At 66.3% G+C, this 111,645-nt stretch carries 113 protein-coding genes, 1 tRNA gene, 3 pseudogenes, 2 riboswitches and 1 other annotated feature (2 of these 120 running past the window's edge); of the genes and pseudogenes, 52 read left to right on the top strand and 65 right to left on the bottom strand.

The genetic code is table 11. From position 1 onward, the window contains the following. The 21 genes from rplF to rpsL form a co-directional block, all read right to left on the bottom strand. On the bottom strand, positions 1 to 421 hold the 5' portion of the coding sequence (gene rplF / locus AC3ANX_RS06670) for a 50S ribosomal protein L6 (protein ID WP_242150051.1). It extends 113 nt beyond the left edge of the window; 421 of the gene's 534 nt are visible here — the first part of the coding sequence; its start codon is at positions 419 to 421; the stop codon falls past the left edge of the window. Next, positions 421 to 816 (bottom strand): 30S ribosomal protein S8, encoded by a 396-nt coding sequence (rpsH, locus tag AC3ANX_RS06665; RefSeq protein WP_488336215.1) that lies wholly within the window; start codon positions 814 to 816, stop codon positions 421 to 423. The genes rplF and rpsH overlap by 1 nt, the downstream gene beginning before the upstream one ends. A 10-nt stretch (positions 817 to 826) precedes the next feature. Continuing rightward, positions 827 to 1,132 (bottom strand): 30S ribosomal protein S14, encoded by a 306-nt coding sequence (gene rpsN, locus AC3ANX_RS06660; protein WP_488336214.1) that lies wholly within the window; start codon positions 1,130 to 1,132, stop codon positions 827 to 829. Between the two features lies 1 nt (position 1,133). After that, positions 1,134 to 1,715, bottom strand: a complete 582-nt coding sequence (gene rplE / locus AC3ANX_RS06655; RefSeq protein WP_488336213.1) for a 50S ribosomal protein L5 — start codon at positions 1,713 to 1,715, stop codon at positions 1,134 to 1,136. Further along, a complete protein-coding gene (gene rplX, locus AC3ANX_RS06650; protein WP_242150041.1) occupies positions 1,708 to 2,025 on the bottom strand; it encodes a 50S ribosomal protein L24 in 318 nt (105 codons plus the stop codon). The genes rplE and rplX overlap by 8 nt, the downstream gene beginning before the upstream one ends. Further along, on the bottom strand, positions 2,025 to 2,393 hold the full coding sequence (gene rplN / locus AC3ANX_RS06645) for a 50S ribosomal protein L14 (protein WP_093226344.1): 369 nt from the start codon (positions 2,391 to 2,393) through the stop codon (positions 2,025 to 2,027). Before rplN ends, rplX begins: the two co-directional genes overlap by 1 nt. 60 nt (positions 2,394 to 2,453) lie before the next feature. Further along, positions 2,454 to 2,726, bottom strand: a complete 273-nt coding sequence (gene rpsQ / locus AC3ANX_RS06640; RefSeq protein ID WP_242150038.1) for a 30S ribosomal protein S17 — start codon at positions 2,724 to 2,726, stop codon at positions 2,454 to 2,456. 10 nt (positions 2,727 to 2,736) lie between these two features. Then, positions 2,737 to 2,943, bottom strand: a complete 207-nt coding sequence (gene rpmC / locus AC3ANX_RS06635; protein ID WP_488336212.1) for a 50S ribosomal protein L29 — start codon at positions 2,941 to 2,943, stop codon at positions 2,737 to 2,739. Position 2,944: 1 nt separating this feature from the next. Then, on the bottom strand, positions 2,945 to 3,379 hold the full coding sequence (rplP, locus tag AC3ANX_RS06630; protein WP_488336211.1) for a 50S ribosomal protein L16: 435 nt from the start codon (positions 3,377 to 3,379) through the stop codon (positions 2,945 to 2,947). 10 nt (positions 3,380 to 3,389) lie between these two features. Continuing rightward, on the bottom strand, positions 3,390 to 4,097 hold the full coding sequence (gene rpsC, locus AC3ANX_RS06625) for a 30S ribosomal protein S3 (protein ID WP_488336210.1): 708 nt from the start codon (positions 4,095 to 4,097) through the stop codon (positions 3,390 to 3,392). Further along, positions 4,097 to 4,474 (bottom strand): 50S ribosomal protein L22, encoded by a 378-nt coding sequence (rplV, locus tag AC3ANX_RS06620; RefSeq protein WP_488336209.1) that lies wholly within the window; start codon positions 4,472 to 4,474, stop codon positions 4,097 to 4,099. Before rplV ends, rpsC begins: the two co-directional genes overlap by 1 nt. Next, positions 4,474 to 4,749 (bottom strand): 30S ribosomal protein S19, encoded by a 276-nt coding sequence (gene rpsS, locus AC3ANX_RS06615; RefSeq protein WP_010164582.1) that lies wholly within the window; start codon positions 4,747 to 4,749, stop codon positions 4,474 to 4,476. The genes rplV and rpsS overlap by 1 nt, the downstream gene beginning before the upstream one ends. A gap of 3 nt (positions 4,750 to 4,752) precedes the next feature. Next, on the bottom strand, positions 4,753 to 5,604 hold the full coding sequence (gene rplB / locus AC3ANX_RS06610) for a 50S ribosomal protein L2 (RefSeq protein WP_488336208.1): 852 nt from the start codon (positions 5,602 to 5,604) through the stop codon (positions 4,753 to 4,755). A 4-nt stretch (positions 5,605 to 5,608) separates the two neighbouring features. Then, positions 5,609 to 5,923, bottom strand: coding sequence for a 50S ribosomal protein L23 (locus AC3ANX_RS06605; RefSeq protein WP_093226353.1), 315 nt, complete (start codon positions 5,921 to 5,923; stop codon positions 5,609 to 5,611). Next, the gene (gene rplD / locus AC3ANX_RS06600) at positions 5,916 to 6,542 is read right to left on the bottom strand and encodes a 50S ribosomal protein L4 (protein WP_488336207.1); all 627 of its coding nucleotides are present in this window, start codon (positions 6,540 to 6,542) and stop codon (positions 5,916 to 5,918) included. The genes AC3ANX_RS06605 and rplD overlap by 8 nt, the downstream gene beginning before the upstream one ends. Positions 6,543 to 6,544: 2 nt before the next feature. Then, positions 6,545 to 7,297: a 50S ribosomal protein L3 gene (gene rplC, locus AC3ANX_RS06595; protein ID WP_488336206.1), complete on the bottom strand. Its 753-nt coding sequence runs from the start codon at positions 7,295 to 7,297 to the stop codon at positions 6,545 to 6,547. Positions 7,298 to 7,524: 227 nt separating this feature from the next. Continuing rightward, a complete protein-coding gene (gene rpsJ, locus AC3ANX_RS06590; protein ID WP_007406109.1) occupies positions 7,525 to 7,833 on the bottom strand; it encodes a 30S ribosomal protein S10 in 309 nt (102 codons plus the stop codon). Positions 7,834 to 8,091: 258 nt separating this feature from the next. Then, positions 8,092 to 9,285: an elongation factor Tu gene (gene tuf / locus AC3ANX_RS06585; protein WP_488336205.1), complete on the bottom strand. Its 1,194-nt coding sequence runs from the start codon at positions 9,283 to 9,285 to the stop codon at positions 8,092 to 8,094. Positions 9,286 to 9,500: 215 nt separating this feature from the next. Continuing rightward, positions 9,501 to 11,597: an elongation factor G gene (gene fusA / locus AC3ANX_RS06580; protein WP_488336204.1), complete on the bottom strand. Its 2,097-nt coding sequence runs from the start codon at positions 11,595 to 11,597 to the stop codon at positions 9,501 to 9,503. 188 nt (positions 11,598 to 11,785) lie between these two features. After that, complete coding sequence (gene rpsG / locus AC3ANX_RS06575; protein ID WP_093226359.1) at positions 11,786 to 12,256, bottom strand: 30S ribosomal protein S7; 471 nt, start codon at positions 12,254 to 12,256, stop codon at positions 11,786 to 11,788. A gap of 102 nt (positions 12,257 to 12,358) precedes the next feature. After that, positions 12,359 to 12,730 carry a 30S ribosomal protein S12 gene (gene rpsL, locus AC3ANX_RS06570; RefSeq protein ID WP_069206815.1) on the bottom strand — a complete coding sequence of 124 codons (372 nt, stop codon included), beginning with the start codon at positions 12,728 to 12,730 and terminating at the stop codon, positions 12,359 to 12,361. Positions 12,731 to 12,995: 265 nt separating this feature from the next. On the opposite strand from rpsL, the gene glpD reads away from it, so the two are divergent. After that, entirely contained in the window at positions 12,996 to 14,444 is a 1,449-nt protein-coding gene (gene glpD, locus AC3ANX_RS06565) for a glycerol-3-phosphate dehydrogenase (protein ID WP_488336203.1), read from the top strand. 33 nt (positions 14,445 to 14,477) lie between these two features. Then, positions 14,478 to 15,425 carry an oxygen-dependent tRNA uridine(34) hydroxylase TrhO gene (gene trhO / locus AC3ANX_RS06560; protein ID WP_488336202.1) on the top strand — a complete coding sequence of 316 codons (948 nt, stop codon included), beginning with the start codon at positions 14,478 to 14,480 and terminating at the stop codon, positions 15,423 to 15,425. A gap of 63 nt (positions 15,426 to 15,488) precedes the next feature. Here the strand turns inward: trhO and AC3ANX_RS06555 are convergent, their stop codons facing one another. The 3 genes from AC3ANX_RS06555 to AC3ANX_RS06545 form a co-directional block, all read right to left on the bottom strand. Next, entirely contained in the window at positions 15,489 to 16,091 is a 603-nt protein-coding gene (locus AC3ANX_RS06555; RefSeq protein ID WP_488336201.1) for a hypothetical protein, read from the bottom strand. Positions 16,092 to 16,168: 77 nt separating this feature from the next. Beyond that, entirely contained in the window at positions 16,169 to 17,704 is a 1,536-nt protein-coding gene (gene proS / locus AC3ANX_RS06550; protein WP_488336200.1) for a proline--tRNA ligase, read from the bottom strand. Positions 17,705 to 17,816: 112 nt separating this feature from the next. After that, positions 17,817 to 18,341, bottom strand: a complete 525-nt coding sequence (locus AC3ANX_RS06545) for a CcdC protein domain-containing protein (protein ID WP_488336199.1) — start codon at positions 18,339 to 18,341, stop codon at positions 17,817 to 17,819. Positions 18,342 to 18,609: 268 nt separating this feature from the next. On the opposite strand from AC3ANX_RS06545, the gene AC3ANX_RS06540 reads away from it, so the two are divergent. Continuing rightward, positions 18,610 to 19,290 (top strand): hypothetical protein, encoded by a 681-nt coding sequence (locus AC3ANX_RS06540; RefSeq protein ID WP_488336198.1) that lies wholly within the window; start codon positions 18,610 to 18,612, stop codon positions 19,288 to 19,290. Between the two features lie 33 nt (positions 19,291 to 19,323). Here the strand turns inward: AC3ANX_RS06540 and gcvPB are convergent, their stop codons facing one another. The 5 genes from gcvPB to AC3ANX_RS06515 all read right to left on the bottom strand — a co-directional run bounded on the left by gcvPB (position 19,324) and on the right by AC3ANX_RS06515 (position 25,216). Then, positions 19,324 to 20,898, bottom strand: coding sequence for an aminomethyl-transferring glycine dehydrogenase subunit GcvPB (gene gcvPB, locus AC3ANX_RS06535; protein WP_488336197.1), 1,575 nt, complete (start codon positions 20,896 to 20,898; stop codon positions 19,324 to 19,326). Continuing rightward, complete coding sequence (gene gcvPA / locus AC3ANX_RS06530; protein ID WP_488336196.1) at positions 20,895 to 22,253, bottom strand: aminomethyl-transferring glycine dehydrogenase subunit GcvPA; 1,359 nt, start codon at positions 22,251 to 22,253, stop codon at positions 20,895 to 20,897. The genes gcvPB and gcvPA overlap by 4 nt, the downstream gene beginning before the upstream one ends. Before the next feature lie 109 nt (positions 22,254 to 22,362). Further along, entirely contained in the window at positions 22,363 to 22,734 is a 372-nt protein-coding gene (gcvH, locus tag AC3ANX_RS06525; protein ID WP_488336195.1) for a glycine cleavage system protein GcvH, read from the bottom strand. Between the two features lies 1 nt (position 22,735). Continuing rightward, positions 22,736 to 23,908 (bottom strand): glycine cleavage system aminomethyltransferase GcvT, encoded by a 1,173-nt coding sequence (gcvT, locus tag AC3ANX_RS06520; protein WP_488336194.1) that lies wholly within the window; start codon positions 23,906 to 23,908, stop codon positions 22,736 to 22,738. Between the two features lie 61 nt (positions 23,909 to 23,969). Next, positions 23,970 to 24,080, bottom strand: a riboswitch (glycine riboswitch). Further along, positions 24,081 to 24,172: riboswitch (glycine riboswitch) on the bottom strand. A 387-nt stretch (positions 24,173 to 24,559) separates the two neighbouring features. Beyond that, positions 24,560 to 25,216 (bottom strand): hypothetical protein, encoded by a 657-nt coding sequence (locus AC3ANX_RS06515; RefSeq protein ID WP_488336899.1) that lies wholly within the window; start codon positions 25,214 to 25,216, stop codon positions 24,560 to 24,562. A 115-nt stretch (positions 25,217 to 25,331) separates the two neighbouring features. Between AC3ANX_RS06515 and ispH the strand changes: the two genes are divergently transcribed. From ispH to bfr, 7 genes are all read left to right on the top strand, one after another. Next, on the top strand, positions 25,332 to 26,288 hold the full coding sequence (gene ispH, locus AC3ANX_RS06510; RefSeq protein ID WP_488336193.1) for a 4-hydroxy-3-methylbut-2-enyl diphosphate reductase: 957 nt from the start codon (positions 25,332 to 25,334) through the stop codon (positions 26,286 to 26,288). Positions 26,289 to 26,405: 117 nt separating this feature from the next. Beyond that, positions 26,406 to 27,365 (top strand): homoserine kinase, encoded by a 960-nt coding sequence (thrB, locus tag AC3ANX_RS06505; RefSeq protein WP_488336192.1) that lies wholly within the window; start codon positions 26,406 to 26,408, stop codon positions 27,363 to 27,365. After that, positions 27,362 to 27,814, top strand: coding sequence for a ribonuclease HI (gene rnhA, locus AC3ANX_RS06500; RefSeq protein ID WP_488336191.1), 453 nt, complete (start codon positions 27,362 to 27,364; stop codon positions 27,812 to 27,814). The genes thrB and rnhA overlap by 4 nt, the downstream gene beginning before the upstream one ends. A 225-nt stretch (positions 27,815 to 28,039) precedes the next feature. Continuing rightward, complete coding sequence (gene purL, locus AC3ANX_RS06495; RefSeq protein ID WP_488336898.1) at positions 28,040 to 30,271, top strand: phosphoribosylformylglycinamidine synthase subunit PurL; 2,232 nt, start codon at positions 28,040 to 28,042, stop codon at positions 30,269 to 30,271. 103 nt (positions 30,272 to 30,374) lie between these two features. Beyond that, positions 30,375 to 30,854 carry a hypothetical protein gene (locus AC3ANX_RS06490; protein WP_488336190.1) on the top strand — a complete coding sequence of 160 codons (480 nt, stop codon included), beginning with the start codon at positions 30,375 to 30,377 and terminating at the stop codon, positions 30,852 to 30,854. 78 nt (positions 30,855 to 30,932) lie between these two features. Further along, positions 30,933 to 31,103 carry a (2Fe-2S)-binding protein gene (locus AC3ANX_RS06485; protein ID WP_488336189.1) on the top strand — a complete coding sequence of 57 codons (171 nt, stop codon included), beginning with the start codon at positions 30,933 to 30,935 and terminating at the stop codon, positions 31,101 to 31,103. Positions 31,104 to 31,134: 31 nt separating this feature from the next. After that, positions 31,135 to 31,620: a bacterioferritin gene (gene bfr / locus AC3ANX_RS06480; protein WP_488336188.1), complete on the top strand. Its 486-nt coding sequence runs from the start codon at positions 31,135 to 31,137 to the stop codon at positions 31,618 to 31,620. A 152-nt stretch (positions 31,621 to 31,772) separates the two neighbouring features. Here the strand turns inward: bfr and AC3ANX_RS06475 are convergent, their stop codons facing one another. From AC3ANX_RS06475 to AC3ANX_RS06460, 4 genes are all read right to left on the bottom strand, one after another. Further along, on the bottom strand, positions 31,773 to 32,492 hold the full coding sequence (locus AC3ANX_RS06475; protein ID WP_488336897.1) for an inositol monophosphatase family protein: 720 nt from the start codon (positions 32,490 to 32,492) through the stop codon (positions 31,773 to 31,775). Between the two features lie 52 nt (positions 32,493 to 32,544). Next, the gene (locus AC3ANX_RS06470) at positions 32,545 to 33,891 is read right to left on the bottom strand and encodes a TldD/PmbA family protein (protein WP_488336187.1); all 1,347 of its coding nucleotides are present in this window, start codon (positions 33,889 to 33,891) and stop codon (positions 32,545 to 32,547) included. 31 nt (positions 33,892 to 33,922) lie between these two features. After that, the gene (gene ubiA, locus AC3ANX_RS06465) at positions 33,923 to 34,840 is read right to left on the bottom strand and encodes a 4-hydroxybenzoate octaprenyltransferase (RefSeq protein WP_488336186.1); all 918 of its coding nucleotides are present in this window, start codon (positions 34,838 to 34,840) and stop codon (positions 33,923 to 33,925) included. A gap of 82 nt (positions 34,841 to 34,922) precedes the next feature. Next, positions 34,923 to 36,704 (bottom strand): ABC transporter transmembrane domain-containing protein, encoded by a 1,782-nt coding sequence (locus AC3ANX_RS06460; RefSeq protein WP_488336185.1) that lies wholly within the window; start codon positions 36,702 to 36,704, stop codon positions 34,923 to 34,925. 148 nt (positions 36,705 to 36,852) lie between these two features. Between AC3ANX_RS06460 and AC3ANX_RS06455 the strand changes: the two genes are divergently transcribed. Further along, positions 36,853 to 38,082 (top strand): polyhydroxyalkanoate depolymerase, encoded by a 1,230-nt coding sequence (locus AC3ANX_RS06455; RefSeq protein ID WP_488336184.1) that lies wholly within the window; start codon positions 36,853 to 36,855, stop codon positions 38,080 to 38,082. Between the two features lie 126 nt (positions 38,083 to 38,208). Here the strand turns inward: AC3ANX_RS06455 and AC3ANX_RS06450 are convergent, their stop codons facing one another. Beyond that, positions 38,209 to 38,685 (bottom strand): pyridoxamine 5'-phosphate oxidase family protein, encoded by a 477-nt coding sequence (locus AC3ANX_RS06450; RefSeq protein ID WP_488336183.1) that lies wholly within the window; start codon positions 38,683 to 38,685, stop codon positions 38,209 to 38,211. A 164-nt stretch (positions 38,686 to 38,849) separates the two neighbouring features. Here AC3ANX_RS06450 and AC3ANX_RS06445 point away from each other — a divergent pair, with 164 nt between their 5' ends. Beyond that, a complete protein-coding gene (locus AC3ANX_RS06445) occupies positions 38,850 to 39,758 on the top strand; it encodes a DUF2167 domain-containing protein (RefSeq protein ID WP_488336182.1) in 909 nt (302 codons plus the stop codon). A gap of 33 nt (positions 39,759 to 39,791) precedes the next feature. Here the strand turns inward: AC3ANX_RS06445 and AC3ANX_RS06440 are convergent, their stop codons facing one another. Beyond that, positions 39,792 to 40,577, bottom strand: coding sequence for an SDR family NAD(P)-dependent oxidoreductase (locus AC3ANX_RS06440; protein WP_488336181.1), 786 nt, complete (start codon positions 40,575 to 40,577; stop codon positions 39,792 to 39,794). 107 nt (positions 40,578 to 40,684) lie between these two features. Here AC3ANX_RS06440 and AC3ANX_RS06435 point away from each other — a divergent pair, with 107 nt between their 5' ends. The 3 genes from AC3ANX_RS06435 (at position 40,685) to AC3ANX_RS06425 (ending at position 45,113) form a co-directional block, all read left to right on the top strand. Then, on the top strand, positions 40,685 to 41,581 hold the full coding sequence (locus tag AC3ANX_RS06435; protein ID WP_488336180.1) for a LysR family transcriptional regulator: 897 nt from the start codon (positions 40,685 to 40,687) through the stop codon (positions 41,579 to 41,581). Positions 41,582 to 41,771: 190 nt separating this feature from the next. Further along, positions 41,772 to 41,827, top strand: a sequence feature (sul1 is cis-regulatory element that is thought to sense ions involved in sulfur or methionine metabolism; They are found in Alphaproteobacteria). Between the two features lie 61 nt (positions 41,828 to 41,888). Beyond that, positions 41,889 to 43,379 (top strand): SulP family inorganic anion transporter, encoded by a 1,491-nt coding sequence (locus tag AC3ANX_RS06430; RefSeq protein ID WP_488336179.1) that lies wholly within the window; start codon positions 41,889 to 41,891, stop codon positions 43,377 to 43,379. Positions 43,380 to 43,643: 264 nt separating this feature from the next. Further along, a complete protein-coding gene (locus AC3ANX_RS06425; protein WP_488336178.1) occupies positions 43,644 to 45,113 on the top strand; it encodes an ATP-binding protein in 1,470 nt (489 codons plus the stop codon). Positions 45,114 to 45,116: 3 nt separating this feature from the next. Here the strand turns inward: AC3ANX_RS06425 and AC3ANX_RS06420 are convergent, their stop codons facing one another. Further along, positions 45,117 to 46,391, bottom strand: coding sequence for an Hsp70 family protein (locus AC3ANX_RS06420; RefSeq protein ID WP_488336177.1), 1,275 nt, complete (start codon positions 46,389 to 46,391; stop codon positions 45,117 to 45,119). A gap of 78 nt (positions 46,392 to 46,469) precedes the next feature. Here AC3ANX_RS06420 and AC3ANX_RS06415 point away from each other — a divergent pair, with 78 nt between their 5' ends. Beyond that, positions 46,470 to 46,646, top strand: coding sequence for a DUF4169 family protein (locus AC3ANX_RS06415; RefSeq protein ID WP_488336176.1), 177 nt, complete (start codon positions 46,470 to 46,472; stop codon positions 46,644 to 46,646). After that, on the top strand, positions 46,643 to 46,900 hold the full coding sequence (locus AC3ANX_RS06410; RefSeq protein ID WP_488336175.1) for a hypothetical protein: 258 nt from the start codon (positions 46,643 to 46,645) through the stop codon (positions 46,898 to 46,900). Before AC3ANX_RS06415 ends, AC3ANX_RS06410 begins: the two co-directional genes overlap by 4 nt. A gap of 135 nt (positions 46,901 to 47,035) precedes the next feature. On the opposite strand, the gene AC3ANX_RS06405 is transcribed toward AC3ANX_RS06410, so the two are convergent. Genes AC3ANX_RS06405 through AC3ANX_RS06380 form a run of 6 tightly spaced genes read right to left on the bottom strand, consistent with a single transcriptional unit; the run spans position 47,036 to position 54,680 of the window. After that, positions 47,036 to 49,051: an ATP-binding protein gene (locus AC3ANX_RS06405; protein ID WP_488336174.1), complete on the bottom strand. Its 2,016-nt coding sequence runs from the start codon at positions 49,049 to 49,051 to the stop codon at positions 47,036 to 47,038. Between the two features lie 48 nt (positions 49,052 to 49,099). Beyond that, positions 49,100 to 49,510, bottom strand: coding sequence for a lysozyme inhibitor LprI family protein (locus tag AC3ANX_RS06400; RefSeq protein WP_488336173.1), 411 nt, complete (start codon positions 49,508 to 49,510; stop codon positions 49,100 to 49,102). Then, positions 49,507 to 49,884 (bottom strand): lysozyme inhibitor LprI family protein, encoded by a 378-nt coding sequence (locus AC3ANX_RS06395; protein WP_488336172.1) that lies wholly within the window; start codon positions 49,882 to 49,884, stop codon positions 49,507 to 49,509. Before AC3ANX_RS06395 ends, AC3ANX_RS06400 begins: the two co-directional genes overlap by 4 nt. Next, positions 49,878 to 50,987 carry a biotin synthase BioB gene (bioB, locus tag AC3ANX_RS06390; RefSeq protein ID WP_488336171.1) on the bottom strand — a complete coding sequence of 370 codons (1,110 nt, stop codon included), beginning with the start codon at positions 50,985 to 50,987 and terminating at the stop codon, positions 49,878 to 49,880. The genes AC3ANX_RS06395 and bioB overlap by 7 nt, the downstream gene beginning before the upstream one ends. Further along, the gene (gene scpA, locus AC3ANX_RS06385) at positions 50,987 to 53,125 is read right to left on the bottom strand and encodes a methylmalonyl-CoA mutase (protein WP_488336170.1); all 2,139 of its coding nucleotides are present in this window, start codon (positions 53,123 to 53,125) and stop codon (positions 50,987 to 50,989) included. The genes bioB and scpA overlap by 1 nt, the downstream gene beginning before the upstream one ends. A gap of 28 nt (positions 53,126 to 53,153) precedes the next feature. Further along, on the bottom strand, positions 53,154 to 54,680 hold the full coding sequence (locus AC3ANX_RS06380; protein WP_488336169.1) for an acyl-CoA carboxylase subunit beta: 1,527 nt from the start codon (positions 54,678 to 54,680) through the stop codon (positions 53,154 to 53,156). 142 nt (positions 54,681 to 54,822) lie between these two features. Between AC3ANX_RS06380 and AC3ANX_RS06375 the strand changes: the two genes are divergently transcribed. From AC3ANX_RS06375 to AC3ANX_RS06340, 8 genes are all read left to right on the top strand, one after another. Continuing rightward, positions 54,823 to 56,202 (top strand): helix-turn-helix domain-containing protein, encoded by a 1,380-nt coding sequence (locus AC3ANX_RS06375; RefSeq protein ID WP_488336168.1) that lies wholly within the window; start codon positions 54,823 to 54,825, stop codon positions 56,200 to 56,202. 84 nt (positions 56,203 to 56,286) lie between these two features. Further along, positions 56,287 to 56,526, top strand: a complete 240-nt coding sequence (locus tag AC3ANX_RS06370) for an exodeoxyribonuclease VII small subunit (RefSeq protein ID WP_488336896.1) — start codon at positions 56,287 to 56,289, stop codon at positions 56,524 to 56,526. Positions 56,527 to 56,528: 2 nt separating this feature from the next. After that, positions 56,529 to 57,431 carry a polyprenyl synthetase family protein gene (locus AC3ANX_RS06365; RefSeq protein WP_488336895.1) on the top strand — a complete coding sequence of 301 codons (903 nt, stop codon included), beginning with the start codon at positions 56,529 to 56,531 and terminating at the stop codon, positions 57,429 to 57,431. A 75-nt stretch (positions 57,432 to 57,506) separates the two neighbouring features. After that, complete coding sequence (gene coaD / locus AC3ANX_RS06360) at positions 57,507 to 58,007, top strand: pantetheine-phosphate adenylyltransferase (RefSeq protein WP_488336167.1); 501 nt, start codon at positions 57,507 to 57,509, stop codon at positions 58,005 to 58,007. An 84-nt stretch (positions 58,008 to 58,091) separates the two neighbouring features. Continuing rightward, the gene (locus tag AC3ANX_RS06355) at positions 58,092 to 58,805 is read left to right on the top strand and encodes a peptidylprolyl isomerase (protein ID WP_488336166.1); all 714 of its coding nucleotides are present in this window, start codon (positions 58,092 to 58,094) and stop codon (positions 58,803 to 58,805) included. Between the two features lie 24 nt (positions 58,806 to 58,829). After that, positions 58,830 to 59,855 (top strand): tRNA preQ1(34) S-adenosylmethionine ribosyltransferase-isomerase QueA, encoded by a 1,026-nt coding sequence (gene queA, locus AC3ANX_RS06350; RefSeq protein ID WP_488336165.1) that lies wholly within the window; start codon positions 58,830 to 58,832, stop codon positions 59,853 to 59,855. 60 nt (positions 59,856 to 59,915) lie between these two features. Next, complete coding sequence (locus AC3ANX_RS06345) at positions 59,916 to 60,392, top strand: EF-hand domain-containing protein (protein WP_488336164.1); 477 nt, start codon at positions 59,916 to 59,918, stop codon at positions 60,390 to 60,392. Beyond that, on the top strand, positions 60,389 to 61,063 hold the full coding sequence (locus AC3ANX_RS06340; RefSeq protein ID WP_488336163.1) for an HAD-IA family hydrolase: 675 nt from the start codon (positions 60,389 to 60,391) through the stop codon (positions 61,061 to 61,063). Before AC3ANX_RS06345 ends, AC3ANX_RS06340 begins: the two co-directional genes overlap by 4 nt. A 20-nt stretch (positions 61,064 to 61,083) precedes the next feature. Here the strand turns inward: AC3ANX_RS06340 and AC3ANX_RS06335 are convergent, their stop codons facing one another. Continuing rightward, the gene (locus AC3ANX_RS06335) at positions 61,084 to 61,620 is read right to left on the bottom strand and encodes a redoxin family protein (RefSeq protein ID WP_488336162.1); all 537 of its coding nucleotides are present in this window, start codon (positions 61,618 to 61,620) and stop codon (positions 61,084 to 61,086) included. Between the two features lie 11 nt (positions 61,621 to 61,631). Beyond that, complete coding sequence (locus AC3ANX_RS06330) at positions 61,632 to 62,321, bottom strand: NAD-dependent deacylase (protein WP_488336161.1); 690 nt, start codon at positions 62,319 to 62,321, stop codon at positions 61,632 to 61,634. Positions 62,322 to 62,491: 170 nt separating this feature from the next. On the opposite strand from AC3ANX_RS06330, the gene AC3ANX_RS06325 reads away from it, so the two are divergent. The 5 genes from AC3ANX_RS06325 (at position 62,492) to AC3ANX_RS06305 (ending at position 65,547) form a co-directional block, all read left to right on the top strand. Further along, positions 62,492 to 62,992: a hypothetical protein gene (locus tag AC3ANX_RS06325; RefSeq protein ID WP_488336160.1), complete on the top strand. Its 501-nt coding sequence runs from the start codon at positions 62,492 to 62,494 to the stop codon at positions 62,990 to 62,992. Next, on the top strand, positions 62,989 to 63,921 hold the full coding sequence (locus AC3ANX_RS06320) for a hypothetical protein (RefSeq protein WP_488336159.1): 933 nt from the start codon (positions 62,989 to 62,991) through the stop codon (positions 63,919 to 63,921). Before AC3ANX_RS06325 ends, AC3ANX_RS06320 begins: the two co-directional genes overlap by 4 nt. A gap of 106 nt (positions 63,922 to 64,027) precedes the next feature. Continuing rightward, entirely contained in the window at positions 64,028 to 64,765 is a 738-nt protein-coding gene (gene dapB / locus AC3ANX_RS06315; RefSeq protein ID WP_488336158.1) for a 4-hydroxy-tetrahydrodipicolinate reductase, read from the top strand. Next, positions 64,762 to 65,421, top strand: coding sequence for an endonuclease III (gene nth, locus AC3ANX_RS06310; protein WP_488336157.1), 660 nt, complete (start codon positions 64,762 to 64,764; stop codon positions 65,419 to 65,421). Before dapB ends, nth begins: the two co-directional genes overlap by 4 nt. A gap of 49 nt (positions 65,422 to 65,470) precedes the next feature. Further along, positions 65,471 to 65,547: transfer RNA gene (locus AC3ANX_RS06305), tRNA-Arg, on the top strand. A gap of 10 nt (positions 65,548 to 65,557) precedes the next feature. Here the strand turns inward: AC3ANX_RS06305 and AC3ANX_RS06300 are convergent. Beyond that, the gene (locus tag AC3ANX_RS06300) at positions 65,558 to 65,905 is read right to left on the bottom strand and encodes a hypothetical protein (protein ID WP_488336156.1); all 348 of its coding nucleotides are present in this window, start codon (positions 65,903 to 65,905) and stop codon (positions 65,558 to 65,560) included. 146 nt (positions 65,906 to 66,051) lie between these two features. Then, complete coding sequence (locus AC3ANX_RS06295) at positions 66,052 to 66,339, bottom strand: DNA-directed RNA polymerase subunit alpha C-terminal domain-containing protein (protein WP_488336155.1); 288 nt, start codon at positions 66,337 to 66,339, stop codon at positions 66,052 to 66,054. Positions 66,340 to 66,660: 321 nt separating this feature from the next. Between AC3ANX_RS06295 and AC3ANX_RS06290 the strand changes: the two genes are divergently transcribed. From AC3ANX_RS06290 to AC3ANX_RS06265, 6 genes are all read left to right on the top strand, one after another. Continuing rightward, positions 66,661 to 67,083: a hypothetical protein gene (locus tag AC3ANX_RS06290; RefSeq protein ID WP_488336154.1), complete on the top strand. Its 423-nt coding sequence runs from the start codon at positions 66,661 to 66,663 to the stop codon at positions 67,081 to 67,083. A gap of 314 nt (positions 67,084 to 67,397) precedes the next feature. Continuing rightward, on the top strand, positions 67,398 to 68,030 hold the full coding sequence (paoA, locus tag AC3ANX_RS06285) for an aldehyde dehydrogenase iron-sulfur subunit PaoA (protein WP_488336153.1): 633 nt from the start codon (positions 67,398 to 67,400) through the stop codon (positions 68,028 to 68,030). Continuing rightward, positions 68,027 to 68,977 (top strand): FAD binding domain-containing protein, encoded by a 951-nt coding sequence (locus AC3ANX_RS06280; RefSeq protein WP_488336152.1) that lies wholly within the window; start codon positions 68,027 to 68,029, stop codon positions 68,975 to 68,977. The genes paoA (AC3ANX_RS06285) and AC3ANX_RS06280 overlap by 4 nt, the downstream gene beginning before the upstream one ends. Before the next feature lie 4 nt (positions 68,978 to 68,981). Beyond that, positions 68,982 to 71,204 (top strand): aldehyde oxidoreductase molybdenum-binding subunit PaoC, encoded by a 2,223-nt coding sequence (gene paoC, locus AC3ANX_RS06275; protein ID WP_488336151.1) that lies wholly within the window; start codon positions 68,982 to 68,984, stop codon positions 71,202 to 71,204. A 58-nt stretch (positions 71,205 to 71,262) separates the two neighbouring features. Beyond that, complete coding sequence (locus AC3ANX_RS06270; protein ID WP_488336150.1) at positions 71,263 to 73,344, top strand: SMP-30/gluconolactonase/LRE family protein; 2,082 nt, start codon at positions 71,263 to 71,265, stop codon at positions 73,342 to 73,344. A gap of 66 nt (positions 73,345 to 73,410) precedes the next feature. Next, positions 73,411 to 73,932, top strand: a complete 522-nt coding sequence (locus AC3ANX_RS06265; protein ID WP_488336149.1) for a YdcF family protein — start codon at positions 73,411 to 73,413, stop codon at positions 73,930 to 73,932. Here AC3ANX_RS06265 and AC3ANX_RS06260 read toward each other — a convergent pair. The 5 genes from AC3ANX_RS06260 to AC3ANX_RS06240 form a co-directional block, all read right to left on the bottom strand. Then, positions 73,929 to 74,165, bottom strand: coding sequence for a DUF3253 domain-containing protein (locus AC3ANX_RS06260; protein WP_488336148.1), 237 nt, complete (start codon positions 74,163 to 74,165; stop codon positions 73,929 to 73,931). The genes AC3ANX_RS06265 and AC3ANX_RS06260 overlap by 4 nt on opposite strands. Further along, positions 74,162 to 74,452: a UvrB/UvrC motif-containing protein gene (locus AC3ANX_RS06255; protein ID WP_488336147.1), complete on the bottom strand. Its 291-nt coding sequence runs from the start codon at positions 74,450 to 74,452 to the stop codon at positions 74,162 to 74,164. The genes AC3ANX_RS06260 and AC3ANX_RS06255 overlap by 4 nt, the downstream gene beginning before the upstream one ends. 26 nt (positions 74,453 to 74,478) lie before the next feature. Continuing rightward, positions 74,479 to 75,339 carry an oxygenase MpaB family protein gene (locus AC3ANX_RS06250; protein WP_488336146.1) on the bottom strand — a complete coding sequence of 287 codons (861 nt, stop codon included), beginning with the start codon at positions 75,337 to 75,339 and terminating at the stop codon, positions 74,479 to 74,481. Between the two features lie 117 nt (positions 75,340 to 75,456). Beyond that, complete coding sequence (locus AC3ANX_RS06245; RefSeq protein ID WP_488336145.1) at positions 75,457 to 75,741, bottom strand: helix-turn-helix domain-containing protein; 285 nt, start codon at positions 75,739 to 75,741, stop codon at positions 75,457 to 75,459. 144 nt (positions 75,742 to 75,885) lie between these two features. Then, complete coding sequence (locus AC3ANX_RS06240) at positions 75,886 to 78,831, bottom strand: TonB-dependent receptor plug domain-containing protein (protein WP_488336894.1); 2,946 nt, start codon at positions 78,829 to 78,831, stop codon at positions 75,886 to 75,888. Between the two features lie 529 nt (positions 78,832 to 79,360). Here AC3ANX_RS06240 and AC3ANX_RS06235 point away from each other — a divergent pair. The 3 genes from AC3ANX_RS06235 to AC3ANX_RS06225 all read left to right on the top strand — a co-directional run bounded on the left by AC3ANX_RS06235 (position 79,361) and on the right by AC3ANX_RS06225 (position 82,055). After that, positions 79,361 to 79,564 (top strand): hypothetical protein, encoded by a 204-nt coding sequence (locus AC3ANX_RS06235; RefSeq protein WP_488336144.1) that lies wholly within the window; start codon positions 79,361 to 79,363, stop codon positions 79,562 to 79,564. A gap of 142 nt (positions 79,565 to 79,706) precedes the next feature. Next, entirely contained in the window at positions 79,707 to 80,174 is a 468-nt protein-coding gene (locus tag AC3ANX_RS06230; RefSeq protein ID WP_488336143.1) for a nucleoside deaminase, read from the top strand. 138 nt (positions 80,175 to 80,312) lie between these two features. Next, the gene (locus AC3ANX_RS06225; protein WP_488336142.1) at positions 80,313 to 82,055 is read left to right on the top strand and encodes a histidine kinase famiy protein; all 1,743 of its coding nucleotides are present in this window, start codon (positions 80,313 to 80,315) and stop codon (positions 82,053 to 82,055) included. Between the two features lie 80 nt (positions 82,056 to 82,135). On the opposite strand, the gene AC3ANX_RS06220 is transcribed toward AC3ANX_RS06225, so the two are convergent. Further along, entirely contained in the window at positions 82,136 to 82,270 is a 135-nt protein-coding gene (locus tag AC3ANX_RS06220) for a hypothetical protein (protein WP_488336141.1), read from the bottom strand. A gap of 356 nt (positions 82,271 to 82,626) precedes the next feature. Here AC3ANX_RS06220 and AC3ANX_RS06215 point away from each other — a divergent pair, with 356 nt between their 5' ends. Both AC3ANX_RS06215 and AC3ANX_RS06210 read left to right on the top strand, forming a co-directional pair. Further along, on the top strand, positions 82,627 to 83,487 hold the full coding sequence (locus AC3ANX_RS06215; RefSeq protein WP_488336140.1) for a hypothetical protein: 861 nt from the start codon (positions 82,627 to 82,629) through the stop codon (positions 83,485 to 83,487). A 106-nt stretch (positions 83,488 to 83,593) separates the two neighbouring features. Then, positions 83,594 to 83,785: a hypothetical protein gene (locus tag AC3ANX_RS06210; RefSeq protein ID WP_488336139.1), complete on the top strand. Its 192-nt coding sequence runs from the start codon at positions 83,594 to 83,596 to the stop codon at positions 83,783 to 83,785. A gap of 48 nt (positions 83,786 to 83,833) precedes the next feature. Here AC3ANX_RS06210 and AC3ANX_RS06205 read toward each other — a convergent pair whose 3' ends face one another. Continuing rightward, on the bottom strand, positions 83,834 to 84,727 hold the full coding sequence (locus AC3ANX_RS06205; protein WP_488336138.1) for a LysR family transcriptional regulator: 894 nt from the start codon (positions 84,725 to 84,727) through the stop codon (positions 83,834 to 83,836). Positions 84,728 to 84,806: 79 nt separating this feature from the next. Between AC3ANX_RS06205 and AC3ANX_RS06200 the strand changes: the two genes are divergently transcribed. The 10 genes from AC3ANX_RS06200 to AC3ANX_RS06155 all read left to right on the top strand — a co-directional run bounded on the left by AC3ANX_RS06200 (position 84,807) and on the right by AC3ANX_RS06155 (position 96,517). Further along, positions 84,807 to 86,306: a CoA-acylating methylmalonate-semialdehyde dehydrogenase gene (locus AC3ANX_RS06200; protein ID WP_488336137.1), complete on the top strand. Its 1,500-nt coding sequence runs from the start codon at positions 84,807 to 84,809 to the stop codon at positions 86,304 to 86,306. Positions 86,307 to 86,308: 2 nt separating this feature from the next. Then, positions 86,309 to 87,448, top strand: coding sequence for an acyl-CoA dehydrogenase family protein (locus tag AC3ANX_RS06195; protein ID WP_488336136.1), 1,140 nt, complete (start codon positions 86,309 to 86,311; stop codon positions 87,446 to 87,448). After that, positions 87,445 to 88,509 carry an enoyl-CoA hydratase/isomerase family protein gene (locus AC3ANX_RS06190; RefSeq protein WP_488336135.1) on the top strand — a complete coding sequence of 355 codons (1,065 nt, stop codon included), beginning with the start codon at positions 87,445 to 87,447 and terminating at the stop codon, positions 88,507 to 88,509. Before AC3ANX_RS06195 ends, AC3ANX_RS06190 begins: the two co-directional genes overlap by 4 nt. An 11-nt stretch (positions 88,510 to 88,520) precedes the next feature. Further along, on the top strand, positions 88,521 to 89,303 hold the full coding sequence (locus tag AC3ANX_RS06185; protein ID WP_488336134.1) for an enoyl-CoA hydratase-related protein: 783 nt from the start codon (positions 88,521 to 88,523) through the stop codon (positions 89,301 to 89,303). 20 nt (positions 89,304 to 89,323) lie between these two features. Then, positions 89,324 to 90,202, top strand: coding sequence for a 3-hydroxyisobutyrate dehydrogenase (gene mmsB, locus AC3ANX_RS06180; RefSeq protein WP_488336133.1), 879 nt, complete (start codon positions 89,324 to 89,326; stop codon positions 90,200 to 90,202). A 139-nt stretch (positions 90,203 to 90,341) separates the two neighbouring features. After that, positions 90,342 to 90,977: an aldehyde dehydrogenase iron-sulfur subunit PaoA gene (paoA, locus tag AC3ANX_RS06175; RefSeq protein WP_488336132.1), complete on the top strand. Its 636-nt coding sequence runs from the start codon at positions 90,342 to 90,344 to the stop codon at positions 90,975 to 90,977. Beyond that, entirely contained in the window at positions 90,974 to 91,921 is a 948-nt protein-coding gene (locus tag AC3ANX_RS06170; RefSeq protein ID WP_488336131.1) for an FAD binding domain-containing protein, read from the top strand. The genes paoA (AC3ANX_RS06175) and AC3ANX_RS06170 overlap by 4 nt, the downstream gene beginning before the upstream one ends. Positions 91,922 to 91,924: 3 nt before the next feature. After that, positions 91,925 to 94,141: an aldehyde oxidoreductase molybdenum-binding subunit PaoC gene (gene paoC, locus AC3ANX_RS06165; RefSeq protein ID WP_488336130.1), complete on the top strand. Its 2,217-nt coding sequence runs from the start codon at positions 91,925 to 91,927 to the stop codon at positions 94,139 to 94,141. Positions 94,142 to 94,155: 14 nt separating this feature from the next. After that, positions 94,156 to 94,770, top strand: a complete 615-nt coding sequence (locus AC3ANX_RS06160; RefSeq protein WP_488336129.1) for a cysteine hydrolase family protein — start codon at positions 94,156 to 94,158, stop codon at positions 94,768 to 94,770. Positions 94,771 to 95,185: 415 nt separating this feature from the next. Further along, positions 95,186 to 96,517 (top strand): right-handed parallel beta-helix repeat-containing protein, encoded by a 1,332-nt coding sequence (locus tag AC3ANX_RS06155; RefSeq protein ID WP_488336128.1) that lies wholly within the window; start codon positions 95,186 to 95,188, stop codon positions 96,515 to 96,517. A 40-nt stretch (positions 96,518 to 96,557) separates the two neighbouring features. On the opposite strand, the gene AC3ANX_RS06150 is transcribed toward AC3ANX_RS06155, so the two are convergent. The 12 genes and pseudogenes from AC3ANX_RS06150 to AC3ANX_RS06095 form a co-directional block, all read right to left on the bottom strand. After that, positions 96,558 to 97,535 carry a hypothetical protein gene (locus AC3ANX_RS06150; RefSeq protein ID WP_488336127.1) on the bottom strand — a complete coding sequence of 326 codons (978 nt, stop codon included), beginning with the start codon at positions 97,533 to 97,535 and terminating at the stop codon, positions 96,558 to 96,560. Positions 97,536 to 97,564: 29 nt separating this feature from the next. After that, positions 97,565 to 100,684 (bottom strand): glycosyltransferase, encoded by a 3,120-nt coding sequence (locus tag AC3ANX_RS06145; RefSeq protein WP_488336126.1) that lies wholly within the window; start codon positions 100,682 to 100,684, stop codon positions 97,565 to 97,567. Positions 100,685 to 101,038: 354 nt separating this feature from the next. Continuing rightward, positions 101,039 to 102,041 (bottom strand): annotated as a pseudogene (locus tag AC3ANX_RS06140) (integrase core domain-containing protein); the annotation flags it as partial. A gap of 117 nt (positions 102,042 to 102,158) precedes the next feature. Continuing rightward, a complete protein-coding gene (locus AC3ANX_RS06135) occupies positions 102,159 to 102,434 on the bottom strand; it encodes a hypothetical protein (RefSeq protein ID WP_488334235.1) in 276 nt (91 codons plus the stop codon). Beyond that, a complete protein-coding gene (tnpC, locus tag AC3ANX_RS06130) occupies positions 102,392 to 104,035 on the bottom strand; it encodes an IS66 family transposase (RefSeq protein ID WP_488336893.1) in 1,644 nt (547 codons plus the stop codon). The genes AC3ANX_RS06135 and tnpC overlap by 43 nt, the downstream gene beginning before the upstream one ends. A 48-nt stretch (positions 104,036 to 104,083) precedes the next feature. After that, a complete protein-coding gene (tnpB, locus tag AC3ANX_RS06125; RefSeq protein ID WP_488334234.1) occupies positions 104,084 to 104,425 on the bottom strand; it encodes an IS66 family insertion sequence element accessory protein TnpB in 342 nt (113 codons plus the stop codon). Then, positions 104,422 to 104,787, bottom strand: a complete 366-nt coding sequence (tnpA, locus tag AC3ANX_RS06120) for an IS66-like element accessory protein TnpA (RefSeq protein WP_488334233.1) — start codon at positions 104,785 to 104,787, stop codon at positions 104,422 to 104,424. Before tnpA ends, tnpB begins: the two co-directional genes overlap by 4 nt. 297 nt (positions 104,788 to 105,084) lie before the next feature. Next, positions 105,085 to 105,999 carry an NAD-dependent epimerase/dehydratase family protein gene (locus AC3ANX_RS06115; protein ID WP_488336125.1) on the bottom strand — a complete coding sequence of 305 codons (915 nt, stop codon included), beginning with the start codon at positions 105,997 to 105,999 and terminating at the stop codon, positions 105,085 to 105,087. A gap of 63 nt (positions 106,000 to 106,062) precedes the next feature. After that, the gene (locus AC3ANX_RS06110; protein ID WP_488336124.1) at positions 106,063 to 109,083 is read right to left on the bottom strand and encodes a rhamnan synthesis F family protein; all 3,021 of its coding nucleotides are present in this window, start codon (positions 109,081 to 109,083) and stop codon (positions 106,063 to 106,065) included. A 125-nt stretch (positions 109,084 to 109,208) separates the two neighbouring features. Next, positions 109,209 to 109,672: pseudogene (locus AC3ANX_RS06105) on the bottom strand (IS630 family transposase); the annotation flags it as partial. A gap of 12 nt (positions 109,673 to 109,684) precedes the next feature. After that, a protein-coding gene (locus AC3ANX_RS06100) for an IS630 family transposase (RefSeq protein WP_488336123.1) occupies positions 109,685 to 110,631 on the bottom strand; the annotation gives its coding sequence in 2 pieces (ribosomal slippage) (positions 109,685 to 110,295 and positions 110,295 to 110,631; 948 coding nt in all). A 35-nt stretch (positions 110,632 to 110,666) separates the two neighbouring features. Beyond that, a complete protein-coding gene (locus tag AC3ANX_RS06095; RefSeq protein WP_488336122.1) occupies positions 110,667 to 111,317 on the bottom strand; it encodes a helix-turn-helix domain-containing protein in 651 nt (216 codons plus the stop codon). A gap of 11 nt (positions 111,318 to 111,328) precedes the next feature. Between AC3ANX_RS06095 and AC3ANX_RS06090 the strand changes: the two are divergent. Next, positions 111,329 to 111,645: pseudogene (locus AC3ANX_RS06090) on the top strand (IS3 family transposase) (its annotated part continues 752 nt past the right edge of the window); the annotation flags it as partial.

Genomic DNA, 111,645 nt, shown 5'->3' with positions numbered 1-111,645 from the left:
CCTTCTGCTTGTCGGCGCCCGAAATCTCGACCGTCGTGTTGTCGGGGGTCTTGACCTCAAGACCTTCCGGCACGTCGATGTTGACGTCGTGGCTGTAGCCGAGCTTCAGGTTGAGCACCTTGCCCTGTGCGGCGGCGCGGTAGCCCACGCCGTTGATCAGCAGCTTCTTGGTGAAGCCCTCGGTCACGCCGGTGACGAGATTCTGCACCATCGTGCGCTGCATGCCCCAGAACGCGCGGGCCGCCTTGCTGTCGTTGGCCGGCTGCACCGAAATGCCGCCGTCCTCGAGCGCATAGGTGATCTCTTCGCGCAGCGTCAGGCTTAGGGTGCCCTTGGGGCCCTTCACGTTCAGCTTGCCGCCGTCGATCGTCGCGGTGACACCGCTTGGGATCGCGACCGGCTTCTTACCGATGCGGCTCATCAGAATACCTCCGCCAGCACTTCGCCGCCGACGTTCTGCTCGCGCGCTTCGGCGTCCGAGAGAACGCCCTTCGGCGTCGAAACGATCGTGATGCCAAGGCCGTTCATGACGCGCGGCAGTTCGGTCGAACCCGAATAGACGCGGCGACCCGGCTTGGACACGCGGGCAACGTGCTTGATCGCAGGCTGGCCCTCGAAATACTTCAGCTCGATGCGAATGCCGGCCGCAGGGCCCATCTGCTCTTCGCTGTAGCCGCGAATATAGCCCTCGCGCTGGAGCACGTCGAGCACACGGATGCGCAGCTTCGAGCCCGGCGTCAGGACCGAGTCCTTGCGCGCGCGCTGGCCGTTGCGGATGCGGGTGAGCATATCACCCAGGGGATCGGTCAATGCCATCTCGTGATCCTTACCAGCTCGACTTCGTGACGCCCGGGATCATGCCCTTGTTGGCGAGATCGCGAAGCTGCACGCGGCAGAGGCGGAACTTGCGGTAGTAAGCGCGGGGACGACCCGTCAGCTCGCACCGGTTGCGAATGCGCGTCGGGTTGCCGTTGCGCGGAAGCTCGGCCATCTTCAGGCGCGCGATCATGCGCTCGCCATCGTCCAACGTCGTGTCGGCGGCGATCGCCTTCAGCGCGGCATATTTCGGCGCATACTTCTTGACCAGCGCTTTGCGGCGCTCGTTCTTGTTGATCGAACTCAGCTTTGCCATCTTATGCCGCCTTCTTTTCTGCGTCGGCTTCAATCGGGAACGGGAAACCGAACAGACGGAGCAGCTCGCGCGCCTCGTCGTCGGTCTTCGCGGTCGTCGCGACGATCACGTCCATGCCGCGGATCTGATCGACCTGGTCGTAGCTGATTTCCGGGAAGATCAGCTGCTCCTTGAGGCCGCAGGCGTAGTTGCCGCGCCCGTCGAAGCTCTTGTCGTTCAGGCCGCGGAAATCGCGGACGCGCGGCAGCGCGATCGTGATAAAGCGGTCGAGGAACTCGTACATGCGCTCGCGACGCAGCGTGACCTTCACACCGATCGGCATGCCTTCACGCAGCTTGAACTGCGCGATCGACTTCTTCGCCTTGGTGATGACAGGCTTCTGGCCGGCGATCAGCTCCATTTCGGTAGCTGCCTTGTCGACCTTCTTCTTGTCCTGCGTCGCTTCGCCGACGCCCATGTTGAGGACGATCTTGTCGAGACGCGGAACCTCCATCGGGTTCTTGTAACCGAACTTCTCGGTCATCGCCTTGACGATGCGATCGTCGTAAATGCCCTTCATCCGGGGCTTGTAGGCATCAGCCACTGATCTTCTCCCCGGTCTTGACCGCGACGCGGACCTTCTTGCCGTCCTGCATCTCGAAGCGGACGCGCGTCGGCTTGCCGTCGGCGGTGACGTGCGCGACGTTCGATGCGTCGAGCGGTGCTTCCGAACGCTTCAGGCCGCCCTGCGGGTCGCCCTGGGTCGGCTTGGTGTGACGGACGTGGACGTTGACGCCCGCGACGACGACCTTGCCGTCTTTCGGGAACGCCTGGGTCACTTCGCCGGTCTTGCCCTTGTCCTTGCCGGACAGGACGATGACGCGGTCACCCTTCTTGATCTTAGCGGCGGCCATTACAGCACCTCCGGCGCAAGGCTGATGATCTTCATGTGCTTCTTGCCACGCAGCTCGCGCACGACCGGGCCGAAGATACGGGTGCCGATCGGCTCCTCGTTCTTGTTGACCAGGACGGCGGCGTTGCCGTCGAAGCGGATCACCGAACCGTCGGCGCGGCGAATGTCCTTCGCGGTGCGCACGATGACGGCGCGATGCACGTCACCCTTCTTCACGCGGCCGCGCGGGGCCGCTTCCTTGACGCTGACGACGATGATGTCGCCGACGCTGGCAGTACGGCGCTTGGAACCCCCAAGCACCTTGATGCACATGACCCGCTTCGCACCGCTGTTGTCAGCGACGTCGAGATTGGACTGCATCTGGATCATAGATCCGCTTCCTTCTCATATGGGGCCGATTCCGACCGGACCCCGCCTCAGTATTGACGCTTACGCGTCGACGTCGACTCGTTCCGGCGTCGCATGGGTGTTCACCCGATCGATCACCTTCCAGGTCTTCAGCTTGGAGATCGGCGCGGTCTCTTCGATGCGCACCGTTTCACCCTGCTTGTACTCGTTGCTCTCGTCGTGAGCATGATACTTCTTCGAACGACGGATGATCTTGCCGTACAGCGCGTGCTTGACCTTGCGCTCCACGTTCACGACCACCGTCTTGTCGCCCTTGTCCGAGACGATCAGTCCCGTCAGCACGCGCTTCGGCATGTCTAAATCCTTATTTGGCAGCCGCGTCGCGCGAGCGAGCGGTCTGCAGCGTCTTGATACGGGCGATGTCGCGGCGGACTTCGCGAACCCGGCTCGGCTTCTCGAGCTGGTTGGTCGCGGCCTGGAAACGGAGGTTGAACGCCTCGCGCTTCAGGTTGCCGAGCTCTTCACCGAGCTGGTCATCCGACTTCGCCTTCAGATCGTCGATGCGTGCCATCTTACAGCACTCCCAGATGCGAGGTGTCGCCAAGACGGGCAACGACCTTGACCTTGATCGGCAGCTTCATCGCCGCGCGGCTGAACGCGACTGCGGCGATATCGCCGGGCACGCCGTCCAGTTCGAACAGGATACGGCCGGGCTTGACCCGTGCCGCCCAGAATTCCGGCGAACCCTTACCCGAGCCCATGCGGACTTCGGCAGGCTTGCCCGAGACCGGAACGTCCGGGAACACGCGGATCCACAAACGGCCCTGACGCTTGATGTGACGCGTGATCGCGCGGCGGGCCGCCTCGATCTGGCGTGCGGTCAAACGATCCGGCTCCATCGCCTTCAGCCCGTACGAGCCGAAGTTGAGCGTGGTGCCACCCTTGGCGTCGCCATGAATGCGGCCCTTGAAGGCCTTGCGAAACTTGGTCTTTTTCGGTTGCAGCATGATTCAGTCCTTAGCGACGGTCGTCGCGCGCGGGGCGCACGCCGGAGGTCTGGGCCTCCATCATGATGCGGTCCTGCGCCATCGGGTCGTGGCCGAGGATCTCACCCTTGAAGATCCAGACCTTGACGCCGCAGACGCCGTAGGCGGTGTGCGCCTGCGCTTCCGCATAGTCGACGTTCGCGCGCAGCGTGTGAAGCGGCACCCGGCCCTCGCGATACCACTCGGTCCGCGCGATTTCGGCGCCGCCGAGACGGCCACCGCAGTTGATCCGGATACCCTCCGCACCGAGCCGCATCGCCGACTGCACCGCACGCTTCATGGCGCGGCGGAACGCGATACGACGCTCGAGCTGGTCGGCGATGCCCTGCGCGACGAGCTTCGAATCGACTTCCGGCTTGCGGATCTCGACGATGTTGAGCGACACATCCGACGCGGTCATCGCGCCGAGCTTCTTGCGAAGCTTCTCGATGTCAGCGCCCTTCTTGCCGATGATGACGCCCGGACGGGCGGCATAGATCGACACGCGGCACAGCTTGGCCGGACGCTCGATCACCACCTTGGAGATCGCCGCCTGCGGCAGCGTCTTCATGATGAACTGGCGCATCTTGAGGTCTTCGAGCAGGAGACGGCCGTAATCGGCGCCTTCCGCGAACCAGCGGCTGTCCCAGGTGCGGTTGATCTGCAGACGCAGACCGATCGGGTTCGATTTCTGACCCATTATGCTTCTTCCTGCTCGCGCACGACGATGCGCAGACGGCTGAACGGCTTGAGGATGCGGGTAGACTTGCCGCGGCCGCGCGTGGCGAACCGCTTCATCGTGATCGACTTGCCGACCGAAGCCTCGGCGACGACGAGCGCGTCGACGTCGAGGTTGTGGTTGTTCTCCGCATTGGCGATCGCCGAAGCGAGCACCTTGCGCGCATCAACCGCCATGCCCTTGGTCGAGAACTGGAGGATGTTCATCGCATCGCCAGCCTTCTTGCCGCGGATCAGCGCCGCGACCAGACCCAGCTTTTGCGCCGAACCACGGATCTGCGTGCCAACCGAGAGAGCTTCCTTCTCACCGACCTTGCGGGGGGATTTCGCCTTCGACATCAGCGCTTGCCCTTCTTGTCCGCGGCATGGCCGGGGAAATAGCGCGTCGGCGCGAATTCGCCGAGCTTCATGCCCACCATGTCCTCGTTGACGGAAACCGGCACGAACTTGCGGCCGTTATAGACGCTGAACGTCAGGCCGACGAACTGCGGCAGGATCGTCGAGCGGCGCGACCAGGTCTTGATCGCACCACGCGCGTTGGTTTCCTGCGCGGTTTCTGCCTTCTTCAGCAGGTGAAGGTCCACGAACGGACCCTTCCAGACGGAACGAGCCATCGTTTAGCCCTTCTTCTTCGCGTGACGCGACCGGATGATCATCTTGTCGGTCGACTTGTTGTGACGGGTGCGCGCACCCTTCGTCGGCTTGCCCCACGGCGTGACCGGATGACGGCCGCCCGAGGTCCGGCCTTCACCACCGCCGTGCGGATGGTCGACCGGGTTCTTGGCCACGCCGCGCGTCAGCGGGCGGATGCCGAGCCAACGGTTGCGACCGGCCTTCGCCAGGTTGGTGTTGCCGTTGTCGGGGTTCGACACCGCGCCCACCGTCGCCATGCAGTTCGCATGGATGTAGCGCTGCTCGCCCGAGTTCAGGCGGATCATCACCATGCCCTTGTCACGACCGACGACCTGCACATAGGTGCCGGCAGACCGTGCGAGCTGACCGCCCTTGCCAGGCTTCATCTCGACGTTGTGGACGATCGTGCCGACCGGCATCTGGCCCAGTTCCATCGCGTTGCCCGGCTTCACGTCGGTCTTCTTGCCGGCGATCACCTTATCGCCGACGGCGAGGCGCTGCGGAGCGATGATGTACGCGACGTTCGACTTGCCCTCGGGCGTGTCGCCGTAGTTGATCAGCGCAATGAACGCCGTGCGGTTGGGATCATATTCGATCCGCTCGACCGTGCCCTCGACGTCCCACAGACGGCGCTTGAAATCGATAATACGATAGCGCTGCTTGTGACCGCCAGCGATGCCGCGCGAGGTGACATGGCCCTTGTTGTTGCGGCCGCCGGTCTTGCGCTTGCCCTCGGTCAGCGCCTTGACGGGGCCGCCCTTGTGCAGGCCGCTGCGGTCGACCAGGATGAGACCACGGCGCGCCGGGCTCGTCGGGTTATAATGCTTCAATGCCATCGGATCAGATCCCCGTCGTCACGTCGATGGACTGGCCGTCCTTCAACGTCACGATCGCTTTCTTGACGTCCGAGCGCGTGTAGTCCGCGCCCTTCCACTTCTTGGTCTTGCCCTTCTGGACGATGGTGTTCACGCCAGTGACGTTCACCCCGAACAGCGCTTCGACCGCGGCCTTGATCTCAGGCTTGGTGGCGTCGTTCGCGACCTTGAAGACAACGGCGTTGTGCTCGGAGAGCAGGGTCGCCTTTTCGGTGATGTGCGGCGCAACGATCACGTCGTAATGACGGATCGCGATATCGCCCTTCTGCTTCTTAGCCATTGAAGCGCGCCTCCAGCTTTTCAACGGCAGCGCGGGTCAGGACCAGCGTGTCGTGCTTCAGAATGTCGTACACGTTGGCACCGGCGGCCGGCAGCACGTTAATCGTCGACAGGTTGCCCGCGGCGAGCGCGAAAGTCGTCTCGACCGCATCGCCGTCGATGACCAGCGCGGTCTTGCCCGCACCGAGCTTCGCCCAGTCCGCGATCAGCGTCTTGGTCTTGCTCTCGGCGACAGCCAGGCTGTCCATCACGACCAGAGTGCCGGCCTTGGCATGGCTGCTCAGCGCCATCTTGAGACCGAGCGCGCGGATCTTCTTGTTCAGACCCGGATTGAAATCGCGGGTGCGCTGACCATGCGCCTTACCACCGCCGACGAAGATCGGGGCGCGGCGATCGCCGTGACGTGCCGTACCGCCGCCCTTCTGGCGACCGAACTTCTTGCCCGAGCGGGCGACGTCGGCGCGCTCACGCGTGCCGCTTGCGGTGGCACGGCGCTTTTCGAGCTGCCAGGTGACGACGCGGTGCAGGATGTCCGCGCGCGGATCGAGGCCGAAGACCTCGTCGTTCAGCTCGATATCGCCCGTGGCGGTATCGGCGAAGGATTGAAGCGTAACCTTCACGATCAGCCCTCCTGGCCGTCGGTGGCCGCTGCGTCCACCGTGTCGGCGGGCGTCTCAGCAGGCGCATCGTTGTTGTTCTGAGCGGCCTTGAGGCCGGCGGGGTACGGCGCGTCCTTGTGACGCTCGACCTTGACCGCGTCCTTGACGAGCAGCCAGCCGCCCTTCGATCCCGGCACCGAGCCCTTGATGAAGATCAGGCCGCGCTCGACGTCGGTCGACACGATCTCGAGGTTCTGCTGGGTACGCTGCGCGTCGCCCATGTGGCCGGCCATCTTCTTGTTCTTGAAGACCTTGCCCGGATCCTGACGCTGACCGGTCGAACCGAGCGAGCGGTGCGACACCGACACGCCGTGGGTCGCGCGCAGACCGCCGAAGCCCCAGCGCTTCATGCCGCCTTGGAAGCCCTTGCCTTGCGTATAGCCCTGCACGTCGACAATCTGGCCAGCGACATAGTGATCGGCCGAGATCTCGGCGCCGACTTCGAGGACAGCGTCCTCGGCGACACGGAATTCACGGACGATCGCCTTGGGCTCGACTTCGGACTTGCCGAAGTGGCCGCGCTGCGGCTTCGATACGTTCTTCGCCTTGGCAACGCCGGCACCCAGCTGGACGGCGACATACCCATCACGATCGGCCTCGCGAACGGCCACGACCTGGAGACTCTCGAGTTGCAGAACCGTAACCGGCACGTGCCGGCCATCGTCCTGGAACAGACGCGTCATCCCCATCTTTTTCGCGATCACGCCAGTGCGCATGATCTGATCCCTTTCATAACAGAGGCACGCCACGGGGAATTCCGTAGCGTGCGTGCTTCAGCCCAAAACATTTTATACTGCGTCGGCCCCGACCCGGGCTGGTGCTTCCTTGTGGCAGGAAGCTGTCGGGGGACGCAGACCCGGACCATGATCTCTAAATAGAGGGTCCGGCGGTATCCCGTAAACTGCCCCGGTTGCGGGGCCGAATCTCTTGCGAAGCGGCGCGTTTACGCGAGCTTGATCTCGACGTCAACACCAGCGGCGAGGTCGAGCTTCATCAGCGCATCGACCGTCTGCGGGGTCGGCTGCACGATGTCGAGCATGCGCTTGTAGGTACGGACCTCGAACTGCTCGCGCGACTTCTTGTCGATGTGCGGGCCGCGGTTGACCGTGAACTTCTCGATGCGCGTCGGCAAAGGAATCGGGCCACGGATGAGGGCGCCGGTGCGGCGGGCGGTGTCGGCGATGTCGCCGGTCGCCTGATCGAGCACGCGATGATCGAACGCCTTGAGGCGAATGCGGATGTTGCTGTCCATGTACCCTACCAATGCGAAAGAGCGGGGTAGCTTTCCCAAAATCGTCACCCCAGCGAAAGCTGGGGTCTCGCGTAGTGAAGCGCATCGCACTCCACCAGAAGATCCCAGCGTACGCTGGGATGACGCCCTTGGGGGCCACCGCTGGTTGTTCAGTTCAAAACCGGAGGCGCGCCATTACAGGCACCTCCTACAAATAGCAACCGCCCGACTCCCTTTCGGAAGCCGGGCGGCAACTTTTTTAGCGAAGGAGCGAAACGCTTACTTCGTGATACCCGAGACGATGCCCGAACCCACGGTACGGCCACCCTCGCGGATCGTGAAGCGCTGGCCCACGTCCATGGCGATCGGCGCGATCAGCTTGACGCCGAGCGCGATGTTGTCGCCGGGCATGACCATCTCGGTGCCCTCAGGCAGCTCGACGGTGCCGGTCACGTCCGTGGTGCGGAAGTAGAACTGCGGGCGATAGTTGGCGAAGAACGGCGTGTGACGGCCGCCTTCGTCCTTCGACAGCACGTACACTTCCGACGCGAAGTCGGTGTGCGGCTTGATCGAGCCGGGCTTGCAGAGCACCTGACCACGCTCGACCTCTTCACGGCCGACGCCGCGGATCAGCGCGCCGATGTTGTCGCCGGCCTGGCCCTGATCGAGCAGCTTGCGGAACATTTCGACGCCCGTAACGGTGGTCTTGCGAACCGCCGGGTGGATGCCGACGATCTCGACTTCCTCGCCGACCTTCACCACACCGGTCTCGACGCGGCCGGTGACGACCGTGCCGCGACCCGAGATCGAGAACACGTCCTCGATCGGCATCATGAACGGCTTGTCGAGCGGACGCTCGGGCTGCGGCAGATAGGTGTCGACCGCTTCCATCAGCTTCAGAACGGCTTCACGGCCGATCTTGTCGTCCGAACCGTCGAGCGCCTTGACCGCCGAGCCCGGGATGACCGGAATGTTGTCGCCGTCGAAGTCGTACGACGAGAGCAGCTCGCGGATTTCCAGCTCGACCAGCTCGAGAATCTCGGCGTCGTCGACCAGATCGACCTTGTTCATGAACACGACCATCGTCGGCACGCCGACCTGACGGGCGAGCAGGATGTGCTCGCGGGTCTGCGGCATCGGGCCGTCGGTCGCGGAGACGACGAGGATCGCGCCGTCCATCTGCGCCGCGCCGGTGATCATGTTCTTCACATAGTCGGCGTGGCCGGGGCAGTCGACGTGCGCATAGTGACGCGCCGTGGTCTCGTACTCGACGTGTGCGGTCGAGATCGTGATGCCGCGCTCGCGCTCCTCGGGAGCCTTGTCGATGTTGGCATAGTCGACGAACGTCGCGCCGCCGGTCTCGGCCAGGACCTTCGTGATCGCTGCGGTCAGCGAGGTCTTGCCATGATCGACGTGGCCGATGGTGCCGATGTTGAGATGCGGCTTAGTCCGCTCGAACTTTGCTTTAGCCATGTTTCCCTACCTTCTGGATGTCTCACTTGGTCCGCGGGCGGGACTCACCGTGAAGGCGGCCCCATAGCGGTTGATTTTGCGGAACGCTAGTCCTGTCTGCGATCGGCGGGCCGACGACGGAGTTAATCCGTCGTCGTCCGACCCCTGCCCTTCGGTCAGGGGCCGACCGGCCTTTCGCCGCGTCGGGATCAGGCTCTCGCCTGATCCCGTCCGGCTCAGGCGAGCTTCGCCTTCACTTCGTCGGCGACGTTCTGCGGCACTTCGTCATAGTGCGAGAACTGCATGCTGTACTGCGCGCGCCCTTGCGTGAACGACCGCAGCGAGTTGACGTAGCCGAACATGTTGGCCAGCGGCACCATCGCCTCGACCGACTGTGCGTTGCCGCGGCTGTCGGTGCCCTGGATCTGGCCACGACGGCTGTTCATGTCGCCGATGACGTCGCCGAGGTAATCCTCGGGGGTGACGACCTCGACCTTCATGATCGGCTCGAGCAGCTTGATGCCCGACTTCTGCGCCGCCTCGCGCATCGCTGCGCGGCCGGTGATTTCGAACGCCAGCGCCGACGAGTCGACGTCATGGTAGGCACCGTCATACAGCAGGATCTCGAAGTCGATGATCGGGAAGCCGACCAGCGAACCCGTGGCCGCCGTCTCGCGGAAGCCCTTTTCGATCGCGGGGATATATTCCTTCGGAATGTTACCGCCCTTGATCTCGTCCTTGAAAATGATGCCCGAACCGCGCTCGCCCGGCGTCAGCTTCACCTTGACGCGACCGAACTGACCGGTGCCGCCCGACTGCTTCTTGTGCGTGTAGTCGATGTCGACCGGCTTCGCGAGATACTCGCGATACGCCACCTGCGGCGCGCCGACGTTGGCCTCGACCTTGAACTCGCGCTTCATGCGATCGACGATGATCTCGAGATGGAGCTCGCCCATGCCCTTGATGATGGTCTGGCCGCTCTCGGCGTCCGACGACACGCGGAACGACGGATCCTCGCGCGCGAGTCGATTGAGCGCGACGCCCATCTTCTCCTGATCGGCCTTGGTCTTGGGCTCCACCGACAGCTCGATCACCGGCTCGGGGAATTCCATCCGCTCGAGGATGATCGGGGCCGACGGCGCGCACAACGTGTCGCCGGTGGTGGTGTCTTTGAGGCCCGCCAGAGCGACGATGTCGCCGGCATAGGCAACCTGGATGTCCTCACGCTCGTTCGCGTGCATGAGGAGCATACGGCCGACCTTCTCCTTCTTGTCCTTGACGGTGTTGGTCACCTGCGAGGAGGTTTCGAGCTTGCCCGAATAGATGCGTGCGAAGGTCAGCGTGCCGACGAACGGATCGTTCATCACCTTGAACGCCAGCGCCGCGAACGGCACGTTGTCGTCCGAAGCGCGCTCGTCCGGAGTCTCGCCGTCGAGCTTGACGCCCTTGATCGCCGGAACGTCGAGCGGGCTCGGCAGATAGTCGACCACCGCGTCGAGCAGCGGCTGAACGCCCTTGTTCTTGAACGCCGAGCCACACACGACCGGCACGAAGGCCATCGCCAGCGTGCCCTTGCGGATCAGCTTCTTGAGCGTCGCGACGTCGGGCATCTCGCCTTCGAGATATGCTTCCATCGCCGCATCGTCCTGCTCGACGACCAGCTCGATCAGCGCCTCGCGCGCAGCGGCCGCCTTGTCGGCTAGCTCCGCCGGGATATCCTGGTATTCGAACTTCGCACCCAGGCTCTCCTCGAGCCAGACGATCGCACGGTTGTGGACCAGATCGACCAGACCCTTGAAATCGCTTTCGATGCCGATCGGGAGATACAGCACCGCCGGCTTCGCGCCGAGACGCTCGACGATTGAATTCACGCAGAAGTCGAAGCTCGCGCCGGTGCGGTCGAGCTTGTTGATGAAGCACATTCGCGGCACGCCGTACTTGTCGGCCTGACGCCACACCGTCTCCGACTGCGGCTCCACGCCGGCAACGCCATCGAAGCACGCGACCGCGCCGTCGAGCACGCGCAGCGAACGCTCGACCTCGATCGTGAAATCGACGTGGCCCGGCGTGTCGATGATGTTGATGAGGTGTTCCTCACCCTTCCCGTCTTCACCGCGCCACTTGCAGGTGGTGGCGGCCGACGTGATCGTGATCCCGCGCTCCTGCTCCTGGACCATCCAGTCCATCGTCGCGGTGCCTTCGTGCACTTCGCCGATCTTGTAGGACTTGCCGGTGTAATAGAGGATACGCTCGGTCGTCGTCGTCTTGCCGGCGTCGATGTGCGCCATGATGCCGATGTTGCGATAGCGGTCGAGCGGATGGCTGCGGGCCATGATGCGTCACTCCTGGGTGCCTGGACGGCGGTAAAAACGGGTGGCGGGAGGTTTCCCGGTCACGCCATGCCGCGCGATAGCGGACGGACGCGATGGGCGAAATACAAATGTGGGGGCGAAACCTCCCGGCTTCGCCACCCATATATGTCATCGCGGCGAGTCTTACAAACCCGCCGCGACAAAGCTGCTTACCAGCGGTAGTGCGAGAAGGCGCGGTTCGCTTCCGCCATGCGGTGCGTGTCTTCGCGCTTCTTCACCGCGTTGCCGCGGTTGTTCGACGCGTCGAGCAGTTCGCCCGACAGACGCGCCGACATGGTGTTCTCGCTGCGCGAACGCGCCGCGGAGATCAGCCAGCGGATCGCGAGCGCCTGCGCACGCTCCGGACGGACTTCGACCGGAACCTGGTAGGTCGCACCGCCGACGCGGCGGCTGCGGACTTCGATGCCCGGCTTCACGTTCGCGAGCGCGTCGTGGAACACGCCGATCGGATCCTTCTTCGCACGCTGCTCGACGGTGGCGAGCGCGGTATAGACGATCCCTTCGGCGACGGACTTCTTGCCGTCCAGCATGACGCTGTTCATGAACTTCGAGAGAACCTCGTCCCCATACTGGGGATCGGGCAGGATGACCCGCTTTTCGGGACGACGACGACGTGCCATTTCAAATTCCTTATCTCTTCAGCCGGTTCCGGAACCCGTCCGGGGCTTACTCCATTGTTTCTGGATCCCCGCCTGCGCGGGGATGACCGGGCTAACGCCCGATCACTTCGGACGCTTGGCGCCGTACTTCGAACGCGACTGCTTGCGATCCTTCACGCCCTGCGTATCGAGCACGCCGCGCAGGACGTGGTAACGAACGCCGGGAAGATCGCGCACACGACCGCCACGGATCAGCACGACCGAGTGCTCCTGGAGGTTGTGGCCTTCGCCCGGGATGTAGCTGATGACTTCGCGCTGGTTGGTCAGGCGGACCTTGGCCACCTTGCGCAGCGCCGAGTTCGGCTTCTTCGGGGTCGTCGTATAGACGCGGGTGCAAACGCCGCGCTTCTGCGGGTTCGCTTCCATCGCAGGGACCTTGGACTTGGCCTTCTGCGGATCGCGGCCCTTGCGGACCAGCTGGTTGATCGTCGGCATGAATCTCTTCACCTTGGAAAGTTGGTTACTTTGCTGGAGCCATAACGCCCCCCCGGAACACTTTGGGGAATACAAAAGGGCCTTCGGGAAACCTTCGGCTCCCCCTGGCCCTGAATGCATCCAGCAATGTTCAAGCACCCGCGCGAAAACCGGAGTCTTCGAAGGAGTGGCGGCGCCTATACAGGGAGAGCCGAAGCCGGTCAACCAGCCCGCGCCCGCCCTGCCCGGCTCGACTTCGGCATGGCCGAGCGGCTAAGCTCGCGGCTTGACCTACGATCTCCTCATCGTCGGCGGCGGCATCAACGGCTGCGCGATCGCGCGCGAGGCCGCGCTGCTCGGCCGCTCGGTGCTGCTGGTCGAGAAGGACGACCTCGCCGCGCATACGTCGTCCGCGTCGACCAAGCTGATCCACGGCGGCCTGCGCTACCTCGAATATTACGACTTCCGCCTCGTCGCCGAGGCGCTGCACGAACGTGAGCGGCTGATCCGCGCCGCGCCGCACATCATTCGCCCGTTGCGCTTCGTCCTCCCGCACGAGAATGCGGTGCGGCCGTGGTGGATGGTGCGGATCGGGCTGTACCTCTACGATCTGCTCGGCGGGCGTACGTCGCTGCCGCGCTCGCGTGGGCTACGGCGCAGCGATACCGCCTATTCCGCCCCGCTCAAAGGCGGAGCGCGCGGCTTCGTCTATTCCGATGCCGCGGTGGACGATTCGCGGCTGACCGTGCTCAACGCGGTCGATGCCGCCGCTCATGGTGCCGAGATCGCGGTGGGCGTCGCGCTCGACTCGGCACGGCGTGCGGACGGGCTGTGGCAGGCGCGGCTGTCCGACGGCCGCACCGTCGCCGTGCGCGGTCTGGTCAATGCGGCGGGGCCGTGGGTGCGCCGCCTGTTCGATCGCCTCGACACCCCTGCGCGCAGCAAGGTGCGGCTGGTCAAGGGTAGCCACATCGTCGTGCCCCGCCTCTACGAGGGCGACCACGCCTATATCCTGCAACTGCCCGACCGGCGGATCGTCTTCGCGATCCCCTATCAGGGCGGCACCGAGATCGGCACCACCGACATTCCGGTCGAATCGCCCGAGGACGCGGTGATCGACGCGACCGAGATCGCCTATCTGTGCGCCGCGGCCAACAGCCACTTCACGCGCCAGATCACCCCCGCCGACGTGACGTCGAGCTGGTCGGGCATACGCCCACTCTACGACGATGGCGCCAGCGAGGCGCGCGCGGTCACGCGCGATTACGTCCTCGAACTCGACACAGACGGGCCGCCGCTGCTGTCGGTGTTCGGTGGCAAGATCACCACCGCGCGTCATCTTGGCGAGGAGGCGCTGGCGAAACTCGCGGCACCGCTCGGCTTCGCGGCGCATCCGGTGACGCGGGAACGCGTCTTCCCCGGCGGCGCGATCGCCGATATCGACGCGTTCGTCGCGCAGGCGCAGGCGACCTGGCCGTTCCTGGGCGCAGCGCGCGCCGCGCGGATGGCGCATGCCTATGGCACGATGCTCGGCGAGATGCTCGCCGGCATCACCGATGCGACGGGGCTCGGCGCGGATCTGGGCGGTGGCATCACCGAGGTCGAGGCGCGCTGGATGCGGGACCGCGAATGGGCGCGCACGCCCGAGGACGCGCTGATGCGGCGCAGTAAGGTGGGCCTGCACCTCAATGCGCGCGGGCGTGCGGCGTTTGAGGCGGCCTGGGACGCGCTTTGACGGGCAGCGACCTTTCCTTCTAGCGAACACGCGATGACACGCCCCCTGCCCATCCGAGTCGCCGCGCTGTATCGCTTCGCCCGGTTCGACGATCCCGCCGCCCTGCGCGCGCCGCTCCACGATCTGTGCGCGCGGCTGGAGGTGAAGGGTACGCTACTGCTCGCGCGCGAGGGGATCAACGGCACGATCGCAGGTGCCGAAGCCGCCATCGCCGAGGTCGTCGCGCACATCCGCGCGCTGCCGGGCTGCGCCGATGCCGAGATCAAATTCTCCGCCGCCGCCGAGATGCCGTTCCACCGGCTGAAAGTGCGGCTCAAGCGCGAGATCGTGACGATGGGCGAACCCGAGATCGATCCGCTCGCCGACGTCGGCACCTATGTCGCCCCCGCCGACTGGAACGCGCTGATCGCGCGCCCCGATACGGTCGTGATCGACACGCGCAACGCCTATGAGGTGCGCGTGGGCAGCTTCGCGGGTGCGGTCGACCCGGCGACCGACAGCTTCAGCGACTTCCCCGCGTGGTTCCGCGACCATGCCGAGGCGCTCGAAGGCAAGACCATCGCGATGTTCTGCACCGGCGGCATCCGTTGCGAAAAGGCGACCGCGTTCGTCAAGGCGCAGGGGTTCGACTCGGTGTTCCACCTCCACGGCGGCATCCTGAAGTATCTCGAGGAGGTGCCCGCCGAGGAAAGCCGCTGGCAGGGCGAGTGCTTCGTGTTCGACGAACGGGTCGCGGTCGGCCACAGGCTCGTCGCCGGCAGCCATGCGCTGTGCCGCGCCTGCCGCATGCCGGTCAGCGCCGAGGATCGCGCCTCGCCGCTGTACGAGGAGGGCGTGAGCTGCCCCGCCTGCCACGGCACCCGCGACGCGACGAAGCGCGCCGGGCTGGCCGAGCGGCACCGGCAGGTCAAGCTCGCCGGGGCGCGCGGGCAGCTCCATGTCGGCGCTGCGCCGGTCCGGCGCGAGGATTCCGGGAGCTGATCCCCGCCGCCTTCCGCTACATCTGGAAGCGTCGCGACGCTGCCGCCGAGTGATGACGATCGTTCAGGCGGTCGCGTCGATCAGCGCGCCCGGCTCGATCTGCGGGGCATAGGCGGAGGTTGCCGCCGCGTTGGAGTCGGCGGGCTTCGCCGCTTTGGCGTCCTGCGCGCTCGTGGCGACTGCCGTCGTCGTTTCGGTGCTGCCGTCGCTGTAGGTAATTGTCGTGGTCGCCATGCCGCCCGCGACGGTTACGGTTTCCGAGACCTCGGTCTTGCTCGACCCGCCGCCGCCACCGCCACCGCCGGGTGCACCACCGGCCGGAGCAGCGGAGGTGGCGGCAGGCGTCGCGGCGGCGCTGCCGACAGCGGCTTCGGACGCGACAGGGCTGTCGCTCGACTTGGCCGCCATGTCGTCGAGGGCCTTGTTGATCTTGTCCGCATCGGCCTGCGTCAGCTTGCCCGCCGTAACGTCGGCGGCGATGCGCTGATCGAGCACCTTGCGCACCGCCGCGGGGTCGGCCCTGGCGCCGCTGCCGGTCGCGCCGCCGCCCGCCGCCGCGATCGAGGCGGCGAGATCGGTCTCGACCAGGTGCGCCTTCTGCGCGGAAATGCCCTGCGCCTGTAGGCTGGCGGTGAGCGGGTTGGTCGCAGTGGTGATCGACAGCATGGCGGCTCCTTCCCCTCAGGGAACGGCCGCCAGCCTGAGCGCTTAACGGTTTTCGTGTTTCAGCGCAGACACATAGCTCAGTACGACCGCCCGACGATCACCCGCTCGACCGCAGCCTCGCCGGTGAACACGCACGCACCGTCGGCAGGTGCTGCGTCGGCGGGGACGTTGCGCAGCGTCAGCTTGAGCGCCTTCAGCCGCTCGACCACCTTCTCCAGCGCCGCGCCGGTCGGCTTCGACCATTGCACTTCGAGGAAGCCGGGGTTCTTCACCCCCTCAGCGAAGAACGCCTCGACCCCGGCAAAGTCGGTCACGTCGCGCACGATATTGGCATCGAGCCGCGCCTTGGCCTCGGCGAACAACGCTGCCTGAATCTCTGCAAGCAGCGCCGCCGCGCCGGCCACGAAGTCGGCTTTCGCGACCACCACGCTGTCGAGCTTGCCGTCCGCGCGGTACAGCCGGTCGCGGCGGATCACCGAGACGTTACCGCCCGCCACGTCGCGCCCACCGACCTCGATCACGATCGGCGCGCCCTTCTTCACCCAGCCCCAGCGCTTGGTCGCGGCCTTGGTGGGCTTGAGATCGAGCAGCGCGCGTACCGGCTCGCCCAGTGCGGTCAGCGCGCCAAGCTCGGCCCGCAGCGCCTTGCAATACTCGACGATCGCCGCATCCTCGGGCTGGTCGCGCAGCATCGGCACGATCACCACCTGCCACGGCGCGACACGCGGCGGCACGCGAAGGCCGTCGTCATCGCCGTGCGTCATGATGAGCCCGCCGATCATGCGGGTCGACACGCCCCAGCTCGTCGTCTGCGCCAGCTCGACCTGACCTTCCGCATTCTGGAAGGTGATGTTCTGCGCCTTGGAGAAATTGGTGCCGAGGAAGTGCGAGGTGCCCGCCTGGAGCGCCTTGCCGTCCTGCATCATCGCCTCGATCGAATAGGTCGCGACCGCACCGGGGAAGCGCTCGTTCTCGGGCTTCTCGCCCGCGACCACCGGCAGCGCGATGCAATCCTCGGCGAACTCGCGATAGACTTCGAGCATCCTGAGCGTCTCTTCGCGCGCCTCGGTCTCGCTGGCGTGGGCGGTGTGACCCTCCTGCCAGAGGAACTCGGCGGTGCGCAGGAACATGCGCGTGCGCATCTCCCACCGCACCACGTTCGCCCATTGGTTGATGAGCACGGGCAGATCGCGCCAAGACTGCACCCACCGCGCGAAGGCGGTGCCGATCACCGTCTCCGAGGTCGGCCGCACCACCAGCGGCTCCTCGAGCTTGGCGGAGGGATCCGGGACCAGCCCGCCCTTGCCGTCCGAGATCAGCCGGTGGTGCGTGACGACCGCCATTTCCTTGGCGAAACCGTCGACATGCTCGGCCTCCTTCTCGAAATACGAGAGCGGGATGAACAGCGGGAAATAGCAATTCTCATGTCCCGTCGCCTTGATGCGATCGTCGAGCAGGCGCTGCATCCGCTCCCAGATGCCATAGCCCCACGGGCGGATCACCATGCAGCCGCGCACGCCAGAATCCTCGGCCATGTCGGCCTCGGTGATGACGGACTGATACCAGGCGGCGAAATCGGCTTCGCGGGTGACGGAGAGAGCGTGTTTTATCATGGGGCGCGGCGATAGCGGGGACACGGGCTCGCGTCCACATCCGTCGCCTCGGCGCAGGCCGGGGCCGCCGTGGGGGTTCGGCGCACCGCAGCCACACGCCGCGGCCTGCGGCCTACGCCGGGCCGACGCCAGCCCGCGTCGCCGCGAGCAGCCGTTTGGCGCGCAGGTACATCTCGACACGCTGCACCGCGAACAGCCCGAGCGCGACCAGCGCGAGAATATCGGTCACCATACCAAGATCGAGGTGCATCGCCCGCCCCTCGGATCGCGCGCCGGCGCGGACGACGATCAGCACGAGCAGGAACGCCATGCCGGCGAGCGACGCCTTCTGGTTGAGCTGGTGCGTGGCGGGATCGACCGTGATCCGCATCGTCTTGCCGCGCTGCCACCCCAGCGCGCCGCCGGCGGCCAGCGCGAGCGCGCACCACACCCAGCCGAGCGGCGGCGCGGGCGGAAACTCGACCAGCAGATAGACGCACACCGCCGCATACACCGCCGGGAAGATCCGCAACCGCTCGACCTGGAGCGGCCGCACCTGCGCAAGCCGGCGCATGCGAAGCGCGATGACGATAACGAAGACGACCCCGGCGATGAGGTAGCTCAGCATCTGGTTGGGCTGAACCGTGTGGACCTGCATGATGCGCTTCCCCCTGAAACGCGGCCATTCATACACGATGGACGGCTTGGTGTACTAGCGGGATACCGCAGCACCGTGAGCCAGGCGGCTCGCTTATCCGGCGGCGACGTCCTGCGCCCGGATCGCCAGAGCGCACGATTTGCGCAAGATCATGCGGCCATTGCGTGGAATCCTGCGCGCCTATACGTAGCATCAACGACTCGAATGAGTCGAAAACCAGAACATTCGCGGGCCGCATGATCTTTCCGTAACAAAGGAACGACTTGCCATGACCGACCTGCGATCCCGCGTTCACCTGTTCGACCAGAAACTGACCTTGTCACCCGAGTTCATGGCCAGCTTCTATGGCTGGACCGTAATGCGCCCCAACGGACAGACCGCGCCGTCCAACCTCGCCCAACTCGGTATCGACAGCTGGATGAAGCCGGCCTGCGCCACCTTCTCGCAGATGATCGGCCCGGAGCCGGGCGGCCTGTCGCCGGCCAAGATCAACGCCGCCATGCAGCAGAGCTTCAGCCCGATTCCGCCCGAGGCGTGGGACGGCCTGCGCGATGCGGTGGAGTCGGTCGGCAAATCGACCTGGCCCAAGTTCACCACGCCGATCCTCGGCGGCAAGCTTGCGGAACTGGGCAGCGTCCGCCCGGACGGCACGATAGACTTCAAGGCGACCAACGATCTGGTCGACGGCAACGCGATCAACCTGGGCGAGTTGCCGTTCGGCCTGCCCAGCCTGCACTATACGGTCTATAAGTTCTCCACCTCGATGGACATCTCGCCGACGATCGTTTTCAACACCGACGGACCGCTCCTTACCGGCGGTGGAGTGAAGCTGAAGATCGGCGATGCCGTAGAGGTCGAGGGAACGCTCGGCACGGGGTCCGGCGGCGGCACTGCGGGCGGCTTCCTGCTCACGTTTACGCCCGGCAAGAAGCCGGCGAAGAAGAAGTAGCGGGCGCGCCACGCACGGCGCGCCCGCCTCCCGTCACTCCGCCGCCTGTGCCAGCGCCGGCTCGCGCCACACCAGCACGGGCTTGCGCGCCGCCTGCGTCTCGTCGAGGCGGCTGCGTGGCGCGAAATGCGGTGCGGTCTTGAGGCTGGCGTCGCCCGCCTTGGCGCGCTCCGCCACCGAACGCAGCGCGGCAACGAACTGGTCGATGCCCGCCTTGCTCTCGGTCTCGGTCGGCTCGACCAGCATCGCGCCGTGCACGACGAGCGGGAAATACACCGTCATCGGGTGGAAGCCCTCGTCGATCAGCCCCTTCGCCACGTCGAGCGTCGAGAAGCCCTCGGCCATGCCGTCGTCCGAGAACAGCGCCTCGTGCATGCACGGCCCCGCCTTGGCGAACGGCGCGTGCAGCGTGCCTTCGAGGCTGCGCAGGATGTAATTGGCGTTGAGCACCGCATCCTCCGCGACCTGCCGCAAGCCGTCCGCGCCGTGGCTGAGGATGTAGGTGAGCGCGCGGGTGAACATGCCCATCTGGCCGTGGAACGCGACCATCCGGCCGAAGCTGTGTGGATGATCGTCGCCCGCGCTCTCTTCCTCGATCAGCGCGAACTTGCCGTCGGCTTGACGCGCCACGAACGGCAGCGGCGCGAACGGCGACAGTGCCTCGGACAGCACCACAGGCCCCGAGCCTGGGCCGCCGCCGCCGTGCGGGGTCGAGAAGGTCTTGTGCAGGTTGATGTGCATCGCGTCGATGCCGAGATCGCCCGGCCGCACCTTGCCGACGATCGCGTTGAAGTTCGCGCCGTCGCAATAGACGAACCCGCCGACCGCATGCACCGCGTCGGAGATCGTCTTCATGTCGCGCTCGAACAGCCCGCAGGTGTTCGGGTTGGTGATCATCACCGCCGCCACGTCGGGCGCGAGCCGCGCCAGCAACGCCGCCGTATCGATCCGGCCGTCGTCGTTGGCGGGGATGTTCTGGACCGCGTAGCCCGCGAATGCCGCCGTCGCCGGGTTGGTGCCGTGCGCGCTTTCGGGAACGAGGATGATTTTCCGCGCGCCCTCGCCCTTTGCCTCGAGCGCGGCCTTGATCGCGAGGATGCCGCAAAGCTCACCATGCGCGCCCGCCTTGGGGCTCATCGCGACCGAATGCATGCCGGTCAGCGTCACGAGCCAGTCGGCCAGTTCGTGGATCACGCCGAACGCGCCCTGCACGGTGTCGACCGGCTGCAAGGGATGGACGTCGGCGAAGCCGGGCAGCCGCGCCATCTTCTCGTTGAGGCGCGGGTTATGCTTCATCGTGCACGAGCCGAGCGGGAACAGCCCGAGGTCGATCGCATAATTCTGCCGGCTGAGCCGGGTGTAATGCCGCATCGTCTCCGGCTCGGACAGGCCGGGCAGCCCGATCACGGCGGTGCGATCGAGCCCGCCGAGGCGCGGCTTGCCGGCCGGCGCTTCGGCAAGATCGACGCCGGTGGTCTCGGTCGAGCCGGTCTCGAAGATCAACGGCTCCTCGAGCATCAGCGCGCGGTTGCCGGTGACGGTGGCGGGGGCGGCGCTGCCGCCCTGCTCGGGGCTGGTCGGACGCCAGCCGGCGGGATTGATGCTCATGCCAGTTCCTCCGCGAGCGCCTGCGCGAGCGCTTCGACATCGTCTTCGGTGGTGGTTTCGGTGACGGCGACGACGAGGCCGTTGGCCAGTGCCCCCTCGCCCGGATACAGCCGCCCCAGCGACACGCCGGCGAGGATGCCCTTGTCCGCCAGCGCACGCACGACCGGCCGCGCTTCCTTGGCTAACTTCAGCGTGAACTCGTTGAAGAACGCGCCGTTGATGACCTCAACGCCCGGCACGTCGGCGAGCCGGTCCGCCGCCGCCGACGCGCCGAGATGGTTGATCTCCGCCAGCCGCCGCAGCCCTGCCTCGCCCAGCAGCGTCATGTGGGCGGACATCGCCAGCGCGCACAGCACGGAGGAGGTGCAGATGTTCGAGGTCGCCTTCTCGCGGCGGATATGCTGCTCGCGGGTGGAGAGCGTCAGCACGAAGCCGCGCTTGCCCTCGGCATCGACCGTCTCGCCGCACAGCCGCCCCGGCATCTGGCGGACATATTTGTCCTTGCAGCCGAAGAGGCCGACGTAAGGGCCGCCGAACTGCAAGCCGACGCCGAGCGACTGGCCCTCGCCCACCACGATATCGGCGTCCATCTCGCCCGGCGAGCGGATCGCGCCCAGCGCGACCGGCTCGGTGACGACCGCGATCAGCAGCGCCTTGGCGGCGTGGCAGGCGGCAGCGAGCCCGGACAGATCGTCGATGCGGCCGAGGATGTCGGGGTATTGCACCACCACGCACGAGGTCTCGCCATCAATCTTGGCGATCAGCGCGTCGATGCCGAAATCGTCATCAAGGCGAGGCGCGGCGGTGTCGAGCGCGTCGCCGGTATATTTCGCCATGGTCTTGGCGACTGAGACGTAATGCGGGTGCAGCCCGGGCGACAGGATCGCCTTTGCCTTCTTGGTGATGCGCCGCGCCATGCCGATCGCTTCCCAGCACGCGGTCGAGCCGTCGTACATCGAGGCATTGGCGACATCGGTGCCGAGCAGGCGCGCGACCTGCGTCTGGAACTCGAACATCACCTGCAACGTGCCCTGCGCGATCTCGGGCTGGTACGGCGTATAAGCGGTGAGGAACTCGCCGCGCTGGATGATGTGATCGACGCTGGCCGGCACGTGATGCTTGTACGCGCCGCAGCCGAGGAAGAACGGCACCGATCCCGCCGACACGTTCTTCGCGGCAAGCGCGCTCATATGGCGTTCGACCGCCATTTCGCTGGCGTGCATCGGCAGGCCGGCGATGGGGCCGGCCAGGCGCGCGGCTTCGGGCACGTCTACGAACAGATCGTCGATCGTCGCGGCGCCGATCGTGGCTAACATCGCCGTGCGGTCGGTATCGGTCAGCGGCAGGTAACGCATCGAAATTCCCGTCGCCCCGGCGCCAAATTTCTTTGGGGCCGGGGCCGCTATGTGGTGAGCGCGGCGCTGCCTTACGCAGCGGCCCCGGCCTCCGCCGGGGCGACGCATATTATTGCTTGGCGGCGAACGCCTTGTAGGCGGCTTCGTCCATCAGGCCCGACAGTTCCGACGGATCGGAGAGCGTCAGCTTGAAGAACCAGCCCTGCCCCTCGGCATCCTCGTTCACCAGCGCCGGCGAGTCGGTGAGCGCGACATTGCCCTCGGTGACGGTGCCCGACACCGGCGCGTACACGTCGGAGGCGGCCTTGACGCTCTCGACCACGGCGGCATCGCCACCCTTGGTCAGCGCGGTGCCGATCGAAGGCACTTCGACGAACACGATATCGCCAAGCTGCCCTTGCGCGAACTCGGTGATACCGACCGTGCCGATATCGCCATCGACATCGACCCATTCGTGATCTTGGGTAAAGTAACGACTCATCTCACTTGCCTCCTGCGCGGACGTAGCGGTGGGGAACGAACGGCATCGCGGCGACGGTCGCGTCGTGGACCTTGCTGCGCTGCTGCACTTTGATGCGGGTGCCGGGGGCGGCCATCGCGGCGGGCACGAACGCCATCGCGATCGGCGCGTTCACCGATGGCGCGAACCCGCCCGACGTGACGCGTCCGACTTCGCTGCCGTCCGCGCCGAGCACCGACGCGCCCTCGCGCACCGGCTGGCGCCCCTCGACCAGCAGGCCGACCCGCTTGATCGCAGCACCAGCCTCCCGCTCGGCGAGGATACGCGCGGCTCCCAGGAAATTGGCTTCCTCGCGGCGGCGCTTCGACAAAGCGAAGCCGAGATCGGCCATCATCGGCGTCACCGTCTCGTCGAGGTCATGCCCGTAGAGCGGCAGCCCGGCCTCGAGCCGCAGCGAATCGCGCGCGCCCAGGCCGATCGGCTTGACCTCAGGCTCGGCGCACAGCGCCTCCGCCAGCGCCTCGGCATGTTCGCCGTCGATCGAGATTTCGAACCCGTCCTCGCCGGTATAGCCCGAGCGGCTGACCCACAGCGGCTTGCCGTCCCAGTCGAACGCGCCCGCGGTCATGAACACCAGATCGCGCACCCCCGGCACCAGCCGCGCCAGCGCGTCGACCGCCTTGGGGCCTTGCAGCGCGAGCAAAGCCTGATCCTCCATGTGGTTGATGAGAATATCCTCGGGCAGTTGCTCGAGCAAATAGGCGATATCGTCGATCTTGGTCGCGCCGTTGACGACCATGTAGAGGCCCTGCACGTCGAACGGATTTTCGTCCGGCAGGCGCGTGACCATCAGATCGTCGAGGATGCCGCCATCCTCCGCGAGCAGCAGCGAATAGCGCTGGCGGCCTGGCTTAAGCCCCGCCACGTCGCCCGGCAGCACCGCTTCGAGCGCAGCGTCGAGATCGGCGCCGTCTTCGGTGCGGAACAGGAGCTGGCCCATGTGGCTGACGTCGAACAGCCCGGCCGATTCGCGCACCCACAGATGCTCGGCCATGATGCCTTCGTACTGGACGGGCATGTAATAGCCGGCGAACTCGACCATGCGGCCGCCGCGCGCGCGGTGCCACGCGTCGAGCGGCAGCGTCTGGGTGGCGGGCTCCTCACCGGTCTCGTCGATCAGGTCTGCGTCGCTCATGCCGGTCTCCGTAAACGAGGTCTGACGGCGAAGCACGGCGCGGAAACCGCGCCACGTGTCCACCGCCCCCTCTGTCACGGAACCTGAGAGCTTTCACCACCGGCGCGGCCGGACGGTTTACACCTTCGGTGGGCCGCACGCGAAGCGCGCCGCCGCTTTCCAGAGTGTCGATTCGGCCGGCACGGTCCACTTTGCCTGAGAGATTCCGGGGCGGTTGCTCCTTCGGCGGCGAGGCCAAGCCCCGCACTCTCCCGTGCCTGCCCATGCCGGTCGCCCGGCATCGACGCTTGCCGTGTGGCGTGCGCCGACGGGCGAGTCAATCGGGCTTCGGACGGGACGTGGATTAAGCGGCCCTCCAAGCCGTTCGTGTCGAGCCCTTCGGCTGGCTGGCAAGCCAGCCGCTCAGCGCAGGCTTCGGCGCACCGCGCCGGAGTCGAAACACCTGCGCTTGGGGCACGCCCCTCGACTGCGCTCGGGACGAACGGTGTGGGTAACGCCTCGCCTCCCACCAAAGAGAATGGGATGCTCTGCCCTTCCCAACACCGTTCCCGGGCGAAGGCCAGGGACCAGCCGGAAAGGTCGTCACAAAGCGCAGTGCCCACGCACGCCCGCTCCGTGACTGGACCCCGACCTTCGCCGGGGATCACGGGCTTACCGGGTGGCGTTATACTTCAGCTGATCGTCGGTAAGCTGGAAGCCGACGATCGCCTCGAACGTGGCGCGGGCGACGGCCTGGCGGATGTCGGGCCGGGTCAGCGGGTCGATCGCGGCATCCTCGTCGCCCGCCTTGCGCTTCTCGGTCAGCTTGGCGCGGACCTCCTTGGGCAACGTCGCCGCCGCCTTGGACACCGTCGCGCCGCCGGTCGCGGTCGCGCTGGCGCGGAGCTGGCCGGGCGCGAAGTGCAGCGTGACATGGCCGACGCGCTTGGCAACGACCGCGGTGCCGCCCTGCATCACCGCCACGAAATACGGCAGCGTCACGTCGCGCGCACCCTCGGCCGAGGCACGCCGGCCACGCACCTCGAAGGTGACGTTGGTGGCAATGTCGTCGCTCTTGTCGTCGCAGGTCGAGCGCAGGTTGGTAAGCGTGGCGGTCACGTCGATCGCGCGAGCGTCGCGGCTCTGCGGCGGGTTGAACAAAGTGACGTCGCCGGTGGCCGCGGCGACTTCCACCGTCGGGCAGGCCGAGCGGATCGCGGAAATACCGCCCGTCTCGTCGAACTCGCCGACCGAGGAACACCCGGCGAGTCCCCCCGCAAGCAACGTCAGCATGGCGGGAACGGCGATCTTGCGGCTGGTGGAGAACATACGCACCTTAGTCACGAAGGAAGGGGCCGCGGCTTGTGATCGCCCGGCCCCGATGGCAAGGCACCATAGGAACCGGCTTCCGCCCGTGCAAGCAATCGCGTAGAGGGTCATGGCAATGATGACGTCCAGCAAACCCCGGCTCGATCTGGTGATCGCGGCCCCCCGTGGCTTCTGCGCCGGCGTCGACCGCGCCATTCAGATCGTGGAACTCGCGATCGAGAAGCACGGCGCCCCCGTCTATGTCCGCCACGAGATCGTCCACAACAAACATGTCGTCGATGCGCTGAAGGCCAAGGGCGCGGTGTTCGTCGAGGAACTGGACGAGGTGCCGGATCAGGCGCCGGTGGTGTTCTCCGCGCACGGCGTGCCCAAGTCGGTGCCTGCGGAGGCGACGGTGCGCGGGCTGTCGTGGCTCGATGCGACCTGCCCGCTCGTCTCCAAGGTCCACCGTCAGGCGGAGCGGCATGTCGCCAACGGCCGACACATCGTCTTCATCGGCCACGCCGGGCATCCCGAAGTGATCGGCACGCTCGGGCAAGTGCCGCCGGGCGCGATGTCGCTGCTCGAAACCTGCGCGGACGTTGCAGCGTTCGAGCCGGCGGATCCCGACAATCTCGCCTTTCTGACGCAGACCACCCTGTCGGTGGACGACACCGCCGAGATCGTCGCGGCGCTGAAGGCCAAGTTCCCCACCATCGAGGGGCCGCGCGGCGAGGATATCTGCTATGCCACCTCGAACCGGCAGGAAGCGGTCAAGGCGATCGCGCAGGATTGCGATGCGATGCTGGTGATCGGCGCGCATAATTCGTCCAACTCGGTGCGTCTGGTCGAAGTGTCGCGGCGCGAGGGCACGCCCGCGCAATTGATCCCGTGCGCGGCCGAACTCGATTTCGCCTTCCTCGACGGGGTGAAGACGCTCGGCATCAGCGCCGGTGCGTCGGCGCCCGAGGTGCTGGTGCGTGATCTCGTCGCCAAGCTGGCCGAGCGCTACGACATCGTCGAGCGCGAGGTCGAGACGACGCGCGAGACGGTCGCCTTCAAGCTGCCGCGCGGGCTTGAGGCCGCCGCTTGACGTAAAGCTCGTTCTCCCGCGAAAGCGGTAGTCCGGAGCCACGAACGAAACGCTGCTTGGCTCTGGACCCCCGCTTTCGCGGGGGAACGGCTCCACATCATCCAACGGTAGAACTCGATGGCCGTCTATACTCAGGTGTCAGCCGAGGCGCTGGCCGCATTTCTCGCGCGCTACGACTGCGGCGAACTCGTCTCCGCCAAGGGCATCGCCGAGGGGGTGGAGAACACCAACTACCTTGTCGATACCACCGCCGGCCGCTTCATCCTGACGCTTTACGAGAAGCGCGTCGCTGCCGAGGATCTGCCGTTCTTCATGGCATTGCTCGAACATCTTTCGGCCAAGGGGCTGGACGTGCCGCCCGCGATTCAGGACCGGGGCGGCGTGGCGATCCAGCACCTGGAGGGGCGTCCGGCCTGCCTCATCAAGTTCCTGTCAGGCGTGTCCGTGTCGCACCCCACCCCCGCGCAGGCCGAGGCGGCAGGGCGTGCGATGGCGGAGATGCACGCCGCCGTTGCCGATTTCCCCGGCACCCGCGCGAACTCGATGGGCATGCCGAGTTGGCGCCCGCTGTACGAGCGCTGCGGGCATAGCCTCAACGATATCGCGCCCGGCCTGTACGACGATCTCGGCCGTGCGCTCGACGTGGTGACGGGCGATTGGCCCGACGCCGGGTTCGACCGGATCGCGATCCACGCCGACCTGTTCCCCGACAACGTGCTGATGCGCGGCGACACCGTGTCCGGGCTGATCGACTTCTATTTCGCCTGCACCGACCTGCGCGTCTATGATCTCGCGATCATGCACAGCGCGTGGAGCTTCGACGCAACCGGCGCGACCTATGACGCCGCCGTCGGCGATGCGCTGATTCGCGGCTACGAAAGCGGCTTTCCGCTCTCCGCGCAGGAACGGGCGGCATTTCCCCGGCTGGCGGCGGGCGCGTGCATCCGCTTCGCGCTCTCGCGCGCTTGGGACTGGCTCAACACGCCCGCCGACGCGCTCGTCACGCGCAAGGACCCGCTCGCCTACATGCGGCGGCTTGCGCATTATGATCCATCTTTGACGAAACAGGTACGATGAGCGAACTCGACACGGTAGAAATCTTCACCGACGGCGCGTGCAAGGGCAATCCCGGCCCCGGCGGCTGGGGCGTGGTGCTGCGCATGGGCACCGCCGAAAAGGAGCTGTCCGGCGGCGAGGCGCTCACCACCAACAACCGCATGGAGATGACCGCGGCGATCGAGGGGTTGAAGGCGCTCACCCGCCCCTGCCGCGTCACGCTGTCGACCGACAGCCGCTACGTGATGGACGGCCTCACCAAGTGGATCAAAGGCTGGCAGAAGAACGGCTGGAAGACCGCCGACAAGAAGCCGGTCAAGAACGCCGATCTCTGGCAGGATCTGCTCGCCGCCGCCAAACCGCACCGGATCGACTGGCAATGGGTCAAGGGCCATGCCGGCCATCCCGAAAACGAGCGCGCCGACCGGCTGGCGAGCGATGCGGCGGTGGTGGCGGGGCGGCGCGGGTAAGCGACGTATCGGCGCCCTTTAAACCGTTCGTGTCGAGCCCTTCGGCTGGCTGGCAAGCCAGCCGCTCAGGATAAACTTCGGCCCTGCGGGCCGAAGTCGAGACACCTGCGCGGCGGACCATCTCTCGACTTCGCTCGGGACGAACGGGTTAGGCGCGGTTGAATGCGCGGCGGGTGGTGACGAAGCCGCGCGGCCTCGCTATGGCCTGCGCGCATGAGCCAGATCATGCCCGAAATCACCGCCGACATCGTTGCCCAGCACGGGCTGTCCGAAGACGAATATGCCCGCGTCCTGAAGGCGCTCGGCCGCGAGCCGAACCTGACCGAACTCGGCATCTTCTCGGTGATGTGGTCCGAGCATTGCAGCTACAAGTCGAGCCGCATCCACCTCAAGAAGCTGCCCACCACCGGCCCACAGGTGATCTGCGGCCCCGGCGAGAACGCGGGCGTGGTCGATATCGGCGACGGCCAGGCGGCGATCTTCAAGATGGAGTCGCACAACCACCCCTCGTACATCGAGCCCTATCAGGGTGCGGCGACCGGCGTCGGCGGCATCCTGCGCGACGTGTTCACGATGGGCGCACGGCCGATCGCCAACATGAACGCGCTGCGCTTCGGCTCGCCCGATCATCCCAAGATGCGCCACCTGATCGCGGGCGTGGTCCACGGCATCGGCGGCTACGGCAATTGCGTGGGCGTGCCGACGGTCGGCGGCGAGGTGAACTTCCACAAGGCGTATGACGGCAACATCCTCGTCAACGCGATGACGGTCGGCATCGCCGATACCGACAAGATCTTCTATTCGGCCGCTTCCGGCATCGGCAATCCGATCGTCTATGTCGGTTCCAAGACCGGGCGCGACGGCATCCACGGCGCGACGATGGCGTCGGCCGATTTCGGCGAGGATTCGGATGCCAAGCGCCCGACCGTACAGGTCGGCGATCCGTTCACCGAGAAGCTGCTGATCGAGGCTTGCCTCGAACTGATGGCATCGGACGCGATCGTCGCGATTCAGGACATGGGCGCGGCCGGCCTCACCTCGTCGTCCGTCGAGATGGCGTCGAAGGGCGGCGTCGGCATCGAACTCGACATGAACGCTGTGCCGCAGCGCGAAACCGGCATGACGCCGTACGAGATGATGCTGAGCGAGAGCCAGGAGCGTATGCTCATGGTCCTGAAGCCCGGCCGCGAGGACTTCGCAGAAGCGATCTTCCGCAAGTGGGAGCTGGATTTCGCGGTGATCGGTCATGTCACCGACACCGGCCGCATGGTCCTCAAGTGGAACGGCGACACGGTGTGCGACATTCCGCTCGCCCCGCTTGCCGACGAAGCGCCACTGTACGACCGTCCCTCGGTGTCGCGCGAGGAGTACAAGGCGTGGGCCGGTGTCAAGCCGCTCGACGATGCGCCGTGCACCAGCGACATCTGCGGCGATCTGCTCAAGCTGATGGCCTCGCCCGACATCGCCTCGCGGCGCTGGATCTGGGAGCAATATGACACGCAGGTCGGCGGCGACACCGTGCAGCGCCCCGGCGGCGACTCGGCGGTGGTGCGCGTCCACGGCACGCAGAAGGGCCTCGCGATCAGCACCGACTGCACGCCGCGCTATTGCTATGCCGACCCGTATGAGGGCGGCAAACAGGCGATCGCGGAGTGCTATCGCAACCTGTCGGCGGTCGGCGCGCTGCCGCTCGCGGTGACGAACTGCCTCAACTTCGCCAACCCGCAGCGGCCCGAGATCATGGCGCAGCTCACCGGTTGCCTCGACGGCATGGGCGACGCCTGCCGCGCGCTCGACTTCCCGATCGTGTCGGGCAATGTCTCGCTCTACAACGAATCGAAGGCGACCGGCGGCGGCTCGGCGATCCTGCCGACGCCGGCGATCGGTGGCATCGGCCTGCTCGCCGACTGGTCGAAATCCGCGACGATCGCGTTCAAGGGCAGCGGCGACGTGATCGTGCTGATCGGCAGCCGCTCGGGTCATCTCGGTCAGTCGCTGTGGCTGCGCGAGATCCACGGTCGCGAGGATGGTCCCCCGCCCCCGGTCGATCTCGACGCCGAGCGTGCCGCCGGTGCGTTCGTGCGGGAGGCGATCCGCGCCGGCGCGCTGACCGCGGTGCATGACGTGTCCGACGGCGGCGTCGCGGTGGCGATCGCCGAGATGGCGCTGGCGGGCGGTTATGGCGCGATGCTCAACGCGCCGCTGCCGTGCGGCACCGCCTGCGCGCTGTTCGGCGAGGATCAGGGGCTGTACGTCGCGACCGTCGCCGATCACCTGCTGATGGAGACGCTCAAGCGCGGTTATGCCGCCGGGGTCGAGGTCGAGCGGATCGGGCGCACCATCGCCGATCGCATCATCTTCGAACTGCCCGACGACGATCACGTGGTGACGCTCGCCGATCTGCGCGCGGCGCACGAGGGCTTTTTCCCGGCGCTGATGGGCGATGTGATCGCCTGATCTGATCCGCATTGACACGCCAGGCACGCGCGCGGCGGTCCTGCGCCATTTACCATCGCCGGGCCGCCGCTTATCGTCGCTTCGTGCGATCGAGAGGCCCGGCATGACGACACCTTACACGCAATCGGGCACGCTGCGCGGGTTGACGCTGGCGACGGCGGTGGCGGGAACGCTGGTGCTGCTGGCGAGCTTCGCGGGTGCGATCTGGTCGGGCGGGAGCCCGCTGGCGATGCTGACCGACATTGCCAGCGGCGTGATCGGCGACGCCGCATGGCGCGAGCCGGTGGGCGGGCCGCTGCTCGGTCTGCTGGTGCATTTCCTCGTGATCGGGCTGCTCGCGGACCTGTATCTCATCACGACGATCCGCCTGCCCGTGCTCAACCGCCACTGGCGCATGAGCGGTGCACTGCTCGGCGTGTTCGCCTGGTGCGTCCGGTGCGTGATGGCGTCGCCGCGTGCGTGGCCGCCCGCCTTCCTCACGCTCACGCCGCGCGAGGGAATGGTTCAGATCCTCCTCCACATCCTGCTGCTTGGCTTGCCCGTGGCGCTGCTCACACGCTGGGCGGCACGGTGGCGCGCCTAGCTATTATTGCGAGCGCCGCGCAATAGCATTGCGATCGGTTCGCAGTACGCGTATCAGTTCGGCAGCGGAGGATGCCGGATGGTCGTGTGTATCTGTAATGCGATTCGGGAAAACGATGTGCGCGCGATGGCGCGTCAGGGCTGCGCCACGCCCTGCCAAGTGCATCAGGCGCTCGGCCGTCCGCCCAAGTGCGGAAAATGCGCGGCTTTCACGCGCACCATCATCGACCAGGAGCGTGCGGTCGCCTAAGACGCCGCTTTAGATACAGCGGGAGCGACACATGCGCGGCGACGACAAGGTTATCGAGTTCCTCAACGAGGCGCTCAAGAACGAACTCACCGCGATCAATCAGTACTGGCTGCATTATCGCCTGCTGGACCATTGGGGCGTCGCACGCCTCGCCGATTTCGAGCGTCACGAGTCGATCGACGAGATGAAGCACGCCGACTGGCTGTCGGAGCGGATCCTGTTCCTCGACGGCCTGCCGAATTTCCAGATGCTCGGCCGCTTACGCATCGGCGAGACGGTGGAGGAAGTGCTCAAGGCCGACCTCGCGCTGGAAATGGATGCGCTGCCGCTGCTGCGCCAGGCGATCGCGCATTGCGAGACGGTGCACGATTTCATCAGCCGCGACCTGTTCAAGCGCATCCTCGCCAGCGAGGAGGAGCATGTCGACACGCTCGAGCGCCAGTTCGACATGATCGCGCGGATGGGGCTGGAGAACTACATCCAGTTGCAGAGCAAGCCGGCCGGCGAGGAGGCGTAAGCCCACCCCGCGTCCCGTTCGTCCCGAGTAGCCCGCAGGGCGTAGCGAGACGGCGTATCGAGGGACAGGTCACCTCCTGCCTCGATACGAGACCTCGATACGGCTGCGCCTACTCGATCTCTACTCAGCACGAACGGTGCTCGTTGCCCTACCTACCGCACGCTTGCCGCGAGCGCCCGCTCGCGCAAGCGCGCGGCGGCGGCGGCGTGGATGCCCGGCGCGGTGGCGAGGATGCCGAACGCCTCGGCCGCCTCGGTGTTGAAGGCGAGCGTGCCGCCCAGCGCATCGGTGATGACCGCGCCCGCCTCGGTCGCGATCAGCGCGGCGGCGGCGATGTCCCATTCGTTGCCCCAGCGCGCGGTGGCGACGAGATCGGCCTCGCCCGCCGCGACCATCGCGATGCGCAACGCGATCGAATTGGGCTTTTCGACCACCACGAGATCGCGGTCGGCCTTGGGCAAGGCATCGGTCGGCACGCGCGCACCGGCGATGTCGCTGCGGTCGCTCGCACGCAGCGGCACGCCATTGCGGGTCGCGCCCCGCCCCAGCGCCGCACGCCACACCTCGCCGCGCGCAGGCGCATCGAGGACCCCAACCACCGCCGCGCCATCCTCGACCAGCGCCACCGACACCGCCCAGCCCGGCCGCCCGCGCAGATAGTCGCGGGTGCCGTCGATCGGATCGACCACCCACAGCCGCCGACACGACAGTCGCGCCGCACTGTCGGCGGTCTCCTCGGACAGCCAGCCCGCCGCGGGATCGAGCGCGGACAGCCGCGTGTGCAGCAATGCGTCGACCTCGAGATCGATATCGCTCACCGGATGGCCAGGCACCTTTTCCCACCGCGCGAAATCGGTCTGCCAGCGCGCCATCGCCAGCGCGCCAGCCTCAGCCGCGATCGCGGCGATCTCGTCGGCGAGCGTGTCAGCCACTCGCGACCGTCATCCCGTCGATGCGGATCGTCGGCACGTTGGTGGCGTAGCGGAATTCGAGATCGTTGGCCGGTGTGAGTGCGCGGAACATGTCCTTGAGGTTTCCCGCGATGGTCAGCTCGGCGACCGGGCGGGTGATCTCGCCATTCTCGATCAGGAAGCCCGCCGCGCCGCGGCTGTAATCACCGGTCACGCCGTTGACGCCCATGCCGATCAGCTCGGTCACGTAGATGCCGCGCGTGATGTCGGCGGTCAGCGCCTGCGCCGACAGATGCCCCGCCGCCATATGGAGGTTGCTGGTCGAGACGCCGGGTGCGCCGCCGACGCCGCGCGCGGCATGGCCGGTCGGCTCCAGCCCGAGCTGACGCGCCGAGGCGCTGTCGAGCAGCCACGTTTCGAGCACACCGTCCTGCACCAGCGCCATCGGCGATACCGGCAGCCCCTCGCCATCGAACGCGCGCGAGCGCAAGCCCCGTGGACGGTGCGGATCATCGGCGATCTCGACACCCGGCGCGAACACCGCGGTGCCGAGTGCGTCGAGCAGGAAGCTGGTACGCCGCGTGATCGCCTGACCGCCGATCGCGCCGACGAAATGGCCGAGCAGGCTCGATCCGACGCGCGGATCGAACACCACCGGCATCGCGCCGCTCTCGACCCGGCCGGGGTTGACGCGGGCGATCGCGCGTTCGCCCGCACGCACGCCGATCGCCTCGGCGCTTTCGAGATCACGGCGGCGGCGGGTGGCGTGATAGGCATAGTCGCGCACCATCGCCCCGCCCTCCCCAGCCAGCACGCTTGCCGACAGGCCGTAGCTGGTGGTGGCGTAGGCGGCGGCGAAGCCGTGACTGGTGGCGAGCGCCCAGATCGATCGCGCCGCGCTGGCCGAGCCGCCCTCGCTGTTGGTGACGCCGACGACCGCGCGTGCGGCATCCTCCGCCGCCAGCGCCGCCTCACGCAGCGACTCGGGCGAAGCCTCGCCGCCATCGTCGAGATCGAGCTGCGGCGGCGCGCCGTGCATCAGCCGGTCCTTGGGGGCGAGCCCGGCCCAGGCATCCTCGGGCGCCTCTCGGGCCATCGCCACCGCGCGCTCGACCAGCGCGGCGATCGCGGCATCGGTGAAGTCCGAGGTCGAGACGCTCGCCGAGCGCTTGCCGGCGAAAACGCGCAGGCCGAGTTCCGCGCTTTCGCTGCGGCCGACATCCTCGAGCGCGCTGAGCCGCACCGAGACGTCGAGCGCGGTGTCCGAGGCGAACACTGCGTCGGCGGCATCCGCGCCGGCAGCTTTGGCGCGCTCTACGATAGCGGCGGCGCGGTCCCGCGCCTGTTCGATAGTCAACATATCACGGACTTAGGTGCGCAGGTGCCGAAGGTCAAAGCGTCGCGACGGTTCCCACTACAAAACACGCGCCGAACACCAGCAGCCCGGCAAACCGGTTCGAGCGGAACCGCGCAAGCGCGCCCGCACCATCATCGGGTGAGAGCGTGCCGACCTGCCACGCGAAATGCGCCGCGACCGGCAGCAGCGCGGCAGGCGCGAGCGGATCCGGCCGCACCAGCCATAACGCCGCACCCCACAACACCAGCGCGGCGGCGTAGAACAGGCTGACGCCCATCCGCACCTTGCCGCCCATCCTGAGCGCGGAGGAACGCACGCCGATCAGCGCATCGTCCTCACGGTCCTGAAGCGCGTAGATCGTGTCGTAGCCGATCACCCACGCGATCGACCCCGCGTAGAGCAGCAGACCGCGCGCTGCGAGGCTGCCGGCGACATCGCTCCACCCGACAAGACAGGCCCAGGAGAACACCATGCCGAGCCAAGCCTGCGGCCACCAGGTGATGCGCTTCATGAACGGATAGCCCGCCACCAGCGCGAGGCTGAGCAGCGCGACGATCGCCGCATAAAGGTTGAGCTGCACCAGCACGACGAGGCCGATCAGGCACAGGCTCACCAGCCACACCCATGCCGCCTTGAGGCTAACCGCGCCGCTGGCGAGCGGGCGGCTGCGCGTGCGCGCGACCTGCCGGTCGAGATCGCGATCGACGATGTCGTTGTACACGCAGCCCGCCCCGCGCATCGCGATGCTGCCGACGAGCAGCCACACGATCAGATCCCAGCGCTTCACCGCTCCGCCCGCGAGCGCGACACCCCACGCACCCGGCCAGAACAGCAACCACCAGCCGATCGGCCGATCGAACCGCGCGAGCAGCGCGAACGGGCGCGCGGCGGCGGGGAGGATGCCGACAAGGCCGCGATGCTCGGTATCGGGAGTGAGGTCGGCGGTGGTCATGCGTTCGAACTGCGTCTCGACTGTGACGATGTGGTCCCGCGAAGGCGGAAGCATATCTTCAGGACGCTTCGGCTCGACACGCTCACGCCGCCTCGCTGAATTGCAGGCTCGCCAGCCGCGCGTACAGGCCGCCCGCGCCGATCAGCTCGGCATGCGAACCGCTCTCGACGATCCGCCCGTCGTTCATCACGATGATCCGCCGCGCCGCGCGGACGGTGGCGAGCCGGTGCGCGATGACAAGCGTGGTGCGGTCCGCCATCAGCCGTTCGAGCGCCTGCTGGACCAGCCGCTCGCTCTCGGCATCGAGCGCGCTGGTCGCCTCGTCGAGCAGCAGGATCGGCGCATCACGCAGCAGCGCGCGCGCGATCGCGAGCCGCTGGCGCTGCCCGCCTGACAACCGCGCGCCGCCTTCGCCGAGGAAGGTGTCGAGCCCCTGCGGCAGCTTGCGCAGGAACTCGGCGGCATTGGCGGCTTCGGCGGCCGCCCATACCGCCGCGTCATCCGCATCCCAGCGGCCGTAGCGCAGATTGTCGCGCGCCGACGCGCCGAAGATCACCGTATCCTGCGGCACCATCGCGATCCGCTCGCGGATCGCGGCGGGGTCGGCGCGCGGCAGCGCCACGCCGTCGACGCGCACCTCGCCCGCATCGGGATCGTAGAAGCGCTGGAGCAACTGGAACAGCGTCGACTTGCCCGCCCCCGAGGGGCCGACGATCGCCACCGTCTCGCCAGGCGCGACCGCCAGCGTGAAATCGTGCAGCGCCGCCACCTCGCGCCGCGTCGGATAGCGGAACTCGACGTGGGAGAATTCGACCGTGCCGCGCGGCGGATCGGGCAGCACCGTGGGCGACGCTGGCGCGGCGATCCCCGGCCGCTCGGCGAGCAGTTCGGATAGCCGCCCCGCCGCGCCCGAGGCGCGCAGCAGATCGCCATAGACTTCGGTCAGCGACCCGAACGAGCCGGTGACGATGCCGGCGGTCAGCACGAACGCGGCGAGCGATCCGCTCGACAGGCGACCGCTCGCGACGTCGTTGACGGTGTCCCACATCAGCAGCGTGACGGCGCCGAACAGCATCCCCATCACCAGCGCGGTCATGATCGCGCGCAACCTGAAGCGGCGCTTGGCCGACTGGAAGCTGGTATCGACGGCTGCGGCGAACCGAGCGCCCTCGCGGCGCTCCTGCCCGAACGCCTGCACGATCTTCATCGCACCCAGCGTCTCCACCGCCAGCGCGCCGATATCGGCGACGCGGTCCTGGCTGGACCGCGAATATTGCCGCACGCGCCGCCCGAGCAGGAAGATCGGCGTGATGACGATCGGAATGCCGACGATCAGCGACAGCGCCAGCTTGGGCGCGAGCGCGAACAGATAGATGATGCCGCCCACGCCGATCACCACGCTGCGCAACGCGACCGAGATCGTGCTGCCGACCGCATTCTCGATCTGCGCGGTGTCCGAGGTCAGCCGGGAGGCGATTTCGGACGGGCGGTTCTCCTCGAACCACGCGGGCGAGAGCGTCAGCAGATTGGCGTGGACCGCGACGCGGATGTCCGCGACGGTGCGCTCGCCCAGCCACGACACGCTGTAGAAGCGCACCGCCGTCGCCACCGCCAGCACGATCACCACGAGGATCAGATGGTGGAAATAGGGCGCGACCGACGCGGCGTCGGCATGTTGCGCGAAGCCGTTGTCGACGATCTGCTTGAACGTCGCCGGGAAGAACAGGGTCGCCCCCGCCGCCGCGACCAGCGCGACCAGCGCGAGCGCGATCCGCAGCGGGTAGCGCGTGGCGTGATGCCACACCATCCCGAGGTTGCTCAGCTTGCGAGGCGCGCGCGGCTCGACCGTATCGATTTCAGCCATCGCGCCCGATTAGCAGGGCCGCCGCGCCCGCGCCACCGCCTCTTCACGCCGGCAGATCGGAAAGCGCGATCACCGTGACGCGAAATGCTTTCGGACCCTACGCGTCGTTCCGGATGTTATTGCCGTGAAAAACCGTTACAGGATTCCCATGCTGTACAACGCCTATGAACTGCAACGCTCCTTTCTGGCCGGCGCAAGCGCGATGGCCGACTTCAGCGCCGAGTTGCTCCAGAACCCCGTAAACCCGTTCGCCTATTTCGGCGGCGGGCCGGTGATCGCCTCGGCTCTGGAGGTTTTCGCGCATGCCGCCGCGCCGCGCGGGAAGCCGCATTTCGGGCTCGATCACACCATCATCGACGGCAAGCCGGTCGCGGTGGTCGAGGAGATCGTGCTGCGCAAAGCCTTCGGCCAGCTCAAGCGCTTCCGCCGCGAAGGCGTGGAGGGCGGCCCCAAGCTGCTGATCGTCGCGCCGATGTCGGGCCATTTCGCCACGCTGCTGCGCGGCACGGTCGAGCGGATGCTGCCGAGTGCCGACGTGTACATCACCGACTGGCGCGACGCCAAGCTTGCCCCGGTGAGCGACGGCACGTTCGGGTTCGAGGATTACGTCGACTACGTGATCGCCTTCCTGGAAGCGATCGGCCCCAACGAGGGCCAAGGCGGCACGCATATGCTCGCGGTCTGCCAGCCGTCGGTGCCGTGCTATGCCGCCGCCTGCGTGATGAGCGCGGACAACAACCCCTGCCGCCCGAAGACGCTGACGATGATGGGCGGCCCGGTCGACACGCGCGAGGCGCCCACGTCGGTCAACCTACTCGCCACCGAGCGGCCGCATAGCTGGTTCGAGCAGAACGTGATCGTCACCGTGCCCGTCACCTATCCGGGTGCGGGGCGGAAGGTGTACCCGGGCTTCCTCCAGCTCGCCGGCTTCATGTCGATGAACCTTGGCAACCACCTCATGTCGCATTGGGAGATGTTCAAGCATCTCGTCCAGGGCGACGACGAGAGCGCGGACACGACCAAGCAATTCTACGAGGAATATCGCTCGGTCTGCGACATGACCGCCGAATTCTACCTCCAGACGATCGAGCTGGTGTTCCAGAAGCATGCGCTCCCCAAGGGCGAGATGATGCATCGCGGCCGCAAGGTCGATCCGGCGGCGATCACCGATATCGGCATCCTCGCGATCGAGGGCTTGCGCGACGACATCTCCGGGCTGGGCCAGACCAAAGCCGCGCTGAAAATCGCGACCGCGCTGCCCGAGGACAAGAAGCATTACTTCCGCGTCGATGCTGGCCATTACGGCATCTTCAACGGCAGTAAATGGCGCAACCTCGTCGCGCCGGTGGTCGAGCAATGGATCGCTGCCAACGGCTGACACCGCGCCGTTCTCCGGCACGAATCGAAAAAGGGCGGCCCGTCACCACGGGCCGCCCTTTCGTGTATTCCGCCTCCCGGCTCTGCGGGAGGATCGGCGCGGCGCTCTCGCACCGCGCCTGTTTCGTCACACGCGCGTCGTCTCGACGAACGCGTGGCTGCCATCCTCGTCGCTGCGGATCTTGCCGCCGAACAGCATCTTGACCTTGCCCGAGATCGACATGTCGGTCTCCCAAAGCTCCGCACTCGAAATATCGAGCCGCAGCAGCGTCAGGTTGGGATCGTCCTTGCCGCCCGGGAACCAGGATTCGACCTGCGAATTCCACAGTTTGTCGATCAGCGCACGATCATTGTCGGTGCGGACGTCGCCGGCGATGCAGGCGAAGAAATCGTGCCCCTTGGAGACGAACTGCGCCATCGCCTTGCCGCCGCCCGAGAGCCGGTTGTCCTTGCCGGCGAAGAAGAACAAGGTGTCGACCTGATCCTTGTCGAGCTGCGCGGTCATCGGCTCGCTATGGCCGCCATCGACCAGCCCGACCATCAGGTACGGGCTCGCAGCCATCTTGTCCCACATATCCTGTTTGATCTTCTGCGTGTCGGCCATCGTGTTTCTCCTCGTCGAACTCGCAGACCAACGACACACGCCGCGCTTGGTTGCGCCACGCCGTTCGTGCGCGTGAGGACGATTTTCTACTATCGCCATCGCCTCCGGCGCGGCATCCTGTCCCGAATGGCTCGGCCGTACGACTGACCCGGGGGGAATGCATGATGAAGACACTTGCCGTCGGCGCGGTTACGCTCGGCCTTATTGTCGCGGCACCCGCCGCCGCCGAGGTGCAGACGCAAGCTATCCCGAAGCCGCTGATCGCCTTCGAAAAAGGCCTGCACAAGCAGACCGGCGATGTGGCGATCCCCGCCGCACATGCGCAGCTACACCTCGGCGACCGCTATTATTTCGTGCCCGCCGACGAAGCGAAGACGATCCTGACCAAAGTCTGGGGCAATCCTCCGCAGACCGCCGACGGCGTGCTCGGCATCGTGTTCGAGAAGGGCAAGACGATCTTCGACAACGTGTGGGGCGCGGTCGTCACCTATGAGGATACCGGCTACGTCACCGACGCCAACGCCAACGCCAAGTCGGAAGATTACAACCAGGTGCTCGAGTCGATCCGCAAGGGCGAGGCCGACGAGAACGAGAAGCGCAAACAGGGTGGCTTTCCGCAACTCCACCTCGTCGGCTGGGCGCAGCCGCCGCAATACGATCCTGCCTCGCATGCGCTGATCTGGGCGCGCGACATCAAGTTTTCCGACACGCCGGTCGATGCGCTCAACTACGATGTGCGGCTGCTCGGACGGCGCGGCGTGCTCAGCCTCAACATGCTCTCCAGCATGGATCACCTGAGCGACGTGCGCGCCGCCGCCGCCGATTTCGGCAAGTCCGCCGCATTCGATCGCGGCTCGGCCTATGCCGATTTCGACAAGACGATCGACAAGAGCGCGGGCTACGGCCTCGCCGGGCTGGTCGCGGCGGGGGCGGGCGTCGTAGTGGCGAAGAAGCTCGGGCTGCTCGCGATCGCGCTCGGCTTCGGCAAATATATTCTCGGCGCGCTGGCGGTGGCGGGCGCGGGGCTCAGCCGGTTCTTCAAGCGACTGTTCGGCCGCCGCACCGAGGGGTGACGGGGCGCGCCATCGGCGCACCCCTCCCCTCGATCAGGCGATGGTCGGCACCATGCCGCCCTCGACGCGGATCGCAGCACCATTGGTGACGGCGGCGAGCGGACTGGCGAGAAACGCGGTCATCGCCGCGACCTCCTCGGCCTCGATCAGGCGGCGGATCAACGAGAGCGGACGCAGCTTGGCGAAGAACTCGGCCTCGCGTTCGGCCTCGGGCGCGTCCTTGTTGTCGACCACCGAGCGGATGAACTCGACGATCCCCTCCGAGCGCGTCGGCCCCGGCTGCACGGTGTTGACCGTCACGCCCGTGCCGCGCGTCTGCTCGGCGAGCCCGCGCGAGATGGCGAGCTGCGCGGTCTTGGTCATGCCATAGTGGACCATCTCCGCCGGGATGAGCTGCGCGCTTTCGCTGGCGATGAAGATCACCCGGCCCCAGTTCGCCTCGAGCATCTTCGGGAAATAGTGGCGCGACAGGCGGATGCCGCTCATCACGTTGATCTCGAAGAAGCGGAACCAGTCGGCGTCGGTGATATCGGTGAACGCCTTCGCCTCGTAGATGCCGAGATTGTTGACGAGGATGTCGACCTGCGGAACCGCCGCGATCAACGTGTCGCACCCCTCGGCCGTGCCCGGATCGGCGAGCACCGCGCGCACCTTGCCCTTCGCGCCGACCGTGTTGGCAGCCTCGTCGAGCTTGGCCTGACTGCGCCCGGTGATGATGACGTCGGCACCCTCGGCGGCGAGCCGCTCGGCAATGGCGAGGCCGATGCCGGCGGTCGATCCGGTGACGAGTGCGCTCTTGCCCTTGAGTTGCAGGTCCATGCGAAATCTCCTTGAATGTCGAGCGCAAGAGATATGGCGGCGCGGTATTGATGATTAGCCGGCAGCATCGCACAACAGAAGTGAAAGCAAATCACGAAAGCCGGCCCGTGGACAATCGCATCGGCGACATGCAGACCTTCCTCGCCGTCACCGAACGGGGCAGCTTCGCCGCCGCCGCCAAGGCGCTGCGCCTCACCCCTAGCGCCGTCAGCCGCAGTATCGCGCGGATCGAGGCACGGCTCGGCGTGGTGCTGATCCAGCGCACCACCCGATCGCTGTCGCTCACGCCCGAGGGCGAATCGTATCGCAGCCGCATCTCCGCACTGCTCGCCGAGGTCGATGCGGTCGAGCAGAGCCTCGGCCACGAACGCGAGACGCCGCGCGGGCTGCTGCGCATCAACGCGGCGGTGCCGTTCGGGGTGCATTGCCTGCTGCCGATCCTGCCGCGCTTCCTGGCCGCACACCCGGAGGTAACGGTCGATCTCGCCCTGTCCGATACGCTGGTCGATCTGGTTGAGGAACGCGCCGACATCGCGGTCCGCATCGGCCCCTTACGCGATACCCGGTTGCGCGCGAAGAAGCTCGGCCACAGCGCGATGGTGGTGGTGGCGAGCCCCGGCTACCTCGCCGCGCGTGGCACGCCCGCCGAGCCGGGCGATCTCGCGCGGCACATCTGCCTCAAGTTCAGCTTCCGCCGCAGCGTCGACAGTTGGCCGTTCCTGACCGGCGGTCGCGTGGTGCAGCGCCCGGTCGATGGCCCGTTCCTCGGCAATTCGGGCGAGGTCGTGCGGCTGATGGCGGTGGCGGACGGCGGCATCGCCCGGCTCGGCCGCTTCCACGTCGCGCGCGATCTTGCCGAGGGGCGGCTGGTGGAGGTGCTGGCCGACTGCAACCCGGGCGATGGCGAGGATATCCACGCGCTCTACAGCGGGCAGGACCGGCTGGCGCTGCGGGTGCGGGCGTTCCTCGATTTTCTCGATGCGGAGTTGCGGTTGCCGGGGTGAAGGCCGGCTCCGTGTACTCGAAGCGAGGTCGAAACACCGCCGGCCAGAGAAGTACGACATACCCCAAAACCGTTCGTGCCGAGCGAAGTCGAGGCACCTGCGCTCCGGGCCTGTCCCTCGACTTCGCTCGGGACGAACGGGGGTTAAGCGGTTGCCTTCGCAGGGGCCTGCGCTATGAAGCCCCCACTCACATGGACCCGGTGCAATCCCGGGTGGCTATTCCGGCCGCCGATCCGCCGGACAACGCACACAGTTCGCTCTGCCACCGTCCCGGTTCGCCGCGCTGTGCCCGTTACATGGTTTCCGCATGACCTCTACCGTCTCTCGCCTGCGTCGCGAATGGTTCGCCGACGCCACCGAAGCCCGGTGCGACGTGCTCGCCGGGATCGTCGTCGCGCTCGCACTCATTCCCGAAGCGATCGGCTTTTCGATCATTTCCGGCGTCGATCCGTGCGTCGGCCTCTATGCCTCGGTCGCGATCGTGATCGTCTCGGCCTTCATCGGTGGGCGGCCCGCGATGATCTCCGCCGCCACTGCCGCGGTCGCAGTGGTGGTGACGCCGCTGGTGCACGATCACGGCCTGCAATATCTGTTCGCCGCGACGATCCTGATGGGGATCTTCCAGATGATCGCAGGGGCGCTCCGGCTCGATCTGCTGATGCAGTTCGTGTCGCGCTCGGTCATCACCGGCTTCGTCAACGCGCTCGCGATCCTGATCTTCATGGCACAAATCCCGCAATTTCTTGGGGTTAGCTGGCATACCTTCGCGATGGTGGCAGGTGGCCTCGCCATCATCTACCTGTTCCCGCGCATCACCAAAGCGGTGCCCTCCCCACTGGTCGCGATCCTCGTGCTGGCGGCGATCAGCATCTGGATGGGCCTGCCGGTGCGCACCGTGTCCGACATGGGCCGCCTGCCCGAGGGGCTGCCGAGCTTCACCTGGCCGCAGGTGCCGTTCACGCTCGAGACGCTGCGCATCATCCTCCCCTATGCACTGACGATGGCGGCGGTCGGGCTGCTCGAATCGATGATGACCGCGCAGATCGTCGACGACATGACCGACACCGAAAGCGACAAGCGCCGCGAGTGCGTCGGCCAGGGCACCGCCAACATCGCCGCCGCGCTGGTCGGGGGCATGGGCGGGTGCGCGATGATCGGCCAGTCCGTCATCAACGTCACCTCGGGCGGGCGCAAGCGGCTGTCGACCTTCACCGCGGGCGCGTTCCTGCTGTTCCTGCTCGCTGTGCTGGGGCCTTGGGTCGGGCGTATCCCCATGCCCGCGCTGGTGGCGGTGATGGTGATGGTCTCGATCGGCACCTTCTCGTGGAACTCGCTTGCCAACCTGCGCCGCCACCCGCCGACATCCTCGGTGGTGATGGTGGCGACGGTGGTGACGGTGGTCGCCACCCACGATCTCGCGCGCGGCGTGCTGGTCGGCGTGCTGCTGTCGGGCATCTTCTTCGCCGGCAAGGTGCGCCGCATGTTCGCGGTCGAACGGATCGGCGACGAGACGGCGGCGACCTACCGCGTGACGGGACAGATCTTCTTCGCCTCGGTCGATCGCTTCACCCGCGCGTTCGCGGGCGACGAGCCGGCGCGGGCGGTGACGATCGACGTGTCGGCCGCGCATTTCTGGGACATTTCCGGCGTCGGCGCGCTCGACAAGATCGTCGCGCGGCTGCGGCAGGGCGGGCGCTCGGTGGAGGTGATCGGCTATAATGCGGCCAGCGCCGATCTGGTCGACCGCTTCGCGCTGCACGACAAGACCGGCGTGGAGATGGGACTGGCGCCGCATTGATCTGCCTCTCCACACACCCGTTCGTACTGGGCGAAGTCGAAGCACTGTGCGAATCGCAGCACTTGCGGCACGCCCTTCGACTTGGCTGAGGACGAACGGGGGTGGGACGCCCTCCCCTCAAACCGTTCGTGTCGAGCGAAGTCGAGACACCTGCCCAACATCCGCCCCTCGACTTCGCTCGGGACGAACGGTGGTGAGCGGGCACGGGTCAGGAAAGCGCAATAACGCTTGCTCCCCCCCGCCCCTTTCCGCCATTCGCTGCCCATGACCTTCCGTGTGGACATGGGCACCGACGCCAATGGCGGCGCGGTGACGATCGATCTTGAGGAACTGCTCGCCACCCGCCTGCTCGTGCAAGGCAATTCGGGTTCGGGCAAATCCTACCTGTTGCGCCGCCTGCTCGAAGGCAGCGCGCGCGAGGTGCAGCAGATCATCATCGATCCCGAGGGCGATTTCGTCACTCTCTCCGGCCCCTATGGTCACGTCGCGATCGAGGCGGTGGACTATTCGGTCGCCGAGATCACGCGCTTCGCCGGCCGCGCGCGCGAGCACCGCTCCTCGGTGGTGCTCAGCCTTGAGGGGCTGGAGATGGAGGGGCAGATGCGCTGCGCCGCCGCCTTCCTGATGGGGCTGTTCGATGCCCCGCGCGAACATTGGTATCCGGCCTTGGTGGTGATCGACGAGGCGCAGATCTTCGCCCCCGCCGCGGGTGCGGAAGTGACCGAGGAGGTGCGCCGCGCCTCGCTGTCGGCGATGGCGAACCTGATGTCGCGCGGGCGCAAGCGCGGGCTCGCCGGGATCATCGCCACGCAGCGACTCGCCAAATTGTCGAAGAACGTCGCGGCGGAGGCGTCGAACTTCCTGATGGGGCGCACCTTCCTCGATATCGACATGGCGCGCGCGGCCGATCTGCTGGGCATGGAACGGCGGCAGGCCGAACAGATCCGCGATCTCACGCGCGGCACCTTCCTCGGGCTTGGCCCGGCGATCGCGCGGCGGCCGATCATGGTGAAGATCGGGCAGGTGCTCACTTCGGCGCGCAGCGGCAGCCCGGTGCTGACGCCGCTGCCGCAATCGCAGGCGACCGATATGCGCGAGCTGCTGATGACCGAGGTCGAAGTCGACGAACCGACGCTGTTCATGCACGCCGCCGCCAACCCGCCGCCGCCGCGCATGCCCGGCTCGGCCGACGCGATGGACAATGCGATCGCCCGCCCCGAACCGGTCCGCGCCGAACCTGAGCCCGAGATCGAGCCCGAGGCGCTGGAGGCGATCATCGTCGACGTGCTGCGCGCGATCGCCGAAGATCCCGAATCGGGCGGTCGCGCGGCGGCGGTGCTGTACCAGGATTTCCAGGTGCGCTGCCGCATGGTCGGCGTGCGCCGCGCGCCGCTCGATCCGTCCGCTTTCGCGCGACGGCTGGCGGCGGCGCGTGCGGGCATCTTCGACGGGCTCGATACCGAATGGGCACCCGCGCTGGCGATGGCGGCGACCTTGCCCGACGACATGCTCGGCGCGTTCCTGCTGGTCGCGCGCGCCGCCCGCGACGGCGTGCCCTGCCCGACCGACGAGGACATCGCGCGCATCTACGGCACCAGTTCGTTGGGGCGCGCGCGGCGGGTGATGAGCTATATCGAGGGGCGCAACATCTTCGTGACGCGTGTCGATCTGTCGGGGCGGCGGTCGATCACGATCCCGGGGCTGGGCTGGACGACCGAGTCGACCGAGGCGTGAGCGTCACACCGCCCAGGCGGCGACGTCATCCTCCTGCCCGATCAGCGCCAGCCCGTTGGCGATCGAGGTGAGTTCGCCTCCGGTGGCGATCCGATCCTCGCCGAAGCGCCCGGTGAACAGCGCGCGCACGCTCGGGATCAGCGAGGTGCCGCCAGTGAGGAACACGCGGTCGATGCCGCTCTCGTCCACGCCGGCCTCGGCCAATGCGCGGTCCACCGTCGCGGCCATCCGCGCGAGATCGTCGGCGATCCAGCCCTCGAACTGCGCGCGCGTCACATGCGCGTCGATCATCACGCCCTCGCCGTCGAAATGGAAGTCGGCCGCGTCCGCGCCCGACAGGGCGCGCTTCAGTTTCCCGACCGAATCGTACAGCCGATAGCCCTGCTCCTGCTCGATGATCGCGATCATCCGCCCGATCGCCTGCGGATCTAGCGCGTTATATTGCAGCTTGCGCAGATCCTCGAGCGTGCGGCGGTTGCGCATCAGCGCGAGCCGCGACCAGTCGCTGAAATCGCTGAAATAGCCGCGCGGGATTTCGAGCTGTTTGTCGAACGATCGGTACAGCCCGCCCGCGCCGAGGATCGGCAGCACCAACTTGTCGACGATACGCGAATCGAACTGGTCGCCGGCGATGCCGATGCCGGCATGGCCGAGCGGCGTGCAGCGCTTCGTAGCTCCCGGCGGCGCGACGCGCACCACCGAGAAATCGCTGGTGCCGCCGCCGAAATCCGCAACGAGGATGGTCGCCGCCTCGTCCAGCCGCGACGCATAGCTGAACGCCGCGCCGAGCGGTTCGTATACGTAATGAATTTCCGCGCCGAAGCCTGCGAACATCGCGTCATAGCGTTGCCGGGCCAGCGTCTCGTCGGGTCGTGCGCCGGCGTAATGGACCGGGCGGCCGACCACCACGCGCTGCGGCGGCTTGGCGAGCGCGCCGCCGGTGTGCGACGCGAGCTTGGCGAGGAACAGCTTGCCCAACTCCTCGAAGCGCATGCGTTTCTCGAAGATCGAGGCGTGTTCGAACGTCGCGCTGGCGGCCACTGATTTGAACGATTGCAGGAAGCGGCTGCCCTGCGGATATTCCAGATATTCGGCGATCGCCCACGGCCCCGCCTCGCAGACCAGCCCGTCATCCTCGTAGAAGCACAAGGCCGAGCGGAACACCGCGCTCGTCTCGCCGGGCGCGGCGAACTCGACCAGATGCGCCGCACCGTCTGCGCCAACACGCGCGACGACGCTGTTGGTGGTGCCGAAATCGAGGCCGATTGCGTCGTACACGGGCGAGTTCCTCAAGCGACGGGTCGGGCGCGCGGCTATGCCGGTTGGCGTGCGAAACGCAAGCGGTTACACACGCGCATGGCCGAGATCGTCAACCTCCGAACCGCCCGTAAGGCAAAAGCGCGCGCAGAAGCCGCCGCCATCGCCGAACAGAACCGCGCGCTGCACGGCCGCACGCCAGCGCAAAGGGCCGCCGAACGTACCGAGGCGGAGCGACGGGAGCGCACGCTCGACGGCGCGAAGATCGACGAATGAAGCTCGAAGACCTGTTCGTACGCTATTTCGGCACCGACGATCTCGGCGCGGTGTCGCCCGCCGCGTTGCAGGCGGGCGCGGAGCGGCTGCGCGTCGAGTTCGGGCTGGAGACCGATCGCGGACGGCGCTTCGGCATGTGGGCGCTGATGCAGATGCTCGGCGTCGCGCCCGATCTCGACGTCGCGTTCGAGGATGCCGCCGATCGCGACGCCGCGCGAACGCTGATGGAGTCGTTCGAGCAGGCGAAGGAGTAGCTCCTCACCCCACCGTCATGCCAGCGGAAGCTGGCATCGCCCGGCGGCGGGCGCAGCGGCCGCCCCAAGGAGACCCCAGCTTGCGCTGGGGTGACGCTTTTGGTCAGGCTTGATGCCTCCTAAAAATCCGGCGGGTTACGCCATTTCGAGGATCACCGCATCCACCGCGAGGCTCTCGCCCGGCGCGGCGTTGACCGCCTTCACCACGCCCGCCTTCTCGGCGCGCAGGATGTTCTCCATCTTCATCGCCTCAACCACGGCGAGCGGCTGCCCCGCCTCGACCTTGTCGCCCTCGCCGACATAGAGCTTCTGGAGCAGCCCCGGCATCGGGCACAGCAGGAACTTCGACAGATCGGGCGGCACCTTCACCAGCAGGTGCTGCGCGTACGGCGCGACATGCGCGGGCAGCACGCGCGCGACATGCACCGCGCCACGCGCATTGAGGCGGAAGCCGGTGCGGGTGCGCGCGATCTTGACGAACAGCGGCGTGCCGTCAATCTCGGCCTCGATCACTCGGTCGCCCGGGGTATATTCCATCGCGATGTCGATCTCGGCGCCATCGACGGTGATCGCGTCCTCGGACACCGCGACCGCATGGTCCTTGCCCGCGACCCGCACCACCCAGTCGGACGGCGGATCGAGCCGCTTGCCGAGTTGCCCGTCGGTACGCCGCGCGCGGTCAGCCTCCGCCGTCGCCGCGAACGCCGCGACCGCCGCCAGTTCACCCAGCAACGCTGGCGAGGCAGGCGCGCCGGTGAAGCCTTCGGGATATTCCTCGGCGATGAAGCCGGTGGTGATCTCGCCCGAGCGGAAGCGGTCGTGCTGCATCAGCGCCGACAGGAAATCGAGATTGTTGCCCGGCCCCGAAATCTCGAACTGGTCGAGCGCGGCGATCTGGAGGTCGATCGCCGCCAGCCGCGTATCGGCATGGGTGATGAGCTTGGCGATCATCGGATCGTAGAACATGCTGACCTCGCCGCCCTCGCGCACGCCGTCGTCGACGCGGACGTAAGGCGCACCCTTGGCGACGGGGCCGTATTCGGGCCGTTCGTCGGCGGGGGGATCATAATGCACCAGCCGCCCGATCGACGGCAGGAAGCCGCGATACGGATCTTCGGCATAGACGCGGTTCTCGATCGCCCAGCCGGTCAGCGTCACGTCCTTCTGCGCGAACGGCAGCTTCTCGCCAGCCGCAACGCGGATCATCAGCTCGACCAGATCGAGCCCGGTGACGGCCTCGGTCACGGGATGCTCGACCTGGAGCCGGGTGTTCATTTCGAGGAAGTAGAAGCCCTTGCCGGTCTTGTCCGCGCCTGACACGATCAGCTCGACCGTGCCCGCGCTGTAATACCCGACCGCACGCGCGAGCGCGACCGCCTGCTCGCCCATGCTCTTGCGCATCGCGGGCGTGACGAACGGCGACGGCGCTTCCTCGACCACCTTCTGGTGGCGGCGCTGGATCGAACATTCGCGCTCGCCGAGATAGACGATGTTGCCGTGCTGATCGCCCATCACCTGGATTTCGATATGGCGCGGGCTTTCGATGAACTTCTCGATGAACACGCGGTCGTCGCCGAAGCTGGCGAGCCCCTCGCGCTTGGTCGCCTCGAAGCCCTCGCGTACGTCCTGCTCGCTGTAGGCGAGCCGCATGCCCTTGCCGCCGCCGCCTGCGCTTGCCTTCATCATCACCGGATAGCCGATCTCGGTGGCGATCTTCACCGCTTCCTCGGTATCGGCGATCTCGCCAAGGAAGCCGGGCACGACGTTGACGCCCGCCGCCTTCGCCAGCTTCTTCGATTCGATCTTGTCGCCCATTGCCGCAATCGCGTTCGGCGGCGGCCCGACGAAGGCGATCCCCGCCTCGGCGCAGGCGCGCGCGAAACTCTCGCGTTCGGAGAGGAAGCCGTAGCCCGGGTGGATACAGTCCGCACCCGTCTCCTTCGCGGCGAGCAGGATCAGTTCGGCCTTGAGATAGCTCTCCGCCGCCGGTGCCGGCCCGAGCCGCACCGCCTCGTCCGCCATCAGCACATGCGGCGCGCGCGCGTCCGCATCGGAATAGACCGCAACGGTGGCGATGCCCATCTTCTTGGCGGTGCGCATCACGCGGCATGCGATCTCGCCACGATTGGCGACCAGGATTTTCTTGAACATCGGTCCTCGCCTAAATTTCGGTTTCTGTCTCGGTCGCGCGCACGCGCGTCATTCGCCCGCCATCAGCCCCTTCAACTGCAAGCGTCGCGCGTTGGTCAGCGCCGTCTTGCATTGCGCGACGATCAGTGCCTGCCGCACGTCGCCGGCATGGACCCCGCCCTCGACCCGGCAGGCGGCGTCGCGATAGGTGATCCATGTGCGCTGGCTGGTCAGCAGCGCCTCGGCATAGGCGAAGTGGCTGCGCTGATGATCCTGCGCGTCCTTGCCCTTCATGAAGGCGTTGGTGACGCGCCACTGGCTCGCCATCGCCGCATCCGCCGCCTTGTATTCGGCGAGCGCGCGCTGAGTTTGCGGGCCGGGAGTCGGCGTGGCGTGCGGGGTTGGCTTGGGCGTAGGGTGCGGCGTGGGACGGACCTGGGGCGTCGCCGCCCCGGCCAGCAGCAGGGCGAGCGCGATCATTGTTGCGGCACCAGTTGCTTGAGCTGCGCGATGCGCGTCCGCGTCAGCGTGGCGAGGCAGCGGGACACGAGCATCCGCTGCGCCGATCCGCCGCGCATCGCCATGCCTTCGCTGTGGCACTCGGCATCGCGAAAGGCGAGCCAGGCGCGTTGCGCGGTCAGCAGCGCGGCCGAATAGGAGATGTCCGTGTCCACCTTGGGATCGATGAACGCGTCGCGCTTCTTCATGTCCGCAAGCGTGATCCGGTATTGCGCGTTGAGCGCGGCATCGGCCGCACCGGCATCGCGGCCGGCGCATTCGGTCATGGCCATTTGCGTCTGCGCGGTGGCGCAATCGGGCGTGGCGGCGGCAAGCATCAGCAACGGGATCAGCACGAACCGCAGCCCCCCTGCTTCGCCGCGCGCGCCGGTTCCTCGCCCTGCATCGCGGTGACGCCGAGCTTGGCGAACAGCGTCGCATCCGCGCTGTCGCCGCGGTTGCCGGTGGTGAGCAGCCGGTCGCCGGTGAAGATCGAGTTCGCGCCCGCCATGAAGCACAAGGCCTGAGTCGCCTCGCTCATGCTCTCGCGGCCCGCCGACAGGCGCACCATCGACAGCGGCATGGTTATGCGCGCGACCGCGACGGTACGGACGAACTCGATATCGTCGATCTTGGCGAGCGGCGTATCGGCGAGCATGTCGCCGAGCACCGTGCCCTTCACCGGCACCAGCGCGTTGACCGGCACGCTCTCCGGGTGGCGCGGCAAGGTGGCGAGCGCGTGGACGAAGCCGACGCGATCCCCGCGCGTCTCGCCCATGCCGACGATGCCGCCGCAACAGACGTTGATGCCCGCCTCGCGCACGTTCTCCAGCGTATCGAGCCGATCCTGAAAGGTGCGCGTGGTGATGACCTCGCCGTATTTCTCAGGGCTCGTGTCGATATTGTGGTTGTAGTAATCGAGCCCGGCCTCGGCGAGCTGATCGGCCTGCGACGGGGTGAGCATGCCGAGCGTCATGCACGTCTCCATGCCCATCGCACGCACGCCGCGCACCATCTCGACGATGGCGGGCATGTCCTTGTCCTTGGGGTTGCGCCATGCCGCGCCCATGCAGAACCGCTGCGACCCGGCGTCCTTGGCCTGCGCGGCCGATTGCAGCACCGCGCGCACGTCCATCAGCTTGGACGCCTTCAACTCGGTCTCGGCGCTGGCGGACTGGTTGCAATAGCCGCAATCCTCCGGGCAGCCGCCGGTCTTGATCGACAGGAGCGTACAGAGTTGCACCTGCGAGGGCGCATGGTACGCGCGGTGCACGGTTTGCGCGCGGAACATCAGTTCGTCGAACGGAAGATCGAACAGTTCGGCGATCTCCGCCCGTGTCCAGTCGGTGCGGACGCCACCCTGCTCGCGCGAGGCGACGCGCACGGTGTCGCCAGCGGCGTCCTCGTGGCCCTGGGCTGCCGCTTCGGCGGGAGCACTGATGGAAAGATCCAAACTCATTACGCGACGTCCTCGACTGGTGGCATGTTATGCCCCAGCAATTTCAACACCTCGCCCGCCGCGTCCACCAGATTCGTACCCGGCCCGAAAATGCCCTGAACGCCGGCATCGCGGAGCATCTGATAATCCTGCGCCGGGATCACCCCGCCGGCGATCACCTTGATGTCGCTGCGCCCGGCTTCGCGCAGATGGCCGATCAGCTCGGGGATCAGCGTCTTGTGCCCGGCAGCGAGGCTGGAGGCGCCCACCACGTCGACGTCCTGTGCGATGGCGAGATCGGCGGCTTCGCGCGGCGTCTGGAACAACGGCCCCGGCACCACCTCGAACCCTAGATCACCGAATGCGGAGGAGACGAGATTGGCGCCGCGATCGTGCCCGTCCTGCCCCATCTTGGCGACGAACAGGCGCGGTTTGCGGCCCTTGGCGCGCGAGATCGAGCCGACGCCGTAAACCAACCCCTGCCACTTGGCGTCGTCGCCATATGCCCCGCCGTAGATGCCCGACACGGGCGTCGGCTTGGTGCCGTAGCGGCCGAACACGTCCTCCATCGCCTGGCTGATCTCGCCGAGCGTCGCACGAGCGCGCGCGCACTCGACCGCCAGTTCGAGCAGGTTCGCGTTGCCCCGCGCGCCCTCGCGCAAAGCATCGAGCGCGGCCTGACAGGCGGCCTCGTCGCGGCCCGCCTTCACCTTGGCGATGCGGGCGATCTGCGCTTCACGCACCGCATGATTGTCGACATCGAGAATGTCGATTGGTGCCTCCTCGGCGAGCCGGTATTTGTTGACGCCGACGATGACGTCCTCACCGCGATCGACGCGGGCGGCACGGCCGGCGCTCGCCTCCTCGATCATCGCCTTGGGCCAGCCCGCCGCGACCGCCTTGGCCATGCCGCCCTCAGCCTGCACGCGCTCGATGATCTCCCACGCGGCATCGACCAGTTGCTGGGTCAGGCTCTCGACATAGTAGCTGCCACCAAGGGGATCGACCACCTTGGTCATCCCGGTCTCTTCCTGGAGCACGATCTGGGTGTTGCGCGCGATCCGCGCGGAGAAGTCGGTAGGCAGCGCGATCGCCTCGTCGAGCGCGTTGGTGTGGAGGCTCTGCGTACCGCCGAGCATCGCCGCCATCGCCTCGATCGTGGTGCGCATGACGTTGTTGTACGGATCCTGCTCGGTAAGGCTGACCCCGCTCGTCTGGCAATGCGTGCGCAGCATCTTTGAGCGTTCGTCCTGCGCGCCCAATTGCGTCATCGCGCGGTGCCACAGCACGCGCGCGGCGCGCAGCTTGGCGATCTCCATGAAGAAGTTCATGCCGATCGCGAAGAAGAACGACAGACGGCCGGCGAACTTGTCGATATCGAGGCCGGAGGCGACGCCGTATTTCACGTATTCCATGCCGTCGGCGATGGTGAAGGCAAGCTCCTGCACCTGCGTCGCGCCGGCTTCCTGCATGTGATAGCCGCTGATCGAGATGCTGTTGAACTTGGGCATCTCACGCGACGTGTAGCCGAAGATGTCCGAGATGATCCGCATCGAGGGTTCGGGCGGGTAGATATAGGTGTTGCGGACCATGAACTCCTTGAGAATGTCGTTCTGGATGGTCCCGTCGAGCAATTTGCGATCGACGCCCTGCTCCTCGCCCGCGACGATGAAGAAGGCGAGGATCGGGATCACCGCGCCGTTCATCGTCATCGACACGCTCATCTGATCGAGCGGAATGCCGTCGAACAGGATCTTCATGTCGTCGATCGTGTCGATCGCCACGCCCGCCTTGCCGACATCGCCGGTCACGCGCGGATGGTCGCTGTCGTACCCGCGATGCGTGGCGAGATCGAACGCGACCGACAGCCCCTTCTGCCCGGCCTTGAGATTGCGGTGGTAGAAGGCGTTCGACGCCTCAGCGGTGGAGAAGCCGGCGTACTGGCGGATCGTCCACGGCCGCCCCGCATACATCGACGCGCGCACCCCGCGCGTGAACGGCGCGAAACCGGGCAGGCCGGAATCGAGACCGGCCACATCCTCAGGCGTGTAGAGCGGCTTGACCGCGATCCCCTCGGGCGTTTGCCAGAGAAGGTCCTTGCCTTTCACCTCCTTGGCGGCGGCGGCGGACCATTGGTCGAGCGTGGGTTTATCGGTCATGCGGCAACACTCCGTTCGGTACGCACGCTCACAGCGGAATGTTGTCGTGCTTCTTCCACGGGTTCTCCAGCGCCTTGCCGCGCAGTTTCCGCAGGCCGAGCGCGATCCGACGGCGGGTCGAGTGCGGCTGGATCACCTCGTCGATGAAGCCCTTGCTCGCCGCGACGAACGGGTTGGCGAAGCGCGCCTCGTACTCGGCGGTCTTCTCGGCGATGCCTTCGGCGTTCAGGCCGCGGAAGATGATCTCGACCGCGCCCTTCGCGCCCATCACCGCGATCTCGGCGGTCGGCCATGCGTAGTTGAGGTCGCCGCGCAGGTGCTTGGAGCTCATCACGTCATAGGCGCCGCCATAGGCCTTGCGCGTGATGACGGTGATCTTGGGCACGGTCGCCTCGGCATAGGCGAACAGCAGCTTGGCGCCGTGCTTGATGATGCCCGAATGCTCCTGCCCGACGCCGGGCAGGAAACCCGGTACGTCCACGAACGTCACGATCGGGATTTCGAACGCGTCGCAGAAGCGTACGAACCGAGCCGCCTTCTTGGACGAGTTGATGTCGAGGCACCCGGCCAGCACCATCGGCTGGTTGGCGATGATGCCGATCGTGCGCCCCTCGATCCGCGCGAAGCCGGTGATGATGTTGCCCGCGTGCGCCGGCTGCACCTCGAAGAAATCGCCTTCGTCCACCACCTTACGGATCAGCTCGTGCATGTCGTAGGGCTGGTTGGCCGAGGCGGGGATCAGCGTGTCGAGGCTGTCCTCAAGCCGGTCCCACGGGTCCGAGGTCGGCCGCTCGGGCAACGGCGACTGGTTGGAGGCGGGCAGGAAATCGATGAAGTCGCGCGCCGCCAGCAGCGTCTCGATATCATCCTCCAGTGCGAGATCGGCGACCGAGGATTTGGTGGTGTGCGTGATCGCGCCGCCCAGCGCTTCCTGCGTGACGACCTCGTTGGTGACGGTCTTCACCACGTCGGGGCCGGTCACGAACATGTAGCTCGAATCCTTCACCATGAAGATGAAGTCGGTCATCGCCGGCGAATAGACCGCCCCGCCGGCGCACGGCCCCATGATGAGGCTCAGTTGCGGCACCACGCCACTCGCCAGCACGTTGCGCTGGAACACCTCGGCATAGCCCGCCAGACTCGCCACGCCCTCCTGGATGCGCGCGCCGCCCGAATCGTTGATGCCGATGACGGGCGCGCCGACTTTCATCGCCATGTCCATGATCTTGCAGATCTTGGTGGCGTGCCGTTCCGACAGCGAGCCGCCGAACACGGTGAAGTCCTGCGAAAACACGAACACCAGCCGGCCGTTGATCGTCCCCGAACCGGTGACGACGCCGTCGCCCGGCACGATCTGGTCCTGCATGCCGAAATCGGTACAATTATGCTCGACGTACATGTCGTACTCTTCGAACGAGCCGTGATCGAGCAGCACGTCGAGCCGCTCGCGCGCGGTCAGCTTGCCCTTGGCATGCTGCGCGGCGATGCGCTTCTCACCGCCGCCGATGCGGGCGGCGGCACGTTTGCGTTCGAGTTCGGCGATCGTCGAGGACATTCACGGTCTCCTGTGGCGCGGCATCTCTTCGCACGCGGCGCGCAGGGCGCAACTGTGATCTTGCAAAGTTGCGCGGGGTGGGTTTGCAAACTAAAGCACGTTGCAGCGCCGCGGACCATGATCCGATGGCGACGGAGAGGACATGACGACGAGACGCATCTACGCCGGCCACGAACTGCGCGCACTGCGCGACCGGCTCGGCATCAGCCAGGCGGCGATGGCGGCGCGGATCGGGCTGTCGGTCAGTTACCTGTCGCAGATCGAAAGCGGCCACCGCCCGCTCACCCCGCGCGTGCTGGCGGCGCTGTCGGGCGAGGCGCCCGCGCATTGGGCGCCGCTCGACCCGAACGACGACAGCCGCCTGTTCGCCGAGGCGCTCGACGCCGCCGCCGACCCCAGCGTTCCCGCCGAGCCGCTCGACGAGGCAACGCTGCGCCGCGCCACGCAGCAGCAGCCCCGCCTCGCCCGCCGGCTCGTCGCGACGCATCAGGCGCTGCTGCGCGCGCAGGAGCAGCTTCGCATCCTCGACGATCAGCTCGATTCGAGCGCGAGCGCGACCGATCACCTGCCGTGGAACGCGGTGCGCGACTGGTTCAACGATGCGAGCAATTACATCGACGCGCTCGATCGACGCGCGGAGGCGCTCGCCGACGATCCCCGCCCGATCGAACAGCGGCTCGCCGAGGATTACGGCGTGCGCACCGACTATGACGCCCCGCCCGGCACGGTGCGCAGTTTCGATGCGGCGGCCGGGCTGCTCCGCATCGACGGCGCGCAGCCGCCCGAGACGATCCGCTTCGCGCTCGCCGATCGCTTCATGCGCCTCGCCGCCGCCGATCTCATCGCGGAGGTGGTCGAGGCGGCGGAGATCGGCTCCGAGCCGGGGCGGCAACTGCTCGCCGCCGGGCTGTTCAACTATGCTGCGGGGGCGCTGCTGATGCCCTACGAGGCGTTCCGCGCCGCCGCGCGCGATCTGCGTCACGATATCGACCGGCTGCGGCGACAGTTCGGCACCAGCTTCGAACAGACCTGCCACCGCCTCTCGACGCTGCAACGGCCGGGCGCGCTCGGCATTCCGTTCTTCTTCTGCCGCGTCGATATGGCGGGCAACATCACCAAGCGCCATTCCGCCACGCGGCTGAAGTTCGCGCGCTTCGGCGGGGCGTGTCCGCTGTGGATCGTCCACGAAGCGGTGGCGATTCCCGACCGCATCCTCGTCCAGCTCGCCGAGACGCCCGACGGAGTACGCTACATCTCGATCGCCAAGGGGCTGGTGAAGCCCGCCGAGGGCTACGACCGGCTGCCGCGCCGCTTCGCGCTCGCGCTCGGCTGCGAGGCAATGTTCGCGGCCGACTTCGTTTATGCCGACGCGCTGCGCACGGACGGTATCGCGACCCCGATCGGCACCTCCTGCCGGATCTGCCCGCGCGGCGACTGCGACCAGCGCGCCTTCCCGCCCGCCGCCGGGCGCATCGCCGTCGATCAGGACCGGCGCGGCGCGGTGCCTTACACGCTGGAGTGATCCCGCGCCCAAAACCGAAGTGAACACCAACTCCGGGCGCAGCACTCCTTGACCCCTGTTACTCGCCTCGCGCATAGCGGCGCCATGGATCGCCCCATTGAAGACCTGAGTTTCGAGGAAGCCCTGCGCGAACTCGAGACCATCGTATCGCAGCTGGAAACCGGCAACGCACCGCTCGACGAGGCGATCCGCCTCTACGAACGCGGCGACAGGCTACGCCGCCGCTGTGCCGAGCGGCTTGATGCCGCGCAGGCCCGTATCGAGGCAATCCGGCTCGACGCCGAAGGGCGGCCTGCCACCGTGCAACCTTTCGCCGCGAGCTGATGATGACTGCGCTTGCCACTCTTTCGCTCGGCGATGCGCTCGCCGAAGTCGGCGCCGATATCGACGCGCGCTTCGACACGTTGCTCACGCTGCCCGGCGATCCGCGCGAGGATCTCTACGCCGCGATGCGCCATGCCGCGATCGGCGGCGGCAAGCGGCTGCGCCCGCTTTTGACCTACGCCACGTCGCGGCTGTTCGGGGTCGATCGTGATTGCGCGGGCCGCGCCGGTCTCGCGATCGAATGCATCCACGTCTATTCGCTGATCCACGACGATCTGCCCGCGATGGACGATGACGACATGCGGCGCGGCAAGCCGACCGTCCACAAGCTCTACGACGAGGCGACCGCGATCCTCGCCGGTGATTCGCTCCACGCGCTCGCCTTCGAGGTGCTCGCCGACCCGGCCACCCACGCCGATCCGTTCGTGCGCAGCGAACTGGTGCTCGATCTCGCCCGCGCCGCCGGCCCTGCGGGCATGGCAGGCGGGCAGATGATGGATATCGAGGCGGAGAAGACCAGCTTCGACCTGCCGACGATCACCCGGCTCCAGGCGCTCAAGACCGGCGCGCTGATCGCCTGTTCGGTCGAGGCGGGCGCGATCCTCGGGCGGCTGCCGGCGGAGGGCCGAGCGCATCTGCGTGGCTATGCGCGCGATATCGGCCTTGCCTTCCAGATCGCCGACGACATTCTCGACGTCGAGGGCGACGAGGCGGCGGTCGGCAAGAAGCTCGGCAAGGACGGCGATGCCGGCAAGGAGACGTTCCTGTCGCTGCTCGGCCTGCCGCGTGCGCGCGAACAGGCGCGCATGCTGGTCGATCAGGCGGTCGCGCATCTGCACAGCTATGGCCCCGAGGCCGATCTTCTGCGCGACATCGCCCGCTTCATCCTGGAACGCGATCGCTAATCATCACCCCGGCGGAGGCCGGTTCGCACCCCTTCAAGCGGCCCCCGCCTCCGCCGGGGCGACGGAGAGCAAGAGATGCGCACCGGCGTCTATCCCGGCACGTTCGATCCGATCACGCTCGGCCATATGGACATCATCCGGCGCGGCGCGAAGCTGGTCGACCGGCTCGTCATCGGCGTCACCACCAATGCCTCCAAGTCGCCGATGTTCGACCTGGCCGAGCGGTTGGCGATGGTCGAGCGCGAGGTCGCGCAGATCGAGGGCGATGTCCGCGTCGTCAGCTTCGATTCGCTGCTGATGGACTTCGCCGAGCGTGAGGGCGCGCGCGTGATCGTGCGGGGCCTGCGCGCGGTCGCCGATTTCGAGTATGAATATCAGATGGCGGGCATGAACCAGCAGATCAACCCGCGCATCGAGACGGTGTTCCTGATGGCGGACGTGTCGCTGCAACCGATCGCCAGCCGGCTCGTCAAGGAAATCGCGTTGTACGGCGGCCCGATCGACCGGTTCGTCACGCCCGCCGTAGCCTCCGAGGTCGCGGCGCGGGTCGACACGCTCGGCCGCAAGGGTTCGTAACGGCGCACCGCCATGTTCAGATTGGCGCAAGCCCGGATTTGCTCTAAGCGCAGCCGGCACCCATCTGCCGCCCGAGGGGAAATAATGCGTTTTCTTGGTCTTGTCGTTGCTTTCCTCCTCGCGTCGGTAACCGGCCCGGTGGCCGCGCAGGTGGTCGATCCCGTCAAGGGCCGGCCGCCGGTGCCTTCCGTCACCGATCCTGAGAACCTGTGGTATCTCGATCTGTCGACCGGTGGCCGCGTCATCGTCTGGCTCCGCCCCGACGCCGCGCCGAAGATGGTCGAGCGGATCAAGATCCTCACTCGCCAGCATTTCTACGACGGGCTCGCGTTCCACCGCGTGATCGAAGGCTTCATGGCGCAGGGCGGCGACCCCAAGGGCGACGGCACCGGCGGCTCGACGCTGCCCGATCTCAAGGCCGAGTTCAACTGGCTGCCCCACGTGCGCGGCGCGGTCTCTGCCGCGCGTTCGGACAAGGAAGACAGCGCCAACAGCCAGTTCTTCATCGTGTTCGATCCCAAGCTGACGCTGGACAAGAAGTACACGGTGTTCGGCCGCGTGATCGAAGGCATGCCCTATGTCGACGCGATCACCCGCGGCGAGCCGCCCGCGAACCCCTCGCGCATCCTCCACGCCTATATCGCTGCGGACAACCCGCCGGCCTATGTCGCGCCCGCACCTACGGCACCCGCTGCGACGCTGTCGCCGAGCAGCCTCGGCGGCGCCATGCTGACGCCCAAGGCCGGCAAGACGCTGAGCGCGCCCGCCGTGGTCAAGCGCGCCGCCAAGGCAAAATAACGCGGGGTCTGTCGGCGAACCGTCATGAAGGTCGACCTGTTCGATTTCGATCTGCCGCCCGAGCGGATCGCGCTGCGCCCCGCCGCCCCGCGCGACTCCGCGCGCCTACTCGTGCTCGACGGTGATGCGCGACGCGACCTCACCGTCACCGATCTGCCGGGGCAGTTGCGCGCGGGCGACATGCTCGTGTTCAACGATACGCGCGTCATCCCCGCGCAGTTGGAAGGCACTCGGGGAGACGCCAAAATCGGCGCGACCCTCCACAAGCGCGAGGGGCCGCGCCGCTGGCGCGCCTTCATCCGCAACGCCCGCCGCATCCGCGCGGGCGAGGCGATCGATTTCGGCAGCGGCGTCTCGGCCACCGCCAGCGAGCGCCACGAGGACGGCAGCTTTGCGCTGACCTTCGCCGGCGCTGAACCGGTCGAACTGTTGCTCGAGCGCGCCGGGCGCATGCCGCTGCCGCCGTACATCGCCTCGAAACGCGCCGCCGATGCACGCGATCTAGACGATTACCAGACGATGTTCGCCGCCGAGAAGGGCGCGGTCGCCGCTCCGACCGCGGCGCTGCACTTCACGCCTGCGCTGATGGCGGCGCTCGACGCGGCCGGCATCGGCCACGCGACGCTGACACTCCACGTCGGCGCGGGCACGTTCCTGCCGGTCAAGGCCGATGACACCGCCGCGCACCGCATGCACGCCGAATGGGGTCGCATCGACGCCGCCACCGCCGACCGGCTCAACGCAGTGCGTGCAAACGGCGGCCGCGTCATCGCGGTCGGCACCACCAGCCTGCGCCTGATCGAAAGCGCCGCCACCCGCGACGGCATCATCCAGCCGTTCGAAGGCGACACCGCGATCTTCATTACTCCAGGCTACCGCTTCAAGGGCATCGACGGACTCATCACCAACTTCCACCTGCCGCGCTCGACCCTGTTCATGCTGGTCTCGGCGCTGATGGGGCTCGACCGGATGCAGGAGGCCTATCGACATGCGATCGATCTCGGCTATCGCTTCTACAGCTATGGTGACGCCAGTTTAATGATTCCCTGAAAGGGCTCGATGAAACCGCGTGTGTTGAGTGTCGCTCTTGCAGCCGCGGCGGGGTTTGGCGTGCCTGTGGCCGCGCAGCAGCCGCCGGTGGCGACCGATGCGGCCGGGGCGGCGCCGCGCCAGCCGCTCGCGACGATCGTCGCGGAGCCGCTCGGCGTGCTGATCGCTGCGTGCGACCAGAACGGCGACGCGCTGGTGAGCCGCAGCGAGCTTGCCACGTGCCTGGCCCGCAGCTTCGCGGCGGCGGATAGCGAGCATAACGGCTCGATCAGCTACATCGGGTATAGCGATTGGGCGCTGAAATGGCTGGGCGACCGCAATGCTTTGCCCGGCCCGTTCGAGGTCGATGCGGATGGCGACAACCGGATCACGCTGGCGGAAATGCAGGCGCGCTTCGACACGATCTTCACCCGGCTCGATCGCGATCGCGACGGCAGCCTCAGCCGCGCCGAAGTGCTGACGATCCGCAGCGGGGTCGGCGCGGATCGGCCGCAGGGCAAGCGCGGCAAGCGGCGCGGCGCGGCGGACGCGCCATGACGCGCATGTTCACCCCGGGCGGCGAGCGCCCTGCCCGCTACGCGCTGGCGATCTTCGATTTCGACGGCACGCTGGCCGACAGCGGCGACTGGTTCCTGTCGATCGCCGACGAACTCGCCGACCGATTCAAGTTCCGCCGCGTGATACCCGATGAGGTCGATACCCTGCGCGGTCGGACCACGCGCGAGGTGATCCGCCACCTCGGCATCCCGCGCTGGAAGCTGCCGGCGATCGGCCGCTACGTCCATGCCAGGCTCGCCACGCAGATCGACCGGATCGCACTGTTCGACGGGATCGCCGATGTGGTGAACACGCTTGCCGATGCCGGCGTGCGGCTCGCCGTCGTCACCTCCAATTCAGAGGACAATGCGCGCGCGGTGCTTGGTTCGCTCGCGCAGCGGTTCGAGATGTTCGAATGTGGCGCATCGCTGTTCGGCAAGGCGCCACGCTATCGCAAGGTGCTGCGCCGGTTGCGGATTCCGCGCGAAGTCGTGCTGTCGATCGGAGACGAGACGCGCGACATCGCCGCCGCGCGCAAGGTCGGCATCACCGCGGCCGCGGTGCTGTGGGGCTACGCCAACCGGGCAGCGTTGCTCGGGTGCGAGCCCGACGTTCTGCTCGAACGGCCGTGCGAGGTGCTCGACGCGGTGTTCGGCGTGACGGCCGCGTAAACGACCGTCACGGGCGCGCGTTATTTCGGGTTCGCCTCCAGCCAGGCGATCACCTTGTCGGGTGCGCTCTCGCCATAGGGGTCTTCGTCGAGCCCCTCGTCGTTGATGCCGGGTTCCTCGAACCAGCCGACGATCCTGCCGTCGTCCACCACCATCGCATAGCGCCAGCTACGCTCGCCGAAGCCGAGATGGTCCTTGCGGATCAACATGCCCATGCGGCGCGTGAAATCGCCCGAGCCGTCGGGGAGCAGCTTGACCTTCTGCACGCCGAGGTGCCGGCCCCATTGGTACATCACGAACGCGTCGTTGACCGACAGGCAATAGACTTCGTCGATGCCGAGCGCCTTCAGCCGGTCGTACTCCCGCTCGAACGCGGGGCATTGCTCGGTCGAGCAGGTCGGGGTGAAGGCGCCGGGCAGGCTGAACACCGCGATGCGCTTGCCCGCGAACAGATCTGCGGTGCCGACATCCTGCCAGCGGAACGGGTTGGGGCCTTCGATCGTGTCGTCGCGCACGCGCGTCTTCAGCGTCACGTCGGGAATGGTGCGTCCAAGCATTGGCGTCTCCTCTAATCCAGCATCGCAGCGACCCAGGCGGGCACCAGCCGTGTGGCCGGCCCGATCCGCGTCTCGGCGAAACCGGCGCTGCCTGCCGATGGTTCCAGATTGAGTTCGAGCGTGTCGGCGCCCGCACGCCGGGCCGCCTGCACGAACCCTGCCGCCGGGTACACCGCGCCCGAGGTGCCGATCGACACGAACAGATCGGCCCCTGCCAGCGCCTGTTCGATCCGCTCCATCTCATAGGGGATCTCACCGAAGAAGACGATGTCGGGGCGCAGCGCGGGCGTGTCGCAGTTCGGGCAGACCTCCTCGGGCGGCAGATCGCCGCTCCACTCGGTCCGCACCCCGCATGCGGCGCATAGCGCGGATTGCAACTCGCCGTGCATGTGGAGCAGCCGCGTCGCCCCCGCCCGCTCGTGCAGATCGTCGACGTTCTGCGTGACGATCAGCATTTCGCCCGGCCACGCCGCGTCGAGCCGGGCGAGCGCGACGTGCGCGGCGTTCGGCGCGACGGTGGCGAGCGCGGCGCGACGTTCGTCGTAGAAACGGTGGACCAGGTCCGCATCGCGCGCGAGTGCTTCCGGCGTACAGACATCCTCGACGCGCTGCCCCTCCCACAGGCCACCCGGCCCCCGGAAGGTGGCGAGCCCGCTTTCGGCAGAGATGCCGGCGCCGGTGAGGATGACGATGTTGCGCAAGGTTTTCTGCATCCGGGCAAGATGAACGCTCGGCCGGGCGCATGCAATCGCGAGCACGGCAAGATCGCGAAAGTTTGCGGGTGGCAGCGCACACAGTCTTACCGCGCTCTTGTCGGCATGCTATTCGCCCGCCTGCAACGTACGGCGTAACGCCGAACAGGGAGGATTCGATGGGCATTGCGCCGACCAAGAACACATCGGACATCACCGCTGCCGAGGGCGCGCTGATCGTCGCCGCCGCCGCGACGTGGAAGGGGACGCCCTACTCGCTGGTCGGATCGGGATCGGTGCTTGCGAAGGGCGGCGATTGCAGCGGCAGCACCTGGCGGATCTACACCGCCGCCAACCTGCCCTATGAATATCAGGCGACCGCCACCTTCGTCGATTACGCAAAGAAAAGCGGCCGTTTCCGCGAGCTTGCCGCCGGCGAGGCGCGCCAGGACGGCGACGTGCTGTACTGGAGCGGCCATATGGCGATCTACAGCACGTTCACCAGCCCCGGCGACAGCGCCTATGCCGTCACCGACAGAGTGAACAAGGCCGGCCATCCGTGGAAGCAGAAGAACGACATGTGGACCGCCTCGCACCCGGGTGGCCCGACCTATGCCGCCGGCTCCATCCAATATTGGGGCAAGGGCGAGCCCCGCGTCTTCCGCTACGTGAAGAAATGAGGCGCGCGCGTTTCGCCGTCGCCGGCCTCGCGCTGGCGGCGTTCGCGCAGGCCGCGGTGGCGGAGGACAGCAACCCCGGCGTGCCGTTCGCCCGGCTCGACGCGCGGCCGGCGGGCGCCGTCACCGCGACCGCCGCGACGGTGGTGCTGCACGGCCATCAGGTCGACGTGTCGATGCCGGTGACGGTCCGCACGCGCGGTGCCTCGGTCCGCTTCGGCCTGCCCGCGTTCGGCTGGCTGGGCGAGAACGAGACCTACGCCGATCGGCAGTTCCCCGAACTCGTCGCGCGCATCGACGGCGCGCCCGCGACGATCGTCGACACTGTCACCACGCAGGTCGGCACGCGCGATGTGACCGAGGCGGTGCGCGCCGCCCGGCTCGATCCCTATGCGATCACCGATACGCCACCGTTCGTCACCGCCGCATCGGATGCGACGCTCGCCAGGCTGACCGCACTCGGCGCAGTATCGCGCGGCGATGACGGCGTGCTCGCCAAATGGACCGTGCGCCGCGTCGGCAGCATCGCTTTCGCAGACGCGGGCCGCCACACGCTGACGCTGCGCTACACCGCGCGCCCGGGGTTCGCGCTGCTCGACAAGAAGGCGCTCGCCACCACCGCCGCGCGGGCGGACTATTGCCTCACCCCCAAAGCGGCGGCAGCGGCGCTCGCCGGGCGTGGCGACGCCAGTGTCGCGCAACGCTTCGAGATTCCGATCGGCGTCGGCAGCGCGCGTGCGACCGCGCGGCTCACCGCCGACGCCGCAGCGGATCCCAGCGGCAAGCCATCGCTTATCGCCTTCTGCGGCGCGGACGGACGCGGTGTGATCGCGCACGGGCATGTCGATGCGACGCCGGCGCGGGTCGGCGCGTCGGGCATGCTGTCGGTGCTGGTCGTCGGCGCACAGCCGGGTGGCGACGCGGCGCGCTGAGCGGAACGGCGCAGGCACGGCGCTTGCGAAAAAGCGTCCGCGCCCCCTGTCCCCCCTGCCCGCTTTCTGCCATGCGCCCCGCGACACCAGCAGGCAGGGTTCGAGCATGACGGCGATCGGTATCTTGGGCAGCGCGGGCAAGATGGGCCAGGCGATCGCGGCGGCGGTGCCCGATCTCGGCGGCACGGTGGCGGGCGGTATCGATGCGGGCGGCGATCGTGCCGCGCTCGCCGATCTTGCCGGACGCGCCGACGTCCTGGTCGATTTCTCGACTCCCTCCGCGCTCGCCGGCAATCTCGCCGCCGCACGCGCCGCCGGCACGCCGATCGTGATCGGCACCACCGGCCTCACCGCCGCGCACCACGCCTTCGTGGCCGAAGCGGCTGCCGAGATCGCGGTGCTACAGACCGGCAACGTCTCGCTTGGCGTTACCCTGCTCGCCAAGCTGGTGCGCGAGGCGGCCGAGCGGCTTGGCCCGGACTGGGACGTCGAGATCGTCGAGATGCACCACCGCCACAAGGTCGACGCGCCCTCGGGCACCGCGCTGCTGCTCGCCGAAGCCGCCGCCGCCGGGCGCGGCATCGCGCTGGCGGAAGCGAAGGTGACCGATCGCGTCGGGCTGACCGGCGCGCGGTCCGAAGGGACGATCGGCATGGCGAGCCTGCGCGGCGGGTCGGTCGCGGGCGACCATATGGTGGTGTTCGCCGGCGAGGGCGAGCGCGTCGAGATCGGCCACCGCGCCGAGAACCGCGCGATCTTCGCACGCGGCGCGGTGACGGCGGCGTTGTGGCTCGCCGAGCGCCCGGCGGGCAGCTACACGATGGCGGAGGTACTCGGCGTTTGAAGAAGGCTGACGTCATCGAGTTCTACGCGCGGCTCGCCGCCGACAATCCGCACCCCGAGACCGAACTGGAGGCGGGCAATCCCTTCCAGCTCGTCGTCGCGGTGGCGCTGTCCGCGCAGGCGACCGACGTCGGCGTCAACAAGGCGACGCGGCGGCTGTTCGCGGAGGTGACGACGCCAGCGCAGATGGTCGCGCTCGGCGAGGACGGGTTGAAGGCGCACATCAAGACGATCGGCCTGTTCAATACCAAGGCGAAGAACGTGATCGCCCTGTCGGAGAAGCTGATCGCCGATTACGGCGGCGAGGTGCCCGCCGACCGCGACGCGCTCGAGACGTTGCCCGGCGTCGGCCGCAAGACCGCCAATGTGGTGATGAACGTCGCGTTCGGCGCGGAAACCTTCGCGGTCGACACCCACATCTTCCGCGTCGGCAATCGCACCGGCCTCGCGCGCGGCAAGACCCCGCTAGCGGTGGAACTGAAGCTCGACCGCGCGACCCCCGCCCCGTTCCGCCTGCACGCGCACCACTGGCTGATCCTGCACGGCCGCTACGTCTGCAAGGCGCGGCGGCCGGAATGCTGGCGCTGCATCGTCGCCGATCTGTGCGCCTATAAGCCCAAGACGCCGCCGCCCGCGAAAGCCGCGCCCGCCGCATGACGAAACGGCTGGCGTTCCGCTTTGCGCTTTGCTAGGCGCTTGCCCCCAGGCACCCGTAGCTCAGCTGGATAGAGCGCTGCCCTCCGAAGGCAGAGGCCACTGGTTCGAATCCAGTCGGGTGCACCATCCCTCATCGTCAGCCCCCCGTCCCCGGCAGCTTCAATCCGCGAAGCTGCCCGATCACGGTTTTCGCTTCGGGTGGGGCGGCCTGCATGAACAGCGAGAACATGTCCTGATCGCTCATGCTGTCGTTCGTCACCGCGATCGGCAGCGCGACGGGTTGCCGCAAGCGCACGCCCGGCTGCGCCTCCACGACGATGCACCGCCACGTCATGCCGACCGGCGCCGCGCCGATCTGCGCGCCAAATTCGTTCGGAACGGCGCCTCGCATGCGGATGCGATTGTCCGGGTGCGCTTCGAACCAGGCGGCATCGCCTTGCGTCACCACTGCCGCCAGACGCGCGTTCAGGCTGCCCTTGTCCATCGTCACACGCTCCCGCCGCTGTGCCGGCGCCGGTCCGGCACCCGGCGCGCGTCCTAACCGCGCCTGCGCTGTGCGCAATGGCTCTTTATGCGAGCGGATCGGGTCCGGCACGTTGAACGCCACGACACCCGTCCGACCGTACGGGTTCAGAGGCGTTTCGCCTTCACCTGCTGGATCTGTGCCTCAAGAGCGTCGATCGCGCGGCGATGCGCCAGGATCTGTCGTTCCAAACTGGCGATTTGCTGTCCCTCTTCCAGCCGCGAGCCGACCTCGTCGGGATGCAGCACGGACAGCAGCTCCGCCAGGCTCGCCGAGCCGATCCCCGGCAACAAGGCGAGCTTGCGCGGTGACATCGCCCGCAGCTCGTCGAGCGTGCGGATCCCTGTCCGTTGCAGGGTGTGCAGCAGCTTGGCGTTAAGCCCGAGACGTTCCACGACCGATCCTGTTCATGCCCTCTCCTCCCGCCGGCCTGACCCGATCGCCCCTGCGCTTGCGACCGCGCTTCCGCGACAGCCGTGCCCATGTGACGTGCATACCTCCGGAGGCGGCATACGCCCCAACGCAGGCAACAGCCGGCCATAACACCATGATAGACAATTTTCGCTCGGCTGACGCTTCGGCGATCGACGTCCGCCGCGCGTCCGATAGGTCCAGATGCGCAAGCGGCGGCGAAGAGCGCGACAATGGAAGGGAAAACCGCGTGATAGCGGACGACTGGGTGCTACCCGGATCGGGCATCACCGGCCGTTGGCACCATGCCGCGCGCGACGCTCGCTTGCGAACCGCACGCGCGGAAACCGCTGCAAGCGTCGTGCATTGTCACCCTCTCGACCGAGGGAGATGAGATGACCAACGAGACGTCCCCCGCCGATTCGTCGTTCAAGGACGATCACAACCCGTCCGGCGATGCGCAGGCGCAAGCCGCCTTGCTGCTGGTCGAGAGCCTGCTGCACAGCCTGCTCGACAACGGCGCGCTCACCAAAGCGCAGGCGCTCGAGGCGATCGACAGCGCCTATGCCGTCAAGGAAGAGAGCGCGGCCGACGACAAGGAACGGCGCGACACGTTGCGGCGGTCGCTCGGCATACTCGAGGCGATGCGCAACAGCATCAACGCTCATCAAGGCCGCTACGACGAGTCGCCCGGCGCCGGACCGCAGTCGGAACACGTCAAGCGGTAGCCGTCTGCCGTGACGGCACCTCGGCCGCGCTCACCACTGCCCGGATTGCAACTGAGCCGCGCTTCGCGAGCTTCACCGCAGTTTCGTGGCTGCGAAGTCGCGGCCCGTCCAACGAAGACTTCAAACCGCCCGCGTTCGCCTTCTTGAGCGACGCCTTATCTATATACAGCCATATACATTACTATTCATGAACGCGCTGCGAGATCAGCTTTTACGCAAAGTCTTTCGAAATAGGCGTTTCATGCTGTCGCGCTGATGATAGAACCGGCCCCATCCTCCTCGAAAACGGTCCACGCCGAAAGGGCGACATATTCATGACTGGCTCCGACGACCTTTCTCTTTCCCGGCGCGGCGTGTTGGTCGCAGGTGCTGCCTCCGCAGCGGTCACGACGCTGCCCGCCAGCGCGCAGGCGGCACCATCCGCCTCCGCGCCCGCGACGATGCCGGTGTCGCTGACCGTCAACGGCAAGCGCCACGATCTCACCCTCGACACGCGCACGACGCTGCTCGACACGCTGCGCGAGCATCTGAAGCTGACCGGCACGAAGAAAGGCTGCGATCACGGCCAGTGCGGCGCCTGCACGGTGATCGTCAACGGCGAGCGGATCAATGCCTGCCTCAGCCTCGCCGTCCAGCATCAGGGCGACAGCGTGACGACCATCGAAGGGATCGGCACCCCCGACCATCTGCACCCGATGCAAGCCGCTTTCGTCCGCCACGACGGCTATCAATGCGGCTATTGCACCCCGGGGCAGATCTGCTCGGCGGTGGCGGTGCTTGAGGAGATCAAGCGCGGCATCCCGAGCCATGTCCAGGCGGATCTTGCCGCGAACCCCGGCTTCACCAACATCGAGATGCGCGAGCGGATGAGCGGCAATATCTGCCGCTGCGGCGCTTATTCCAACATCGCCGAGGCGATGGCCGAAGTCGCTGGAGCGCAGGCATGAGAAGCTTTACCTACGAACGCGCCACCTCCCCCGCGCAGGCCGCTGCGGCGGTCGCACGGACGCCCGGCGCCAAGTTCCTGGGCGGCGGCACCAATCTGCTCGATCTGATGAAGCTCGAGATCGAGACGCCGACGCACCTGGTCGATGTGCAGGACCTCAAGCTCGATACGATCGCGCCGACCGATCAGGGCGGCCTCAGGATCGGTGCGCTGGTCTCCAACACGCATCTCGCCGCCGATGCGCGCGTACGGCGCGATTACGGCGTGCTGACGCGCGCGATCGTGGCGGGTGCCTCGGGCCAGTTGCGCAACAAGGCGACCACGGCGGGCAACCTGCTCCAGCGCACCCGCTGCCCCTATTTCTACGATCCCAACATGCCCTGCAACAAGCGTAAGCCGGGCTCGGGCTGTGCGGCGATCGGCGGGGTGAGCCGCCAGCTTGCGGTGGTGGGCAGCAGCGAGCAGTGCATCGCCACCTATCCCGGCGACATGGCGCAGGCGCTGCGCGTGCTCGACGCAACGGTGGAGACGGTGAAGGCGGACGGCACGACGCGGGCGATCCCGATCGCCGACTTCCACCGGCTGCCGGGCGACCGGCCCGATCTGGACAATGTGCTGGAACGCGGCGAGCTGATTACCGCCGTCACCCTCCCCCGCCCGCTCGGCGGCACGCATGTCTATCAGAAGGTGCGCGACCGCGCGTCCTACGCCTTTGCGCTCGTCTCGGTCGCCGCGGTGATCCAGAAGGACGGCACCGGCCGCGTCGCCTTTGGCGGCGTCGCGCACAAGCCGTGGCGCGTCGAGGCGGCGGAGGCGGCGCTGCCGCAGGGCGCGCGTGCGGTGATCCAGCGCGCCTTTGCCGACGCGCGCCCGACCGACGACAACCGTTTCAAGATCCCGCTGGCCGAGCGTGCGCTCGCCTCGGTGATCGCAGACGCCAAGGCCTGACCCCATGAAGTTCGACCAGCCCGCCGGCACCAACCCGATCGACCAGCTCAAGGTGATCGGCCGCCCGACCGACCGTATCGACGGACCGCTCAAGACCACGGGCACCGCGCCTTATGCCTATGAGCGCCACGACGTCGTGCCCAATCAGGCCTATGGCTATATCGTCGGTGCCGCGGTGGCCAAAGGGCGCATCAACCGCATCGACACCAGCGAGGCCACGGCCGCGCCCGGCGTGATCGCGGTGGTGACGACGCTCGACTATCCCAAGCCGCTGCCGCTGGGGATGATGAACATCGCCCATCTGTTCGGCGGGAACGAGGTCCAGCATTATCATCAGGCGATCGCCGTCGTCGTCGCCGAGACGTTCGAGCAGGCCCGCGCCGCCGCCCAGCTGATCCGCACCGACTATGCGCGCGCACCCGGCAAATTCGATCTCGCCAAGCTCGAACCGACCGCGCCGCTCGAGGGCGGCAGCAGCGGCGAAGGCTCGGGCGCGCCGGCGATCGACCGGGTCGGCGACTTCGCGGGCGCGTTCGCGGCTGCGCCGGTGAAGATCGACCGCACCTACACCACGCCCGACGAGAGCCACGCGATGATGGAGCCGTTCGCGACCATCGCCGCATGGACGGGCGACAAGGTGACGCTGTGGACCTCCAACCAGATGATCGCGTGGAGCAAGGGCTCGATCGCCAAGATGCTCAGCATCCCCGAGGAGAATGTCCGGCTCGATTCGCCCTATGTCGGCGGCGGTTTCGGCGGCAAGCTGTTCGTGCGCGCCGATGCGGTCTGCGCGGCGCTCGCGGCGAAGAAGGCTGGCCGTCCGGTCAAGATCGCGATGCAGCGGCCGCTGATGATGAACAATTCGACGCACCGCTCCGCGACCATCCAGCGCGTTCGCCTGGGCGCGACGCGCGACGGCAAGCTCACCGCGATTGCGCATTCCTCAACCAGCGGCAACCTGCCCGATGGCAAGCCCGAGACGGCGGTGTCGCAGACCAAATTGTTCTACGCCGCACCCAACCGCGAAACGTACATGAAGCTCGCGGTGATGGACCTGCCCGAGGGCAATGCGATGCGCGCGCCCGGTGAGGCGCCGGGGCTGATGGTGCTCGAAATGGCGATGGACGAGCTGGCCGAGCAGCTCGGCATGGACCCGGTCGAGTTGCGCGCGCGCAACGACACGCAGGTCGATCCCGAAAAGCCCGACCATCCCTTCTCCGAACGCCACTTCGTGGAATGCCTGCGCACCGGCGCGGAAAAGTTCGGCTGGTCGAAGCGCAATTCGAAGCCCGCGCAGGTGCGCGAGGGCAAATGGCTGATCGGCATGGGCATGGCGGGCGGTTTCCGCAACAACCAGCTCACCAAGTCGGCGGCGCGCATCCGGCTCGAGCGGGACGGCCGCTTCACGGTCGAGACCGACATGACCGATATCGGCACCGGCACCTACACCATCCTCGCGCAGACTGCGGCGGAGATGATGGGGGTCGGCATCCACAACATCGACGTGCGCCTCGGCGACAGCGACTTCCCCAAATCGGCCGGATCGGGCGGCCAATGGGGCGCCAACAACTCCACCGCCGGGCTGTATGCGGCTTGCGTGAAACTGCGCGAGGGTATCGCGCAGCGGCTCGGCTTCAACGCGACCGACGTCGCCTTTGCCGACGGCAAGGTCGCCGCGGGCGGCCGCAGCGTCGCGTTGAAGGACGCCGCAAAGGCGGGCCCGCTCACCGGTGAGGACGGGTTCGATCCCACCGACATGGGCAAGCGCTGGCAGCAATCGACCTTCGCGGCGCACTTCGTCGAAGTGGCGGTGCACGGCTATACCGGCGAGACGCGGGTGCGCCGCATGCTCGCGGTGTGCGACGCCGGGCGCATCCTCAACCCCAAGGCGGCACGCAGCCAGGTGATCGGTGCGATGACGATGGGCGTCGGCGCGGCGCTGATGGAGGAACTGGCGGTCGACACCCGCTTCGGCCTGTTCGTCAATCATGACCTTGCCGGCTATGAAGTGCCCGTCCACGCCGACATTCCGCATCAGGAGGTGATCTTCCTCGACCACCCCGACGACAAATCGTCGCCGATGAAGGCGAAAGGCGTGGGCGAGCTTGGCCTGTGCGGGGTTGGCGCGGCGGTCGCCAACGCGATCTACAACGCCACCGGCGTGCGCGTGCGCGATTATCCGATCACGCTCGACAAGCATCTGGAGAAACTGCCGCCACTGGCTTGAAACCTTTCGGCAGGCGGGTGGACATCGCCCCACGGATACCTGCTAAGGCGCGTGGCTGATGCCGCGTCGATCCTCCCGCACGTTCGCCCTTCTCGTCGCACTGGCCGTGCTGACCGCGCTGGCGGCGGTTGTCTGGCTGGTCCTGGTGTTCGGCTGGTTCAGGCCGGCGGCGACACCGTTCGGCTGGCCGGCGACGCAGACCCTCGTCGCGGGTGACGGGACGCGCGGCGATGCCGATGGCGCCGCGCTTAAGGCCCGGTTCGGCGATCCGTTCGCGCTGGCCATCGACGCGCGCGGTGCGCTGTACGTCGCGGATGCGGGCGATACCGGGCGCGTCCGCAGGATCGACCGCGACGGCACGGTCACGACCTTGCCCGGCACGTTCCAGACGCCGTCCGGCGTCGCGCTCGATCGCGCCGGCGACGTTCTTGTCGCGGACACCGCTGCAAACGCGATCCGCAGGATCAGCCCGGACGGTGCCGTGACGACCCTCGCGGGTGACGGCACCGCCGGATATCGCGATGGCGCGGCGGCTCAGGCGCGCTTCGACGGCCCGATCGGCGTCGCGGCCGACGCCAAGGGCAACGTCTATGTGGCGGACAGCTATAACGACCGCATCCGCATCATCACCCCCGAGGGGCAGGTGCGGACGCTGGCCGGGCATGACGGACCCGGCTTCGTCGATGGCGCGGGCGCGGCGGCGGGGTTCGACACGCCGACCGGCCTCACGCTCGATCGCCACGGCGCCCTGCTGGTCGCGGACACCGGCAACGACGCGATCCGCAAGATCACGCCGGACGGCATCGTCTCCACGCTGGCGCAGACCGGGCGCGGCGATGGCGCGGACCTGCTGAACGGCGCGGTGGGTCTGGCATCGACATGGGACGACTTCCTCTACATCGCGTCGCTCAAGCGCGGCCGGGTCGTTCAGATGTCGCCGACGGGTGATCTCAAGGTGCTCGCCGGACCTGGTGCCGGAAACGCGGGCAATGCGGCGTTGCGCTTCACCGGCCCGGCAGGGATCGCGGTTGATCGCGCGGGCGCGCTCTACGTCGCCGACGCATCGGCGTACCGCATCGTCAAGCTCAGCCGGCGGGATGCGCAGGCCGCTCAGGTGACGCCCGCCGTTGCGCCGGCGCCGCTGCCTTCGCTGGTACGGACGCGCGTATTCCCGTGGCCGGTCGCGCCGCAATTCGCCGCGCATGAGGTGGTCGGCGATCTCGGCGAGGTGCGCGGCAATTATCAGGGGGAAAGTCGCGACCACCTCCACGCCGGTCTCGATATCAGCGCGCCGCCGGGGACGACCGTCCTCACCACCGCCGACGAGACGGTGCGCGATCCGCTGCCGAACTGGGAGCCGGACGGCCTCGGTGAGGGTCTGCGCATCGACCAGATGACGTACATCCACATGCGTGTCGGTCGCACCCCGGCCGGCGCGCCGATCGATCCGGTGCGCTTCCGGCTCCTCCGCGACGCCAGTGGCCGCGTGACGCGGGTGCGGGTGAAACGCGGCACGCGCTTCCGCGTCGGCGATCCACTCGGCACGATCAACCGCATGGCGCATGTCCATCTCGAACTCGGGCCGCCACGTGGCAAGATCAACGCGCTGCTGCTGCACTTTCCGGGACTGGCCGATCATGTCGCTCCGCACATCGCGGAGGTGCAACTGCTCGATGCCGTCGGCCGCCGACTGATTGCGCGGCAGGACGGCCGCCTGCTCGTACCCGCCAACGCCGGGTCGCTCAGCATCGTCGCCGATGCGTGGGATCAGGTCGACGGCAACGCGGCGCGGCGCCGCCTTGGCCTCTACGAAGCCGGGTTTCAGGTCTTGAAGGCGGATGGCACGCCGGTGCCGGGTTTCGAGCGCCCACGCGTGACGATCGTGTTCGATGCGTTGCCGACCACGCCCGACACCGCCAAGATCGCCTACGCCCCGGCAAGCGGCGACACCGTGCACAGCGATCAACGGACGCGTTTCCTCTATGTCGTCTCCAACCGCGTCCTTCATGGTCGCGCCGAGCGGGTCGGCTGGAACCCGGCCGATCTGCCGCCCGGCGACTACACGATCCGCATCCATGCCGCCGACCATGCCGGCAATGTGGCAATGGCCGGGCGCGACCTGCCGATCGCGATCCGTTGAACGCGTCGTCCCCGCCCGCCTCGCATCAGGCCACCTTTATGCACCCAGCCCAGGTTGATCGCCGCCATGTCTGAACCCACCAGGCGCACGCTCGTGGTCGTGTTCGGGGCGGCGGTGCGCGCCGATGGCAGCGCCAGCCCCGCGCTCGCGCGCCGCGTCGGCTATGCGGCGGCGGTGGCGGAAGCCGACCCGAGCGTCGATCTGTTCCTGTCCGGTGGCGTTGGGACGTACCCGCCCTCCGAGGCGGCGGTGATGGCCGGCCTGCTGTCGGGCACCGTATCGGCCGAGCGCCTGATCCTCGACGAACGCAGCATGGATACGCTGCAAACCGTGCGTGCCGCCGCCGCGCATGCCCGCGCGCATGGCTATGCCACGATCCTGACCTGCACCGATGGCTATCATCAGCCCCGCGTCCGCATGCTGTTCCTGTTGCTGGGGCTGGCGACCCGCCCGGTCCGCCTGGCGGCGCGCGGGCGCAGGGAATTGCGCCTGAAGATGTGGGCGAGAGAGGGCGCGGCGCTTCCCTACGATCTCGTCGCCGGGGTCGGCGCGGCGTGGCGCGACCGTTCGCGATCGGATCGCCGCTAGACTCGGCCGATGCGATACGGCCCCGCCCGCGCATCGAGCGGTTCGCCCTTCCAGCTCAGCCGCACCCGCCCCTCCGCCACCAGCGTGTCGACCGCCGCATGGACGGTCGGCATCGCCTCGCGCCACGCCTCTCCATCTCCCGCGATGGCGCGTGCCACTTCGCTCGGGCAGACCGTCGCACCCGGTGCGCGGGCAGCGAGCAAGGCGAGCGTCGCCTCGCGCGCATCGCTCACGGCTTGCGGCGGCCGCCGCGCGATGGCCGGCCCGTTGTCATGGGATCGGGCTTGGGTGGCGGTCGCCAGCCCGGCGGGGGTGCCATGCGTTGTTGGCTGGTGCCGAGACCCATCGCGCCGGGTTGCTGGCGCAGCAATCCGGCGGCATCGGCCTGCTCCGCCTCCTGAGCGCTCGCACCACCGCGCATCAGGCTGATCCGGTCGCGGCAGCGCCTGGCGTCCTCGAAGTCCAGCGCCTCGACAGCGGCGTCCATCCTGCGCTGTAGCGATTCAATCGTATCGGTCATGCACACCCCAACGCACGAACACCGGGCTAGGCGGCAACCGTTCGCGACGGCACGAACGCCCAGCGCAGCGTCTGCGCAACGCCCAGCGTGCCGAGCCGAAGCGCGGGCCGGCTCAGCAGCGGCGAGGTCAGCCCGTGCATGTGTCGCGCCCAGCGCGGCAGCAGATCGACACCGGCTGCCATCATCATACGGCGGACCGGTTCTCCGGCGCGTGAAGGCGATGGCTGTTCCAGCACCAGCCGCGCAACCTCGCGCGAGCGCGCGTCGGCCCTAAGCTGCGATTGCATGTCCATCATCATGGCGGCAGCGGCGCGACGGTCGCGCGGCGGATTGCCCGCGCCGAGCGCCACCGCGACCTCCGCCATCTCGGCATAATATCGGTCCTGATCGCGCGCCGACATGCGCGGATCGGCATACCGAAGATACCCGGCAAGGAAGCTGCTCGCGCCGGTCACGTGGACCCAGTCGAGCAAGGCAGGATCGTTCGCGCGATAGGGCGTGCCGTCCGGCAACGTGCCCGTCACCCTGTCGTGAATACGGCGCACGAGCGCGATCGCCCCGGTCGCATCGTCTCGCCCGCCGAAGGTGGTGACGGCGATGAAGCGCGCGGTGCGGCGCAGCCGCCCGTGCATGTCAGAGCGGAAGGTCGAATGATCCCACACTCCGGCGAGAACGGACGGGTGGAGCATCTGAAGCAGCAGCGCGCTGACGCCGCCGGCCATCATCGCAGCCACGTCGCCGTTCACGCGCCAGGCGACCGACTGCGGCCCGAACAGCCCGTCCGCGCGGCGGACCACCGGCTGCTCGCCAGCGGAGGTGTCGTTGAACACCGACGAGACGCGGTCGGCGATCGATCGGCGGACAGGATGGAGAAACTGGTCGAGCAAGGCGTGTCTCTTACGCAAAGCTCGTATGTAGGTGTGGCGGCGGCTTCGCGAAACCGTGCGACTTGTACCGCGCTCAGCCGCTCCCCTCCCCGGCGCAGCCGCGGGGCCGGCTCACCGTCAGTTGGGCTCCGCCCCGTCGGCGAGTTCGATATGCACGGCAAGGCCCGAATGCGCGGCAAGGTTCACGAGCGCGTCGAGCGAGAATTTGGCGATCTTGCCGCGCAGAAGATTGTTCAGCCGGGGCCGACCGATGCCGAGCCGACGCGCCGCGGCTTCCTGCGTGAGGTTCCAGGACTGGATGCGCCCGCTCAGCGCGTGCATCAATTCCAGCCGTGCCGCGACGTTCGCTTCGACGAACGGGCCGGGTACAGTATCGGACGTGCTGGTCGCGTCGGCCCTCATGACCTGCCTCCTAAAACGCGGAGTTGCGCGAGAGGAGCATCCGACGCGCTTCACGCGCGCATGACGCTCCGTTCACGAAATTTCAGATTTGGCGGCGATCTTCTCCAGGAGGAGAAGATCGCCGCAGAAGCCACCGGTCGGCGGTTAGAACTTGAAGTTCGCCCCCGCCTTGAACGTCCGGCCGATCAGGCCCGGCAGGTGCCAGGAGGCCAGATAGTTCGGCTGCGTGGTATATGCGTTGTTCGGGAAGATCGGTGCACGTGCGCCGAAGATGTTGCCGACCGTCACATAGAAGTTGAAGCCCTCGTTCACCGTCACGGCCGCATTCACGTCCGTGTAGATGAAGCTGTGGATGTAGCAGAACTTCGAGCTGTAAACGGCGGCGTTGCACGAGATGTCGCCGTTGACCGACGTCGCCTGATCGGCGGCGACCGCCTTGATCCGGCCGACGTAATAGGTCGTCGCGGACAGGCTGAACTTGCCGAAGTCGAGCGTGTTCTGCCAGTTGCCGCGCCAGCGCGGCGTACCGCCGCCCGACGACAGATCCTCCGGACCCACCGTACCCGCATAATGCTGCACCGCGCCGGAGCCCGGGTGAAGATCATATTGCAGCGTATCCTGGAGATCGAGCCGGCTCTCGAGGTGGATGCCCGAGGTGATCGGAATGCGGGCATCCGCACTGAACTCGAGCCCCGAGATGATCTCGTAAGCGGCATTCACATATGGCGCGTTGAGCACGAGCAGACGCGGCAGCGCGTTGGGCGAGAACGGATCCGCACCGTCCACCACGTTGCACGAATAGCCGGTACCGACCGCCGCCACCGCCGCGCACGCCGCTGCCTGTGCGGCAGCCGCCGAAGCGAAGGTGCGCGATTCCACCGAGTAATAGGCGTTGATCGCGTCCGACGTGCGCGGGCCGGTGACGATCAGGTTCGACTTCTTCACGTTGAAATAGTCGGCCGTGACGGTCAGCCAGCGCACCGGCTCGAAGATGGCACCGGCGGTGAAGCTGCGCGCACGCTCCGGCTGGATGTCCGGGTTACCGACATAGCCGCGACCGAGCGAATAGTTGGTGGTGTAGGACGCGTTGTTCGGATGCGCCGCGCGGAAGCCGGCATCCGGCGTGTAGCCGACGAAGCCCGAATACGAACTGCGCGGGCCCGATTCAGCGAAGGTCGGCGCGCGGAAACCTTCCGAATAGGTGCCGCGGATCGCAAGCTGCTTGATCGGCTGCCACTTTGCGGTGAACTTGGGCGAGAAGCGGCCGATCCCGGTCGAATAGTGATCGTACCGGCCCGACGCGCCGAGATCGAGCGACTCGAGGATCGGTGCGTCGACCTCGAAGAACCCTGCCACGACCGAGCGCTTGCCATAGGCCTGCGCGGTGGTGAGGCCGGGAACGTCGAGATTGGGGTTGAGGCTGTTGTTGGTCAGCGTCTCGCGGCGGAACTGACCGCCCACCGCCAGCTTCGCGTCGCCGCCCGGCAGCGCGAACAGGTTGTGGTTGATCGAAGCATCGACCGTCGTCTCGGACGAGCGCGAGCGCGCGGTGATCGGCGGCAGCACGGCATCCCGCACCGCTGCGCTGTTCAGGCTCGGGTTGACGAAATTATACGAGCCGGTGTTGATCGCCTTCGTCAGCGCCGCGAGATTTGCATAGCCATAGAAGGTCAGCCCCAGAACGTCCTTCGAATAGGACGCATCGACGTTCCAGTTCCAGTCGCCGGCGAAGCTGCCCTTCAGGCCAGCGGACCCGCGATAGACTTCGTTGATGCGCTTGCTGCCCGAACGGACATCCCCGAACAGATAGTAGATACGCGCCGCGCCGTTGGCGGGATCGTTGGCATAGGCTGCCGCATACGGGTTGTTGGGGTTGAGGCGGCGATCGGTTGCGGTCGCGCAGTTCACGCCCGAGGAGCAGATGTACACCGGCAGCACGATGCCGGGGTTGCTCGTCGAAGTTGCCGGCGAACCGCCGAACGCCTGGTTCTGGCGGATACCGACGGGCGTACGGGTGATGTCCACGCGGTTGTTCGCGTAGCTGCCGGCGATATAGCCTTCGATATTGTCGGCAAGGCGAACGCTGACGCAGCCGACGAAATCATACCGCTCCTGCCGGGGCAGGATCTCGGCATATTCCTTGGTGAGATCATGTGCGCAGGCCGTGCCCGTGCGTGCAGCGGTATTCTCGGTGAAGGTGCCGAACGGGCAGTTGGCGAGCGGCGTGAGCGAGGTGAACACCGCCGGGGTGGTTGCGTTGGTCACCGTGCCGGCGAGCGGGTTGTTGAGATCGGTCTGGCGCACGCGCGTCACGACGGCGTTCGTAGTCGGCGTCGTCAGCGTGTCGTCGCCGCGATTGTTGTCGACGCCGCCGATCGCGCGCAGATCCAGCGTGTTGAACGGGAAGCCGCGCGAGGCCGCAGTCACGTTGCCGGTGTAATCATAGTCGCCGCCGACATAGATGTTGAAGCCCTGGCGCGCGTAATCGCCATAACCGGCGAGCAGGTGCGCACGGTAGCGCTGGCCGTCGCCCGCCGCCGAGACGCCGCCTTCGGCGCCGGCTTCGAGACCGGTCATCTGCTTGCGGGTGATGATGTTGACCACGCCGCCGATCGCATCGGCGCCGTACAGCGCCGACGCGCCGTCCTTCAGCACCTGCACCTGCTGCACGTTGACCATCGGGATGCTGTTGAGGTCGGTGTAGCTGTTGTGGCCGTCGTCGTTCAGCGGGAAGTTGGTCGACCGCAGACCGTCGATCAGCGTGACCGTCGAGGACACGCCGAGGTTGCGCAGCGACACGGCCGAACCGCCGGCCGAGAAGCCGCTCGAGAAGCCGTTGCCGATCGAGCCGGCGCCGTCCGCCGAAAGCGAGCGCACCGCGTCCGCCACGTTGGTGATGCCGGCCTTGGCGAGCGTCTCCGAGGTCAGCACGGTAACGGGCGAAGCGGTGGTCGTCGCGCTCTTGAACAGCGATCCGGTGACGACGATGTCCTTCTGCGCTTCATCGGCGGCAGGCGCGTCGCGCGACAGGGTCGCGGGCGCGGCCTGGTCCTGTGCGTGCGCAGGCGTGGCGAATGCGGCGAGCGCCATCAGCGGCGTTGCGCCCAGCAGCAGACGGTTCTTCAGAGTCAAATGCAAGATATACCTCCCCTGTGTGATCTCCCGCCATCGTCCCCATGTGCGAAAGATCCGGCTCCCCTCGGACCGGTTGGTCCGACCCCGGAGCAGATGTCACGGAGATATCAGGGCCAGATCGGCTGTAAAGTAGCTGTCATTTGCCGACGTGCGAATCAGCCGCGATGTAGCAATCGTGCCACATCGGTCTTTTTACGTAGGTCGAGACTAGGGGTGACATAGGTCGGCTTGATTACGGCCGAAGCACGCTATGCTACAGTATATTCTGTCTTTTTCCTTAGCGATAATGGGCCGCATCGTGTCAGCGGGCGACCATCGGGACGCCGGCAACGCCGCAGCCGGCGCATGAAACTTCGTTCATGTCCCGGGTTTCCCGTAGCGATAGTGGGTCGCGATGCCGGCAATCGGGCCCGCCGAACTCAATGCGTTCCCGTGCGTTCAGGCGCGGACCCCCGGCCATCGTCGGCGGCACGGGAGAACGACCATGGGAACGACGCTCAACGCCACTTTCGAGACGCGTCGCGAAGCCGAGATGACGGTGGAGCGGCTGGTGCAGGAGCATAAGCTCGACCGATCGGACATCTTCATCGCCGCCGCCGGCGACGACAACACCGCCAGCGAGGCGCAGGCCGGCTCCGATCGCGAGGCAGGCGCCCCAGCCCGGAAGCGCGCGACGATTCGCCGCTGAACGGCGCGGTAACGGTGTCGGTCGACATCGAGGATGCGGCAACGGTCGAGACCGTGCGCGCCGCGTTCGGCGAATTCGCCGCCGTCGACGTGCGCGAGGCTTGATGGCGCCCGCGGCTCCAACCCGCTCCGACGAGGATTGGATGCGGCGCGCGATCGAGATCGCACGCTCCAAGGGATCAGACCCGTCGTCGTCGCCGCTCGGCTGCGTCATTGTGCTCGACGGGCGGGAGATCGCGGCAGAGCGCAACCAGACCCACGAGTTGCCTGATGCGACCGCCCATGCCGAGATGATGGCGATCCGCCGTGCCTGCGAAAGCACCGGCGAACTCGAACTGCGCGGTGCGACGCTCTATTCTACGCTCCAGCCCTGCGGCATGTGCACCATGGCGACGATCTGGTCCAAGGTCGGCCGTGTCGTCTATGGGGCCGGCCGCGACGACGTCCATCCGATGTATTTCGAGGCGCGCCATGTCGATACGCTGTCGTTCATCGCCGACGCTTATCGCGACGACGTGACGATCGAGGGCGGCTGCCTGCGCGAGGAATGCGCGACGCTCTACTACGCGCCGGACGTCGACCTGCCGCGCGAGGAGCAGGCGAACCTGTGAGGAGGGCGACGCCCGCCGCGGCGTTGACGACGAGCGGAGACTATACAAAGACGGATCGAACCTTCGGGCGGTTCAGGCATTCAGCCTGTCGCTCGCCCCGGCGCTCCCGCCGACGGCATTTCGTGGTGAAAGACAGACGTGGACGACAAGGAACAGCACGGCGAGTTTGACATCGAGGGCGACGGGCAGAGCGGCGGCGTGCCGGCCGCGGGCGCGATGGATGTCGGAGCCCGCGAGCCGATCGAAACGCGCGGGCTGCACCATTGGCGCGAGGCAACGATCACCGAACCCGGGCTCGACGACCGGGGCAACGTATTCTTCGCCGCGATCGAGATGACGCGGATGCCGATGATCCTCACCGATCCGCATCAGCCCGACAATCCGATCGTCTTCGCCAACAAGGCATTCCTCGATCTGACGTTGTACGAGGAATCGGAAGTCGTCGGCCGAAACTGCCGCTTCCTGCAAGGCCCGCAGAGCGACCGGGAGATGGTCGCGCAGTTGCGCGACGCGATCGCCAACACGGAATCGATCGCGCTCGAGCTTCTCAATTACCGGCGCGACGGGTCGCCGTTCTGGAATGCGGTTTTCATCGGCCCGGTGTACGACACCGCGGGCAAGCTGCTGTATTTCTTCGCCAGCCAGCTCGACGTGACGCGTCGGCGCGAGAGCGAGAAAGCCTCGCTGCAAGCCCAGAAGATGGAGTCGATCGGCCAGCTTACCGCCGGGCTGGCGCATGATTTCAACAATCTGCTCCAGGTCGTGAACGGCAACCTCGAACTGGCGACCGCGCGTGTCGAGGACGAGCGTACGCTGCGCTATCTGCACAGCGCGCGCGGCGCTGCCGAGCGCGGCGCAAAGCTGACCGGGCAGTTGCTCGCGTTCGCCCGTAAGACGCGGCTCGATCCGCGCCCGGTGGATGTCAGCGCGTGCATCAACGGTTTCGCCGATGTGATGGAAAGCGCGATCGGCACGGGCGTCGACCTGCAACTCAGCCTGCGCCGCAATCTGCCCAAGGCGATCCTCGATCCCGAACAATTCGAGATGGCGGTCCTCAACATCGCCATCAACGCGCGCGACGCGATGCCGGGCGGCGGCATGGTGGAACTGGTGACGGGCAAGGTGCGGCTCAACGGCGACGCTGCGGCGCGCGGACTCACACCGGGCGAGTATATCTCGGTCGAAATCCGCGACGAGGGCGAAGGCATGCCCCCGCATGTCATCGACCGCGCGACCGAGCCGTTCTTCACCACCAAGGCGACCGGCAAGGGCACCGGGCTCGGTCTGGCGATGGCATCCGGCTTCGTGCAGCAATCGCGCGGCCGGCTCGAGATCGAGAGCAAAGTCGGGCGCGGCACGACGATCCGCATGCTGTTTCCGATCGCGTCCGCGCAGGCCGTGTCGCTTGAGCCGCCGCCACTCGTATCGCCGCGCGCCAGGCCCGAAGTGCAAACCCCCAGCGAGCACATCCTCGTCGTCGAGGACAGCCCGGACGTTCTCGCGCTGTCACGCGAGATCCTCGAGGATATCGGCTACCGGGTGACGACGGCGGAATCGGGTGAAGCGGCGCTCGCGCTGTTCAAGAGTTTCGAGCCCGGCACGGTCGATCTGCTGTTCACCGATCTCGTCATGCCCGGCGGGATCAACGGCATCGTGCTGGCGGAGACGATCGCCAAGCTCGATCCGGACCTGCCGGTGCTGATGACGACCGGCTATAACGAGGAGCTTGTGGTGGAGGGCCCCTCGGCGCTCGGCCTCGACGTTCTGGGCAAGCCGTACCGCCGTTCGGACCTGCTCGATCGCGTGCGGCAAGCCCTGAACCACCGTGGCGGTCCGGATCAGCGCCGGCGTCGATCGGATTACGGCTCCGCGCAGGAATGAACCGGATGCGGGGGTGATCGGGCGAGCGGCGGTCGCGCCCAAACGATGCGCAGAGCCTCATGCCCCACCCCGCTCCCGGCCTAGCAGAGCAACTCTATCGCCTCCACGAGCAGCCCGGCCGCGAACAGCGACGCCTTTGCGGGTTGCCAGAGTGCCCATCGCCACGCCTGCGTCATCATTCCCGCGCCATCGCCCGAGCGTCTGATCGCGCTCATATCCTCGCCCCCGTTGTTTGCCCGGCACAGGTTTGCACCGTGCGGAACCGAATCAAAGCCTCCGGCGCGTACGGCAGGCCCATATCGGGTCACCAAGCCGAAGAGGGCGGGCATTTCGCATCCGGGCTGCCTCTGCACCGGATCAGCGGGTTGCGTCATCCATAGCGCACCGGTCATCACCCGCCCCCCCGCTTCAAAACTCAAACGCTCCAAAGTATATTGCCGCCGCTTTACTTGTCACGCTTACAATATAATATAGGTTGACTCATGTACACTCGGTAAAGATATTATACCGATCAGGTCGCGCCGCTTCACGCGATTCCATGTGCGGCCATAAATTGGGGAGAATGGCCGCAATGTCTGAACAGGCTGTAGAGGCGCTTCTTGTCGAGCTTAGCGCATTAGCAGATAAAGTCGGAGCGTTCATAGGTACGAACGAAGACATACATGGGTTCTATCGCGGTTCGTTCCAGGGGGCCTTGGCCGAGGCACAAGGCTGCTTCATCAGCAAGCCCGGCGGGGTGACCGCTATTCAGGCGCTGCAAAGCGTCGCGAAGCAGCCGCAGATCGATCCTGTAGGTTTGCCCTTCTACACGCGTGCGCAACTTACCAACAGCTTCGATCACTACACCTCGATGCTCAGCGCCTGGAAAGGCATGACGAACAATATCGAGGAGATGGAAGCCAAGCTCGAAGAGATCCGGCGACTTTCGCCCGAGGCTGCAAAAGCCGCGCGCGAAGGCATGCAACCGATCATGTCGGCTGGACGCCAACGCATGCAACTCGCGGCCGATGTGGAGCGCGCGGTCATGGAGATCACGCGATCCGGCAATGCCAACCGGCTCGCCGGGCAGGCGATTACGATCACGTCCCGGACCGAAGCAGGCCTGATCGAAACGCAGATGGCAAATCGCGGCGTGCAGATGCTGCCCAACGCGGTGAGCAACGGGGAACAATTGATGACCCGCATCCGGACCATGCCGATCAACTCGGACGACGCAAAAAGAACCGTCAGCGAACTCGCCACCAAGGGGTCGGCGGCGCTTGCTGCGGCGACACAGGCGCTGAGAACGGGCGGCGCGGTGGTCCGCAGCTATGTCACGCGCGCGGTCACGGTGATCGGCGAAGCGCTGATAGGCCTCGGATCATCGTTGATGACCCCGATCATCGTGCCCAAAGGGATCCTGACACCGCCTGGATCATCAACCGACGCCTGACGGGGGCGGCACCTATCGGCTCTCGCGACATCCTTGAAATTGAAGCGGTGCCGCAAGGCTCCTCCGGTGCGGTTCGGGCGTTATATTGGCACGAAAGGAGCAGGATATGACGAACCCGGAAGAGATCGAGGACGATATCGGCGGCGTACAGGGCAGCGATGACGATGCGTCCGATGCTGAACAAGGCGCAGGCGCCGACCGTGCCGCAGGCGGCACCAAGGTCGAAGCTCCGGACGCGGGCGAGATCGAATGGGCGGGCGAACTGGTGAAGAAAGCGCCGGGCGGCACCGCCGGCTAGCCGGGGGCGAGGTTGCCGGACGCGCCCGTTCGGCACCCGTCCCGGCCGTCACTCGCCGAGCAGCAGCCCCCTTTGTCGCTGAACGACCTCGCCCAGCCAGGCACGAAACGCCCGCACGCGCTTGAGCCGGTGCGTGTCCTGATGGGTAACGAGCCAGAACGAGCGGACGATCCGCACCTCGGGGAGCACCCGTACCAGCCTCGGGTCCGCATCGCCGATGAAACAGGGCAGCACGCCGACGCCGTTGCCCGAGGCGAGAATGCCGTGCTGCGCGTTCACGCTGGAGCTGCGGATCGCGGGCATGAGCCGCTCGTCGATCTCGCTCAGGTAGCGCAACTCCGGGGCGTAGAGCAGATCGGGGACGTAACCGATCAGCCGGCGCGAGCGTAGGTCTTCGGCCGATGCCGGCGCGCCATGCTGCGCGATATAGTCGCGTCCGGCATAGAGCCGCAGCGCATAATCGGTCAGTTTGCTGGCGACGACGTTGCCCGAACGCGGGCGCGCGAGCAGCACCGCGATATCGGTCTCGCGCTTCGACGGGCTGAGGAAGCCGCTGCTTGCGACAAGATCGAGCGTCAGATCGGGGTGGAGATCGGTAAAGCTGGCGAGATGGCGCGCGACGAACTGGGTGCCGAAGCCCTCCGACACGCTGACCCGCAACAGCCCGGTGAGCCCGCTCGCGTCCGACGCCTGCACCAGCAGCCGGTCGGTCGCGGACTGCATCGCCTCGACCGTCGCGAGCAACCCCTCCCCCGCCTCGGTCAGCACCTGCCCCTCGCGCGTCTGTTCGAACAGCGTCTGCCCCAAGGCGCGTTCCAGCCGGCGCAGCCGCCGCCCCATCGTGGTCGCATCGACGCCCATCGCCTTGGCCGCGCGAACCAGTTGTCCGGCGCGGGCGATGGCGAGAAAGGCTCTCAGGTCGTTCCAGTCGGGTGCCTGCATTTATGCAGCCGACCATTGCAAAGAACGTCATTGCCTGCAACCATCCGATGCCCGACGGTGTCGCCCGAGGAGACAGGATATGCGGATCATCGACCATCACATCGCCGGATCGGCGGGTGGCAGCAGCGGGCGCACCGGTGAGGTGTTCGATCCCAATACCGGAAAGGTGCAGGCGCAGGTCGCGCTCGGCACGCAGGCCGATCTCGACCGGGCGGTGGCCGCCGCGCAGAAGGCGCAGCCGGCATGGGCGGCGACCAACCCACAGCGCCGCGCGCGCGTGATGTTCGCGTTCAAGGCGCTGGTCGAGGCGAACATGGAGGAGCTGGCCCACCTGCTCTCCTCCGAACATGGCAAGGTGATCGCCGACGCCAAGGGCGACATCCAGCGCGGGCTCGAGGTGATCGAGTTCTGTTGCGGCATCCCGCACGTGCTGAAGGGCGAATATACCCAAGGCGCCGGCCCCGGCATCGATGTCTATTCGATGCGCCAGCCGCTTGGCATCGGCGCTGGCATCACGCCGTTCAACTTCCCCGGCATGATCCCGTTGTGGATGTCGGGCGTAGCGATCGCGACCGGCAACGCCTTCATCCTCAAACCCTCCGAACGCGATCCGTCGGTGCCGGTGCGGCTGGGCGAGTTGTTCCTCGAAGCGGGGCTGCCCGAGGGTATTTTCCAGGTGGTCCACGGCGACAAGGAGATGGTCGACGCGATCCTCGATCATCCGGCGATCTCGGCGGTGAGCTTCGTCGGCTCGTCGGACATCGCGCATTACGTCTATCGGCGCGGCGTTGCGGCGGGCAAGCGCGTGCAGGCGATGGGCGGCGCGAAGAACCACGGCATCGTCATGCCCGACGCCGATCTCGATCAGGTCGTCGCGGATCTGTCGGGCGCGGCGTTCGGTTCGGCGGGCGAGCGGTGCATGGCGCTGCCGGTGGTGGTGCCGGTCGGCGAGAAGACCGCGATCGCCCTGCGCGAAAAGCTGATCCCCGCGATCGAAGCGCTGCGTGTCGGCGTCTCGACCGACGCGGACGCGCATTACGGCCCGGTCGTCACCGCCGCCCACAAGCAGCGGATCGAGGACTGGATACAGACCGGCGTCGACGAAGGCGCCGAACTGGTGATCGACGGGCGCGGCTTCGAAGTGCAGGGGCATGAGGGCGGCTTCTTCGTCGGCCCGACGCTGTTCGACCGCGTCACCACCGACATGCGCGCCTATCAGGAGGAGATTTTCGGGCCGGTCCTCCAGATCGTGCGCGCCGACGATTTCGAACATGCGGTGCGGCTGCCGAGCGAGCATCAATATGGTAACGGCGTCGCGATCTTCACGCGCAACGGCCACGCTGCCCGCGAGTTCGCCGCGCGCGTCAACGTGGGCATGGTCGGCATCAACGTGCCGATCCCGGTGCCGGTCGCCTATCACACGTTCGGCGGCTGGAAGCGTTCGGCGTTCGGCGACACCAACCAGCACGGCACCGAAGGCGTGAAGTTCTGGACCAAGGTCAAGACCGTCACGCAGCGCTGGCCCGACGGTGGGATCGGTGACGGTGCCAACGCGTTCGTCATCCCGACGATGGGATAGCCATGACGAACTTCGACCTCACCGACGAGCAGCGCGAGATCCAGGATCTCGCGCGGCGCTTCACCGCCGACCGCATCACCCCGTTCGCGGCGGAGTGGGACGAGCGCCACATCTTCCCGCGCGACACGATCCGCGAGGCGGCCGAACTCGGCTTCGGCGCAATCTACGTCAGCGAGGAAGCCGGCGGCATCGCGCTCGGCCGGCTTGAGGCGGCGCTCATCATGGAGGCGATGGCTTATGGCTGCCCCTCCACGTCGGCGTTCATCAGCATCCACAACATGGCCGCGTGGATGATCGACCGCTTCGGGGACACGGCCGCGAAGGCGAAGTACCTGCCGAGCCTCGTCACCATGGAGCGGCTCGCCAGCTATTGCCTGACCGAGCCAGGTTCGGGCTCGGACGCCGCGGCGCTGAAGACGCGCGCGGTGCGCGACGGCGACGACTGGCTGCTAACCGGCACCAAGCAGTTCATCTCGGGCGGCGGCGAGAACGAGGTGTACGTGGTCATGGCGCGCACCGGCGAGGCGGGGCCGAAGGGCATTTCCTGCTTCGTGGTGGAAAAGGACATGGCCGGCGTCAGCTTCGGCGCGCAGGAACGCAAGCTCGGCTGGCATTCGCAACCGACCGCACAGGTGGTGCTCGACGGCGTGCGCGTACCGGCGGAAAACCTGATCGGCGCGGAGGGTGAAGGTTTCCGCATCGCGATGAGCGGGCTCGACGGCGGACGGCTCAACATCGGCGCCTGCTCGCTTGGCGGTGCGCAGCGCTGTCTCGACGAGGCGGTGACGTACACCAAGGATCGCAAGCAGTTCGGCAAGGCGATCGCCGATTTCCAGAACACCCAGTTCACCCTCGCCGACATGGCGACCGAGCTGGAGGCGGCACGCGCCTTGCTCTACATGGCAGCGGAGAAGGTGAGCGGAAACGCGCCCGACAAGACGCGCTTCGCGGCGATGGCCAAGCGCTTCGCCACCGATACCGGCTCGGCAATCGCGGACCGGGCGCTGCAACTCCACGGCGGCTACGGCTATCTGATGGACTATCCGATCGAACGGATCTGGCGCGACCTGCGCGTCCACCGCATCCTGGAGGGCACCAACGAAGTGATGCGGATGATCGTCGGGCGGGATCTGCTGAAGTGAGCGACGTGCTGACCTTCGTCGAGGGCGGCGTGCTGCGCATCCGCCTCAACCGCCCGCGCGCGATCCATGCGCTGACGGACGGGATGTGCGCGGCGATGCTCGACGCGCTGGGCGACGCGCGCAACGACCCTGCGGTCGAGGCGGTGCTGATCGACCATGCCCCGGCCCCGGGTGGCGACCCCAAGCTCTCGCGCGGGTTCTGCGCGGGCGGCGATATCCGCATGCTCGCCGACAGCGGTGCGGGTGACGGTGCGGCCGCGCGCGCCTTCTTCCGCCGCGAATATCAGCTCAACCACCGGCTGTTCAGCTACGCCAAGCCGACGGTGGCGTTTATGGACGGCATCACCATGGGTGGCGGCGTCGGCATCTCCGCGCCGTGCGATTTCCGCGTCGCGACCGAGAACACGCGCTTCGCCATGCCCGAGACCGGCATCGGCCTGTTCCCCGATGTCGGCGGCGGCTGGTATCTGTCGCGCCTGCCCGGGCGGTTCGGCGTGTTCGTCGCGCTCACCGGCCACCGGCTGAATGGGGCCGATTGCCTGAACCTGGGATTGGCCACGCATTATCTCGTCAGCGGAAGGCTCGGAAGCGTCAAGGAATGGATTGCCGAACGCCCGCATGAGATCGCGCTCATTCTCGATGGTTCATCTGATGTGCCAGATAATGGCGAGATCGTGCAGCACCGCGCCGACATCGACCGCTTGTTCGCCAGCAACACGCTCGAAGGCATTCTCGCCGCGCTCGATGCGGACGACAGTGACTGGGCGCGCGAGCAGCGCGCCGTACTCGCCACCAAATCGCCGCAGGCGATGAAGGTGTCGCTCCGCCTCGTTCTGGAAGGCGCGGCGATGCCGACTTTCGAGGACGAGATGCGGCAGGAATATGCGGTCGCCGCCCATGTCGTGCAGCGCCACGACTTCCTCGAAGGCGTGCGCGCGCTGATCGTCGACAAGGACAATGCACCGCGCTGGAACCCGGCCACACCGGAGGCCGTCAGCGATCACCTCATCGACCAGATCTTCGCGCCGCTCCCCGACGATGCGGCATGGTCCCCCGCTTGAAGGAACACGACATGGCCGACTATCAGAACATCCTAGTCGAACAGCGCGACGCGGTCACGCTCATCACGCTCAACCGGCCGCAGGCGCTCAACGCGCTCAACACGGCGGTGCTCGCCGATCTCACCCATGCGTTCGCCGCGTTCGACGCCGATCCGGCGCAGCGCTGCGCGGTGTTGACCGGCAGCGGCGACAAGGCGTTCGCGGCCGGCGCCGACATCAAGGAGATGGCGGACAAGCCGGCCACCGACTTTTTCGTGCAGGATTTCTTCGCCGGTTGGCAGAGCGGCGTGGTCGGCACCCGCAAGCCGTGGATCGCGGCGGTCAACGGCTTTGCGCTCGGCGGCGGGTGCGAGCTGGCGATGATGGCGGACTTCATTCTCGCCGCCGATACCGCGAAGTTCGGCCAGCCCGAGATCAAGCTCGGCGTCGCGCCCGGCATGGGCGGTTCGCAGCGGCTCACCCGCGCGGTCGGCAAGGCCAAGGCGATGGAGATGTGCCTCACCGGCCGCATGATGGGTGCGGAAGAAGCCGAACGGTCCGGCCTCGTCGCGCGCATCGTGCCCGCCGCAGACCTGCTCGAAGATGCGTTGAAGACCGCGGCGACCATCGCGTCGATGGCGCCCGTCGCCGCGCTGGTGAACAAGGAGATGGTCAATCTCGCGTTCGAGAGCGGGCTGGCCCAAGGCATCGTGACCGAGCGGCGCCTGTTCCAGATCCTCACCGCCACCGAGGATCGCCGCGAGGGCATGGCCGCTTTCATCGAAAAGCGCGCAGCCGCCTGGTCGGGCCGGTAGAAGACCACAGGGAGAGAGACATGGCACGCATCGGCTTCATCGGGCTCGGCAACATGGGCGGCGGCATGGCCGCGAACCTCGCGAAGCACGGCCATGACGTCCGGGCGTTCGATCTGGTGCAGGCGGCGCTCGACCGCGCGCGAGAGGCGGGCTGCACACCGGTCGCCAGCGCGGACGAAGCCTGCGCGGGCGCCGATGCGGTGGTGACGATGCTGCCCGCCGGCCGCCATGTCGAGGCGGTCTATGCCGACAGCGTGTTCGGCAACGCCCCTGCCGCCGCGCTGCTGATCGACTGCTCCACCATCGACGTCGCTACCGCGAAGCGGGTGGCGGCCGATGCCGCCGCCCGAGGGTTCGCGATGGTCGACGCGCCGGTTTCCGGCGGGATCGCGGCGGCGGGTGCCGGCACGCTCACCTTCATGGTCGGCGGTGCGGACGACGCGTTCGCGCGCGCGCAAGCCTATCTCGCGCTGATGGGCAAGGCGGTGATCCATGCCGGCGCAAGCGGCGCGGGTCAGGCGGCGAAGATCTGCAACAACATGGTGCTCGGCGCGGAGATGATCGCGACCTGCGAGGCGTTCGCGCTCGCCGACAAGCTCGGCCTCGATCCGCAGAAGTTCTTCGAGATCGCCAGCGCCTCCTCTGGCCAGAGCTGGTCGCTGACGACCTATGCGCCCTGGCCCGGCGTCGGCCCCGAAACGCCGGCGGATCGCGATTATCAGGGCGGCTTCGCGACCGCGCTGATGCTGAAGGACCTCAAGCTCGCGATGGAAGCCGCACGTTCGGTCGGCGCGGACACGCCGATGGGCGCGCGCGCGGCCGAACTCTACCAGAGCTTCGCCGACGCGGGCAACGAAGGTCTCGATTTCTCCGCGATCCTCAAACACCTGCGCTCCTGAGCATCGCCGCAAGGGCGGCGATGACCGTAGCTCATCTCTCCGTTGAACACGCGCCGGGACACGATCCGGCCGCTCGGGCGTTAGGATGCCGGGCAACGGTGGCGCCCCCGTGTGCGCGCCGTGTACAGGAAGGATCAGAATGACCGAGCCGGATACGTCCGCATCTGAAATGTCGCGTCGCGGCGTTCTTGCCAGTGGCGCGGCGGCCGCCGTGATCGCGGCGACGCCCGCCGCCGCTGCGCCGCGCGGAAGCGATGCGGTGCCGACGCTGCCGGTGCACTTCACCGTGAACGGGGAGCATCGCGCGCTGTCGCTCGACCCGCGCACGACCCTGCTCGACGCGCTGCGCGAACATCTCCACCTCACCGGCACCAAGAAGGGGTGCGATCACGGCCAGTGCGGCGCCTGCACCGTGATCGTGGACGGCGTGCGCATCAACGCCTGCCTCAGCCTCGTCGCCCAGCACGAGGGCGACAGCATCACCACTATCGAGGGGCTCGGCACGCCCGACCATCTGCACCCGATGCAGGCGGCGTTCGTCCGGCATGACGGCTATCAATGCGGCTATTGCACGCCGGGGCAGATCTGTTCGGCGGTGGCGGTGCTCGACGAGATCAAGCGCGGCATCCCGAGCCACGTCCAGGACGATCTCACCGCGCAGCCCCGCGCCACCAACATCGAACTGCGCGAGCGGATGAGCGGCAACATTTGCCGTTGCGGCGCCTATTCGAACATCGCCGAGGCGATCGCAGACGTGGCGGGAGCGGACGCATGAGGGCCTTCACCTACGAGCGCGCCAAGGATCCGGTCGCGGCGGCACAGGCGGCGGCGCAGCCGGGCGCGAAGTTCCTCGCCGGCGGCACCAACCTGCTCGACCTGATGAAGATTGAGGTCGAGACGCCGACCCACCTCATCGACGTGCAGGATCTCGGCTTCGATCGAATCGAACCCACCGCCGACGGCGGCCTTCGCATCGGCGCGCTGGTGACCAACACCGATCTCGCCGCCGATCCGCGCGTGCGGCGCGACTATGGCGTGCTGACCCGCGCGATCATGGCGGGGGCGAGCGGGCAGTTGCGCAACAAGGCGTCGACTGCGGGCAATCTGCTCCAGCGCACGCGCTGCCCCTATTTCTACGACACCAACATGGCGTGCAACAAACGCAAGCCGGGGTCGGGCTGTTCGGCGATCGGCGGCTATTCGCGTCAGCTCGGCGTGATCGGCGTGTCCGATGCGTGCATCGCCACCTTCCCCGGCGACATGGCGGTGGCGCTGCGCGTGCTCGACGCGACGATCGAGACGGTGAACCCGCAGGGCCAGACCCGCACGATCCCGATCGTCGAGTTGCACCGGCTGTGGGGCGACCGTCCTGAGCAGGACACCATCCTCGAACCGGGCGAGCTCATCATCGCCGTCACCCTGCCCCGCCCGCTCGGCGGCAAGCATCTGTACGAGAAGGTGCGCGACCGCGCGTCCTACGCCTACGCGCTCGTCTCGGTCGCAGCGGTGATCCAGCCCGACGGCACCGGCCGCGTCGCGTTCGGCGGCGTCGCGCCCAAGCCGTGGCGGGTCGAGGCGGCCGATGCGCTGTTGCCGCAGGGCGCCGCCGCCGTCACCGCGCGCGCCTTTCAAGGGGCGACGCCGACCAGCGACAATGCGTTCAAGCTGACGCTCGCCACCCGCGCGCTCGCGTCCGTCATCGCGCAAGCCAAGGCATAAACCATGAAGTTCGACACACCCGCAGGCACCAATCCGATCGACCGCATGACCGTGGTCGGCAAGCCGCACGAGCGCATCGATGGGCCGCTCAAGACCTCGGGCCTCGCGCCCTATGCCTATGAACATCACGAGATCGCCGACACGGCCTATGGCTATGTCGTCGGCGCGAGCATCGCCAAGGGGCGCATCGAAGCGATCGATGCGGATGCCGCGAAGGCTGCGCCGGGCGTGATCGCGGTCGTCACCGCGCTCGATGGCGGAGACTATGGCAAGGGCAAGATGAACACCGCCAAGCTGTTCGGCGGGGCGGAGATCGACCATTATCATCAGGCGATCGCGATCGTCGTCGCCGAGACGTTCGAACACGCTCGAGCCGCCGCCACGCTCGTGCAGGTCGATTACGCGCCCACCCCCGGCCGGTTCGACCTCGCCGAGGCGCTCAAGACCGCACCACTCGTCGGCGCATCGAGCGAGGAAGGCAGCGACTCGCCTGCGGTGGATCGTGCTGGCGATTTCGAGGCGGCGTTCGCGGCCGCGCCCGTTACGTTGGATGCTTTGTACACCACGCCCGATCAGAGCCACGCGATGATGGAGCCGTTCGCCTCGACTGCGGTGTGGAAAGGCGACGAACTGACCGTCTGGACCTCCAACCAGATGATCGACTGGGGGCGCGGCGATCTCGCCCGGACACTCAAGATGCCCAAGCGCAAGGTCCGGCTCATCTCGCCCTATGTCGGCGGTGGGTTCGGAGGAAAACTGTTCCTGCGCAGCGATGCGCTGATGGCGGCGATCGGCGCGAAGGCGGCCGGACGCCCGGTCAAGGTCGCGCTTCAGCGGCCGCTCATCATCAACAACACCACGCACCGCCCGGCCACCCGCCAGCGCATCCGCATCGGCGCGGAGCGCGACGGCAACATCACCGCGATCGCCCACGAAAGCGGCTCGGGCGACCAGCCCGACGGCCAGCCCGAGACCGCGACCGACCAGACCAAATTGCTCTACGCCGGTGCCAACCGCAGGATCTCGACGCGGCTCGCCGTGCTCGATCTGCCCGAAGGCAATGCGATGCGCGCCCCCGGCGAGACGCCCGGGCTGATGGCGCTGGAGATTGCGATGGACGAAATGGCGGAAAAGCTCGGCATGGACCCGATCGCTTTCCGCGTGAAGAACGACACCCAGGTCGATCCGGAAAACCCCGAGCGGCGTTTCTCGCAGCGCGAACTCGTCCGCTGCCTGAGCGAAGGTGCCGAGCGCTTCGGCTGGTCGCGTCGCAACCCCACGCCGTCGCAGGTCAGCGACGGTCGCTGGCTGATCGGCATGGGCGTGGCAGCCGCGTTCCGCAACCATCTCGACATGCCCTCGGGCGCACGCGTGCGGCTGGGGGATGACGGCGTGGTGACGGTCGAAACCGACATGACCGACATCGGCACCGGCAGCTACACGATTATCGCGCAGACCGCCGCCGAGATGATGGGTGTGCCGATCAACCGGGTGGTGGTGAAGCTCGGCGACTCCGACTATCCCGTCTCGGCGGGCTCGGGCGGGCAGTTCGGCGCGGCCAATGCGACGTCGGGCGTCTATGCCGCCTGCGTGAAGCTGCGCGAGGCGGTCGCGCTGAAACTCGGCTACAATTCGTCCGACGCGGTTTTCGCGGACGGCAAGGTTTCGAGCGGCAACCGCTCCGCCAGCCTCGCCGATGCGGCGCAGGGCGGCGAGCTGGTCGCTGAGGACAAGATCGAGTTCGGCGATCTCAGCAAGACCTATCAGCTCTCAACGTTCGGCGCGCATTTCGCCGAGGTCGCGGTCGATCGCTATACCGGTGTGACGCGGGTGCGGCGGATGCTCGCGGTGTGCGCGGCGGGGCGCATCCTCAACCCCATTTCGGCGCGCAGCCAGGTGATCGGCGCGATGACGATGGGCGTCGGCGGCGCGCTGATGGAGGAGCTCGCGGTCGACACGCGTCTGGGCTTCTTCGTCAATCACGATCTCGCCGGCTATGAGGTGCCGGTCCACGCCGACATTCCGCACCAGGAGGTCGTGTTCCTTGAGGAAGCGGACGACAAGACCAACCCGATGAAGGCCAAGGGCGTCGGCGAGCTCGGCCTGTGCGGCGTCGGCGCGGCAGTGGCGAACGCGGTGTATAACGCCACCGGCGTGCGCGTGCGCGACTATCCGCTCACGCTCGACAAGCATCTCGACCGGCTGCCCGCCGTCGCCTGACCGGAGGATTGGTGATGAACCCGAAGACGACCGCTCTGCTGCTGATCGAGTATCAGAACGACTTCACCACCGAAGGCGGCGCGCAGCACGCCGCCGTAGCGGAGGTGATGGCGCAGACCGGCATGCTGGCGAACAGCCGCAGCGTGGCGGATGCGGCCCGCGCGCGCGGCGTCACCATCCTGCATGCAGCGATCAGCTTCGCGGAGGGCTATCCGGAGATCCCCGCCGAACCCTATGGCATCCTCGCCGGGATCGTCGGCGCGCAAGCGTTTCGCAAAGGCAGTTGGGGCGCCGCTTTCTGCGCGGAGATGACGCCGGTCGAAGGCGACATCGTGATCGAGGGCAAGCGCGGGCTGGACTGTTTCGCCAGCACCAACATCGACTTCATCCTGCGCCAGCGCGGCATCACCAATCTCGCGATCGCCGGCTTCCTCACCAACTGTTGCGTCGAATCGACGATGCGCTCCGCTTACGAACGCGGCTTCAACGTCGTGACGCTGACCGACTGCACCGCTACGTTGAGCGCGGAGGAACAGCAGGCGTCGGTCACGAAGACGTTCCCGATGTTCTCGCGCCCGATGGGGCATGAAGCGCTTCTGGCGAAAGTGGAGAAAACAGGCGCGGTTTAGGCTAATGCATGTGCCGGTTCACATGGCTAACCTCCGGGGTGTTCGGGCCCAGTTCCCTAGGCCGCCGGATGGCTCTCGATATCCTGACGCTTGAGACATCGCACGGAACCAGCGCGAACTTGGGAACTTACGATGTTCTCCTGGCGAATGCACGTAGTGATGTCGCACTCCGCGCGCCGTACGAACTAACCGGCACCGGTCACGGCTTTGCCTCGGCTTGAGGATACATATGCGCGCCAACGACAACACGCGCTAAAGTGGACGGTGTATCTGCCTGCGTACAGCGGACATGAGCCCGAAGCATGCAATGGCGATAATCGCTTGAGAAACCTTGCGATAGCGTCCACGAGCCTTGCTGCAGATGCGACGATCGGGATTCTTGTTGATCCACGAACGGGAGTTTTGAGTCTTGCGTATGTCGCTCCTTCTTGTGGCAGCTCTTTTGACGCTCTTTGGCTCGGCATATGGACTGGTTCACTCAAGCAGCGCGGGCTCGAAGTTTCTCGCCGCCTCGCCCGAAGCAACGTCGGGGCGAAGAGTGTCGGTCGGACAAGATGCGCAGTCCTATTCGGCGGGATCGCCATGTCACAACATCCGGGACTACGATAATGGCGCAACAGCGGCGGGATTCAGCGACATCGCGTTCGACCATGCCGTTGCGGCGTCCGCGCCGGGAAGCGTTTGTGTCTATTTGCCCGCAGGCACTTACCATTTCAAAGAAACTCACCAGATCACCCTGACGGCGGGAGCGACGCCAGCCAGCATCACGATACGGGGCGACGGCCCCGATGTGACCAACCTGTCGTTTGCCGACGGGAAGAGTGGACTGGCGTTCGTTATGAACGACGCCTCGCACTCCTTCCACATACGCGATCTGTCGGTGCTGGGTGGCGCCTATGCTAACCGCACGATCGGGATTTCCGCCGTTCAGAATGCTTGGGTGCCTAACCCCGCCTATGCCGCGCAATCGGATATAACAGGTGTGGTCGTTCGCGGTGTCGATGGCTACTCAAAGAAGAGCGGCTTCGCCACTGGCATAGCGATGATCAAAAATTCTAACGTCAACCTTTTCAACGATTATATTATCGGAACGGAATCAACGCAGTCCAAATGCATTTTGCTTGAGGGCACGCATGAAGATATCGCCGTTGTCTTCAACCTTATGCAAACCGTCGTTAACTCTTGCGGCATCGGCCTGTATTACGGAGCCAACGTTCAGGGCGTCAGCATCGTCTCCAGCAACATGACTGGAAACAAAACGGGCATATATAGCCCCCCGGGTGTCATAGGCATGGCACAGTTGTCCATATCGTCCTCGCAGTTCGCCAACGTCGATTTTGACATCAACTTGCAGACCGACCCAGGTGGCACGGCGATTGCCGGGAACTACTTTCTTGCCAATGCGGATGCGACCCCAGGCAAAGCCAGGATTAACATCGCGGCAGCCCGAAACACTGCGATTACCGGCAACGTCTTTCAAGGCATTGCGAGCATCAACGGCATCGTCGTGCAGACCTATTCGTCGCCGCTCTCGATGATCATATCAGGCAACACGTTCACGCAGTTCGCAACGGGCATCTGGCTGCAAGCGCGCGCCCGGAAAGTCACGGTCGGCGCAAACGCCTTCAACGGCAATCAACGCGACGTTCTTGATGAGGGTAAAGCCAACATCGTGCCAGTCGCATCCTGTTCAGGCCCGCCCACTTCGGGACACGCCGTCATCAATGGCATTGTGACACATTGTTAAACATTGGCAACTGCCGAACGCGCTGACTTGCGATCCAGCATCACTGCCGAGCGGCTATCACTAAGCAATTGTCATAGATATTAGCGGGATGATCTATATCGATGGACATGCCCGGCAGTCCACGCTCTGCAACCAAATCGAGATACTGAGCGACATCCTCCCGTCGCACATCTTCAATGATGTAGTAACCGCCGCGCTTTACCTTTCCAATGGCGTGGGTCAGCGTGATCTGGGCCGCATTGAAGGTGTGAAGGCCATCATCCAGAAAAACGTCGAATTCGATGCTCTCCATCTTCGCCCAAAGATCATCAAACGTGCGGGTATCGCACTGATCGACGAAGAAGGTTTTAATGCGTTCCTCGGCGAACAACACTCTCCTGTCTACATCCGCGCCATAGATCTCCGCATTTGGGAAATAGTCGCGCCAGCCGCGTAGCGATGCACCGGGCGATCCATGCACGCCCATGTTCGACGGCGTATCCTCATTATTGGTACCTAATCCAAGCTCGAACACGGCGGTTATCGTCGCTCGTCGATCAAGAAAAAGCGCTTGGTAGAATGGCGTATATGTATGCCATCCAATACCTTTGTCGCTGCCATAGCAGGCCATCAGCCGACACAGGTCGGTCGCCCAGACAGAGTTGCGTCGGGTCGTCAGATAATGATCGACCGCTCGCGCGAACACAGCCTCTCCGTCGTTACAATACCGGAACTGAGCAAACTGCTGATCTGATTTCGCAGGGTGAAGCTGTGGCGCAACTTTTTCCGTATAAGCAAGCTGCGCGTCCACACCCGCCGCACGGCCGAGCGAGAAGAACATGCCCGCGTCTTTGATGGGCATGGCGAACGCGGCCTCGGTCTCGACAAACCCAGGCAGGCAGACCTGCGGCGCCGGGTCCATATCGACGACCCACACATCGTCCCACAGCCTGGTCGCTCCCCATTTCTCCAACTCGCGCCGTGCTGCCGCCGCTTGGCGTTCGAGTCGCCCGGAAAAGCTGACGAGATACAACGTCATGAATTCGCCTTTCTGGCCGACCAAATTTTTCAGGCCGCGCCGATTACCCTGTGCTCAACCCGATCTCCCGCCGAATGGCGCGCAGGTTCGACAAACCGCTCGATGACGCTTTCGTAAAGATTAATATACGCGTCGGTAAACGCGGCCATATCATAGTGCTTTCCGAGAACGGCGGCCCCTGCCTTGAGCTCCGCTCTACGGTCGTCGGCCACCAGGCTCTGCATTGCATCGGTAAAGCGCTGGTCGAACGTCTCATCGACATCGCTACGCTCCACCACGACGCCGCCGACCACATTGTCCACCTCAAGCATCGAAGAAATTTCGCCGATATCGGTTGCGATCACAGGCACGGCGACCTGCAGAGCCTGTATGATGCACAGTGGGAACGACTCGCCGGCAAACCGGGTGGGCACGATGGCTACGTCCGTCATTCGGTAGAGACCGTGAATACGCAACTGAAAACCCAAGAAACTGATCGACGGGTCATCGCCGTAAATTTTTTTCAATCGCCCCTGCTCGTCACCTTCTCCGACCAGACACAGGTGCATCGACCGGGTGAGATTGCGCGCCTGAATGACCTTGAAGGCGTTGATGGCGGTGGACCAACCCTTCTCCGGTATGCCGCGCGCGACCAGAGTGAAAACGAGCGCGTCGTCCGCGATCCCGAGTTCGGCTCTCGTCATTGGAAAAGGTTCTTGGTCGATCGGCATCGCGTTGATCATTTTGATCACCCGCTCGGGACTCACGTCGTGGCGAAGCAGAGGGGCGAGGTTCTTGTCCGCCGTGTAAACAAACAGATCCACGTTACGCACGATTTTGGCGATGAAACGTTCGGGCAGTTCTTTGCTGGAAGAAGCCTCATACGAGCCGTGCAGGGTCGCGACGTAGGGCACCGGAAGCGGCCCTTCGCAGACACGGAAGAAAAACATCTCGCCGATCACGCCGTGCGAGTGGATCAGCGAACAGCCAGTGTCATGCAGGAACTGCTCGCAACCATATTCCATCACCCAATCGGCTTCGTATATCGACACTCCGGGATTGAGCGTGGCCCGCATTTGCGGGTTCAACTCGGTTTTGAAGATCAGCAACGAAACGATCAGACCGCGCGCCGCCATCTCGTTCGCGATCTGGATCGGCAGATTTTCGGCACCGCCAGCGAAGATACCGTGAGTCACGATGAGGACGTGGCGCCTGCTGCGGCCAACCCTTGTCCGGGAGCCGAGCACTTCGGCCGGCACCGGCCAGAATGCCTGCACCTCCGCAACGAACCTGTCCATGTCGCCGCGCAAGATCTCGGCGGGCATAATCGGCTTCGGCGAAGGCGGCACGCGCACCAAGGCATCCCGAACGGTAGCGATCTGCCCTCCCGAGGCTAGGTGCAGATAAAGATGCCATAGGTGAAGATCGTGGTACTCGCCCGCTTGGCGCCACACCTCCATGTCCAGATCGCGCCGGCGCCATAGAAAGCTGTGCTGTTCGGCGGCGAGCCCGTCCGGCTCGAGCCGCTGCGAAAACCAGATTGCGGCAGGGGTGGTCGGGTGCCGGGCCCAGCCTTCCATCCGACGTGCCAGTTCCGCCTCCGAAACTCCATAATCCAGATCGTCCGGTGTTAGAGAGCGGCCGAACCCCAGTTGCACACTCCCATCTGCAAAGCTCGAAGCCAGCCGCTTAAGGAACTCCGGACTGTGTACGGCACGACCCTGTACGAACCACAACAGCTCGGCAGAGGCACGATCGACCGTGAGCTGGATCAATTGCCAAATCGGACGGCGTTCATCGTTGGTGAGGTCAGTTATCAAACCATCCGCCTTGCCGCGCGCACTGGCTCCCAAAGCGGCGTGACACGATTCCGAAAGCGGATCGCCGACAATTAAAATCTTCAGATCTTCGTACGTCTGCCTCAGGACCGCGGCGATACAGTCCGGTGTCAGCGGGTTGCCGTCGGCGTTGATCAGAACCGCGGTGATCTGTGGTGCGTAACGCCGGCTCCTGAAATTGCTTGCGGACGATGCCCCCGAACGCCCTTCCGCTTTTCCAAACTCCACCCAATGCAGGAACGGATTGATGTCCGCCTCGACGATGTCCGGATAGCGCAACTGGTAGATGCGAGTCGAGAAATGCTGCGACGGGTCACGGCGCTCTCGCCATCCCCGGGTCATAAAGTGTATCAGCGCATCATGACCCGCCGCCTCGACATCTGGGTAACTGTACAGGTACCACGCGCTATCGAAATGCTCGCAGACCGCCTGCACGACGTCCCGGGGAAGCGCAAGAAACAGGTCGCGCAAGGCGTCCTCGCCAGCTTCTTCGAACAGATAGTGTAAAAACGGAACCAGTTCCGGGTCAGTCACCTCGGGACGCGACGCGATATATTTGGCGGCCTGAAATGACGAAGTCGGGCTGCGCACCTCCCGCCCCCCCAAACTTACACGTCGCGCGACCGCAACCGCGTCGTCATCCGAGTCGCGCGCAACGTGCGAACTATAGTAGTCGAAGCCAAACATCGCGGTCAGGACGTGCTGCTGTCCCGTGCTTAGGCTTTCCCAACAATCGAGCTTGGAAGAGGCCGCATCGCGACCTGACCGTCCTTCCTCGCGACCATGGAACACCCAATGTCGGTACGGATTCACGCCGGCATCGCGCACGTCCGCATAGCGATCGAGATACGTCTGAGTCGAGAAGGACCGCGACGGATTTCGTGCTTCCCGCCAACCCACCGTCATGTAGTGCACAAATGGATCGTTGGCTGCCTGCGCGACATCAGGATAGGTTTGCAGATACCATTCAGCATCGAAGTGATCGCGCAACACCGCAAGGTCCGCCGCATTCAAACCCTCTAGCACGGGGGTGATAACATCTTCTCCCACATCATCGAACAAATAAGAGATGTAGGGGCTTTTACCGGCCGCTTGTGCGCTTGGCGCGACGCTCCGATATCGTTCGGATTCAAACGTCGGCGAAAGATCGAAACCGCTGCGCCAACCGATTTGAACAAAATGCCAAACCGCCTCGTCTGCATCGGCGAAGTGTGAGTTCACTTGCGTTGCATAAAACGGAACATCTACAAGCAATTTTAAAATATAACGCTGCTTATCGGACACATCAATCGATTTCAGAACCGACTCCTGCTCCGCATCTTCAATCTGCACTTTAGAAATCCAGCAATTTTGCTCTGGTCTCGGGTGATCGCATGAGCACACAAGAGTGTCAAACCCACGCCTCATAAATCAGGGGTCCGCGGGGGTCGTCAGCGCAAACCGAACGATCGCGACGATTACCGCCTTTTCCGTACTTGACGTGCGGGAAAAGCGCCGTGTTTTTGCCCGATCCGAACACGCGCTAATACCAAAGCGCGCTGAGGCTGACGCACGGCGTGGATCCCCAAACTGCTGACAATCGGATTCGATGTTGCAGGCACATGGAGGCTTGCGATGGCGGCAGTTGACGGTCCCCGGTTTCTCATCCGTGCCTATGCGAGCTTCCGGCCTGCATCCGCCGGGGTTAACCCCGGCGGATGCCGCATATTCGGCTGGCGTCAGCCAGCCAAGAGCCGTGTGAGGACGGCTCTCGTTGTAGTCCCGTCGCCAGGCCTCGATCTTGGCCCGAGCGTCGGCCAGCGACAGAAATCAGTGGCTGTTCAGGCACTCGTCGCGCAGGCGGCCGTTGAAGCTCTCGACGAAGGCGCTGTCGATCGGCTTGCCCGGCCGCGAGAAGTCGAGCGTGACGCCGTTCTCATAGGCCCACCGGTCGAGCGCCTTCGAGATGAACTCCGGGCCGTTATCGACCCGAATCGTCTTTGGCGCGCCCCGCATGTGAAGGTGTCGACCACCGTCAGCGGCCACAACCGCCGCCCGTCGAACAGCGCGTCGGAGACGAAGTCCATCGACCACATCTCGTTGGGCGCGGACCCCGCCGGCTGACGCTCGCAATTTGCGGCGCTGACGTCGCCGCGGGGGCGCCTGAGCCGGAGGCTCAATCCATCCGCCCGGTAAAGCCGGTAGACCCGCTTGTGATTGACGCCCCCCTTCCCGACGAAGCAGGATGTAGATCCGGAAATAGCCATAGCGCACCCGTGCCGCTGCAAGATCGTGGATGCGCACCCGTAGCGGCGCCTGATCCGGCTTTTGCGACACGTAGCGCACCGGCGAGCGGTCAATGCCGAGCGCGAGGCAGCTGCGCCGTTCGCTCACGCCATGGGACGCCTGGACGTGCGCGACGATCTCGCGCCGCCGCCCAGGCGCCAGAGCTTTTTTGCCAGAACATCCTGCAGGACGTGCTTGTCGAGACTGAGGTCGGCAACCAGCTGCTTAAGCTTGCGGTTTCCGTCCCCGAGCTGCTTCACCCGCCGCAGCTCGCCCACACCGAGCCCGCCGTACACCTTCTTCCATCGATGAAGGTCTGCTCCGAAACACCCATTCGACGGATGACCTCGGCCACCGGCGTGCCGGCCTCTGCCTGCTTCAGGGCGAACGCAATCTGCTCTTCCGTATAGCGCGTCTTCTTCATGCCCCAGCTCCTTGCCCGCAGGCGTAAAAAGGGCCGAAAAACTCTCAGTCAGCATCGATAAAAAACAGGGAGGACGTCAAGTTTGGCGTATCCATCCGCTGAAGGCCGCGGACCGGGTCAGCTTTCCTGCATGAAGTCTGAGCGGCGCTGGTCGAGGAGTTCGTCGAGGTAGTCGAGACCGCGGCGGGTGAAGGCTGTGGTGGACTCCGCGTCGTCTTCAAGGCTGTCGATGACGCTGAGGCAGCCATCTTCGGGCGCCATCTCCTCAGCAAGTTCCTCAATCACGCCGATGTCTACGCCAAAGTGTCTCGCTGCAAAGCGCGCGGTGAACACCATTGACGGGGCGGCCATCAGGCGGCGTTCGCGACCTGGATCTGAGGCGTCCAGGTCCACGGCAGCAGTTCGTCGAGCCGGGTCGCGGGGTGGTCGGCAATGCGGGCGAGCACGTCGGCGAGCCAGGCTTGCGGGTCGACGTTGTTGAGCCGGGCGGTCTGGATGAGCGTGTAGAGGATGGCGGCGCGCTGGCCGCCCCGGTCCGAGCCGCAGAACAGCCATGCCTTGCGGCCGAGCGGCACGCAGCGAAGGGCGCGTTCCGCAGCGTTGTTCGAGAGACAGACGCGGCCGTCGTCGAGGAAGCGCGTGAACGCCTCCCAGCGGCGGAGCATGTAGAGACAAGCTTTCGTAAGGTCGTGGTTGCGCGACAGCCCGGCGCGCTGGTCGGTCAGCCAGGTGTGGAGCTCCGCCATCAGCGGCGCGCTGAGCTCCTGACGGACCACGAGCCGCTCGGCGGCAGGCCTGCCGTTGACGGCGCGCTCGATGTCGAAGAGCGCGTCCAGCCGTTTCACCGCATCGAGCGCGATGGGGTAGATCATGCCGGTCCGCTCGCCGCGGCTCTTCTTGCAGGCGGCGCCCTCGACGTCGGCGAGCTCGAAGAACTTGCGCCGGGCGTGCGCGAAGCACCCGGCCTCGAGCACGCGGCCTGCGCCCCGACCGTCGCGGTACAGCTCGCCGTAGCCGCCGTAGGCGTCGGCCTGAAAGATGCCCGACCAGCTGGCGAGATGCGCCTGCGGGTGCTCACCACGGCGATCGCGCGAATAGTGGAAGAGCGCCGCCGGCGGGTCGGTGCCGGCAAACGGGGTGTCGTCGCGCACGTACACCCATAATCGAGCGATGTCGGTCTTGCCCTTGGCCATAACCGGCACCGTGGTGTCGTCGCCGTGGATGCGTTCGGCGGCGAGGACGTGCGCTTCGATGCGCTTGTAGAGCGGCGTCAGCGCGAAGGCTGCAGCGCCGACCTGGTCGGCGAGCGTCGAAACGCTGAGCGGCACGCCCTCGCGCGCGAACCGCCCGGCTTGGCGGTTGAGCGGTTGGTGCTGCCCGTACTTCTCGAACAGCAGCATGGCGAGGAAGCTCGGCCCCGCCCAGCCGCGCGGCACGACGTGGAACGGCGCGGGCGGCTGGCTGATGGTCTCGCAGTCCCGACACGAAACCTTTTCGCGCACCGTCTGGATGACCTTCCACGACCGCGGGACCACCTCGAGGGTCTCGGTCACGTCTTCGCCCAGCTTCGACAGACGCGAGCCGCCGCAGGCGGGGCACGCGCATGGCACCGGGATGACGACGCGCTCGCGTGGCAGATGCTCGGGAAACGGCTTTCTGACCGGCCGCTTGCGCTCGAACGGCGCGACGCTGGCGGTGTTGGCGGCGGCCTCGGCGGCGAGGTCGTCCGCGCTGGCGTCGGCCTCGAGATCCTCGAGCTGGAGTTCCATCTGCTCGAGCAGGCGGCGACTGCGCTCGGCGCTCGGGCCATACTGCTCCCGCCTGAGCTTGGCGATCTGCAGCTTCAGGTGCGCGATGACCGCCTCGATGGCGCTCTCGCGGGCGACGGCGTTGGCGGCGCGCGCCTCCGCCTCGTCGGCGCGTTGCAGGGCAGCAGCAAGTAGCGCCTTCAGCGCATCGACATCGTCCGGAAGAGGCGAGACAAGCGTTCCCACGAGCAAGAGTGAATCATCCTCGGCCTCTCCGCGCAAGGCGATAATGGTCTATCCGGCGCTCGCCGGGCGCCAGCTGTACTGCGGGTTGCGCCAGTCGATACCCTCGAGCAGGCAGGCCAGCTGTGAGGCGGTGAGCGACACCACGCCGTCCTTCGCCGACGGCCAGATGAAGCGGCCCTTCTCCAGGCGTTTAGCATAGAGCGACATGCCCAGACCGTCGTGCCAGATGATCTTTACCAGCGAGCCGAGTCGACCCCGGAATACAAACAGATCCCCGCCGTGCGGATCCCGGTGGAGCTGCTGCTGCACCATGAGCGCCAGCCCTTGCATGCCCTTCCTCATGTCGGTGTGACCCATCGCAATCCACACCCGCGCGCCCGGCGGGATCACCGCAGCGCCTTCAGCGCCGCGACCGCCAGCGCGGGCGACGCCGAGGCGAAGATACTGACGCGTTTGCCACTCTCCAGGTCGATGACAATGGCCGGCGTCGTAGTTGGCGTGACCGGCTCTGTCTCCCCGACGAGCACTGCCTCGGCGAACCCCTGGTCGCACGCGGCTGACGCCGTCTTAAGCTGCGCGGCGAGCCGCTTGCGCCGCCAGGTGTAGATCAGCCCTGTCGAGACGTCGTGCTGCCGCGCCACGTGCAGCACCTTGGCACCCGGCGAAAACGCCTCCTCCAAGATCTGCCAGCGCTCCTCGTCACTCCACCGGCGACGCCGCTCGACCCGCGAGTAGATTGCGACCTGACCCATCAACCACTCCAAAGCGCGCGCTCAAGAGCGCTCCTAAGCGTGGTCATAAGAGCGTTGCCCCTGATACCCGCAAGGCGGGTGTCGCCGGATGGATACAGTTTGGCAAAAGATGAACCGATAACGTCCCGATCAGACATGCTGGCAACTTTCACAATAGGCGCTTGTTACAAGGCGCTGCGCCGCTGAACATCTTGCCTAGTAAGTTAGCTCGACCCACGCTCCGTGAATTGATTATCGTCGCTTAAGCGTGCCGCAGCCAGATTGCCGGTGATGAGGTTAACGTCCGAGCATCGCGTCTTATAGAACGGCTGCCGCAACTGTCCGCCTGATCCCCTCAATAAAAGATGTCTGAGCTGACCAGTTCAAAATTTGCGCAGCTTTGTCGCAGTTCAACACATTGCTTCGGGCGTCCGTCGTCCGAGCCTCGACGAAGTCGATCTCGAACTTGCAATGTGACGCTGCTTCGACAGCGGCTATGACATCGAGGGTAGAACGTCCAAACCCGGTTCCGATGTTGAAGGTCTCATGCATGGATGGCGCGTCCAACGCGGCAGAAACCGCATGGCACAGATCGTCTATGTAGAGATAGTCGCGCTGCGTGTTGCCGTCCCCGTACAGGATCACAGGTAGCCCCGCAGCGTGCCGTTCAAGGATGGAAGCAATCAGGCCCTGCCCTTTACGGAGCGTCTGCCCCGGGCCGAACGGATTGGCGACCCGAAGAATGATGTGATCTACGGTGCTTTCACGCGTCAGCATGCGTAGGTAATGCTCCACCATCAGCTTGGCGGCACCGTAGGAAACCAAAGGATTGGTTGGATGATCCTCGTCGAGCGGCAGATAGTTAGGAGCGCCGTAAACCGTGCCGCCAGACGAGAGGAAGATGATCCGGGAGACGCCGCTAAGGACGCAAGACTGTACGAAGCTGATATGCGGTAAGACATTGGTCTTAGCATCTTCGACGACCCTGCCGTTTCCAAGTGCCGGACTGGACGAGTTCACGAGATTTATTGCCTGGTCTATGCCTTGGAGGGTCGCATGCACGGATAGAGCGTCGCGGAAATCAACGATGCGTGTCTCCACGTCCGCACCGACAGTTTTCGCGTAATCGGCCGGGAACGCGCGCCCCAACGCTACCACGCGTCGCTGCTGTTGCGTCAGGTGCCGTACCACCGCCCGGCCGATGAACCCGTTCGCGCCGAAAACTCCGATCAAGGGGATACGATTCTCCTGTCGCTAACCGTAGGCGTGGCCGTTCTGATCGCCGAGCCGAAGCCTTCACCGGCGGATTTGAGGTATGTACGTCGTCGCATAGGTATACCCCGCTTCCTCACACAAGAGTGGGAGCATCCGCTCCAGCGCGTGAAGTATCGTCCCATCGTTCGGAATTGGCTCAGCTGGCATTTCGCTTTCGCTGAGGTCGGAGTCTACGAGCATTTGCAATGCCTCGGCACGAGCCCAGAACATCGTGCCTGCGGGAAACTCAATATGCGACGGCAAAGGGGTCTGTAAACCGACCCTCTTCGCTAGCGCGGCTGCGCTCTCTTCATTCTCTTCCCATCCGATCAGATACCCGTTTTCTGGGAATATCAGGCCGAGTTTCTCGTTCTCCGCCATCGCCGCAACGATCGTATCCGCTGCCCGATGTGTCGGACCAAGCAGATGCTCCCACAGGAAATTGCGCCAGCGATCTCCATAAGCGGGATCGTAGCTCGATGTGTGCACCGTGCGCTTGCCGTGAATGTGGCCGACCAGCGCGTACCTTCCCGCGATGTGCGCGCGAAGCACTCGAAGAAAGGCGTAGATATCGCGGCCGATATTGGGGCCGACTTCTACGAGCACGCTTCCGTTGCGATAGTCGCGGGTAGCAGCACGTAAGACTTCCGCCGTTTCAGCGCTCGTCGTGGTCAGAAACAAGTCTGCGCGCAGCCGATTGGTCGTGAGGGCGGCCATGAAGTCGGCGATGTTGTCGGGATAGTGGAAGTGGCCGTGCAGGGCGATCGAGCGTTGGTCCGTCAGCGATGACTCGTCCGGCTGACCGTGTTCATCCTCTCGCAGGTCGAAGCGCAGGACCGGGTGAGTCCATCGTCCTCGCGGTTTGCCGTGCTCAAGGTAGTGCGCAAGGGGGTCGCGGCTGCCGTCGCGCGGAAAACCGGGCGCTTCGGTTCCATAGATGAACGGGTGGAAGCCGGCCATCGGCCGGCGCAGGATCGCGCCGAGCACGGGCTCAGACGCGAAGTTGATGTGCGTGGTACGCTCGATGTAGGATGCGGCGGTACTTTTTGCGTGTTCGGCGTTGGGTAGATCAGGCGAGGTATAGATCGTCATATCGATCGCGTCTGATTGCTCGATCAGCTGTTGATCGCTCTTCGCATTACCGAATTTATGCGCAGCTGACTCTCCCAATGCGGCAAGAGCCTGTGCGTAGCGCGGCATGTCAAAAGATCGTTCGGCGAGTGCCCGAATCGCATGACTGCACGACGACCAAAGCTCGGGGTCGCTGCAAAGCGCTGCAATACGGTCTGCCGCTGCTCCGCTGTCGAGATGCGGAACGACGAGGTTTTTCGTTCCCGGGTTCGTCGAAAGCAGTTCGGCCGCGCCGGACGCTTGGTCGAAGCAGACGACTGGAATTCCGCGAAGCGCCGCATCGATCGTGACGTTGGGCAGCGGATCCAGCCGCGAACTCAAGAAAAGCACGTCCGCACAGGCATACACCGGTTCCAGATCGTCCACGGTCGGGAAGAAGAACACAGTCCCGCTCAGGCCGGACCGGTTGCATTGTTCATCGAGGAGCGCAGCATATTGCGAGCCGATCGCGTGTTCCCACGTTCCAATCCAGATGAACCGGACGGGAATGTCGGGGTGCTTCGCCGCCAGCGCGGTGGCGGAGGCGATGAAAAGGTCCAGTCCTTTCCGCATCTCAACGGCGCCGAGCCCGATCACGGTGAACGGGGCTTTGCCCCTTTCGCTATTTGCCAGCACCGTCTTCAAGGACGGCTGCGGATCGTCGCTGATCATGAAAGGAGCGCCAAAAGACGGCGGCATGACAGCCGGATCAAAGGGCGGGATAACGGACGGGCCCTGGGGCAAGATAAACCGGTTCTGCAATCGCGTTTCGCGAAACGCACGTAGCGATGATTCTTCTACGAGGCGCGCCGGGAAAACCAATGCTGCGCAGCTGGCATAGAAATCAAGCCGGGCCGCGACGCGCGCACCGGGCCAGAACTCATGTATCAAGGCGATGATGGGAACGTCATGCTGCCGTAGTCCGATGGCGATCGAGCGTGACTCCACGCTGTTGGCAATCGCGTAGAGCGGCCGATAGGTGGTTGTCAGACGTTCGGCGAACATGCGCATCTGGCCGGCGTCGAGCGTCGCCTCAAAGGGTGGGGCAGGAACCAACGCCGATGCAACCTCCTGCAACGCGGCTTCTAGAACGCCGCCGCGTCGCAGCACCACGACGATGTTGCAATGCTGGGAGAGCGCGCGTGCCAGGTTCCAGCCGAGGATAGGGGCGCCGGTGTAATTCGCGTCGTGCAGCAGCAACAGAACCGTTGGCCGTGTATCGTGTGTGGCGAGCGGCGGCATTGCATGGTCTAACAGCCAGTGCCGACGCTGCCGTTTCTCCCCCCGTCCCCATTTTTCGTAATGGAACAGCCGGTTCAGTTGGCTCGCCGCCACGTCCGCGTTCACGTCCGCGTACTGTGCGGCCGCGAAATCCGGTGACGCTGCGCGCCCCTGTCGCTCCCCACGCAGGCAATAATCGAGTGCAAGGTCCGCGATATGCTGATCGCCGGCCAGCTGCGATCGGTAATAAGCTGCGTCGAAAAGGTCGGACGCTGCGACGACCGCAGCGGCCTCTTTCAATTCGGCGAGCGCAGCCCTCAGCGCCTCGGCATACTTCAGCCGCTGCGGTTTGACGGCGGCTATCGCCGCTATTATTCTCGGGTCGTGTAGGTATGCATGGATCACGTTAAGCCGATCACCTGCTTTATCGCGGTGTTCTCGGTCGCGATCGACAAACGACATCGCCCATCCGAAAAGAGCCGGATCGATCGGCGCTTGCAAGGTCTCGTCGATTATCAGACCATCTTCGCCGAGGTTCAGTTTCGTCCTGAGTTCGTCTGAAACCAAGAAGGCGGCGATGACGTAAGTCAGCGAATGCCGCATGGCGTCCGCTATCGCTGCTTCGGACTCGGCTTCTCGAAGAAGGAAGACCCGATAACAATTCTCGATGTCGGTGACGTTTGGTTGAAGCTCGGAGCCAGTTGATTGAAATGGCGCTTCAGCTTCTGACACCTTCCAAGACCTCTCGTTGCATGAGCTTGCTATTCGTCTAGTTAGGTCGGACGCATTATACCAGAGTGCATTGATCAGAACCCATGGGCCCACTGGCGTGGACCGAGAGACATGATGCGCCAGGGTTAGTTAACGAGCTTGTTCCAGGCGAAGCAGCAGTGGTCGACGATGTCGTCGTAGGATTGGAAGATGCGGTTCGACAGCCAGTTGTCGCGTATGAATTGCAGACACCCCCGACCGGGTTGAGCTCTGGGCAGCGTGGCGGCAGGGGCATGAGGGTGATGTTGGGCGGGACGATCAACGCGGCCGATCCGTGCCTCCCGGCTTGATTGAGCAGCAAGACGGCATGAGCACCCGGAGCGACGTGGAAGGCGATTGCCTCAAGGGGCATGCTCATCGCCTCGCTGTTGCACCCGGGCATGACGATGCCGGCGGCTTTACCCTCGGCCGGACAGATCGCGCCGAAAAGCGATGGCGAGGCGCGCCGCTGGTCTTTGGGTGCCTATGGGCCGGTGCCATGCCTGGCCCAGCGCCGGGTGAGCTTGGTCTGCTGGCCGACGCGGGCCTCGTCCTGCCACCATAGCTCTAGAGCGGTTTTCGATCAGTCTGCATCGTAGCCGCAGGCGGCGAAGTAGTTGGCACATTCCTGGGGCGAGTAGAGATCGAGGATGCGACCGATGGCGTTCCATAGGCCATGGACGGTCCGCTCGGCCGCTTTTCGCAGGTGCGCCTTCAGCTTGGAGAAGGCCTGCTCGATCGGGTTGAAGTCTGGGCTGTAGGGCGGGAGGAAGAGGAGCGTTGCGCCAACGCTTTCGATGGCGGCTCGCACGGCCGGCGCCTTGTGGCTCGACAGGTTGTCCATCACGACCACGTCACCGCGGCCGAGTTCCGGCACGAGCACGCGCGTGACGTAGGTGAGGAACGCATCGGCGTTCATTGGTCCGTCGAGCACCCAGGGTGCTACCATGCCCGTGCGGCGCAGGCCGGCGACGAAGGTCGTGGTCTTCCAATGTCCGAAGGGGGTGCCGGCGCGCAAGCGCTGGCCCCGCCGGCAGCGACCATGGCGCCGCGCCATGTTGGTAGACGCCCAGGTCTCGTCGATGAAGACCCGCTTGTCGGGGTCGAGATCGAGCTGGCCCTCGAACCACTCCTCGCGACGCTTCAGGACGTCGGGACGATCTTGCTCCGTCGCGTGGCCGGTCTTTTTTTGCGCGTGATCCCGTGGCGGGCGAAGAAGCGCCAGAGCGTGGCGATGCTGACGCTCACGCCACGCTCGGCCAGCATCCCACGAAGCTCTGCCAGCGTCGGATCCGGCTGCTGCTCGATCGCCTCCAGAATGAAGGCGGCATGGTCCTCAATCTTGGGACTTCGGCGATCACCGCCCTGCGGCTTGGCCGCCGGCGTGCCATGAGCGAGCACCAGCTGTCGCCAGCGGATCGCGCTTGCCGCGCTGACGCCGAACCGCTCTGCCGCCTGCCGGCAAGACACCCCGCTTTCGACAGCAGCGATGACACGATCCCGAAGATCACGCGATAACGCTCGGCCCATCCATCCCGGCCTCCTTCGCCAGCACGGATCGTGAATCAGAAAACGGGTGCCGTGTGAATCCCCAACGATTCAGCCCCGACGAAAACCGCTCTAGCGGCGTTCCTCTCCGAAGTCGGCGCTTGATCTGCGCCAGACGGGCGGCAAAGTTTTTTTGAAATCACAATGTCGTCGTCCTTCTGGCCGCGGTGGCGAGGCCGCGCCGAGAGCTTGCGATACCCTCCGAAGCCTTTCCAACGATGCTCCGCATCGTCGGGACCTTGGGCTGCTCCACTCATCGTGCGAAGCTCGCGCCCGAGCGTGTGGCGCGTGATGGAAAGCGCGAAAGCATCCCAGACCCACTGCGCCCGATCGGCAAGCCGCCAGCGAACGACGCCATGCGCCGCCGATATGGGCTCGGCTTCGACGACTGCCGCGAGTCGGGCACGCTGCTCGGCATTCAGGATCGCTGCACGCCCCGGTGCCTTGCGCGTCATCAGACCGTCGGGGCCGTCCTCGTTGAACCGTAGAACCCAGTCACGTATGATCTGCAGCGTGACGCCCAGAACCTTCGCCGCTTCGCTCCGGCTGCCGCAATCCAGGATCAACGCAATCGCCAACACCCGCCGGACCTGATCCGCGTCCCCACTTCGTCGCGCAAACTGGCGTAAATCTGCCGGTATGTAGTCAGCCCCAACCGCTGCCGCCATCGCAAGCCTCCATGTGCCTGCAACATCGAATCAGATTATCAGCAGTTTGGAAATCTACGCCGTGCGTCAGCCTCAGCGCGCTTTGGTATTACGACTGGATGGCGAAGTACGGCGGCATGACCGTGTCGGAAGCGGCGCAGTTACGAACGCTCGAGGACGAGACCGGCGGCTGAAGGAGCTGCTGGCGGAATCGATGCTGGACGTGTCGGCGTTGAAGGATCTTCTGGGAAAAACTGACCCGGCCTGTGGATCGCTACGCTGCGGTGGAGAAGCTGATGGCTGACCACGGCTTCTCCGAGCGTCGCGCCTGCAGGCTGATCGGGGTCAA

This window comes from Sphingomonas sp. BRN-1R, from assembly GCF_057748035.1.
The sequence above is the reverse complement of the archived record's forward strand: the minus strand, read 5'-3'. Positions and strand labels throughout refer to the sequence as shown.

Coding starts and splice junctions, on each gene's coding strand:
- rpsH (WP_488336215.1), bottom strand. CDS start 816: ATGGCATTGACCGATCCCCTGGGTGATATGCTCACCCGCATCCGCAAC.
- rpsN (WP_488336214.1), bottom strand. CDS start 1,132: ATGGCAAAGCTGAGTTCGATCAACAAGAACGAGCGCCGCAAAGCGCTG.
- rplX (WP_242150041.1), bottom strand. CDS start 2,025: ATGGCCGCCGCTAAGATCAAGAAGGGTGACCGCGTCATCGTCCTGTCC.
- rplN (WP_093226344.1), bottom strand. CDS start 2,393: ATGATCCAGATGCAGTCCAATCTCGACGTCGCTGACAACAGCGGTGCG.
- rpsQ (WP_242150038.1), bottom strand. CDS start 2,726: ATGCCGAAGCGCGTGCTGACGGGACTGATCGTCTCGGACAAGGGCGAC.
- rpmC (WP_488336212.1), bottom strand. CDS start 2,943: ATGGCACGCATCGACGATCTGAAGGCGAAGTCGGATGACCAGCTCGGT.
- rplP (WP_488336211.1), bottom strand. CDS start 3,379: ATGCTGCAACCGAAAAAGACCAAGTTTCGCAAGGCCTTCAAGGGCCGC.
- rpsC (WP_488336210.1), bottom strand. CDS start 4,097: ATGGGTCAGAAATCGAACCCGATCGGTCTGCGTCTGCAGATCAACCGC.
- rplV (WP_488336209.1), bottom strand. CDS start 4,474: ATGTCGAAGGCGAAATCCCCCCGCAAGGTCGGTGAGAAGGAAGCTCTC.
- rpsS (WP_010164582.1), bottom strand. CDS start 4,749: ATGGCTCGTTCCGTCTGGAAGGGTCCGTTCGTGGACCTTCACCTGCTG.
- rplB (WP_488336208.1), bottom strand. CDS start 5,604: ATGGCATTGAAGCATTATAACCCGACGAGCCCGGCGCGCCGTGGTCTC.
- AC3ANX_RS06605 (WP_093226353.1), bottom strand. CDS start 5,923: ATGGCTAAGAAGCAGAAGGGCGATATCGCGATCCGTCATTACGACGTG.
- rplC (WP_488336206.1), bottom strand. CDS start 7,297: ATGCGCACTGGCGTGATCGCGAAAAAGATGGGGATGACGCGTCTGTTC.
- rpsJ (WP_007406109.1), bottom strand. CDS start 7,833: ATGGACAGCAACATCCGCATTCGCCTCAAGGCGTTCGATCATCGCGTG.
- tuf (WP_488336205.1), bottom strand. CDS start 9,285: ATGGCTAAAGCAAAGTTCGAGCGGACTAAGCCGCATCTCAACATCGGC.
- fusA (WP_488336204.1), bottom strand. CDS start 11,597: ATGGCCCGCAGCCATCCGCTCGACCGCTATCGCAACATCGGCATCATG.
- rpsG (WP_093226359.1), bottom strand. CDS start 12,256: ATGGCACGTCGTCGTCGTCCCGAAAAGCGGGTCATCCTGCCCGATCCC.
- rpsL (WP_069206815.1), bottom strand. CDS start 12,730: ATGCCGACGATCAACCAGCTGGTCCGCAAGGGCCGCGATCCGCAGAAG.
- trhO (WP_488336202.1), top strand. CDS start 14,478: ATGACACGCCCCCTGCCCATCCGAGTCGCCGCGCTGTATCGCTTCGCC.
- AC3ANX_RS06555 (WP_488336201.1), bottom strand. CDS start 16,091: ATGCTGTCGATCACCACTGCGACCAACCCGCTCACCGCCAGCCTACAG.
- proS (WP_488336200.1), bottom strand. CDS start 17,704: ATGATAAAACACGCTCTCTCCGTCACCCGCGAAGCCGATTTCGCCGCC.
- AC3ANX_RS06545 (WP_488336199.1), bottom strand. CDS start 18,341: ATGCAGGTCCACACGGTTCAGCCCAACCAGATGCTGAGCTACCTCATC.
- AC3ANX_RS06540 (WP_488336198.1), top strand. CDS start 18,610: ATGACCGACCTGCGATCCCGCGTTCACCTGTTCGACCAGAAACTGACC.
- gcvPB (WP_488336197.1), bottom strand. CDS start 20,898: ATGAGCATCAATCCCGCCGGCTGGCGTCCGACCAGCCCCGAGCAGGGC.
- gcvPA (WP_488336196.1), bottom strand. CDS start 22,253: ATGCGTTACCTGCCGCTGACCGATACCGACCGCACGGCGATGTTAGCC.
- gcvH (WP_488336195.1), bottom strand. CDS start 22,734: ATGAGTCGTTACTTTACCCAAGATCACGAATGGGTCGATGTCGATGGC.
- gcvT (WP_488336194.1), bottom strand. CDS start 23,908: ATGAGCGACGCAGACCTGATCGACGAGACCGGTGAGGAGCCCGCCACC.
- AC3ANX_RS06515 (WP_488336899.1), bottom strand. CDS start 25,216: ATGTTCTCCACCAGCCGCAAGATCGCCGTTCCCGCCATGCTGACGTTG.
- ispH (WP_488336193.1), top strand. CDS start 25,332: ATGATGACGTCCAGCAAACCCCGGCTCGATCTGGTGATCGCGGCCCCC.
- thrB (WP_488336192.1), top strand. CDS start 26,406: ATGGCCGTCTATACTCAGGTGTCAGCCGAGGCGCTGGCCGCATTTCTC.
- rnhA (WP_488336191.1), top strand. CDS start 27,362: ATGAGCGAACTCGACACGGTAGAAATCTTCACCGACGGCGCGTGCAAG.
- purL (WP_488336898.1), top strand. CDS start 28,040: ATGCCCGAAATCACCGCCGACATCGTTGCCCAGCACGGGCTGTCCGAA.
- AC3ANX_RS06490 (WP_488336190.1), top strand. CDS start 30,375: ATGACGACACCTTACACGCAATCGGGCACGCTGCGCGGGTTGACGCTG.
- AC3ANX_RS06485 (WP_488336189.1), top strand. CDS start 30,933: ATGGTCGTGTGTATCTGTAATGCGATTCGGGAAAACGATGTGCGCGCG.
- bfr (WP_488336188.1), top strand. CDS start 31,135: ATGCGCGGCGACGACAAGGTTATCGAGTTCCTCAACGAGGCGCTCAAG.
- AC3ANX_RS06475 (WP_488336897.1), bottom strand. CDS start 32,492: ATGGCGCGCTGGCAGACCGATTTCGCGCGGTGGGAAAAGGTGCCTGGC.
- AC3ANX_RS06470 (WP_488336187.1), bottom strand. CDS start 33,891: ATGTTGACTATCGAACAGGCGCGGGACCGCGCCGCCGCTATCGTAGAG.
- ubiA (WP_488336186.1), bottom strand. CDS start 34,840: ATGACCACCGCCGACCTCACTCCCGATACCGAGCATCGCGGCCTTGTC.
- AC3ANX_RS06460 (WP_488336185.1), bottom strand. CDS start 36,704: ATGGCTGAAATCGATACGGTCGAGCCGCGCGCGCCTCGCAAGCTGAGC.
- AC3ANX_RS06455 (WP_488336184.1), top strand. CDS start 36,853: ATGCTGTACAACGCCTATGAACTGCAACGCTCCTTTCTGGCCGGCGCA.
- AC3ANX_RS06450 (WP_488336183.1), bottom strand. CDS start 38,685: ATGGCCGACACGCAGAAGATCAAACAGGATATGTGGGACAAGATGGCT.
- AC3ANX_RS06445 (WP_488336182.1), top strand. CDS start 38,850: ATGAAGACACTTGCCGTCGGCGCGGTTACGCTCGGCCTTATTGTCGCG.
- AC3ANX_RS06440 (WP_488336181.1), bottom strand. CDS start 40,577: ATGGACCTGCAACTCAAGGGCAAGAGCGCACTCGTCACCGGATCGACC.
- AC3ANX_RS06430 (WP_488336179.1), top strand. CDS start 41,889: ATGACCTCTACCGTCTCTCGCCTGCGTCGCGAATGGTTCGCCGACGCC.
- AC3ANX_RS06425 (WP_488336178.1), top strand. CDS start 43,644: ATGACCTTCCGTGTGGACATGGGCACCGACGCCAATGGCGGCGCGGTG.
- AC3ANX_RS06415 (WP_488336176.1), top strand. CDS start 46,470: ATGGCCGAGATCGTCAACCTCCGAACCGCCCGTAAGGCAAAAGCGCGC.
- AC3ANX_RS06410 (WP_488336175.1), top strand. CDS start 46,643: ATGAAGCTCGAAGACCTGTTCGTACGCTATTTCGGCACCGACGATCTC.
- AC3ANX_RS06405 (WP_488336174.1), bottom strand. CDS start 49,051: ATGTTCAAGAAAATCCTGGTCGCCAATCGTGGCGAGATCGCATGCCGC.
- AC3ANX_RS06400 (WP_488336173.1), bottom strand. CDS start 49,510: ATGATCGCGCTCGCCCTGCTGCTGGCCGGGGCGGCGACGCCCCAGGTC.
- bioB (WP_488336171.1), bottom strand. CDS start 50,987: ATGAGTTTGGATCTTTCCATCAGTGCTCCCGCCGAAGCGGCAGCCCAG.
- scpA (WP_488336170.1), bottom strand. CDS start 53,125: ATGACCGATAAACCCACGCTCGACCAATGGTCCGCCGCCGCCGCCAAG.
- AC3ANX_RS06380 (WP_488336169.1), bottom strand. CDS start 54,680: ATGTCCTCGACGATCGCCGAACTCGAACGCAAACGTGCCGCCGCCCGC.
- AC3ANX_RS06375 (WP_488336168.1), top strand. CDS start 54,823: ATGACGACGAGACGCATCTACGCCGGCCACGAACTGCGCGCACTGCGC.
- AC3ANX_RS06370 (WP_488336896.1), top strand. CDS start 56,287: ATGGATCGCCCCATTGAAGACCTGAGTTTCGAGGAAGCCCTGCGCGAA.
- AC3ANX_RS06365 (WP_488336895.1), top strand. CDS start 56,529: ATGACTGCGCTTGCCACTCTTTCGCTCGGCGATGCGCTCGCCGAAGTC.
- coaD (WP_488336167.1), top strand. CDS start 57,507: ATGCGCACCGGCGTCTATCCCGGCACGTTCGATCCGATCACGCTCGGC.
- AC3ANX_RS06355 (WP_488336166.1), top strand. CDS start 58,092: ATGCGTTTTCTTGGTCTTGTCGTTGCTTTCCTCCTCGCGTCGGTAACC.
- queA (WP_488336165.1), top strand. CDS start 58,830: ATGAAGGTCGACCTGTTCGATTTCGATCTGCCGCCCGAGCGGATCGCG.
- AC3ANX_RS06340 (WP_488336163.1), top strand. CDS start 60,389: ATGACGCGCATGTTCACCCCGGGCGGCGAGCGCCCTGCCCGCTACGCG.
- AC3ANX_RS06335 (WP_488336162.1), bottom strand. CDS start 61,620: ATGCTTGGACGCACCATTCCCGACGTGACGCTGAAGACGCGCGTGCGC.
- AC3ANX_RS06325 (WP_488336160.1), top strand. CDS start 62,492: ATGGGCATTGCGCCGACCAAGAACACATCGGACATCACCGCTGCCGAG.
- AC3ANX_RS06320 (WP_488336159.1), top strand. CDS start 62,989: ATGAGGCGCGCGCGTTTCGCCGTCGCCGGCCTCGCGCTGGCGGCGTTC.
- dapB (WP_488336158.1), top strand. CDS start 64,028: ATGACGGCGATCGGTATCTTGGGCAGCGCGGGCAAGATGGGCCAGGCG.
- AC3ANX_RS06300 (WP_488336156.1), bottom strand. CDS start 65,905: ATGGACAAGGGCAGCCTGAACGCGCGTCTGGCGGCAGTGGTGACGCAA.
- AC3ANX_RS06290 (WP_488336154.1), top strand. CDS start 66,661: ATGCCGCGCGCGACGCTCGCTTGCGAACCGCACGCGCGGAAACCGCTG.
- paoA (WP_488336153.1), top strand. CDS start 67,398: ATGACTGGCTCCGACGACCTTTCTCTTTCCCGGCGCGGCGTGTTGGTC.
- AC3ANX_RS06280 (WP_488336152.1), top strand. CDS start 68,027: ATGAGAAGCTTTACCTACGAACGCGCCACCTCCCCCGCGCAGGCCGCT.
- paoC (WP_488336151.1), top strand. CDS start 68,982: ATGAAGTTCGACCAGCCCGCCGGCACCAACCCGATCGACCAGCTCAAG.
- AC3ANX_RS06270 (WP_488336150.1), top strand. CDS start 71,263: ATGCCGCGTCGATCCTCCCGCACGTTCGCCCTTCTCGTCGCACTGGCC.
- AC3ANX_RS06265 (WP_488336149.1), top strand. CDS start 73,411: ATGTCTGAACCCACCAGGCGCACGCTCGTGGTCGTGTTCGGGGCGGCG.
- AC3ANX_RS06255 (WP_488336147.1), bottom strand. CDS start 74,452: ATGACCGATACGATTGAATCGCTACAGCGCAGGATGGACGCCGCTGTC.
- AC3ANX_RS06245 (WP_488336145.1), bottom strand. CDS start 75,741: ATGAGGGCCGACGCGACCAGCACGTCCGATACTGTACCCGGCCCGTTC.
- AC3ANX_RS06240 (WP_488336894.1), bottom strand. CDS start 78,831: ATGGCGCTCGCCGCATTCGCCACGCCTGCGCACGCACAGGACCAGGCC.
- AC3ANX_RS06235 (WP_488336144.1), top strand. CDS start 79,361: ATGGGAACGACGCTCAACGCCACTTTCGAGACGCGTCGCGAAGCCGAG.
- AC3ANX_RS06230 (WP_488336143.1), top strand. CDS start 79,707: ATGCGGCGCGCGATCGAGATCGCACGCTCCAAGGGATCAGACCCGTCG.
- AC3ANX_RS06220 (WP_488336141.1), bottom strand. CDS start 82,270: ATGAGCGCGATCAGACGCTCGGGCGATGGCGCGGGAATGATGACGCAG.
- AC3ANX_RS06215 (WP_488336140.1), top strand. CDS start 82,627: ATGTCTGAACAGGCTGTAGAGGCGCTTCTTGTCGAGCTTAGCGCATTA.
- AC3ANX_RS06210 (WP_488336139.1), top strand. CDS start 83,594: ATGACGAACCCGGAAGAGATCGAGGACGATATCGGCGGCGTACAGGGC.
- AC3ANX_RS06205 (WP_488336138.1), bottom strand. CDS start 84,727: ATGCAGGCACCCGACTGGAACGACCTGAGAGCCTTTCTCGCCATCGCC.
- AC3ANX_RS06200 (WP_488336137.1), top strand. CDS start 84,807: ATGCGGATCATCGACCATCACATCGCCGGATCGGCGGGTGGCAGCAGC.
- AC3ANX_RS06195 (WP_488336136.1), top strand. CDS start 86,309: ATGACGAACTTCGACCTCACCGACGAGCAGCGCGAGATCCAGGATCTC.
- AC3ANX_RS06185 (WP_488336134.1), top strand. CDS start 88,521: ATGGCCGACTATCAGAACATCCTAGTCGAACAGCGCGACGCGGTCACG.
- mmsB (WP_488336133.1), top strand. CDS start 89,324: ATGGCACGCATCGGCTTCATCGGGCTCGGCAACATGGGCGGCGGCATG.
- paoA (WP_488336132.1), top strand. CDS start 90,342: ATGACCGAGCCGGATACGTCCGCATCTGAAATGTCGCGTCGCGGCGTT.
- AC3ANX_RS06170 (WP_488336131.1), top strand. CDS start 90,974: ATGAGGGCCTTCACCTACGAGCGCGCCAAGGATCCGGTCGCGGCGGCA.
- paoC (WP_488336130.1), top strand. CDS start 91,925: ATGAAGTTCGACACACCCGCAGGCACCAATCCGATCGACCGCATGACC.
- AC3ANX_RS06160 (WP_488336129.1), top strand. CDS start 94,156: ATGAACCCGAAGACGACCGCTCTGCTGCTGATCGAGTATCAGAACGAC.
- AC3ANX_RS06155 (WP_488336128.1), top strand. CDS start 95,186: ATGTCGCTCCTTCTTGTGGCAGCTCTTTTGACGCTCTTTGGCTCGGCA.
- AC3ANX_RS06150 (WP_488336127.1), bottom strand. CDS start 97,535: ATGACGTTGTATCTCGTCAGCTTTTCCGGGCGACTCGAACGCCAAGCG.
- tnpA (WP_488334233.1), bottom strand. CDS start 104,787: ATGGGTCAGGTCGCAATCTACTCGCGGGTCGAGCGGCGTCGCCGGTGG.
- AC3ANX_RS06095 (WP_488336122.1), bottom strand. CDS start 111,317: ATGGCGGCAGCGGTTGGGGCTGACTACATACCGGCAGATTTACGCCAG.